The organism is Tenacibaculum sp. E3R01, from assembly GCF_003318185.1.
GTDB classification, from domain to species: Bacteria; Bacteroidota; Bacteroidia; order Flavobacteriales; family Flavobacteriaceae; genus Polaribacter; species Polaribacter halocynthiae.
Window position 1 is genome coordinate 1 of the sequence record NZ_QOCC01000028.1, and the last position, 115,343, is coordinate 115,343.

The window sequence follows — 115,343 nt, forward strand, 5'->3', positions numbered from 1 at the left end:
CTTCGAAAACTAATGCTATTTGATCTGGAGTATTTTCTACTTGAGATGAAAAAATATTTATAATAGATTCTTTTTTTTCATAATCGATTACTTTACCTTTTCCTAAGGTAAGAACAGATTGTCTTTCTTCTTTAGTAATATAATCAATTTTTAAGGCGTAATCATCTAGATTATTTAATGAATTAGCACAAAAAACATTGAACCAGTTTTGATTCATTCTAACTTCTTGATTCAAAAAATCTTCAGAATTGAATTGCCATTCATAAGATTGATTTTCGTTATCAATTACCAATAAAACAGAATTTTTAGCTCCTTGAATCCCCTTATCATTCTTAAAACCAATAGCCTGATTAACAAAAACATCCTTTCCTTCTAACTTTGGGTATCTTACAAAAATATCTTTCGCATAACACCCCTTTTTAAGCAACTTACTGTATTGACTAGCAATAGCTCTAAGATGGTCTCCTATAGTTTTACTTTTATTAAATTTATATACAAATGGTAATCTGTTTTCTAAATAACATTGTTCATTATCATGTTTAGGAACATATACCACTACATTAACTATATCATGACCATTAATGCGAGATAGGTACAACAGTTTTAAACCAAAAATTAATTCTTCAAATGTTAAATCCAATAGATTCATTGCTTGTTTAAAAACCTTATCTTCTGGATATTTAGTTAAAAACAACTCTGAATTTATACTTTTTATAGGCAAATTGGTCCTCTCAAATTGTCTAATATACTTTTCGAAAAATTGTTCGTTTTTGTAAACTAGAGAACTCTCTTCTAATTTTAAAGTCTTTAATTTATTAATATTTAAAGCTTCTATTTTATGTCCTACTTTAAGAAAAGATTTGATTTCTTTCGGAATCTCTTGTCCGTCCAATAGAGTAATTTTAGTTAACATTACATCATTGGTGGCCGTAGCTATATTTATTGTTAAAGGGGCATTTGATACTTTTAAAATCGTTCCTGGATTTTCCTCAGATCTTGTTTCTAATATCGAGAATTTTCCTGTAACTAATGTATTTTTATCTAAATTCCACTTAGGTACCCCCAAAATATTCGGTTCGGTTGGACCAAAATCAAGTCCTCGAGTATATCGCCCCATATTTTCAGCTTGCATATTCCAACTTAGGTAACTATGATTCTCTGGACGTTTATATCGTCCTACATAAGTACGCTTTTCAATATCTTGTTTCTGATATTTAAACTGTCTTTTCAACTCAATTTGTTTAACTATCAATGTAAAAGCCTCTAAACTAGCTTCAGAACATTTCAAGTTTAAAGAAAAACTGGTTTCAGTTGAATCTATTAATACTTTTCTTTGTTCAATAATATCACCAGTATCGATTCCCGAATCAATTCGATGCCATGTAACACCATGTTCTTTTTCACCATTAATAATTGCCCAATTTGTTGCATGGACACCTGCGTATTTTGGCAGTAAACTATCGTGATAGTTAATAGCCTCTTTTTTAGCAAGAGCAATGTCCTTAGTTCTTAAAATTGCTCCATAAATAATTGAAAAAACATAATCAACTTTATTATTAAGTAATTGATGATACTCTTGAAGTGTATTATAAACAATAATATTCTTTGAGTTCGCCCACTTTTGAACATTGATATCCTGAGTAATAAAAGCTTTAATATTTATACCATAATCTAACAATATTTTGGCACACTGAATACTCAAGTTTGTACGTCCTAAAATAATACAGTCACTCCCCTTAGTATCTATAAATTTATTTTGATCTTTCATGATTTGTAAGTAATAATTAATGAAAAAGTATACCGAAGATTGACACAGTATTAAAACAAGACAAGAAACCTCAATAATACATATATCATTGATGTTTTGTATATCAACAGTTCGTTACTTTTAAAAGCTTAATAATTAAGCCTATTTTATGTTTTTATTCAAGTGTAATAGCCTTAATTGGGTTTTCAGAAGAAGCTGACCATATTTTTCCACTTACTGTAAATAAAACAATGAAAAAAGTAATTAAGACGACAATCATAAAGGCTATAGGATTAATACTAACATTATAAGGTCCTATTTGAGAAAATTGAAGTATTAAGAAATATGTTAGTATCAACCCTAACGTAGCTGCTAAAACATAAATTATCACATACTCTTTTAAAATAAGTCTAAACAACTCTCTTTTAGTTGCTCCTAAGATTTTATGCATTGCTATCATTTTCTTTTGCATTCTTAATGAAAATGATATTAATGTGTAAAGGCCTACAATAACTAATAAAATGGAAATGATAGAAACAAGCATAAACATTCTCATTACATTTTCTAATAAAGACATATAAGCTGCGTCCATTCCGTCTTCTAAAAAGCCAAATTCTATTGGTTTTTCTGGGAAGTGTGAATTAAATGTTTTATTAATAAAACTTCTCGTCTCAGATTTATTATTCTCATTTACTTTAACACCAATTACAAAATACTTCTTATCATCTGAATTCATAGTTAACATCATTGGAGGAATTTTAAGTGTTAACGAAACTTGATCAAAGTCTTTAACCACTCCTATAACTTTAATTTTTCCATTATCAAGTGTTTTTCCAATTGGATTTTCCCACCCTAAAAGCGAAGCTGCTGTTTCATTAATCACACATGAACTTTGCTTATCGGTTGAATAATCTTTAGAGAACCATCTACCCTCCTTCATTTCCATCTTAAATACATCAATAAAATCATAATCAACTCCATAAGTACTTAAACTAGCTTTATTATCAGTTTTGTTACCTTCCCAATTTACTTTTTTCTTATCTCCAAAACCTAAAAATGGAGCGCATTCTGAAATAGAAAAACTCAAAACATTTGGATTTTTAAGTAATTTATTCTTCACAACCTTAACACTACTTAAATCCTGATCATCTGATACTTTAACCCAAGTTGACAATACATTTTTCTTATTAAAACCAAGATCTTTTTCTTTTAAATAATTAATTTGTGAAACGATGTAGTATGAAAGAACAATTAATGGAATTGTAACGAACAGTTGAAAAAACACTAATCCTTTTCGCAAACCTCTCCTACGTTTAATCGAAGTATTTCCTTGTAGAAAAGATGTAATCTTTAATGACGACAGATAAAACACTGGATATAAACCTGCTACTATACCAATAAAAACACTAAAAAATATAATTTTTAAAACAAATAACCAACTTCCTGTAAACACAAATGAAAGCTCCCTAGAAACTACAGAATTAAAAACAGGAAGTAAAATAACCACCAATACACTTGAAATTATTATAACACTAATAACCTTAACTAACGATTCAAGTATAAATTGAAATTGTAGTTGTCTTTTAGAAATTCCTAAAACTTTTTTCATTCCTATTTCCAACTCTCTATTAATCAACTTTGTTGTAGTCATATTTATATAATTGACTATTGTTATGAAAGCTGTAAAGAACACAACTAACATAAATAAATAGATAAAAATCATAGTATTTCTTCTACCTCCCATAGAGTCATTTCTAACATACGAGGCCTTCAAATAAATATCTTCTACAAGTCTAAGACTAAGAGTTTGAGTAATACCGTCTTTAAAATCATTATGTTTCGTTAAAAGATTTTTTAATTTATTAGATAAGCTATTAACCTCTGCATTTTTATTTAATAAAACATAAGTAGAAACATAACTTTCACCCCAACCTTTTTCCATTTCTGATTCATAGAGTTCTTTTAATGAATTAAAAGAAATAATGTATTCCATATTAAAATGAGAATTTTTCGGGTAATCTTTAAAAACTCCTGTTATATTTAAAATATGTTTTTTATTAATTTTGATGGTTTTCCCTAAAATATCTCCATTAGGGAATAGTTTTTTTCCTAAAGATTCAGAAACCACAATACTCATAGGATTCTTTAAAGCTTTAAAACGATCTCCAGAGATAAACTGAAAACTAAACATTTTTAAAAAACTATTTTCTGCCAATATTCCTTTTTCTCTAGGGTATAGTTTATCTCCTATTGCTAGAAAATTACTTGTATATTTTGCACTTGCTGAATGTTCAATCTCTGGAAAAGAAGCTCTAATTTCTTTAGATAATTCATAAGGTGTTGAATCAAATATTTGATTTTGCATATTATCATTCACAACCCTTTCTACCCTATATAACTTATCGTTATTTTCATTAAAGCTATCATAATTTTTCTCATAAAAAATATACAACGACATTAATACAATAGTAGTAAGACCAACTGAAGCTCCTAAAATATTAATTAGAAACGATTTTTTGTCTTTCTTTATTTGCCTAAGCACTAATAAAAAATTAAGTTTTAGCATAATTTTAAAATTTAAGATGAAATTTTATATTTATTAATACTACTCGAATAATACTAATGTGTCTATAGTTTGATGAGACAATTGCCCCATATCCATTTTATAAATACTATCTGCCAAACTAAAATATTTATCATCATGGGAAATGATAATCAATATTTTCCCCTCTTCTCTTAATTTAACTAACAAGTCGTTATAAAAGAAGTCTCTAAATTCAGGGTCTAAATCAGCAGCTACTTCATCAAAAAAGTAAACTGGCCTATCTTCTAAATAAGATTTTAAAATGCTTAAACGTTTACGCTGACCTTTTGATAAGGCTATTGTACTAAATACACCGTTCTCAATAGTAACCTTATCAGATAATTGTAATACATCTAACCATTCATTTACTTGATTAAGTCTATCTTCTTTAAGGTCATATAATTTTTTAAACAAATAAGAATCACTATAAATAACTGAAAAACACTCCCCTAACATTTTTCTACTTGTTTCCATATCATTTATAAGAATGTTCCCTGAATTAGGTTTATAAAGACCTGTTAACAATTTCAAAAACGTTGTTTTTCCACTACCGTTACCTCCAATTATAAAAACTAACTCACCTTTATTAGCTTTAAAATTTATTGGTCCAATTCCATAATTCATACTCTCATCTTCATTATCATAAGTAAAAGAAACATCTTTAACTTCTATACTTGTAACAAAAGGAATTACATTTCTATCTATTAACTCATTTGAAGTTTCATCTTCTATCTCTGCATCTTTTATAAATGCTTTAATTCTATCTAATGACACTTTAAGACGAACTACTTGAGGTAATCCGTTTAAGATTATTGTAACTGGTCCCATTAAAAATAAAACAACCAAAACATAAGCAGTTATTATTTGTTTATCTAGATTAAAAATTAAAGGAAAAACCAAACATGATGCTCCCATAGCTATTGTAAAAGATAACTCTGAAAATACATTTGCATCAATTCCAACATTAGCATAATCTTGACTTGCACTATAAGACACTTTACTAGATTCCTCCATGTCTTTTTTATATTTACCTATCTTAACTTTATGTAAAACTAGTTCTTTAAATCCTTTTATTAGCCCGGATATAAACTCCGAATACTCTTCTCTTTTTTCTCTTGCTATATTTCCTGTTTTATTAAGACGTGGTACTAGTATAGCAAGAAATCCCATTACAAAAACTATGATTCCTAAAAGTGCTAATGAACTAGCCCAATCAATAGTAAATAAATAGACTTGAACTACAATTAAAGTTATCAAGTTTGTATATGTTAAAATTATATCTTGTGAAAAAGAGAAAATTGTTCTTATATCATCATTTAGTATGGTATACATCTTTCCTTCCTTTACTTCCTCTTGCTTTCTATATGGTGTTTTAAAAATTTTATCTATTATTAAAAGATTAAACTTATGTGCTGTTAAGATTCCTAGATTTACAGTTTCCCTTTTACTAATTCTTGTAGTTATTACATAAATAAAAGTGTTTATTAAGAAAAATAACAAAAAGTATTTCGCATCATAATCATTTGTAAGAAACTTACTTATAATCATCACGTTAATTGCACTAGCTACACCAGGAAATAAACTTAAGAATAGTAATTTTGGAGTAATATTATAATACTCATTTTCATGAGGCATAAAAATTGACGCTCTTAACACTGCATAAAAACATAAAACTCCTACGCCAAAGCTATATATTCCTTTTCTAGCTTCTATATACTGAGAAGTTCCTTCTAACCAAAAATTAGGATCATAAAATACTATAGGTATGATATATAAAACTGCCAATATTGGTGCCAGCACTAAAAAACCTAAGAAATAATTCAATATATTTTCTTTGGTAAAAAGAATAGTTCTTTTTTTCTTCATCTTTTGGTAAACAACTATTCCTAAATATAATACACCTATAAAGGCCATTATACCATTAATTATGTACGATACATTAATAATACTTTCCATTTTTATCTATTAGTTTAAGTGTTCTGTTTTTAATTTTTATTTTACTTTTTTTTGATATTTTTTTCAATTCTTACTATTTTAAAATTGAAAAAACCACTGATTTTAATACTTCTTTAATAATACAAGTGTTCTTAAAACAACTCTAAAAAAGACAATAGTCCTCCTAACTTGAATTTGTAAAAAATTCAAATCATTTAATTTAAAATCATTAAAATTGTTTAATTTTTAAGTGTGGTTACATGATTATCAATCCTTTATAAAGATATTAAAAAGCTAAAACACACTTAACGCCACATTACTCTAGTAATACTCCTTCTTCTGTTTCTTTAGCCAAATTCAGATAATGTCCTGCTATAGCCATGTCAAATACAGCCATTCCCATTGGGTTAAACATGATTGGTTGTTTATCATCTAAAGTTTCAAAGAATCCATTTAGTACATCTTGCATATAACTCACCTGACTCTCTTCTAGATGATTTACTTTATGAAACATTTCTATATCTGTATTCTCTCTACACACTTCATTCCAATCATCAACTACCATACTCTTTTCAAACCATGGAAATACATCTGTTTTATAATCTCTCAAAGAAACATTTAAATGGAGAGATGAATCTTTAGGTTTTTTATCAATGTATGGTTCTTTTGATACTGTACAAGTAATAAAAATATCGGCATTCGCATATGCTTCTTCCCAACTGTTCACTATGCTAATTTTTTCTTCTATTGAAGAATTTATATCATCTTTTGAAATATCTTTTAAATCATATAAAAGGACCTCTTCAAGAGATTCTCCTAATAATTCATTACACATTTCTAAATGATATTGACCAATTGGACCAAAACCTATTAAACCTACTTTGACATTTTTATGTCGTTTTAGTTCCATAAATTTCTTAATCATTAAACCACTAACGGAAGCTGTACGAATTGCCGATATAGAACCACTATTTATTATACTAACAGGTTTACCTGTTTCTGCTTCATTTAAAACAATAACACTATGCGCTCTTGCAATTCCTTTTTGTGGATTATCAGGAAAACTAGCAATCCATTTTATTCCTGATCTATTTATTTTTCCTCCAACAAATGCTGGCATTGCAATAATTCTATTTTTTATATCTCCATATCTTAAATATGGCTTTATTGGTTGAGCAATATCATTTGACTCTATACATCGAGTAGCCATTTCAATTGCTTTAATATTTTGTTCCCAATTTAAATCTATATCCTTTATATTTTTTTCCCCTAAGTATATCATTATCTTTAGTTCTTTTTTATTATTTTTTTAAATAGCAATAGGTTCTGAGTAAAAATTTTTCTCACTATATTCCTTAACCATTTTACACCATTCATCATTATAAATGGTACTTATATATCTTTCTCCTCTATCTGCAAACACACACATTATGTTAACACTTGAGCTTACTTTATTATTTTCAAAATATTTTTTTATTCCTGCATAAACAGATCCTGAAGATCCGCCTGCATATAAATTATGGTTTTCTAATAATTCTCTACAAGAATGTATTGTTTCTTCTTCATTTACATAAACAACATCATCTATTTTCGCATATTCTATTATATCTGGTTTCATACTTGAACCAATTCCAGGAATGAATCTTTTACGGGACTTTCCTCCAAAAATTATTGATCCTTCAACATCTACTGCTATAACTTTAGCATTAGGATGATTCTCTTTTACTTTTTGTGAAACACCAGTTATTGTTCCTCCTGAACTTATGCCCATAAATAAGTAATCAATTTTTTGTCTTGGTGCTTCAAGACATATTTCATTTCCTAAAGAATTATAATAAGCTCTAGCGTTTAATGGATTGGCGTATTGATTTACCCAATAAATGTTATCCGTTTTATTTAGTATTTCTTTTATTTTTTTAATTCTATTTAATAAATATCCCCCATGAGCATCAGGCTCAGTTATACGAATAACCTCAGCTCCTTGAAGACGAATTAGCATTTCATTAACTGGTAACGTAGTTTTATCTATTACACAAATAAATTTTAACCCATTATGCTTAGCATATGCAGAAAGAGCTACTCCAAAATTACCTGAAGAAGATTCTATTAATGTTGTGTCTTTATTTATAGTTCCTTCTCTTAATAAGCGATTTATAATATAACATGCCGCTCTATCTTTTACACTACCTGTAGGATTGTAGAATTCTAATTTTGCAAAAACGTTCAAGTTTCGTTGGTTTGCAATCGGAAGAAATGCCATAGGAGTATTTCCTATTTTATTTAAAATATTATTTACCATGATTTGAGTAATTTAAAAGCTTTTTTATATAAAAGCAGATGATATGTTACCAACTCCTATATTCTATAGCTTGGTAATATTTTTAGATATATTATTTACAATGAAAAAACTAATTGTGTGTACCAAAAAAACACGATCTACTAATTATTTTTAATCGTGAATAAAGCAACTATTAGTTAACTTAGAAGAACAGCTTCTTTTTGTTGTTTCTCGACTTTTACTATATCTTCTGATACGATTTGTCCATCTAAAAGATTAATTACTGTATCAGCATATTTTGAATCTCTTTCTGAGTGTGTTACCATAATTATGGTAGCTCCTTCTTTATGTAATTCACCTAATAAATTCATTACCTCTATTCCATTTTTAGAATCCAGATTTCCCGTTGGTTCATCTGCTAAAATTAATTTTGGATTAGTAACTACTGCCCTAGAAATTGCAACACGTTGTTGTTGTCCTCCTGATAGTTGTTTAGGAAAGTGTTTTGACCTATGATCAATTTGCATTCTTTTTAGTATTTCTTGAACCCTAGTCTTTCTTTCTTGTTTATCTATTTTAAGGTAAATTAATGGTAATTCAACATTTTCTTCAACTGTAAGTTCATCAATTAAGTTAAACTTCTGAAAAACAAACCCTATATTACTTTTTCTTAATTCAGCATACTCCTTTTCATTAAATCCACTAACTTCAACTCCATTAAACTGATAGCTACCACTATTTACTCCATCTAGCAAACCAACTATATTAAGCAATGTTGATTTCCCACATCCAGAAGGTCCCATTATTGCAGTAAACTTGCCTTTTTTCACTTCAAAACTAATATTATTTAGTGCCAAAGTTTCTATTTCTTCTGTTCTAAAACTTTTCTTTAAATTTTGAATCTTAATCATTTTGATTGATTTTGTTTATTAATTAAAATAACTCTATGCTTATTATTAGTTAAGTGCTTATTATCTTTTATTTTTTAAAAGGTAAATTATCATTCGTATACAGCGTTTTTTCACCTAACGATATTGTTCTTTTTTCTATTGCTATCTTGCAAGTAAGTTTTTTACAAGATTTACAATGACAATCAGTTTTTTTGTTTTCACCTTTCATCAAGTACTGGTTCTGTTGAATAAACTAACAACTCTTTCTCTGCAAATAATCGCTCAGCAATTACCCCTCTATTTCTACAATCATCAATAAGTTTATTTGATTCAATTATAGGATTAGATTCCTCTGTATAAGCTACATCTAAAATATGTCGTATCCAAGGTTCCTCTCCCATTGCATAAACATATACTTCTTTTGGTTTAAAAATATCTACTAATCCTATTCCTTCAGAATAGTTACAACCTCTTCCTCTTCTAGAATAATCTTTATCTCTATCAGGGGTTTCAGGAAATAATGGACCATATACCCATGAAGATGGTGCTCCATCACATTCCATTCCTAAAAACAATACATCTACTTCTCCATATAATTCTTGTACTTTTTCATACAGTCTCGGCTCTATATTACATGAATCTGCAACGGAAAGTATTGAAGAGTCATTATAATCTATCAAGTAACAAAGTTTACTCTGAATAAATAAATCATGATGTTCACCAAGAAATGGTATTCCCGTTATTTTTCCTCCAGGAAATTTAAGTTCTTCAAATTCCTCAAGCTCTTTTACATTATCAAACCCTAAATTTTCTAGTAAAATTTTTAAAGAAGGATCTTGTATAGTTCCTTTTACATTAGCTCCTACAATTATATTATCTACTTTATGCCTTATTTGTAACATTGTTTCAACCAATACATGGTCATGATGGCTATGAGTAATAAGAACATAATCTATTTTTTCAGGCAAGTCTTCATAGGTATATCTAGAAATATCTGACTCATACGTGTAACTTAAAACTGGATCAAACAAAAAAGAAACGCCTCCTGTTTCTACAAGTATACAAGCATGTCCAAAATATCTAATTCTCATATTATCTCCAACATACTCTTCATATTCCCTAGGTTTTTCTTGAGTAAAAAACGACTCAAAAAGCTCCGTATTATCAATTTCAACATTTAAAGACTCTTTAATATACTTCAAAGTTTGAGGTGTCTTTTTCATTTTGAATAACTCATCTAACCCTTTATTTGCAAATGGTATATTAAGCCTTAATGTATCTTTATTTTCCAATCTTGGCGTAGAAAATATAAAAGGTCTATCTGCATCTTTTTCTATAAATGAAATAGCTATTGATTGAGATGATGTATCATAAAACTCACTTTTATATAATAATCCTTCAAAAAACCTAAAAGAAGGATTATGGTTCATATCGTAAACTAACTCAACATAACCTTTAAGAATATCTGGAACTTTTTCATATAAAGGCTCCATAGAATAACCTTTAGCTTCAGTTTCTAGCATCTTATACAGATCTCTAATCGCTTTTGCAAATTCAATACTAGCTTTACAGTCGCCATTTGTTTTTGTTATAAGCTCTGTAACCTCTTCTACTTTCTCTCCATTTAAATCTATAAAAGGTCCTCCTCTAAAAGCTGGATTTTTTACAGCTGAAGCATGAATTTCTGGTGCACTTACATAAGAATTCATCATAGGTAAATGTCTATGCAAAACATTTAAAGCTCCTTGTACAGGTGGTATTATTTGAATCCATGCGTACCAGTTATTGATTAATGGTTCTACTTGTATGTTTTGCTTTAAATAATATAGTTCGTTATTCATAATGATTATTTTAAATAATTAAAGAAGAGTGATTATTACTCACACTTAATTGACTATCTCTTTAAAAGATTTTAGATATTAAATAATGATAAAATGGAAAGTTTCTATTTTAATATGATACGTTCTGCGTTTCCAAAATTATCATAACTACTAGTAATTACTTTCTCTTTAGAATTTAACCCCTCGATTACTTCGTAATATTTAGAATTTTGCTTTCCAATGCGTATACTTCTTTTTACAGCTTCAGTTCCTTCTGAATTAACAACAAAAACCCATTGTCCTCCTGTACTTTGAAAAAAGCTTCCCTTTGGTAATAAAACTGCATCTGAAGATTCTCCTAGTCTTAACTTTAAATTGTAGCTTTGTCCTGTTCTAATAGTTTCTGGTTTATCATTCTTAAAAACAAGATCTACCTTAAATTTCCCATTCCTAACTTCTGGATAAACTTTTCTTAAGCGTAAAAAATAATTGGCTCCATTACGTTCTAATTCACCTTGTAATTCTCTTTTCACTCTTTCAATATAATGCTCATCTATATTAGCTTCTATTTTAAAGTTTGTCAATACATTTATTTGACCTATGCGTTGGCCTTGAGATATATTTTGACCGATTTCAGCATCTAAAAAACCAAGTTGCCCGTCAGCTGGAGCTCTTACATTTAAATAGTCTAAACGCTTATACACCATCGCTAATGTTTTTCTCATTCTATTTAAATCAGTATCTAAACTTGATAATGAAGTCGTTCTTAAATTATCATCATTTTCTTTTTGTAACTTTATAATATTGAATTGCTCTAATGCCAATTCATAATCTTCTTTAGAAAGTAAATATTTTTCTTTAGAAATTAACTCTTCCTTAAAAAGAGACTTATTTTGAGTGAAATTTCTCTTTAGCCTTTGAAGGTCAGTTTTTGCAGTTGCTAATGATCTTTTACCTTCTACTTGGCGAGTATCAAATGTTAGCTTGGTAGACCTTAAATCATTTTGTTTTAAAGCTAAGTTACTTTCACTAGCCATTATTTTTTCATAAAGATTCATATTTTCTAATTTCAAAATAATATCACCTTTTTTCACCGTTGCTCCTTCTTCAATCATTTTTTCACTTACTCTTCCTCCTTCATAGGCATCCATAAATATTGTTGTTATCGGAGCTACATTTCCACTTATTGTTATATAATCATCAAACTTTCCTTCTGTAGTTTTTGATATAGAAACCTTATCTTTTTCTATTCTATATGTAGAAATGCTTGTTACAAAAACAAATTGATACCCTACAAAGAGAACTAATATGCAAAGGGCCATGTAGCCATAATGTTTTTTTCTAAATCCCTTTTTCTTTTTAATTTGTATATCCATAATTAAAAAAATATTGTTTGTTTATAAATTCTTTTATTATTCACTAAAACCAAAAGTTGAAGCGTATTCGTGTTAATTATTCTTATTTAGAGTAGATTGAAAAAACTGGTAATCCTTCATAAAAATTTAATGTACTTCTGTTTATTTCCAATTTTAACTTAACCTGTAAATTCTGATTTTGAGAATTTGCAAAAAGGTTTTTAGCTGTAAAAAGCTCTATACTACTAATCATTCCTTTCTCATATCGTTTTTGAGCAATTGTAAAAGCTAAACTTTGTACTTCTTCATTTTTAATGGTTTGCTTATACTCAACTTTAAGTGCATTATATTCAAGTACTAATTCCTGAATAGTTTTATATAAAATTTGTTTTTGCATTAACAAATCATTTTCTGCATCTAAACAAGCAATTTTTTGTTGTTTTACTTTAGATCGAGTTGCCCATCCAGTACTAATTGGAATATTAAGAGATACCCCTACAACCTGAAAAGCATTATTTTTAATTTGTTTACCAAAGGAAACCGTTTCACCTAAACTATTCTTAATCGTTTCAACATAGCCTGTTCCATATCTTCCAAATAAAGACAAAGAAGGGTACAACTTACCTCTTTCTATTGCCAATTGTTTTTTAGCTGCTTCAATCTTAAATTCATGAGCCTTAATTATTGGTATAAAACCTTTAGCTTTCTTAAAAATTGAATCTGATTGTACCTTATTTTTTTTTAACTCATTATTTTTAGTTATTTGTTCTACTAAAAGAATTTCAGTAGTATTTTCAAGGTTCATTTCTTGAATCAACACTAATTTTGCAGCAGCTAATCGGTTAAATGTTGTTGTCACATTTAACTTCTCCGTTAACAATATTGATTCTGCTTCATAAAGATCTGCACCAGCTCCAACACCTAACTCTATTTTTCTTTTTACCAAATCATAATTAGCCTGAGACACTTTTGTTTGCTCTTCTGCAATGACTAAAGCGCCTTTAAGAAATTGAACATCATAAAATGCTTGCATTATTCTTAAGGCTAATAAGTACTTTTCTTGTAAAGCTTCTTTTTCAGTTGTTTTATAAATGAGATTAGAAGCTTTTATAGCGTTCAACTTCTGAAATCCTTTAAATAAATCTATAGACGCCTCTATAGAATAATTATTAATAAAAAATTTTGTATCAGAAATACTATTATCATTCGGATCAACTGAACGTCCAAAACGGGTAGCATAATCAGAAGTAGCAGTTACAGATGGTAATAAACTCCTATATGATTGTTTATATTTTTCTCTGTTAGATTCATTTTTATATTTATTTTTCTTAATCTGTAAATTATGTTCAATAGCATACTCTACACATTTATTTAACGTCCAGCGCTCTTGCCCAACGCTCATCTTTGAGATCATCAAAAATGTTATTATAAATATTTGAAAATTGATTTTCATGGTTTTTATTTAAATAGCTGGTTTCTAATTCTACATACGGTACACACTCAATAGAGCTTGGTTTTATTAAATTCATGCTTCTTATTAATTAATGGTTAATTTCTAGTTCGTATGTTTTTTATTTTAATGTTGCATTAAACTTGTACCACTTCCTTGAAAGTAATGCAAAGGCACAGTAGCAGATATATTTTGATGTAAAGAATTTATCCAAACATTAATTTTATGATTTTCATTTACTCTATAAACTTCACATTCTACTCCTGATAATTTTCCTTTTTCAATTTTAAGTTTGTCACCTACTTTTGGTAGTTTAACATTCGTTTCTACCTCTGTAATTTCTTTATCCTCAGTTAAAATTTTCATTTGTTTAATTTCCTTTTCAGAAACCTTTCCATATTCGTCTCCAAAACGGATATATGACCTTACAGAATCTACAGAAAGAGCAGTATGAAAATCTAGTTTAGATTTTATATTAACAAAAACATAACTAGGAAATAGAGGTGTATAAATTTTCTTTTTTCGATCACTCCATTGTCTTATTGTTAATCCCATTGGAAGAAATGATTCAATACCTAATCTTTTTAAATCATTATGAGCTCTTTTCTCATTATTAAACTTTACATGAAGTACATGCCACCCTATATTATTTTTCATTTTTCCTGTTTTTTTTATCGACTGGATATGGCTTCGCCATTCCATGTCACATGGTTATTGCATTTAAAAAAAATTATAGTAATTTATTTAATCAATACTTAATTGTATTAATTATAAACATTGTGTTGTTAATCAAAGTTTAAAATTATTTTTAAACAAGTTCTTTATAATACCTCTATTAAAAGAATACTTTAACTATTAACAATTCAATGAACTTATCTTTTACTTATTGTTTATTCAAATTTAAAGCACAACTCTTATTTTTTAACTACACCAAAAGGTAGTTACATCGTTACACCTTAATTACTACACTTTTAGGTAGTTTCAATCTAATTTTTAAAATGACTTAATTAGTTACTACATGTTGTACTATTTTCCTTCTTAAGTTATTTTTATCGACTAAACATGGCTTCGCCATTCCATGTCACATGGTTGTTTAATTAAAAAATTAGAGTAATCTTTTTAATCAATACAATTTAGTACTGACTACAAACATTGTTTTGTTAATCTAAGTTTAAAGTATTTTTAAACAAACTCTTTTAATACCCCTATTAAAAGAACACTTTAACTATTAACAATTCAATGAACTTGACTTTTACTTATTCTTTATCCAAAGTTAAAGTACTTATGTAGCTTTTATGCTACACCATAAGGTAGTTACATTATTACACCTTAATTACTATACTTTTAGGTAGTGAGATTAAAAATTAACGGGATTTCAATACAAAACACTTAAATCATTAAAAAAATGGAATTCTATGTTTTGTCAAAATTCTTAAAAGCTACTTATAGTTCTCAAAGTATTAATTAGAAATATAAAACCCATCTAACTCACTTGTAAAACTCCTTTGAAAATTTTCATTACTTAAATTCTTTAATGGTAATATGTTTATCACTTTTTATATCACCAAATATTAAGTAACACTTAATATAATAAACTTAATAACTTTATACTACGTCATTAAATAAAACATTGACTTTTGGTAATTCATTAAAATCTTTTGATTCACCAATCAAATGCTTATTCTCTTGATAAAAATTAATTAATCCGTCATAAGACATACTTACTGGAATTGTTTCAGATCCTAAATAATTAATTGACTCTCCCACTATTTTAGTTTCAATTCCCATAAGTGACATAACTCGTAGCAACTTAGCATCACATTCAGCAAAAGCAATATTGTCTTTATGCATACAAACAGGCATAATAGCACAAACCATTAATTTTTTTAACAAATTAATATCACGTACTCCTTGTTTTATAGCAAATCTTCCAATATGCCATATCTCATTTATAGAATTCCCATTAGTACACATTAATGGATTTATTCCAAACATTTTTTGTATTGGAAGCATACTAATATAATCCCATTTTAAAACTCTTATAGTTCCTAGTATACTTTCGCTATTTTCTTTAATTACAAATATTTTTGAATTGTTTGAATAACTAACTTCTTCTTCATACACTGAACTAATTTCATTCTTGTAATTTGTTGAAGAGTTATTGTCTGTATGATGCTTAAAATTCTCTGTTACGATAAATTTAGACATGTTTAAGAATTCATTTTGACTTACTTTTGGTTGTTGGTTTTGAACTAGCATAGTGGTTTTTGTTTTAGCTAAAATTATTACAACCAGCATCCCAACACGCTACACAAAAGTTTAGTTATCAGATATATAACAAAAAACTACCTTTAAGGGTAGTTTTTCATTTTTTTTTAAAAACATCATTTATAGGGTAAATAAAACAACCAAAAAACAGTATAGTTTGGCTTCTTTTTAAATGTTAAAAAAAAACACTATTTTTAGGTTCCAAAAAAAATACTACTATGCCAAATGAAAATGACTTTTTTACATCTCGTAACACTGTCAATGAAATTTCTGAGAATGAAATAAGACAAAATATGAACTATGTAGAAGCAATTAAAGCTTTCGCAAGAACTACATATAAGAGTATTTATGTTATCGATTATGAAAAAAAAGGATTTGAATATGTTTCTGAAAATCCATTATTTTTATGCGGACACACAGCAGCTGAAGTTCAAGAAATGGGCTATGCTTTTTATTTTAAATATGTTATTAAAGATGATTTAGACTTATTATTAAAAATCAATACTATTGGTTTTGATTTTTTTGAAAACATACCAGTTGAGCAACGTATATACCATACTATTAGTTATGATTTTCATTTAAAGAACCCGGATGGAAAAACCATTTTAATAAATCAAAAACTAACTCCAGTATATTTAACACAATCTGGAAAAATTTGGAAAGCCATCTGTATCATTTCTTTATCATCTGAAAAACAATCTGGAAATATTAAGATCTATAAGAAAGGAGATAATAAAGTACTTAAATATGATCTGGAAGGTAACTTTTGGAAGACAATGGATAAAATAAAATTAACTGATCGAGAAAAAGAAGTTTTACAATTCTCTATAAGAGGATACACTATTGGTGAAATAGCAGATGCTATTTTTGTTTCTCCCGATACAGTTAAATTTCATAGAAGAAAATTATTTACAAAATTAGAAGTAGCTAATATTTCAGAAGCTATTTCTTCAGCTACAAATAACAAATTAATTTAATTACTATAAAGCATCACCTATTACCTTTGATAAATAAAATTCTGGAAATTTTTTAAACTTTTTCCCTGTTGCAATATTATAAAGTAAATGTGTACACATTGCTGCTACTGACCACGATGCTATAGATAGTTGTGGAGGAGATAATGTACCTTCTTCTTTCCTATATTTTTCTATAACATCGTCAATCCATAATTGAGGATTACCCCAAAATTTCAAATAACTTGAAGCATACTCTACCATAACAACTTCATTAAAATCTTGATCAGGTTTAGACAAGGTATCTAATGATAATCCATCTTTTGTTATAACTGTAACCAAACTACCCCAACCAATATTATATGGATGCAAAACTGGAATATTTAACTTTTGGCAAGTTGTATCAAAAATCAAAGGAACTGGTGAAGAAAAATCTAAAGCATTAATTGCTGCTTTATGACCTTCTATATGCTCTTTGACATTTTCAACAGTTAGAAAAAAATCTACACATTTGATTTTTGCATTTTTATTAATAGATAATAAACGCTTCTCTAATGCATCCACCTTATTATCAGTAATATCAGCCTCTGTATAATTTTGACGATTTAAATTAGATTTCTCAACTTGATCTCCATCAATAATAGTAATTGTCTCAAAACCAAAACGTAATGCACATTCTGCTATAACACTTCCTATTCCTCCACCTGCAAGCAGTATTGGAAAATCTTTTATTATTTTTTGTTCTTCTTCAGTCAGGTATATTCTATTCCTTATATATCTATCTTCCATTGTTATGTTTTATTACATCAAAAGTAAAGCAATCTAGATAATGTAATTTACACAAAAGGGTAGTTTTTAAATTTTAACTCTTTTATATTAGATTTCTTACTTCAAACTATTATTAAATAATTTCTTTTTTTATAAAAAAACATCCAAGATATTGATTTAAAGAATTTTTAAAAAAACGTTTTAAAACCAAATTCAATGCTCTTAAAACCGCTTTCTCTTTATTCAAAATTCATATATTTCATTAATTTACTACTTCCTCTCAAGTAACACTAGACGAGTTTATTTTTTATTTATTGATATTCCTGACTACTCTACCTTCTATACTAATAAAAAATTAACATTTTTTTAAACACTCTAAATCATTTCATTAACGAAACAAAAGAGTTTATCCATCTTATTCTAAAGCTCATCAGAATTAACAATATTCAACCTATGCGTTCTCTATACTTTTATCCCTTTATTTAAATCAAATACTTAATTATGTTTTTAAGAGTTTTATTATTTTTTATAATTACCATACTGAACACTTACTTATCTATATCCCAGGAACTTACTCAGAAAATCTCTGGAAAAGTTATAGATGCTACATCTAAACAGCCACTTATAGGCGCAACTATTACCATACCAAACACAAAACCTTTGTTAGGAGTTATAACAAATATAAATGGAGAATTTGAACTCAATAATGTTCCTATAGGAAGACAAGACATTAAAGTTTCTTTTATAGGCTATCAACCTATAATTACTAGAGGAGCACTTATTACATCGGCAAGAGCATATACAATTATTGTAGAAATGGAAGAATCTCTAGAAAATCTTAATGAAATTCTAATTACCCCTATAAATGCGAAGCGCCCTTTAAACAAATCGGCAAAAGTTAGTGCTCGCTCTTTTTCCATAGAAGAGGCTACCCGTTTCGCAGGTGGATTAGGTGATCCTGCCAGAGTTGCTTACAATTTTGCTGGAGCTACTTTTGGATCCGCTCAAGATAATGGAGTCGTAATTCGTGGAAATTCTCCTACCAATGTATTATGGCGAATTGAAGGTATAGAAGTACCTGGCGCCTCACACTTTGGCGGCGGTAATCTTGCTGGTGCTGGTCTTGTTACTATTTTCAGCCCTAATGTATTAGGAACATCAGATTTTATAACTGGTGCTTTCCCTGCTGCTTATGGTAATGTTACTTCTGGTGTATTTGATATCAATTTTAGAAAAGGAAATAATGATGAAACCAAATATACAGGGCAATTAGGAATTCTAGGAATTGATTTAGCAATAGAAGGTCCACTAAAAAAAGGATCTAACTCCAGCTATCTTGTAAATTATCGTCATGGCTTTATCGGCTATTACGGAAGACTCGTAAGAGGTGTTTCTCCAGACTACCAAGACCTTTCATTTAAATTATATATCCCAACCGAAAACAGTGGAAACTTTTCCATGTGGGGTATGGCTGGAATAAGCTCCATATTTACTCCTTATAAAAAATACAAAGTAGATAAAAAAGATGGTGAAATAAAGCGTAGAGAAACTGAAAGAGATTTTAAACAAGACGATATTGATTTTGATATGATGGCAATTGGTGTAAATCATAAAATACAATTAAATAAAAAATCTTTTTTAAATAGTTCTATCGGTATAACAACTAGTGGCTACAAATCTAAAACAGAATGGTTCGAACCAGATTCAGAATTTTTAAATACAGGAACATTAACACCTTATAGTAATCTAGAAAATCGTGAAATTAAATACACTCTTACCACAAACTTATCTAATAAATTTTCTAAACGTATACATACTTCTACTGGAATTACTGCTGATTATCTTAGTCTAAAAGCAACCGCACGTCAAGTTGATAATTCTAAAGAACCATTAAAAGAATACCTAAACACTAAAGAAAACAGTTATTACTTTCAAACTTATACACAAACAGATTTTCAAATTTCGCCAAAACTTAGTGCACAACTTGGTGTTAATGTTTCACACTTTAGTGTAAATAAAGAAACTACTATTGAACCCCGAGCAGGTATACAATGGAAAGCCTCACCAAAGCTTAAATTTGGATTAGGCTATGGTTCACATAGTCGTAGAGAAGATTTAAAAGTCTATTATTTTAAGCATTTAGATAAAAATGGAGCAATCAGAAATAATAAACATATTAAAAAATCAAAAGCGAATCATTATGTTGCAAGTGTTGATTTGAAAATAAACAACAGTTTACATCTTAATGTAGAAGGTTATTACCAAAAATTACATGATGTACCTGTTGCTATAGATAGCTCATACTCTACCGCTAACTACACACAGCTTTGGAAACTTGACAGAGCCTTGAATAATGATGGTACTGGTAAAAACATTGGAGTTGATATTACTTTAGAAAAGTATTTTAGTAACAACTATTATTATTTACTAACAGCATCTTTCTTCAACTCAAATTATGTTGGTGGTGATGGTATTGAAAGAAACTCTTTATTTAATAGAAGTTACTCAGCTACTCTAACTGCTGGTAAAGAATTTACTATTAGTAATAGTAAAGATATAGCCAACTATAAAAAAAGAACACTTGGCTTCAATTTTAATACAACTTATTTGGGCGGTCAACGTAATACTCCGTTTTTAGAAGCTCAAAGTACTGCAAAACAAAAAGTTGTTCTAGATCACGACCAATTATATAGCCTACAGAACGACCCAGAATTATGGGTTAATTTTGGAGTTACTTATAAAATTAATAAAAAGAAAAGCACAACCACTTGGGGATTGGATTTTCAAAATGCTACATTAGCAACACAAAATCAAGGATATGAATATAATTTTTTCACTAACAAAGTAGTTGATAATGATGTTTTATTTCTTCTTCCTAATTTTTATTATAAAATCGAATTTTAATTGAAATTACCTAATCTACAGTACACGAATCGTTTTTTTAATTGGAAATTAATTCTCCTTCTAGCATTTTACGCCATTACTTTTCAAGTAATTATTGATTTTTCTTACTGGCTACAAAACAATGAAGCCTTATTTAGTTTCAAAAACTTACTATCAAAATTTTTAATCAACTTCCCTAATCTTTTATTTATATGTTATTTAGATTATCGGTTAATTCAAAAATTAGATATCCATTTTTCATGGAATAATTATAGCAGCATGATAAAACGCTTCTTTATCGAATTTTTTTTAGGAATAATTATAATTATAGTTTGGGTAATACTCATCAATCTTATTATCTATCTATATAAAGGTCAAGAAATCATTCCTTTTAAAAAAATATTCTATAGCTCTATAATTGGTGTTATTATTAATATTTTATTAATCCTTACAATGGAATTTTATTTTCAATATACTAGACATTATGAAACGGCCTTGGATAATGCATGGTTAAAAAAAGAAAATTCTCATTTTCAATATGAAATATTAAAAAATCAACTTAATCCTCACTTTTTATTTAATAGTTTAAACACACTCTCAGCATTGGTAAGCTTTGATGGTAATAAAGCGAAAGAATTTACAAGGAAATTATCCAATGTATATAGACACGTATTAGAACAACACAATAAAGAATTGATTACTTTAGAAGAAGAGATTAATTTTTTGAAAGATTATATTTTCTTATTAAAAACACGTTTTGAATCTAATTTACAAATCTCTGTTCAAATAAAAGATGTCCATCTTACAAAAAAAATAATTCCAATGGCATTACAAATTTTAGTTGAAAATGCTGTAAAACATAATAGTATTACAGATAGTAAACCACTAAAAATTAATATAATCTCTGACGCTAATTCAATTACAGTACATAATATTATTCAGCACAAGAAAAGTGAGGCGTCTTGGGGTATTGGGTTAAAAAATATCCGTATACAATACGCTAAATTTAATCAAGAGGTTAATGTTATAGTAACCCCAAACGATTTTAAAGTAATTTTACCCTTATTATAAAATAATGAATATTCTTATTATAGAAGACGAAGTATTAGCGCAACGAGAATTAATAGAAATGCTCCATCAAACTGGTACAGAAATTAATATTGTTTCTTGTTTAAAATCAGTTTCAGATAGCATAGATTGGTTTACTACTAATGAAAATGGGTGTGATCTCATATTTATGGACATAGAACTTGCGGATGGACAATGTTTTCAAATTTTTTCAGACATAACACCTAAAGCTCCTATTATATTCCTAACTGCATATCATGAATATGCGATACAAGCTTTTAAACTAAACAGTATTGATTATTTGTTAAAACCTGTTGATCAAAAGAACCTGAAAGGGGCTCTTCAAAAACACGAAATGTTAATTCAGAAGAAGCAGACTATTTCGATGCAAGAACTACAAGTACTACTTCAATCTCCTCAAAAAGAATATAAAGATCGATTTACTATTAAAATCGGTGATGTTTTTCGGTATGTTCATACTAGTGAAATTGCTTATTTCTTTTCTGATGCTAAATACACTTATTTAGTAACTTATAAAAAAGACAAGTTTCTATTAGACCCTTCTCTTAATGAAATAGAAGTAAAACTTAATCCCAAAATGTTCTTTCGAGTATCTCGCAAGTATATTATCAATATCGATGCTGTAGAAAAAGCCTCTAAATTTTTCAACAGTCGCCTTAAACTTAAACTGAAATTACCTGTAGATGATGACATCCTCATAAGTAGAGTAAAAGTTATTCAGTTTTTAGATTGGATGGGAAATGATTAAAACAGCTTCACTTATCAACTACTAGCTATAAGTCATAGTCTATTATTTTTTTTTGACATGTCTTAAAAAGAAAATAAAAAACCCATCAACAAAATATGGTGATGAATCTTGGCTAGTAACGGGAACTAGACTCGAACCAGTGACCTTCAGGTTGTGAATATAAAACTATTTGCTTATATAACAGAATACGCAATTAAATCCAATAAAAACAATTGATATAATTTATTTTTATGTGTGCTGTATTAAAATTATTAATCAACAAAAAAGAAGTTTTTTATGTTAAAAAAAACTTTATATTTGATTTACCTATGGATTAATAAAATGTTACGTTTAGCACGTTTCGTAGGCAACTTGAATAGGAAGATGGAAAGTTGCTTAGTGTTTTGGAAACACAGCGAAAAAATTAAGGTTTCTTCTACTTTATTACAATTAAGTATACTCCAAAACCTCAGACTAAGAGGTGTTTTTCTAGACCTTAGAGTTTAGTCTTATTTCAATTTAAGTTATATCCAACCAAATCACAAGGTGATTAAAAGGTTGTATTCTATAATTTTTATTGAAATAAAATGAATACTAAATACAAAGATTTAATAGAACAAACATTTGATTTTCCTCAAGAGGAATTTCACACCCATAATGGAAACTTATTCTTTCATGGAATAGATTTAATGGAATTAATTAAACAATACGGAACACCATTAAAATTTACGTATTTACCAAAAATTTCCAAAAACATTAAAAGAGCCCAAAAGTGGTTTAATAACGCTATATCTAAATTAGATTACAATGGCAAATACCATTACTCATACTGCACTAAAAGCTCACACTTTAAATATATCCTTGAAGAAGCTTTAAAAAACGATATACATATAGAAACTTCTTCAGCATTTGATATTGATATTATCAAATCTTTAAAGAAAAAAGGAAAGTTAAATGATAATGCTTATGTATTATGTAACGGTTTTAAACGTGATACTTACATAGAGAACATTGTTAATTTAATAGATGGCGGGCATAAAAATTGTATTCCCATTATTGATAATTTTGAAGAGTTGAATTTATTGTTAGATAAGACTAATAATCAATTTAAGGTAGGAATTCGTATTGCTTCAGAAGAAGAACCTAAATTTGAATTTTATACAAGTCGTTTAGGTATTGGTTATAAAAACATTGTGTCTTTTTACGAAAGAGAAATAGCTAACAATCCGCAAGTAAAATTAAAAATGCTTCATTTTTTTATCAATACAGGTATAAAGGATAATGCATATTATTGGAACGAACTACTGAAGTGTTTAAAAGTTTATATCGATTTAAAGAAAGTTTGTCCAACATTAGATAGTTTAAATATTGGAGGCGGGTTTCCAATCAAAAACTCATTAGCTTTTAATTACGATTACGAGTATATGGTTGAAGAAATAATAACCCAGATAAAAACAACTTGTGATGAGGCTGGAGTTAATGTCCCAGATATTTTTACCGAATTCGGAAGCTTTACCGTAGGAGAAGCTGGAGGAGCTATTTATGAAGTACTATATCAAAAAAAACAAAACGATCGAGAAAAATGGAATATGATAAACTCATCTTTCATTACTACACTACCTGATTCTTGGGCGATTAATAAACGCTTTATTATGCTTCCAGTTAATAAATGGAATAGACAATACGAGCGTGTTTTATTGGGCGGGTTAACTTGTGATAGTGATGATTATTATAATTCAGAACAACATATAAATGCCATTTATTTACCCGTTTATGAAAAAGAGAAACCATTATACATTGGCTTTTTCAATTCAGGAGCTTATCAAGAAACCATTGGTGGATTTGGTGGATTACAGCATTGTTTAATTCCACATCCAAAACATGTTTTAATTCAAGAAGACGAGAACGGAAATATAAAAACACAATTATTTAAAGAACAACAAACAAGTAAAGAATTTCTTTCAATTTTAGGATATGAAAACTAATAGAACTTATGCAGGAATTGCAGAAGAATACTCAAAATTAGAAACTTCAAAAGTAGTATTAATTCCTGTGCCTTTTGACGGAACAAGTACATGGCAAAAAGGTGCTGATAAAGGAGCAGAAGCATTTTTAAAAGCATCAGAAAACATGGAACTTTATGATATAGAAACAAATAGTGAAGTCTACAAAGAAGGAATTTATTTAGCTGACGCTGTAACAGAAAATAGCTCGCCAGAAGCTATGGTAGAGGCTGTACATGAAGTAACTAAAAGGTTTATTAACAAGAATAAATTTGTAACACTATTTGGAGGAGAACATTCAATTTCAATAGGAAGTATTAAAGCTTTTAATGAATACTACAACAATCTAACAGTATTACACATAGATGCACACGCAGATTTAAGAAAAGAATATAATGGTTCTTCTTGCAATCATGCTTGTGCTGTATATGAAGCCAATCAGAATACTAATTTGGTACAAGTAGGTATTCGTAGTATGGATGTTTCAGAAACCCGAGTAATGAACAAGGATAAAGTGTTTTTTGCTCATGAAATGGCTACGAACGAATACTGGATGGATGATGTAATTGATCAATTAACAGGGAATGTTTTTATCACTTTTGATTTAGATGCTTTAGATCCTTCTATAATGCCAAGTACTGGAACTCCAGAACCAGGAGGATTGTTTTGGTATGAAACTTTAGAGTTTTTACAAAAAGTATTTAAAGCTAAAAATGTAGTTGGATTTGATATTGTAGAGCTATGTCCTAATCCATCAGAAAAATCATCTGATTTTTTAGCTGCTAAATTGTATTATAAAATGTTAAGCTATAAATTTTCTTTAAAAGATGATGATTATGAAGAAGATGAAAATAATGACTCACCATTTAATAAACTTTCAAAATTTAGAGATAATGATGAATACTAATAGACATCCAATATCAGACTTTATAGAAAAGTATTTTTTGCACTTTAATGCTGCGGCATTAGTAGATGCAGCAAAAGGATATGAAGAACAATTAGAACAAGGTTCTAAAATGCTAGTGTCATTAGCTGGAGCAATGAGTACAGCTGAAATAGGGAAAATATTTTCAGAGATAATTCGTCAAGACAAAGTACACATTATTTCATGTACAGGAGCTAATTTAGAGGAAGATATTATGAATTTAGTGGCACATTCACATTATAAACGTGTTCCTAATTATCGTGATTTAACACCGCAAGACGAATGGGATTTACTCTTGAAAGGTTTGAATAGAGTAACAGATACTTGTATTCCAGAAGATGAAGCTTTTAGACGTTTACAGAAACATATTTTTAAAATATGGAAAGAAGCAGAGGAAAATGATGAAAGCTATTTTCCACATGAATTTATGTACAAGTTATTATTATCTGGTGTTTTAGAAGAATACTATGAGATAGATATTAAAGATTCTTGGATGTATGCAGCAGCACAAAAAAACTTACCAATGGTAGTTCCTGGTTGGGAAGATTCAACAATGGGAAATATTTTTGCCTCTTATGTGCTTAAAGGTGATTTAAAAGCCTCAACCATGAAGTCTGGTATTGAATATATGACTTTTTTGGCTGATTGGTATACAGATAATTCAAATAATGGAATCGGTTTCTTTCAAATTGGTGGAGGAATTGCAGGAGATTTTCCTATCTGTGTAGTTCCAATGCTGTATCAAGATATGGAAAGAGAAGATACTCCGTTCTGGAGTTACTTCTGTCAAATATCAGATTCTACAACTAGCTATGGTTCATATTCAGGAGCCGTTCCAAATGAGAAAATCACTTGGGGAAAACTAGACATTGATACGCCAAAATATATTATAGAAAGTGATGCCACTATAGTTGCACCGTTAATTTTTGCTTATTTATTAAATATGTAAAATTATGAAAAGAATAATTGTAGACTACAACAAATTAACCACAGGTATATTAAACTTATTAGTTGAAAAATATCCTGATGGTTACGAATACAGCGATATTATTTTCTTTCAAAATGCAGAAGGAAAAACAATAAATGCTGTTGAAGTTAGAACTGATGATACTATTTATTTAGTAAAAATTAGTAGAAAGTTAGAAGAAACAATGGATGATTATATAGAAGATGAGAACTCTTTTGATGAAGAAAATTTTTTAGATGATAACTTTTAACCAATCTAGCTATGAAGTATAATTATTATTCAAGTGAAGAAAAAATAGACGAAACAGGTACTTTTATAACTTTTCAATTTGGGTATTATAGTTTTCTTTTAGAAAATGGAGAAGAAATTGTTTTTGAAGAAATAAAAAAAGATGTGATAGAAAAGTACAATTTAAAATCAGGTAAGTTTCAAGGAAAAAAATTTAATATTACTTATTCTGTATTAACTGAAGATCTTGATGACGAAGATTTTGTAGTTTTAAGATTAGATAACTTAGAAATTATATAATTATGAGTGCAAACTTTCATTTATCATTACCTTGTAAAGATGTGGCAACTACTAAGACTTTTTATACAGAAGTTTTTAATGTAGAATTAGGAAGGAATACTAACTCTTGGTTAGATATTAATTTATTTGGAAATCAAATTACTTTTACCAAGTCAGGTGAATTTAATTTTGAATTTAAAAATTATAGATTAGAAGAACATATTTTACCTTCATTCCATTTCGGAATTATATTAGATATCGATGAATTTGGTAAACTTTATGGGAAACTATTACAAATGGATATAGGAGTAACAATTGAAACAACCTTTATGAAAGGAAATGTTGGTGAACACTTGTCCTTTTTTGTAAAAGACCCAAATAGCTATATGATAGAGTTTAAAAGTTTTAAAGAGAAATCATCAATATTTAAATCTTAATTCTAAGCAGAAAGAGTAACGAATAATATAATACATTTTGTTTTACATGAAACATAAAAAAAGGCTTCACAGAAATGTGAAGCCTTGTCATTACTAGTAGCGGGAACTGGACTCGAACCAGTGACCTTCGGGTTATGAGTTTTACAAAAACTCCAAAACCATACTATTTTGCTCAATTTTATATAAAATCGTGTACGTTTTCGTGTACTTTGATTAATAATTAATTTCTACTCAAATATAAAGTATTTATCCCCAAAAATAAACCTTCAAGTGTACTTCTAACTAAATTTTATTTTTCGAAAAACAAATAGTCTTTCTAATTAATCGTTTAATATCCGTTCTTAAATTCAGATTCATTCTCTCAATTTTATTAGTACAATACTGAAATCGTCTATGAATTTCTGTTGGTATTAAACTTGGGTAAATATTTAGTCTATCTGTGTAAATTCTATTCGGCTGAAGTAATAGCACTTTATAAATTAATGGTCTAATCGTTTCTTTTGATTTTCTACCAACATAAAAATCAATAATGCTTTTGGTTTCTCTTTCTAAAACGTAGGTAATCCATATTACATTTTTCTTACTACCTATAAAACTCCACATCTCATCTACTTCAAATTTACACCCTAACTTATTAAAATATGTAACTTTAATTTGTTTACTGATTTTTAGCATTCTTGATAAAACAGTGTTTTTTGAAATATTCAATATTCTTGAAATCCCCCAAACACTACAACCTTCTTTTAATAAGCTTACTAATAAAAGGTTTGTTTGAACTTTATACTTATAACTTGATTGAAAGTAGCTTTTACAAAATTTACAATAAAAACGTTGTTTAGTATTTAGTAAACCTTTCTTAATAGTATTGTTTGTTTTACATTTTATGTAATTCATAGCTTTTTAAGCACCATTTAATACACGCAGCTACACAAAACCTAGATTTCATCGCTTCTAACAAAACTTTAATACTGTTATAATACAAACACACCACCCAATATGAGTGGTGTGTTTTATATAAACAACTATAAATCAATTATTATTTTTAGTAAGTGCCAGTTTGGGACATTACCCGCTAAAATAGATGCTGTAAAATCTGTTTTTTTGATAATTTTTTTTAAAATTTTTCATAAAAAACCCAGTCATTATAACTGGGCTTAAAAAGGGAAATTACTTTTAAAATTGAAATTTAAAAACAAATTCATGTGAACCACTACTATATTTTGAAATATCATTTGTAGCATGTTCATAGGCGTAACCTAGTTTAAACTCTTTAATAAATTGAAACATTAGCAATCCACTAAAAGATTCTTTTAAACGATGTGAGACACCAAACTCTACTTTATCTAGAAGACCAACTGTAGTTGTTAAATCAACAGAAAGAGGAACACCAGATACATATCTAGTCATAAAAGAAGGAGTAACTTTTAAGTTGTATTCACCTTCTAAATCAAATGTATATCCTGCTCCTAAATAAATGTGCGGCTTATCCGATGCACTAGTTACTGTATTTCCTTCTTTTTCGTAACGCTTACTTTTTAACAACACAGGTACAGATAAACTAGCATAGTAATTTTTACCTTTTAAATAAGCTCCTGCTCCAAAATTAGGATTAATGCGGTTTACATTTTGATTAAAAAGATCATCATTAATATTTAAAGAAGCTAAATCAACATTAAAAAAAGAGGCTCCTGCTTTTAATCCTAAAAATAAATTAGTGCTTTCTGATACTTGTAATTTATATGAAAAATCGATATAAACATCGGTTTCTTTTGCAACAAATACCTGGTCATTAACGATTGACAACCCTAGCCCCATATTTTTCCCAACGGGTGATGATAATGATAAAGTTTGCGTAGATGGTGAATCTGCTATTCCTGTAAACTGACTTTTTATCATTGTTGTAAGCTCCAAACCTTCTGATGAACCTGCGTATGCAGGGTTTATCAGATTCATATTTAGGTTATACATTGTAAATGATGGGTCTTGCTGTCCTTGTACTTTTACACATAGCATTACTATTAATGCAGTAACTATGTATTTTATATTATATAATTTCATTTCTTTATTTTTTACTGATTATTAGTAGTTTATATATATCCAACCTTTAATTGGAGCAACATCTGGTTCATTTAAATTAATAATATATAAATAAGACCCTACAGGTAATTTATCATTAGTATCGCTACCTCTTTGATTAGCTGTACCATTCCAATCATTTTTATAATTGTTTGACATATAAACTTTCTCTCCCCAACGGTTAAAAATCTCTACAGTATTTTTAGGATAATTATCAATATTCTCTATCACCCAAGTATCATTTACACTGTCTCCGTTTGGTGAAAATCCTTTATTGAATATTATTTCTTTACTATCACAAGCATCTGAAATACCATCATTATCTTCATCTGGGCCTGTTATCGTCACAATTGCTGTTGCAGTAGCAGTATTACCACTATTATCTGTAACTGTTAAGATTACTGTTGTATCGCCTAATGTTGGGCAATTAAAAACAGAAGTATCTAAAGACATTGAAGCGATTCCGCTATAACTATCACTACTTCCATTATCTATTTGTTGTGGTGTAATGGTTACATTTCCATTAGCATCTAACGCTACAGTAATGTTTCGTGTAAGTACTATTGGTGCAACACTTTCTGTAATTGTTACTGTTGCTGTTGCTACAGATGTATTACCTTGTCCGTCTACCATTGTTAAGCTTACCGTATTAGCACCTAAATCTGAACTTGTAAAATTTGTTATATCTAAAGTTCTTGTTGCTATTGAACAGTTGTCGGTACTTCCATTATCAATATCTGAGACTGTGATACTAGCAGTTCCATTAGTTCCTAAATCAATCGTGATATCTTGCGTTGTTATTATTGGTGCCATTGTGTCTTCTACAGTTACAATCGCTGTAGCTGTTTCTGTAACTCCTCCATCTGTTGCTGTTAAAGTAACTGTGTTGGTTCCAATATTAGAACAATCGAATGTTGTTTTGTCTAAACTTAATGTAGGATTACTGTTACATCCACTTCCTGAACCATTATCTACTTGTGATGGAATAATTGTTGCTTGTCCGTTTGTATCTAATTGTACTGTGATATTTTGTGTTACTGCTGCTAATTGTGCATTTGGGTTTTGAGTTACTGTAACAGTTGCCGTAGCTGTATTTTGATTTCCTGAGGCATCTTCAACAGTTAATATTACATTATTAGCTCCTAAATCATTACATGTAAAATTAGTTTTATCTAAACTCGTTGAGCTTATCGCACAATTATCAGACGAACCATTATTAATATCAGTAGTAGTAATGTTTGCTTGTCCGTTAGTTCCTAATTGTACTATAATGTTTTGTACTGCTGCTATTGGTACAATGTTATCTTCAACAGTTACTGTTACTGTAGCATCTGAACTGTTTCCTGAAGCATCTGTAACTGTTAATTTAACTGCATTTGCTCCGATATTAGAACAATCAAAACTAGTTTTATCTAAAACGCTTGTTGCAATAGCACAGTTATCTGAACTTCCATTATCAATATTTGCTACGGTAAGTGTTCCTTGACCGTTTGCATCTAATTGTAATGTGAAATTTTGTGCAACTATTGTTGGAGCAATTTTATCTTCTATAGTTACAGTTGCAGTAGCAGAATCACTATTACCAGCATCTGTAGCTGTTAATGTTACTGTATTTGCTCCTAAATCGGCACAAGTAAAAGTAGTTTTATCTAAACTTAAAGTAGGATTACTGTTACATCCACTTCCTGAACCGTTATCTACATCTTGTAGAGTAATAACTACACTTCCACTAGCATCTAATTGTACTGTGATGTTTTGTGTTACTGCTGCTAATTGTGTATTCGGGTTTTGATTTACTGTTACTACTGCGGTAGCTGTATTTGTATTACCTGATGCATCTTCAACAGTTAACATTACATTATTTGCTCCTAAATCGTTACATGTAAAGTTATTTTTATCTATTCTGACAGAAGTTACAGAACAATTATCAGATGTACTGTTATAAACATCAGAAGCAATAATATTTGCTACACCGTTAGTTCCTAGCTGAACTATGATGTTTTTTGGAACTATTGTAGGGTTAATCTGATCTTCTACAGTTACCGTTACTGTTACATCTGAACTATTATTTGATGCATCTGTTACGGTTAACTTAACGGTGTTCGCTCCTAAATCTGCACAAGTAAAACTAGTTTTATCTAAAACGCTTGTAGCAATAGCACAATTGTCAGAAGAACCATTATCAATATTCACAAGAGTTAATGTTCCTTGTCCGTTTGCATCTAATTGTAAAGTGAAGTTTTGAGCTACTACTGTAGGAGCTACATTATCAATTGCATTAATTGTAGCTACTGTAGAGGCTGTGTTATTCACATTATTTGAATCTTGAGATACATTTGCAGGTACTTGTAATGTAACAGTTGTATTACAAATACTTGTTGGCGTTACTAAAACTGTATATTCTGTACCGCTTACTGCTGTAAAATTATTTATAGTAGCTCCTGTTACTTGAATATCACTCATGTCAAAACCTGTCACTGCGCTACTAAAGTTAATTGTTGCTGTATAAACTCCTGAAATACTTGTTGGTGAATTTACAAAGGTTGGTATTGGCGCTGGAGGAATTAAACTAAATATTGCCGTAACTGCTTTATCTGCATCCATGGTAATTGTTACTGGATTTGTTGTCCCTATAGCATCTCCATTCCAACCATCAAACTGATATCCTGCATCTGGTGTTGCGGTTAACACAACGCTTGTCCCATTATCATAAGTTCCGCCTGTTGGATTTGGATTCGTTGCTACCGTTCCATTGGTTACATTGATTGTTAACGTACGCTGAATTTTACTAAATGTTGCTGTAACTGTTTTATCAGCGTCCATTACAATTGTTACTGGGTTTACTGTTCCAGTAGCATCTCCACTCCATCCATCAAATTGATATCCTGGATTTGGTGTTGCAGTTAATACAACGCTTGTTCCGTCTACATAGGCTCCGTTTGTTGGATTTGGATTTGTAGTTACTGTTCCGTTAGTTGCATTAATTGTTAATGTTCTATAAACTGGTACAGAAGAACCAAACTCATAAGCTCCTAAATCAACCGTAGTATTAAAAACACGTTGGTTACCTAACAAATCTATATTTCCTGTAACTTTTGAATTGTCTCCATTATCTATTACAGGTGAACCAGTTTGTAAGGTAAAATCTGTTGAACTTGTAAATGATGGATTTGTGGTTATAGTATTTACAGCACTTGTAATACTTCCTTCAACAAAATTTAATGGGTCTAAAGAGTTGTATACATTTAAAGTTGGTAGTGGATTTTCAAAAGTATCTGAAATTGCACGTGTACGTCCACCAGTACTTATATGATCTCCTACACCTGTGTTATTCCAGAAAATACAATTAGCTACTTGTGCTAAAGCTGTAGTTCTTGCAACATTAACATTATTACCTTGAGAAATTGCCAATGTTGCTCTAAAACGATCATCACTTAAATTATCTGTACCCGTATCAATATTATTAACGTATGTATTATTATATATATTAATTGTAGAATCAGAATCATTACCAGTAACCTTTATTATAGCACTACTACCTGAAATAGCTTTTAATGTGCTATTTAAATCGCCTGCAATGTTATTGTTAAAAACACTATTAGATATAGAAATATCTATAAATGTATTAGCACCAATTAAATTATATATTCCAGAACCTCCTCGCGACATATTATTAATAAATTGACATCTATCAATTGTTAAACTACCTCTCGTAGGTGCTGTGTTTGTTAAATTATATCGTAAATTCAGCCCTGCAGCATGGTTTCTACTAACATTATTTTTTATTATACAATTTCTTACTGTTAAATTAGCGACTAAACCATTTTTCATGATAGCACCGCCAAGTGTTGTCGCATCAATATTTGTATGTGCATCACTTATAGTTAAACCATCTAAAAGTAAATTTTCTCCTGTTTGTGTAATATTTATAACACGATAACTATTATCTGTATTTCTAGTAGTGTTTCCATAATTTGAAGCGAAATTTGTAGTATTTACATCGTTGCCTTGTAAATCGCCTGATAATATAGTTTCATTAGTCCCTAAAATTCTTTGTGATAATTGTGTTTCTGTACCTAAAAAACCACCATAAATACGAATATCAGACTTTGTGATAGTAAAATAAGTATTTCTATCTGAAGTGTGTGGTTTGTATGTTCCTGCAGCTATCCATATTTCACCTCCATTATTCACTGCCGCTAAAGCATCTTGTATATTGGTAAAAGCATCTGCCCAAGTAGCACCATTGTTATTCCCTACCGCGGCATGATTTACAAAATATTTTGTTAATTGTGGTACTTGTATAAAATTAATAGGACTTGAATAACCAGACTGTGCGGAGGTTGCACCAGTACAGTTAGTTCTTACATATACATCGTATTGATTTCCATTTGTCAAACCTGTTAATGTTATAGAGGTTGATGCTATACCTGATATTGTAGTTCCTGAACTAACTACCCCTCCTGCAGCTACATAAGTTACATCATAAGACGCACCTGCTGTAACCGCATCCCAAGTTACTGTAGTACTTGTCGTTGTGTCAAAAGCAGTTGTTATATTTGTAGGAGCTAAACAATTTGGTGTTAAACTAGTATCTGTATATTTATAAATACCTGCTGATGACCCACCAGCTGCGGCTATATAAATATCTTGACCATCTATATCTATACCTCTTGGAGACGTTATCGATTGTCCAACATATGATACTGCTCCAGTACCTGATTTATGAATTTTACGAATAGAACCATTAGTTAAACTACTCGTAAAGTATAAATAGTCATCAACAAAGTGAATACCCCAAGGAGCAGGCAATCCATTTTTAACAAGCTGTACGGTTGGCGAAGTTGCCGCTACATCTACTTTGTAAATGGCACCGTTATTGGTTCCTGTTCCTAAATATGTAAAATATAGGATTGACCCTTCATTAGTTATATCTAAAGTATACTGATGAGCTGCTGGTACTGAAGCTACAAATGTACTTGAATTTAACGAGGTATATTTTCTTAGTTCGTGTTGCGAATTATTACTTGGATTAGCTGATATGAAATACAATTCATTATTGTATTGATAAGCTGTAGTTACAACTCCTGGTGTATTTAAAACAGGAATAGAAGTCGTTGGAACAGAACCTCCTACATTAACGTTTCTTATTCCAGTTGCGTTTCCTCCTGGAACATATATAATTGAATTTATATTTGAAAGACAACGACCATTTGTACTCCCTTGAAAATTAGAAGCAACGGTTTGAATGTTATTAGTACCAATTTGATTTTTATTGGCTCTTAATAAAGTGCTACCATTCATTGTATAAACATAATCATCATAAAGAACAAGACCTTCTGCTGCATTAAGATTTGCTCTACTTGCTATTCGTATTTGAGCATTAATTATACTACATATAAATAATAATAAATAAAATATTTTTTGTTTCATAATATGTATTAATAAAAATTTACCTCAAGAATACTATGCTATAGTAATTTTAAAACAAAGCGTTTTATGAATAGCAATTCTAGTTTGTGAATGATTAAAACAACTTAAATCCATTGTTTTAAATCCATAAAAAAAGCTCCGTCATTATAACTGAGCTTTCAATAAAAAAATGTTCCTGTTTTTATATAAAGGGCTAAATATATTTTTGAGATAATTATTTAAGCATATATCATTTGTTTATAGTGAAGTAATTATCTCAAAAAAACATTTAATTTACTAAAAAAAACAGATAACGTCTTTAAACACTCTCTATATCACTTAATATTTGTGTTAAATATATTCTTTAACAATTAGATTGTACCCTTTTTATCTATTCATAGTTATTTTTGATTCTATCAATAACAGAAGTTTATTTAATCTTTCTTTTTTATTCTTTGCTTTAATTATAATATCTGGAACTGTTTTTGTTTCGTCATTTGCACTTCCATCTGGATTCAACCCCATTTCTCCAGAAAACCTTATTACAATACCACTTTTAGGAAGTGTTAATAATAGTGGGTCAGTTCCAACGCCGTCTCCATTTGTTTTTTCACCTACAACTGTTGCGAATTTTGTTGATTTACAGAAATAGGCTAAAGTTTCTGCGCTAGAAAAAACCACATCATCAACTAAAAGGTAAATATTTCCGGAATATTTCCTAGAATTAGAAATTGGATTAATTATCGTGTTCTCTTTTCTAAATAAATAACTTCCATTTTTTAATTCTTTGGGCATATTAGGTAAGCCTACTTCATCGTAAGTAATAGTGTTTTCAAAATAATCTGGCTTAAATTTTTTTAACCTATCAGATCTTTTAAATCCATAAGTCGCTGAAAAAGTAATGGTATCATTGATTAAGTAAGGAATAATATTTCCCATCCAATACTCTGTATCGCCACCATCATTACCTTGAATATCTATTACTAAATTTTTATAATTATGTGCTTTTTCTAAAAAATGTTTTAATTTTTTAGAATCATTTTCTAAATAATCATAACTAAAGGATTTAATATGAATTAATGCAACAGATAAAGAGTTTTTAAAATCAATTTCAATATTTTTAATTGTTTCTAGATTGGGTTTATTATTGTCAATTACTTTTAATTCAGATAAAATAGTGCTATTTATTTCTGTCCAATATTTAGTGCGAATAGTATTAGTTTTCTCTAATTCTTGTACATAAGGCAAATATGAAGAGTCTTGATCTGATGCTCCTTTATACGCATTATAAAAGTAGTTGTAAATCACAGTTGGATATGTATCTGTATGGTCATTATTAAGGGAATTTAAAATAGACGTTAGAGCTAAAAAAAAATCTTTATCATTTTTCGTTTCTTTTATCTTTTGTTGATATTCCTCTTTTTTTGATAACCAATCGACTTGGTTTACCCTTTTATTAATGTCAAAATACGGATACGATTTTTCTAATTCTTTAACTAAATAATTAAAATCAAGTGTTTTCTCTTTTGTTGTTAATACTTTTACTGCTACTTGTGAAAATGTGAGAGTTGTATAAAACATTAAAGGAATAATGACTAAAAAAAACTTATTATTTATATATTTCTTTTGTGTTTTTAATTTCATATATAATATTTTTATAATGTTAATTGGAAAATACAATGTAATATTCACTTCAGAAGAAACCGTTTTATGAATAGCGGATTTAGTTTGTAACAGAAAAAAACTTAAATATATTACTGTTGTTTTATGAAAAAAACTCAGTCGTTACAACTGAGTTTTTAGTCTAGTAAACTACATTTTTTTAAAATTCAAACTATTCAGAAATTTTGATAATAAACTTTTTAATTTTTTGTTGTGTCATCATATTAACTTTAGCCTTACTTTTACTATAAAAATTACTGAATGAAAAATCTGTCCAGTCTGCATTTTCCTTATTTGAAGGCATTACCATTACAAAGCTTTCGTTATCATAAGTAATCATAAAAAGACCAATGTCACTATAAAAGAAAGGGGATCCTAACTCTTTACTTTCTTTTTCTTTATACTTATATATTGCAGCTATACATTTTTTGCAAGCGGCAATAGCTAATACTTTATCTTTCCCAAACGTTCCGTATTGAAAAATTTTAGTTTTGGTTGGTTTGTTACCAATACCACGTTCTGCTTCTAATAAATGGTAGGTTACGTTAATAGTTTTTGTTGGTATTTCGTTTTGTGAAAAAAGAAAATAAGGTGTAAGTACGATGAAAAAATATTTTAAAAGTGTTTTCATAATTAAAATAATTTTTAGTTGATACTAATGGTCTTACCACACCCTGAATTTTTACGATATACTCGCTTATTTGAAGATTTATATGCTCCGTTAGAACTAATTGTTTGTATATAAGCATCTCTATCACAACTCCATGAAGCTGTGCCTCCTGCACTAATTTTTGTTCCGGGATTACGACTACCACTTCTGCCTACATAAATTGTACGACTGCTATTGTTACGAAGAGTTACTGTATTTTTTGCTTTGGCCCCTTGATAATTAGCTTCGTTTAGCCTTTTTCTTCTTTGTAAATCTTTATACTCTGGAGTTGCCTTAATAGAATCATTATATCGTTTAATATCTTGCTCTCCTTTATTCTTTGCGGCTAAAATATTTTTATCTCCTTGCTTTTCTTTTGCTGTTCTAGTATTTTGCTTAGCTTTCATAGCAACTAAATAATTAGTAATTAACTTCTTTAAATTTTTACTTTGCAAGGCTTTGTGTTCTGGTCCATAATCTGGGTTCTTTTTAGATTTGTTTTTCGCTTCTTTTAATCTTTGAAAAAAAGATTTCTTTTTCTTTTTACCCGTAGTCTTTCCTCCTTTTATTTTAACATAGATATCGTCAATAAATTTAAAAGAAGTCCCGTCTTTAGAAATTTCATCAAGCACAAACACATAGTCTCCTATAACTACAATACCATCTTTTTTATATTTATGTCGTATAACGCTTTCATAAGGATATCCACTACATTCATAATATCCATCTATTACATTATATCCTCCTCCTTTTTTTCCTTTTTTTGCACCTTCGGCTACAACAGCTGCTATACTATAGCCTTCACCAGTTGAAAGATGTTTAATTTTAAAATTAACTACAAATCGTTTTTCACTAATTTTATAAGTACCATCACCTTCTTTATCCCAAGCTTTTGTATATTCTTGATATTGATCTTTCTCTGAAATGTTATCAAATAAATTGTTTTGCGAAAACGCTACTGTTGTTACTAATAAAGTAAGTGCTAAAATTATTTTTTTCATCTGTTTAAAATTTTGTATTCCACAAATAATCAGCGCTCTAATTATTTAAGTGGGTGTTATTATTTATTTTTTAAGCTAATTAATTACAGTTAGTATTATAATTTGCACCAGCAGATATTAACCAACCTGTAAAACCATTTGTTGCTCCTGCATCTACTTGCACGCATCTTAAGTTATTTGAACTTAATTGCATACGCCACATATTGGCATTGTTTCCGTTAGCAATATTAACAGCGTTTGTAAAATTATTATTGCCTCCTTTTAAATCGGTTAAGTTTGAAAGCATACTAACATCTAATGTTTCTAAATTGTTATTTTCTAATAGTAATTGTTCTAATAATATGTTGTTAGAAACATCTATAGTTGTTAATTGATTATGAAATAATCCTAGATTTTTTAAATTTGTGTTATGACTAACATCAATGGTTATTATACCGTTATTGTTAGCATTAAAACGTTCTAGTGCAGTTAGTTTTTGCATTGCTGTTGTAGGAAAATTTGTTACATTTTTATTCCCTACACTTAGTGCTGAAACCCTACTGTTTTCAACCGAAACTCCATCCCAGGTAGATACATCTGTTGTTGTAATATTCCAGGTTAACGTATTATTTGTATTTGTATTATAAATTTCAATTAACGCATTACGGTCGCTTTCTAAGGTGAAATTATTTTGATTAGGTGGCGTGTCATCATCACTAGAACAAGAAAATAAAAATGCACTAATAGCTAATAGGATAATTGTAGATTTGAGTATGTTTTTCATTGGTTTTAATTTTAAAACAATAATACTTCATTTACTAGTTTTTATAATAAACGACTTTGTGAATGGCAAATTAGGTTTGTAAAAAGAAAATATAGAAGAATTAAAATAACTTTTTAAAAGGCATAGACACAATAACTCTAGTTCCTTGAGAATTATTATCTTTCTGTAAATCTTCAATAACATAACCTACTTTAGTAGCGTATAGTTTTTGAAAAATTTCTAAACGCTTTTTTATAGAACTTAAAGCAAAAGATTTGTGATGATTACCTTGTCTAATTTTTATTGCTTTACTTTTTTCTCTTCCTATACCATTATCGGTAATAACGCATTGTAATGATTCATTAGTAAAATTAAATAGCACTGAGAGTTCTTTTTTTCCTGCCTTATGCATTAATCCATGTACCAAAGCATTTTCAATAAAAGGTTGAATAAGTAATGATGGTACTTCTAAAGCTTCGTTAGAAGTAAAAGAGATTTGGTAATTGAAATCATCTCCAAAGCGGAGTTTTTCTAATTGTAAGTAAATGTTTAAAAATTCGATTTCTTTCTCTATTGGAATAAAATCTTGACTTGAATAATTAAGAGTGTTTCTTATTAATTCAGCAAACAATACAATGTAATCATAAGAGGTATCTGTGTCTTGTTTCAAGACTAAATCTTGTATAGAATTTAAAGCATTGAATATAAAATGAGGGTTCATTTGTGAACGTAATGCTGTTAAATTCTGAGAAATTAACTCTTTTTCTAAGTTAATTTTTTCTAATTGTGTAAGGCGTTCTTTTTCTTTTCTATTTAATTTTTTTTTGTAATAAAGGACTATACTTCCTAGAAGTAAAAAAAATATGACCGCTCTAAACCACCATGTTGCCCAAAAAGCTTTTTTAATAGTGAACTTTAACTCTTTTATGCTACTCTGTGTATGTTTTTCTAGATATGGCTGTACCTGAAACGTGTATTCTCCTGATGGTAAACTGTTATATTTTATGGTATTTACTCCAATTCCTGTGGTAGTCCAATTATTATTTATTCCTTTTAATCGGTATTTGTATTTTCCATTTTTATCAAATAAAAACCCTGTTACATTAAACCCTATTTTTATAGTGTTTTGAGTATGGTTTAAAACGTATTCTGGTTTTACGAGCGTATCTTTTTCATTAACTTGAAACCTATTAAAGTAAACCTCTGGATGGTATTTTTTAAAAGTTTTCTTCTTGTTTATAGAAAATAAACCTTCACTAGAAGAGAAAAACACTTTATCGTTAATAAACTCTATACCAGAGATGTCGTAAGAAGGAACACCTTCTTTTTTGGTTAGTTTTTTAAATTGTAAGCTAGTTACATCAACCTTTTGAATGCTATTATCTGTAGCGATCCATAACGTATTTTCATCAGCTTTAATTTTTTCAATATTGTTTGAGGTTAGCCCACTTTTAGTAGTGTAATGATTAACTACAGAATTGTTTTTTATTCCGAAAATACCATCTTTAAAAGTACCAACCCAAATAACACCATTAGTTGTTTTTGTTATTGATTTAGCATAAATAAATCTGTTATTATATTGAATACTTTTGGCTTTCCAAGTACTATCATACACCTTTAAACCATCTACATATGAAATATATACCTCTTTCTTTTTTTCATTATAATAAGATGTATACGTTCTTTTACCTTTTGATATAAACTTTGCTTTATTTTGAAAAAAAAACCTTTTAAGCATAATATTTGATTTTTTAAGCAGGGTAGCAGTGTTAGAGCTTGCAGCCAATATATTATCATTTACTATTGAGAAACTTTTAACAGATTGATATGTATCTGTTTTAACATATTGGTTCTTTTTATAATCAAGTACATAAGAAGTAATATCTTTGCTTACCAAAATAGTGTTGCTTGAAAGACATTTAATAGCTGATACTCTATCTTCTGTAGGTAGTTTTATAATTTTTGATTGGTAATTGTTTGTGTTATAAAAACCTATATTTCCATTCCTAAGTCCAAAAACTAAAGTGCTATCATTTAGCTTATCTAAGCTACTAATATTTTTATTTATATTTAATAGGTTACTGTATTCAATATGTATATTTGGAATAAGATATATCCCACTATTTAGTGTTGTTAACCAGTAATTATTATCCTTATCTTTTAGTATTTTAGTTACATTTTTATCTTTTAAAAAATGTTTTTTTAATTGAAAACGGTCTTTAACATATTCATATACCCAAACACCTTTATTAGTGCCAAACCATACTTCTTTATCGTTTTCAAAAATAGTATGCGTTCCATATTTATTAATATCGTCAAAACCATTGATAATTTTTATACTTTTTTTTAATGTATCAATTTTAAAAAAAACATTATCAAAACCATTTTCTTGCATTAAAAATAAATCTGTACCGCACTTAAAACTAATTGACTTGATTGGAGGAATTGATTTTCCTTTTTTACTTCTAACCGCTAGTTTTCTTGCTAAAAAACTTTTAATTTTATTATGTACAGTTACCTTAGATATTGAGTCAATAGTTTGATAGTAAATAGCATCGTTATAACTAAAAGTACCTCCTATATAAGTTCTAGCTTTTATAATAGGTTTTATTTCTTTTGTTAATAAATTAATTTGATAAATATTTGATCTTGTAAATACCCATAAATAGTTTTTTTTAACAAAAAACTTTGCGAGAACTCCTTTTAGCTGTTTGTTTAAATCAATAAATAAGGTCAATTTATCTCCTTTAACATAAAAGAATTGCCCAGAAATATTATTGCACCAAATACGTTTTGTTGGGTCTTCTTGAACGCCAAATACTGAGAGTCCTCGTTGTTCTATGTTATTATATTTTTTATACTCTTTACCATTGTATCTAAAAAAACCTTTGTCTGCACACAGCCAAATAAAACCCTTGTCATCTTCAAAAATATCATAAAATTCTTTATCAGGTACCCCTTCTTTTTCTGCGAGGTGCATTGTTATAGGTTCTTGAGCGAAAAGTATAAATGAAATAAAAAGAAGTATACTTAACGTAAGTTTTTTTTTAGATTTATATAAAATTTCTGGAATATTATTTAATTGCTTCTTCAAAATTATTTATTCTATTTCTTGAAATTTTTGTTTTAAGAGTAGTATTAGCTAAAGTTACAACTAAATCTGTTTTATTTAAGGATTTTACAAAATTTAAGTTGATAATCCATCCTCTATGAGAACGAAAAAAAGAAGGTTCTGTTGAAAGAATTCCTTCAAAATATTTAAGGTTTTTACTAGTAGTAATTTTTTCGTTTTCTTTTAAGTGTATAACGCTATATGCTCCACTAGCTTCTATAGAAACAATATTTTTTAAATCAACAATATGTCTATTGCCTAATTCGGGAATCACTATTTTTTTATAATTTTTATCTTTTATAGTTTTTAATAATGACTGATAGTCTATTAATTGATTTTTTTGTTTTAATTTTTCTTCTAATTTTTCAAGAGCTATATTTAACTTGTTCCTATCAATTGGTTTTACTAAATAATCAATCGCATTTAATTCAAAAGCTTTTATAGCGTATTGATCATACGCAGTTACAAAAATAATTTCGAAGTTTATTTCATTGAAAAAATGTGTAATTTCGTAACCTGCATAATTAGGCATCTGCACATCTAAAAAGACAACATTTGGTTGTCTTTTTTTAATTTCTACTACACCTTGTTCTAAATTACTACACGTTTCTATTATTTCTATATTAAAAGACGTTCTTTCTAATAAATTAGTTAAAACATTTCTTGCACTTTGCTCATCGTCTATTAATATTGCTTTTATTTGAGTCATAATTACAAAAGTAAAAATAGCTAATTACTTATAAGGAAAAGACTTTATGAAAGAAAAATTGGGTTTGTGAATTTAAAAAGAGTTTAAATTTTTCTTTGAATTGTGTGCTTTTAAAAATTGCCTTGTTGACGTTGTAAATCTCTCAGAAGAATCTATTTTAACAAATAAACAACGAACATATAAAGTAAAATTGAGAGATATTTTCACCGACTTAAGAGTTAAATATAAGAAGTTAGACAGGAATGAATCAAAAACAACCACTATAGAAACTCATTTACAAGATACCAAAAGTGGGTTATTAACTTTAATAAATCATAAATATAATTTCTTTAATCGATTTTTAAGGGAAGATGTGATTAAAAACTCAACTTTTCATAGTAAAATTCAACTGTTAATTTTACCTGAACTATAAAAAGAAAAACGGAATGCACACAAAATATTTTTATATAAATATTGCAAATTTGCTTTATTCTGTATCTATGGCAGATAAGCAAATGTCATTAGAAGAGAAAAAAGATATAATATGGTCTGTCAAAGAAGAATAGACTACAATAAAATATGGTTTTGACAGTGAAGAAATCATCTATGAAACACTACGGAATTTAATTAAGGAAAAAGTCACATCAGATGAAGCATTTAAAAAAATTCATAAATTACTTGATTAAAAAATATACTTCTTGTTTTACAACTCATTATATTAATCTAATATAGGCATATTTAGAAAAAATGGAGATTTAAGCGAATAAAAAAACTTAATCTATTTTAAAATCAAATAGTTGAGGTTTTTACTTGTACTCGAGGCGGGAATAACTTAATATTTGACCAAACATAACCTCTACTGATTAACTAACAATCATTTGAGATTAATAAAAGTGGATTAGCCGATAAGTCAATGATATAATTTTCAAATTTAAAAATCATCTAAATTTATGAATTACTAATAAAATCAATTCATTAAAGAGGTTTACTCTTAACAATTATTAAATATAATCTAGTAAACAAAAGAGAAGTCAACACTCTAGCCAGTTATCTTAAAAAGTGAGAAACGGAGGCGTTTTTAAAAACAAATACTTGATAATCAAAATATTACTAGAGTTAATTGAGGGGTATAGCGGATTCGAACTGCTGTAGATGGTCTTGCAGACCACTGCCTAGCCTTTAGAACTTCTAACTGTACTTTATTTACTATACATTAAACTCAAAGATTAAACCATCTGACACTAAACTTCTATTTATAAATAACTACGCTTAACTCAATATCAAAATATGCTAATTGCCCCATAAAATTAGGCTTCATATTATTTATTACATGATATCTTTTTAGTTTTTTAGCAAGGTTTTTAATATCGCTTTTTGTTGCTGGTTTGTTTTCTTCCTTGGTAAAAGCATATTTTAATAAATCTACTGCTGCACTTCCTATTGCTGCATTTCCTACTCCAGCTACACTCAATTTCTCAATACTTGTTTTATTCGTTTTATTTTCTGGTTTATCTATTCCTATTTTATCACCTGATTTTACTTTCTGATGATGTGATTTTGATCTACAACTATTTGAACAATATTTTTGAACTCTTCTTCTTACTGGTAAAAATTCTTTTCTACAATATTCACATTTATACAATCTTGTTTCCATATACGTTAATTGAACGTTCGTTTTACGCTTAATCTCTTCTGATTCGTTTTTGTTTATTGTTTTCTGTTTCTGAAAACGTTTTTCAATAAGTAACTAATTGCATCTTCTTCGGTTAATGATTTTCTTTTTTTTGCTTTCTTAAAACTTGAAGAAATCGAAAAATCATTCTTTAATTTATCCAATAGCAGTTTTTGCTCTTCCAATGGAAGTGCTTTTACTACTTGATAAACTACATCTGAATTCACTATAAATTAATTAACTTGTCGTTAGCTAAGTTAATTTCTAGTGATAGAATATGAAGATTTTAAGCTATGGCAATAGCATATCTGAGTGATGTCTATTGTTGTCTGAAAATGTATTTTTAAGAAAAGTAAGTGATTTCTTAATTTTTAATCGTCAATTCTTGTAATTCTTCTTTGATTTTTTTTAATCTAAAATCATGTGATAAATTTTCACCTCTCCCATAATGTCTAATTTTTGTAATTGACATATTATGTTCTTGATTTACATAATCAATGAAATTCTTTTTCTTTTCTGAAATAAGTAATGATTCTAATAAAGCTTGATGTAAACTATCTATATTTGAAGGCTTATTATCTATAAAGCTTTGTATCTTTTTTTGTGTCCAACTAAACACATCAAAATCTAGAAAAACATTCTTATATTTTTTATATCGTTCTTTAAGAATTCCTAAATTACTAAAAGCTGTGTCATCTTCAAATTGAAACATATCATTTAAACTTAATAAGATTTTAAGAGTACTTTCAAATTCGAATGCCTTAGTGAAAGTTTCTTGTTTCTTAAATTCATCTGATTCAAAATATATTTGATCTCCAATCAAATATGCTTTTAAATTTTGATCCGTTGCTAAAGTTGCCTTTAAAGCACTTCTTAAACCTTTTAAAAACTCAAATCGATTCAACATTTCTACTCGCTCTAAACCGCTTTCTGAAATTGATCTATAACCTAATGAGATATCTTTAGGCGTAATTCTTGAAAACTTATCTTTAAAATATTTTAATGCAACTTTTCGTTGTTCAATATATTCCATTCCAAAAATCTCATCTTCGAAATCTTTAGAAAAAAAGAGAAATTCTTTATCTATTGCGGGCAAATTAACTGCTTTAAAGAATGTATAAAACTCTTCTCTTAATTCATAATTAGGATTTACTTTTGTTTTATAAGATGTAACTTTATTAAATTCACTTAAATCTACAACACTTTCTGACTCAAACCCAATAGAAGTAAAACTTTCATACAATCCTAAATCAACTAAAATTTGCAACTGCCTGTCTTCCGATAGTTTTTCAAAGTCGCTTTCTTTCAGAATTCCAAAATTATTTTTAATCTCATTCATGTATTGTCTCTTTTTCATTTTTTAAATTATCGTATAGCATATTCGAATAATCTTCTGGTAATTCTGCATCAATATCTCTTAAATATTTCTCTAAAGCTACCATTGTTCCATGTCCTGTAATAGGCATTAAATTACTTTTTGCTTCATACTTAGACATTCCTTCTCGAAACTTCCTGTATAATTTCGTGATAAATGTATGTCTAAAACTATACATTCCAAATTCTGTTCCTAATTCAAAGTGATCTTTTATTTTCTTAAAACGCTTAGAAAACTCATTCCTTTTGTTTGTTTCTTCTGCTTCCCAATTTTCACCTATTCCGAATCTACCAAATAAAAATGATCTAGGGTTTTTATTTGATAAATCTGGTAAATCGTTCAATAATATTTCTGGAATAATTTTTACTTTAACTGGTTTGTTTTTTGCCTTAACATACAATTTTCTATCATCTATATCAACATCCTCTATTCTTAAACGACAAACTTCTATAGGTCTTAAAAAATTATACGATATAAACTTTATAAATAGTAATAAATGCGAATCTGCTTGCTCTAAGTATTTATAAATCCCTTTTTCTAATTTTGGTGTATATGTTTTATTGCGTTTTGGTACTGATTTTAAAACTGAAATCTTTTTAACAAAATTATCCTGTACGACTTCATTATCTTCCAAAAGTTGAAACATCGATGCAATATCTGTTCTTGAATTATTTCTATTTCTTGCACTTGTTCTTTTTAAAACTTCATTTAAATAATCTATTACAATTTTCTTTGTTATAAAAGTGATTGGATTCTTATAATATTCTTTTTCTATCAGCCACTTTTCAAAAAGACCTACCCTACTCTTGTATTGAACAAATGAATTTTTATTCATCATATTAACCTTCAACTCCAATGTTAACTTTATAGCTTCTGAAATACTCGTAGACATCTCATTTACTGAAATTACAATAGGCTCTTTTTCTTTTGCAATAGATGCTATCTCTTTTACCTCTTCTTGTTTATACCCATCTCTTTCTTTATTAATAGCTATTGATCCTTCTGAAAACATTGCTTTTTCTAAAGCACTATTATCTTTATATGGATTAAAACCATATTCTAACAACTTTAATAAAGATTGTTGCATAGTCCTTAAAAACTCATAACGATCTCGTTTTGTTTTTAACTTATTTACTCCCGCCTTTATATTGGGTTGCCTAACTAATTTTTCTGTTTTGGAATCTCTAAAGGAATAGTAAATATACCAAGGTCTACTAAGGGCCTCTTTTTTTTCTTGATAAGAAAGTTTTAACCAAATAGAAATGTCTACACCTCCAGTGTAGATCTTCGGTTCAGAATAATTCAATTTCATAGTAAAAACGTGTACGTTTTCGTGTACGTCTTGTAAAAGTAAGGAATTTAATAGCATAAAAAAACAGTTCGTGTAACACGAACCGTTGATCTTATTAACTTTAAACTTGTAGCGGGAACTGGACTCGAACCAGTGACCTTCGGGTTATGAGCCCGACGAGCTACCTACTGCTCTATCCCGCGATTTGCGGTTGCAAATATACGTCTTTTTTATCTTTATAAACAAATAAAAAGCATCTTTTTATTCGCAAAAAACATAACCACTACAATTACAGACCATTAAAAATCCTTTTTATTTTTAAAAACCATGTATCTTTGCCTCATGGTACACAAAGCAGGATTTGTAAATATTATTGGTAATCCAAACGTTGGTAAATCAACTTTAATGAACGCCTTCGTTGGTGAAAAACTTTCTATAATTACTTCTAAAGCACAAACTACTAGACATCGTATTTTAGGAATTGTGAATAATGATAATTATCAAGTTGTTTTTTCTGATACACCTGGTATTATAAAACCAGCTTATGAGCTACAAGAATCTATGATGGATTTTGTAAAAGCAGCTTTTGAAGATGCTGATGTGCTCATATACATGGTAGAAATGGGGGAAAAAGAGCTAAAAAACGAAGCTTTTTTTAATAAAATAATTCACAGTAAAATACCAGTAATTTTATTGTTAAATAAAATAGATAAATCTAGTCAAGAGGAAGTAGAAGATAAAATTAACTACTGGAAAAATAAAGTTCCAAATTCATTTGTTTATATAATATCTGCTCTTGAAAAATTCAATGTTGAAAATGTTTTTCAAAAAATCATAGAACTTTTACCTGAAGGCCCAGCTTTTTACCCTAAAGATCAATTAACAGATAAACCTGAACGCTTTTTTGTTAATGAAAAAATTAGAGAAAAAATACTACAACATTATAAAAAAGAAATTCCATATTCTGTTGAAATAGAAACAGAAAGTTTTACTGAAGAAGAAGATATTATAAAAATTCGCTCAGTAATTATGGTTGAACGTGATACCCAAAAAGGAATTATAATTGGTCATAAAGGAAGTGCAATTAAACGAGTTGGTACAGAAGCTCGTAAAGATTTACAGCGTTTTTTTGATAAAAAAGTTTTTCTTGATTTATATGTAAAAGTTAACAAAAACTGGCGTTCTAATGATAAACAATTAAAACGTTTTGGATATAAAGATTAACTTTATTTAATATTTTTTAAAATCTGCTTAGTAAATTCTTTAAGTTCATCCATCTGCTTTTTCCCAGTTGATTTACCTATACTTCCTATGACATAGAGTACAATCCATAGTAAAGGTAAAACGACAAGCATTACTATAGGAAAAAATCCACTTTTTTTTAAAGACCAATTACTATATGCAACTACAGCAAAAATTAAAAATGCAGTAGCAACACCAAAGTGTATAAACATAAACAATGTCCAAACCTGAGGCTTAGGACCAAACAACCCTTTAATTTTACTTGTATATTCAGTTAACTCTTCAATTTCTATTTGTAATTGCGGTGACCAATAATGGTTTTCTTTCTCAGGCACATCAACTATAATATGATTATCAACAACCTTCATTTTAAACTTCTGGTTTTCGTCTATGTTAGTTTTTATTTTTTCAAGTAATAAATCGGCTTTCATTTCAAAATCTATTTGAAACCTTGGCTTTAAAAAAATTTGATTGTATAATGTATTATCCATTACCTAGCTAATTGATTTTATCAAATTTACAATTTTAAAACAATTATTAACTAATCATAACAAATACTTACACTTACACTAACTTTTAGTTAAAAAAGAACTTACAGCTTTGCCTGAAATATAAAAACCATGAAAAATTTAGCACAAAGTATTATTGCATTATCTTTTTTATTCATTGCAAGTTGTAATGATGACTCTCCAGCTCCTGCCCTTGAAAACACTAACGTGAATTTTAAACATAAAACAACAATTAAAGTAGGCGGTGAAGGTGCTTCAGAAATAACTGCTTATGATGCGAAAACTAAAAAAATATTTATTGTAAATGTTGAAAAAAAAGAAATCTCAATTTATGACATAACAAATTTAAATACACCTATAAAAAAAACACCAATAACAATAACAAGTGGATCACCTAATAGCGTTAGTATACACAATGGTAAATTAGCTGTAGCTATTGAAAATAACAATAAACAAAGTAATGGGAAAATTGCGCTTTACAATACAGATGATCAATCATTAGAAGCTTCTTTTACTGTAGGGGCATTACCTGACATGGTTACTTTTTCTAAAGATGGGAAAATGATTGTTTGCGCAAACGAAGGTGAACCTAATAAAGACTATACTAATGACCCTTTAGGAAGTGTTAGCATTATTTCTATTGAAAACAAACAAATAACTACTCTTGATTTTTCTTCGTTTAACTCTCAAGAGGCTGAATTAGAAAGTAAAGGTTTCAGAGTATTTGGTCCCAATGCTACTTTAGCTAAAGATGTTGAACCAGAATACATAACTATTTCAGATGATTCAAAAACTGCTTGGGTTTCACTTCAAGAAAACAACGGAATTGCCAAAATAAATTTGATTACAAAAACAATAGAAACTATTTATCCTTTAGGTTTTAAAGACTATAGCATAGCTAAAAACTCAATTGACCCAAGTAATAAAGACGGTAAAAAAGAATTACGACAAGTACCAGTTTACGGAATGTATCAACCTGATGCTATAACTCATGTTACTATAAAAGGAATTGGTTATGTTATCTCAGCAAATGAAGGTGACGCTAGAGAGTATGATGGAACTCCTGGATTTGTTAATGAAGAAAGAATTAAAAAAATAAAATTAGACCCAACTGTTTTTCCTTCTGTAAATGATTATCAAAATGAAGCTAATTTAGGAAGATTAAAAATTGCTTTAGATATAGGCGATACAGATAATGACGGAGATTATGATAAATTATATTCTTATGGTGCACGCTCGTTTAGTATTTGGTCTGAAAATGGAAATTTAATTTACGACAGTGGAAATACAATTGCTAAAGAACTACTAGCAACTACTTCTGATAAATTTAATGATGACGATAAAAGAAGTGACGACAAAGGTACCGAACCTGAAAGTGTAGAAGTATTAAACATAGCCAATCAACGTTATATTCTATTTGTTGGCCTTGAACGAACTGACCAAGTATTAGTATATGATATTTCTAATCCTGCTGCTCCAATATTTTTAACTATTCTATCTCATAATGGTGATGAAGCTCCAGAAGGATTATTAGCTATTCCTTCAAAGGACAGCCCAAATGGTAAAGATTTACTTATTGTATCTAATGAAGATAGTGGAACTGTTAGTATTTATGAAAATTTAAAATAAAACTAAAAAAAATGCAACTAAACAACTATTGGTGAGCAATCAATAGTTGTTTTGTTTTATAGAAACACTACCTTTGCAAAATGAGTAATATTATAGCAATAGTAGGAAGACCAAACGTAGGTAAATCTACCTTATTTAACCGTTTAGTTCAACGTAGAGAAGCAATAGTTGATTCTGTAAGTGGTGTTACAAGAGACAGGCACTATGGAAAATCAGAATGGAACGGTAAAGAATTTTCTGTAATTGATACAGGAGGATATGTAGTTGGGTCAGATGATATCTTTGAAGGTGAAATTAGAAAACAGGTACAATTAGCTATTGATGAAGCTGATATTATAGTATTTGTGGTAGATGTAGAGCAAGGAATTACTCCTATGGATGATGCTGTAGCTAAAATATTACGCCAAGTTAAAAAGCCTCTTTTTATGGCTGTAAACAAGGTAGATAACGCCATGAGAGATGCTGATGCTGTAGAGTTTTACAATCTTGGATTAGGTGATTATTATACTATATCTTCTATAAATGGTAGTGGTACTGGAGAATTATTAGATGCTGTAGTTGAGGCTATTCCTGAACCAGATCAAGAAGAAGAAGAAAGTGAACTACCTCGTTTTGCTATAGTTGGAAGACCTAATGCTGGAAAATCATCTTTTATCAATGCTTTAATTGGAGAAGACAGAAACATTGTTACCAATATTGCTGGTACAACTAGAGATTCTATAGATACAAAATATAATAGATTTGGTTTTGAATTCAATTTAGTAGATACAGCTGGAATTAGAAAAAAATCAAAAGTTAAAGAAGATTTAGAGTTCTATTCCGTAATGAGAGCTGTAAGAGCAATTGAACATTGTGATGTTGCTGTTCTAGTAATTGATGCAACAAGAGATTTTGAAGGTCAAGATGAAAAAATATTTTGGTTAGCTGAGAAAAACAGAAAAGGAGTTGTTATTCTAGTTAATAAATGGGATTTAGTTGAAAAACAAACCAATACTATGCGTGATTTTGAAGCGCAGATACGTAAAAAAATAGCTCCTTTTACTGATGTACCAATTGTATTTACTTCTGTACTTACAAAACAACGTATATTCAAAGCTATTGAAACTGCTGTTGAAGTATTTGAAAACAGAAAACGTCGTATTCAAACTAGTAAGTTAAATGAAACTATGCTAGAAATTATACAACATAATCCACCACCAGCAACTAAAGGTAAATATATCAAAATTAAATACTGTATGCAGTTACCTACGCATACTCCCCAATTTGCCTTCTTTGCTAATTTACCTCAATATATTAGAGATCCATATAGACGTTATATAGAAAATCAATTACGTGAACATTATAACTATACAGGTGTTCCTATAAGTATCTATTTTAGACAGAAATAAGTTTAACATTTTTTTAATGAAACGTTAGTAGTTTTTTCTCGTCTTTTGTGCATTGAAATTTATATGTACAAAAACTATGAAAAAACTACTATATGCTTTTATATTTTTATTTAGCACCCATTTTTTTGCACAATCATACCCCTTTAAAATAACAGGGAAAATTCAAACAGAAAAAGAAAAAACAGCTATTGAAGCTGCGACAATTCACTTAGAAAAAATAAAAGATAGCTCAGTTGTTTCTTATACAATATCTGACGACAAAGGTTTTTTCTCTTTAGAAGGAAAATCATTTCATAAAAACCTTAAACTTTTTGTGTCTTTTGTTGGAATGAAAAATTACTCGAAATTAATTTCTCTTGACAAAAAATCATTATATAATCTTGGTAACATATCTCTAGATGAAGAAGGCACTCTTCTTAGTGAGGTTGTAATAAAATCAAGAGCGCCTATTACTGTTAAAAAAGATACTTTAGAGTTTAATGTAAAGTCTTTTAAAACAAAGAAAGATGCAAATGTTGAAGATTTATTAAAAAAACTTCCAGGTGTTGAAGTAGATGAAGCGGGTAAAATTACTGTAAATGGAAAACCTGTTAATAAGATTTTGGTAAATGGAAAACCTTTTTTTGGTAACGACCCCTCAATTACAACAAAAAATTTAACAAAAGAAATTATTGAAAAAGTTCAAATTACAGATACTAAATCTAAATCTGATGCTTTTAGTGGTGGTAAAGGAGATGCTAATAATAAAACAATAAACCTTACAATAAAAAAGGAAAATAACAAAGGATGGTTTGGAAGAATTTCAGCAGGTGCAGGAACTGATAAACGCTATGAAGGTGCCACAATGGTTAATCGTTTTAATAATGATAGAAGAATTAGTGTATTAGCTAGTACCAATAATATTAATTCTCCTGGATTTAGTTTTGGTGAAATTCAAAAAATGTTTGGAGGAGGTAACACATGGTTCAGTAGTAATGGATCTTTCAGTGTAAACGGAAGACGTTTTGGAGGCGGCCAAGGAATTATTAAATCTAAAACTGCAGGAGTTACTTATGCAGATACTTATAAAAAAGGTTTAGATGTTAATTTAAACTATTTTTATTCTGGTAGTTCTTCTAACAATGACTCTAAAAGAAATAGAGAAAATATTTTACCTGATGGTAGTCGTTATTTTTCTAACTCAAACTCTTCTACTTTTGATGAAAATGATAATCATAGTATAGATGCTGAATTTGATATAGAAATCGACTCAACATTTTTAATCAATGTTGCCCCTAGGTTTATAAAAAATGATAGAGAGGGAACTTATAACAATCTTCAAGAATCTTTTGATAAAGACAAAACATTAACCAATAAATCTTTTATCAACTCTCGATCTAAATCAAGTGCCAATAATTTTGAAAATGATATTGATATTACTAAACGATTAAATAGTAAAGGTTCTTTTATTAAAGCTTCTATTACCAATCAAATTGATAAAGCTAATACTGAAAATTACAATATTTCTAAAACAGAAATTTTTGGAACTTCACCTTCTGTAGAAAACAGAAATCAATTTAGTGATATTAAAAATAATTTAAATAGTTTCAGAACAAGTGTAAGCTATCGCTATGCAATAATTTCTAAAAAACTATTTTTAGATTTCGAATATCGTTATAGAAAAAATGAACGTGAAAATGTAAATAATACTTTTGACTTTAATAGTTCTTTAAATCAGTATACCGATTTCAATACAGATTTAAGCTCAAACTTTAAATCAGACGACATTACCAAAACCCCTTCTTTAGGTATTGCTTATAAAGTTAAAAAGTGGCGTTTTGACATTGAAGCTGGATATGTTAATAGAACTCTAAAAAACAATGATCAGTTAAGACCTAATTTAAACTTAAAGAAAGATTTTAATGCTTTAAAACTTAGAAGTACTTTTAGGTATCGTTTTGATTCAAAAGCATCAATATATTTCGATTATAATTTAGAAAATGATGCTCCTTCTATAACTCAATTGCAACCTTTTAAAAATGTTAGTAATCCACTAAATATAATAACTGGTAACCCTTCTTTAAAACCAATTAAAAGACATAGAGTATATCTTAACTTCAACAAATACAATTGGCAAAAAAGAACAGGAATGTTTATCTATGCTGGAGGTGATTTAGTAAATAACCAAGTAGTTTCTAAGAGTAGTATTGATGCTAACTTTGTTAGAACTACAACTTATGAAAATGTAAATGGCGGATACAACTTTTGGGGTGGCGGTAGCTACAGTAAACAAGTAAAACTAGATTCTATTACCACTATAAAACTAAGAATTGGAACTAATATTAACGGAAATAGAAGCATTAACTTCTTTAATGATATACAATATAAATCAACAACAACATCAATATCTCCTAATATTGGTTTTACGTTTGAATGGAATAAAATTATAAGTATTGAGCCTAGATATTCAGTATCGTTATCAAATACAACTTTTGATATTGATAATTTTAACAACTTAAACTTTACAAGACACAATTTAAATATTAGAACGAAAACAAACTTCCCTAAAAAATTAGAGTGGAGAAATGATATACGATATAGTTACAACCCCAATGTAGTAGGATTTAACAACTCTGCTTGGTTTTGGAACTCTACCTTAGCTTATTCTGTAATGAAAGATAAAGGAACAATCACTTTAAAAGCTTATGATTTATTAAAACAGAATAATAATGCCAGAAGAACATCAACATCTAACTATATTCAAGATTCTGAAAGTACTGTACTTCAACAATATTTTATGTTAGGGTTTAGCTGGAAATTTAATAGTTTAGGTAAGAAAGGAAAAATTCGAGACTACGGAAGTCATTTTTAATCAGCCTTAAAAACTCAATAAAAAGTCATTATATCCTATAATGGCTTTTTTTATTCACGCAAATTCCTTTACAGTGCAAGCTCACTTATCAAAAACGACTATACCATTAGTATTTTGTAAATTTGCAAAAAGAAATTCACCCAACATGGAAATTAAAAGTATTACGGATATTCAAAACATAGAACTCCCTTTACAACTAAACATTAGTTTTAAAAGAGTTTTTGAAATATTTCAAAAGTATGCAGATAAAGCATCTAAGCAACATCCTTTCCATGAATCTGCTAAAGTAATGATCCGTGAAATTGAAAAAGCTCCTGAACTTATCAATGGTTTTTCAGATTTTTCATTATTAAAAAAACATGAAAACACAATCAACCATCTATTAGATGCCTTATTCCCTGAAATATTATCAAATAATGAAATTAAAGTAGCCACTATTCCTTTTTCTTTTACCACTTTTAAATACACTGAACGTTTTAAAAATATATTAGAAAATGCGGGTGATGACTACGAATTAAAAGTTCGGAATTTTGAAGATGATGTAATGTACATTTATGCTTGTACACTTATTTTAGGAACAGTATATAATTATCCTGTAGATTTAAAAAGACCTTTCTTTTTTGATATACCAGATAAAAAACTAGGAGTAACTAAGCATTATCGTGTTGCTTTCAATGGAGATTTTATGGATATTTCTCCATCTAAAAATGCTCCAGAAATCACGAAAGAAGACATCAAATTATTATTAGATAATTTTAATAATATTGATATTTGGAGAGAAAAATTTCCACCAAACTCATATATATTTAAAGGGTTTGGGATTATGAATCTTTTTGATGTTACAGCCGATGAAACACTAAGTGCTATTAGAACCAATTTACTTCAAAAAGATGACGGTAGTATAGTTGAGAAACTACAGAAAAATTTAAGTGAGTTTTACACTATTAAAGATTTAAAAGTAGGCTTTTCTGTATATGATGTTAGTAATATTGAAGTAGAACCTCCAAGAGTAAAAATTTCTGAAAGTATTTTAATTGAAAATGGAACAATAATTACCTGTAATGATTTTTTCTGTGATCATATAATTTCTAAAATTTTCAATAAAAATGAAGAAGTAGTACTTTCTGATATTGAACAATATGGAATAAATTCAGGTGAAAATGATTTTTACCAAAAACTAAAAGAAAAAAATATAGGAAGCATTATATTAATTCCTATAAAAACATCTACCAACAGAGATCTTGTTTTACTTGAAATAGCTTCACCAAGACCTTATGAATTAAACTCAGTAAATAAACAAAAGTTAAAAGATATAATTCCAGTTTTTAAAGCTGCAGCAGAAAGAAATTCTGAAGAGTTTTTAAACACCTTAGAAGCTACTATCCAAGAACATTATACTTCTATTCACCCTTCGGTAAAATGGCGATTTTATGAAGCGGCTGAAAAATATCAAAACGCTTTATTTTCAAAGCAAGAAGAAGCAAAAATTGAACAAATTGTTTTTGAAAATGTATATCCATTATATGGTCAAATAGATGTTAAAGGATCTTCTATAGCTAGAAATACGGCTATTAAAGACGATTTAACAACTCAATTAACATTGGCAATTAATGTTTTAAATGAAGCTTGTAAAGCCGAAAATCTACCGATATATAATGAACTAACATTTAGAGTTAAAGAATATTTACACGAAGTAAAAAAGGGACTAAAAGCCGGTGACGAAATAGGCATTTTAGATTTTCTTAAGAAGGATATTTATCCAGTTTTTAACCATGTAAAAGAAATTAATCTTGAACTCACAGAGCTTGTAAAAACATATACTAACAGCTTAGATGCAAATTTACATGTAGTTTATGACAAACGTAAAGCCTATGAACAAAGCGTTACAAAGCTTAATGACAAGCTAGCAAAGTTTATTGACACTAAGCAAGAGGAAGCTCAAGAAATGTTTCCTCATTATTTTGAACGCTATAAAACTGATGGTGTTGAGTACAACATGTACATTGGGCAATCGTTAACAAGACAAAAAAAGTTTGATGAACTGTACCTCTATAACCTTCGTTTATGGCAATTACAAACCATGTGTGAAATGGAGAACCTTGCTAACACTACTAGAAAAACATTAACACATGATTTAGAAGTTGCTTCATTAATTTTAGTTCACAGTAATTCTTTAGCTATAAAGTTTAGAATGGATGAAAAACAATTTGATGTTGATGGAGCTTATAATATTCGTTATGAAATAATAAAAAAACGAATAGACAAAGCACATATAAAAAACACCAATGACAGATTAACTGTACCTGGTAAAATAGCTATTGTTTATTCACAAGATAAAGATGCTAGAGAATATCTTAAATACATAAAATATTTGCAGTCAAAAAATCAGCTTGGAAGCATAGAAAAATTAGAATTAGAAGACCTTCAAGGGGTTTCTGGTTTAAAAGCTTTACGAGTTGAAGTAATTTATCAAAATGATTTTACATCAGACAAAACAATAACTATAGACCAACTTTTACACGATTTCAAGCAATAGTATTTAGTGCAGTTACACTGCAGCCGCACCACTTTGCATATAAAAAGCTATTGCAAAAGATATTACACTTACTATAATTCCAATCATAAATACAGTATATGTTGTTCTTAATATACTGTATTTTCTATTTAACACTAATCCTAAGAAATATAAATCTTTAGTAAGTGAGCCGTATAAATAATCTCGATCTTTTAACATTTCATCCATTGCCCATTCAAATTCCGGCAAACTCATTTTATGAAAATTACCAAAAAATATTAAGTTTACTTTTTTGTTAGCAACATCTTCTTTTGAAAACTTCCCTTCAGTAACATTAGGCCGTGTAGCAAGAATAGATAGAATAATAGAAATTACTGTGAAAATTATAAAAATAATAGAAGGAACTAATAAGTAGCTATTTGATGGATTATCTAATTTAGGAATTAAAGTAGACAATGTCATGGAAATAATAATAGCATTTACCGATAATAAAATATTTGCTTTCGTATCTGCAATATCACTTAAAGTAATATGATTTCTAAGCGCTACTCTAAACATTGTTTCAATACCTCTTTCGGGTAAATCAATTTTATTTTTTTTAATAGCTAATTCTTCTTTTTTCTGCTTAATCTTAGCTAATTCTTGTTTGGTTTTCTTTAACCCTTTTAATAACTGTGCTAAGTTTTTACCTTTTTGCTTTTCCCAAGTTTTAATAGCTTTAACTGAATAATATTTATGATCTTGAGTTAAAAAATTAATATTATTAGTAAGCCAATCAATATCTGAAAACTCTAATCCTTTTGTTAATTCTAACTCTTTACGAAGTAATTCAGAGAACTCCTCATAATTCTTACTCCCTAAGTGAGAACAATCAGCATCTCTTACAATTTTTTCTAGTAAACTGTTAGGTACTACACCCATTTTTGTTGCTAAAATAATACGGGTAACCTCATCTATTATTTCTTCACCACCTTCTTTTTTTAAAAATTCAGAAGCTATTTTTACACTTTCCTCCTCATGATTATTTAAATCTACAGTGTACCCTGTATCATGAAACCAAGCAGCTGTAAGAAGTATTTCTGTATCTCTTTCATCAAGTAACTCTAGCTCCGCTAATTCTTTTGACTTCTCTACTACTCGTTGCGTATGAGCTATATTATGATATACAAATTTCTTTTTTAAACCAGCGTTTAAAAAATTTATCACATAACTTTCTACTTTTTCTAATAAATTACTCATGAATTGGTTACTTTTAGAATGTAAAAATAACCAAACTTTAGCACAATTAATAATTGTAAGGAATTAGCCCCTGTACCGACTATTAATTACTTAAAAACATAGAATATGCTTACTTGGAAAAACATTATCAGTTTTACTGCAAACGGAAATCCAATTCCAACGAAAAGAGTAGAAAAAACAAATGAAGAATGGAAGAAATTATTATCTTCAGAAGAATATACTATAACACGTTTAAAAGGAACCGAACGACCTTTTAGCGGAGAGCTTTGCTCATCTTTTACAGAAGGTAAATATAATTGTACTTGCTGTAATACTCCTTTATTTGATTCAAATATAAAATTTGATTCAAGTTCAGGATGGCCAAGTTTTACGCAGCCTGTAGAAGAAAACGCTGTTAAATATCATAAAGATACTACGCATGGAATGATACGAGTAGAAATTTTATGTAATACTTGTGATGCCCACTTGGGACATATTTTTCCTGATGGGCCAGAACCTAGCGGATTACGTTATTGTGTAAACTCATTAAGTATTAAATTAGAAAGTAATGAATAAACAGTTAGCAACATTAGGAGGTGGATGTTTTTGGTGTACTGAAGCTATTTTTCAAAAAATAAAAGGTGTAGAAAAAGTAGTTTCTGGATATGCCGGAGGTACTGTTCCAGGAAAGCCAACCTATAGAGAAATTTGTTCAGGATTGACTGGACATGCAGAAGTGATTCAATTTATGTTTGATCCAACAATAATTTCGTATGCAGAAATTATCACTATTTTTATGACCACTCATGATCCAACTTCTTTAAATAGACAAGGAGCTGATGTAGGAACTCAATATCGATCTGTTATTTTTTATCATAACTCAGAGCAAAAACAAATAGCCACTGAAGTAATACAACAGATACAACCTTATTTTGAAGAACCTATAGTCACTGAAATTAGTAAAATTCCTATTTTTTATGATGCTGGAGAGGATCATCAAGATTATTACAATCAAAATAGAGAACAAGGATATTGCAATTTTGTAATTACCCCAAAGTTAAGTAAACTTAGAAAACTATATGCTGACAAATTAAAATAAGCAATGATTATTAAATTATACGGAGCTCAAAGGTGTCATAAAACCATATATTACCAAGAATTTTTCCTTGCTAAGAATATTGGTTTTATTTTTTTAGATGTTGAAAAAAATAGTGAGTATGCTCAAGAGCTCCGTAAATTATATGAAAATAAAAAATTGAATTTCCCTACTATTACAATTGGTAAAAAAAAACTCAGAAACCCTTCAGATAAAGAGTTAAATAAATGGATTGATAAATTTTCCATTAAATAAACAGCGAACTAGAAAAGAATACGTGATTTTAACTGGAAAAGAAATAAAAAATTATAGCATAGAAAAAATCATTTCAATCATAGTAGTTTAAGAAACTTTTAATTAAAAAACTATATGAAGTTAGAAGATAAAAGAATAAAAAAACACCTAAAACAGATACCTCTTGATCAATATACTGTTTATCATAGCCCTATAAAATCATGGTTTATTTTTATTTTTTTAATACTAATCATCATTAGTCCTTTTTCAATTTATTTTATAGGCTCATTATTCTCAACTTCTTTTAATATAATTATCATTTCTTTAATTATTTCATATTTCATTATATCATACGTTATCTCTGCCTATTACAACAATAGTTTTATTGTTTCTAACAATTATCTACTAGTTATAAACCCAAACTTTCCTTTTAAAACAATTAAAAAATATAATTTAAGCAGTATTAATGAAGTTATAATAGACAACGATAAAAGAACAGTAAATTCAATATTTTTATGGATCTTTTTCATAATTAATCGTAACCAAATTAAAATTAAACTGGGAAAAAAAATTGAAACTTTTTATTGTGTTAATTTAGATGTCGATTGCTGTGGTGAAAATTGGACTGAAAAGAATTTAGATGATTTTTATAACGATTTAAAATCAAAAAATATCAATGTCCACATGAAAATATAAAACTATGAAAAAACTATTTCTTGACGATATTAGAACTATTGAAATGATTTATGACAAATCAATGGAAAGTGAATTTGACATTGTTAGAACTTATGAAGACTTTGTAGCTTATATTACTACTAACGGACTCCCAAATTTTATTAGTTTTGACAATGACCTAGGTCTTGACGCTAATGGAAAAATTGCACCCGATGGATTGGCTGCAGCTAAATGGCTTGTTTACAAATCTGGTTTAAACCTAAAAAACTTACAATTTAAAGTTCATTCAGCAAACCCAGTAGCTGCAGAACAAATTAGAGGGCTTTTAACAAATTATATCAACCATTTAAATAAACACACCACTTAAAACTATTTTAAAATAGTAAAAATTTCAAGCACTTCTTTTTTATGTCGTTGACTTAACGGAACTGTCATCTTATTTTTAAGAATAATATTATAATCTGCAGTATCAATTCTTTCTATTTGGTTTCTATTTACCAAATACCTTCTGTGAGTTTGAATAAATATATCTGTAAATTCTTCAGCAAAACTTTTCAAGGTTTTTTGTACTAAAAATTGCGCATCTTTTGTATAAACATGGCAATATTTATCATCTACTTCTATATAACACACATCATTTTTAGATATTTTAAATAACGAATCTTTCTTTTTTATAAATAACTCTTCATTTACTTTTAAGACTGCCTCTTCTTTAGTTGACAGTTGCCCTACTCCATTTACAAATTTTTCAAAAGCCAGCTCAATAGTAAATTTAATACCAAACGAATCTATAGGTTTTAACAAATAGCTATGTGGGTTAGCACTTTTTGCTGCTGTAAAACTGATTTTATCTTTAGCACTAGTTAAAAACAAAATAGGTATTGCTCTGTTTTCATTAATATAAGTTGCAAACCTAGTTCCTTCTCGCTCTCCTTCTATAAAAATATCTAAAATTGCTAAATCAGGTTTGTGTAAATGGTAAAAGGCAACAGCTTCATTATAGTTTGTAGCTACACCTACAACATCATAATGTTTAGACACTATATTTTCTACTATTTGTGCTTCTTCTTTACTATCCTCTAAAATTAAAATCTTAATTCTTTCCATACCTATTAGGCAATTATTTTATGAAGTATTGATATGTTTACTATCGTTCCTCCTTGGGGGTTATTTTCTATGCTTATCATTCCATCATTTAGTTCAATCATCGATTTTACTAGATGTAAACCTAAACCAGAACTTTTTCTTCCTTCTGTATCTTTTTGTGCTTTTTGAGCATCTAGCTCAAACAATGTTTTCAATACCGTTTCTGGTATACCAACTCCTGAATCTTGAATTCGTAATTTAAAAAACTCACTTTCTACTACTCCATATATTTTTATATTTCCACCAACTGGCGTGAACTTTATGGCATTATCTAAACAATTACGTAGTACAATTTTAAACAACTCCATGTCTCCAAAAATTAATACAGAATTTAAATCCTTACTAGTAAATTCTATCTTTTTTTCTTGTAATAATGATTGATATTGATGTTCTATTTGCTTTACAACCGGCAATAATGGAAACCAATCTTTTTGTACAAACAATAAATTTGATTGACTTAAAGACCAGTTCAACAAATTATCTAACAAAAAACTTAGTGAATCTATTACCGAAACTACATTTTTATTTATAGTTATCGTTTCTTTATTTTCTTTAGGTTCATAAACTTGAAATTTCTGTTTTAATAAAGCTACAGGACTTCGTAAATCATGAGCAACAATACTAAATATTTGATTTTTTAATGCATTTACTTCTTTTAACTCTTCATTTAAAACACCAATTTGCTGATGCTTTTGTCTTAGTTTTTTATAGAAAAAATAAATTACTACTAACAGTAATAATATAGCAACAGTAATGATTATAAAAATATTACGTTGCGCTGTTTTTTTATCTACCTCTATTTGCTTTTTCTCAATATTAAACGCCTCTTTTTGTTGCGCTATTTGCCAAACTGTATTCTCTTTTTGAATGGAATCTTGAAAAACATTGTATTCCTTTAAATATCCAACTGCTTCTTTATGCTCTTTTAAAGCTTCAGATACAATATATAGGTTATGGGTAATAAAACTTTTTAGTTGAAAATTTCTTAAAGGTTTTACCACTACATAAGCAGAATCAAAATACTTTTTTGCTTTTTTATCTTGATATTGTTCAAAATACAAATTCCCTAAATTAGAATACACCCTAGCTAATGATAAAGAATCATTATGTTTTTTATATGCTTTTAGTAAATCTAGGTATAAAACTTCGGCTTTTTTAAATTCTCTTTTTGATGAGTTTAAAAAAGCTAAGCTTTCATTTAATTCACTTTCTAGTTTATAAGGCAGACTTTTATACTTTAATATTTCACTGTAATAAAATACAGCCGAATCATAATTTCTTCCTTCATAAAACTCTCCAAGACTTTTCATTACAATTAAGCGATATTTTTCATCATTCTTTAATATCTTCTTTCTAAAAAAAAACTCAGCTTTATCGTATATTTTTAAACGTAAAAATAAATGTCCTTGTAAAATACTTTTCAATTTATTATTAGTATTTTCATCTTTCAACAAATAATAACTTACCTTTTCATAATCATTATCTATGAAAGAAATATGGGCATTATGCCAAGCATTCTTTTCTAAATCTGGTAACTTATCCAAGTTAACAGTATCTAAATTTCCACAGATAGTACAGTTTTCAGAAAAAAACTCTTTCACATATGAAGTTTGAGAAAAAGATAAATAACTAAAAAAAAACAGAAAATAAAGCAAAAACTTCACTTTATAGTGCATAATTAATTCTTGATAGTTGAATTTGGAGGAATAACCAATGTACCTCTTCTAGGTTCTTTAATAAATGGTTCTCCATTAAAATTAATAGTAACTCTTACTTTATCAACCGTATCCATTTGCTCATCATCTATAGTAAAGATAAAAACTAACAAGCATTGTTTTTCTGCCTTTGGATTAGTTTTCTTTTTAGGTTTAATCAACAAACTCAATTCTTTATTTGAAATAATTCCATCAATATCAAACTCTTCAACACCACCCTCTATAACTTCTTCATCAAAAAAAGCAGTAACATATAAATAATTTAAGCTACCTGTTTCTGTTATTCTTACAAAAGGACCTAAAGATGTGTGTCCATCAATACTAATAGGAGTTTGGTTTCCATCAATTTTTCTGATTTTTAATTCTTTAATTATAGAATATAATTCTAAGCTCGTATTGTTTTCCATGATTTATTAGTTTGATTATAGTGCAAGATACTCTATTGTGAAATAACCATCAATACATCAAACACTCAATTTCAAACGCTTAACTCCTTTTTTGTAGCACTCACGAAGTTTCTTAATTCATTCACAGAAGTTAGCTTCTTAAAAAGTCTTTTCAAGAGTAATTTTAGGATCAGAAAACAACAAAATAGCGCTAAAAAATAATTTTCTAAAACCAAACAAAGTAGAGTTCAGAAACTACAAAAACGAGGCGAATCCTGAAAAGCCTTACGAGTAAGGATTATTAAAACTATTTATTATGAGCGAATTATCAAACGGAGGACCAATTATTATTGATGAAACTAGAACTTTTAAGTTTAGTATCGTTGGAATACGCATAGAAGGAACGGCAAACATTAAAGTTTATGACAATAATGGTGGTTGTGCTGGATTTCACACTGATGTTTTTGTTAAAACAAATCGTGGTAGTGGAGGTAAAAGAGTTGTTTTAAAAGGAAATGAAACAAATACTTACCCAATAATGGGACCACTTTCTCTTGAAGTAACTATTTCTAAATGGCAATGTACTAGTACTAAACTTAATTTCCACATTAAAGGAATTGTAAAAGGCCCTTTCGGAATTAGAGAAACTATTATAAATACTGACCTTTCTGGTGATCGATTTAATCATGATTTATTAAATAAAGAACTAGAGTTATTACTTCATGAATCTGAAGTAGCATCTAAAGCATAATTTTTTAAAATCTAAAAACCTCAGATTAGTTAAGCTAATCTGAGGTTTTTTATTTTTTATTAATACTCAGTTTATTTATTATAAGTGTAATAACTTTGTTAGTTGAAAAAAGAGAAGTAAAACCACACTCTAATGAAGCTACACCTAAATAATACTTTTAATAAAGAACTACCTGCAGATAAAGTCTTAGAAAACACTCGCAGGCAAGTACTAGATGCTTGTTTTTCGTATGTAACGCCTAAAAAAACAGCTAATCCTTCATTAATTCATGTTTCTGAAGAAATGTTAGTTGAATTAGGTCTCACAAAAGATGATGCAAAAACGAACAAATTTCTAAGTATTTTTACAGGAAATGAGGTATTAGAAAATACGCATCCGTATGCCATGTGCTATGGTGGTCATCAATTTGGGAATTGGGCTGGGCAATTAGGTGATGGTAGAGCTATTAATTTATTTGAAGTAACTCATAATAAAAAACAATGGGCAGTACAATTAAAAGGTGCTGGTGAAACACCTTACTCACGAACTGCTGATGGTTTAGCCGTTTTACGTTCTTCTATACGAGAATATTTATGTAGTGAAGCAATGCATCATTTAGGAGTTCCAACAACTAGAGCTTTGTCTTTAAGCTTATCTGGTGATGAAGTTTTACGAGATGTATTATACAACGGAAACCGAGCTTATGAAAAAGGAGCTATTGTTAGTCGAACTGCTCCTAGTTTTATTCGTTTCGGAAGTTTTGAAATTCTTTCTTCTAGAAAAAACAACGTAGCTTTACAACAATTAACAGATTATACAATCAACCATTTCTACCCAGAAATAACTTCAACAGGAAAACAAAAATATCTTGACTTTTTAACCAAGGTTAGAGATAATACGATTGAAATGATAGTACATTGGCAACGCGTTGGTTTTGTACATGGTGTTATGAATACGGATAACATGTCTATTTTAGGATTAACAATTGATTATGGTCCTTATGGATGGTTAGAAGGTTTTGATTTTGGATGGACGCCAAATACAACAGACGCTCAACATAAACGTTATCGATTCGGTAATCAATCCTATATTGGATTATGGAATCTTTTTAAACTAGCGAATGCTTTATATCCACTTATTGAAGAAGCTGAACCTTTACAACAAATTTTAGATGGTTACAATTCTCTTTTTAAAGAGCAATATGAAACTATGATGAAAAGTAAGTTAGGTTTAATTCAAAATAACGATACGGATTCTGAGCTTATTGGTAGACTAGAAGAAACGTTACATTTGATAGAAACGGATATGACTATATTTTTCAGAAACCTTTCAAAAATCACTAAAGAAGACACCATTTCTATAGCTATTGAAAAAATAGCAGAAGCTTTTTATAACCCACTAGAATTAAAAGACGAAATAAAACAGCATTGGGAAACTTGGCTTACTCAATATATTGATAGATTACAACAAGAAACTCAAACTAATGAACAGCGTAAACAACAAATGGATACTGTAAACCCTAAATACGTATTACGTAATTACATGGCACAACTGGCAATTGATGATGCTAACAAAGGTGATTACAATTTAATTGAAGAATTTTATCAGTTATTAAAGCAACCGTATAGCGAACAACCTCAACATCATAAATGGTTTGCCAAGCGCCCTGAATGGGCACGTAATAAAGTAGGTTGCTCAATGCTTTCATGTAGTTCCTAAAAATTTGTACTTTTAAGGAAATGTTTTCTATTAATGACACACGAGTTTAAAGAAATTATTCAACAAGCTTTTCTTAATCAGCAAAAAGGAATCCAAAATGTATTGGCAACTGTTGTTGCTTTAGATGGTTCTTCCTATAGAAAGCCTGGTGTACAAATGTTGCTATCTTCTGACGGAAAAATAACAGGAGCCGTAAGCGGTGGTTGTGTAGAAAAAGAAGTGCAACGAAGAGCTCAAACAGTTTTTAAAACAAGAACTCCAAAAGTTATAGCTTATGACGGTAGATATCGGTTAGGTTGTGAGGGCGTTTTATATATTTTATTAGAACCCATTAGTATTACACCTGAATTTTTAAAAGAATTTTCTAGTAGTATAGAAAAAAGAATCCCTTTTAGTATAAACGCTCACTATAAAAAAGAAGATGAAATTGAAGGAAACTTCGGCACAGTAATTCAATTTGGCAAAAAATCCTTCACCTTTTCTAATCATTTTAAACCTACGGTAAATAACAAATCTTTAGTATTTACACAAACCATGCAACCGCTATTTCGTTTAATAATTATTGGTGGAGAACACGATGCTGTAAAACTATGTAAACAAGCCACGTTATTAGGCTGGGAGGTTGAAGTCATAACCTCTATAAAAGACCCTAAACAATTATCAGATTTCCCAGGAGCAAAATCGGTAATTGCACAAACTCCAGAATTGGTTGAATTAACACACATAAATCAACATACTGCTATCGTTATTATGAATCATAATTTCACCTACGATTTACGATACATAATAAAACTACAAGAAACCGACCCTAGTTATATTGGAATATTAGGCGCTGCTAAGAGAAGAGAAAAACTATTCAATGAATTATTTGAGCTATCTCCTGACGTTTCTGATAGCTTTTTAGATAAAATTCACACGCCTGCCGGGTTAAATATTGGCGCAATAACTCCAGAAGAAATTGCATTATCTATTGTTGCTGAAATATTATCAGTTATCAGAAATAAAGAAGTTTTTTCATTAAAAAAAATAACAGGTAAAATTCACACATAATTATAAATTCGGCATTGCGAAAGTAATGAAGCAATCTCTATATGGAATACTTTACTTCATTTACAATAATTATTAAGAACAATGAATAAAACCGCTATCCTTATTCTTGCCGCTGGAAGTTCTTCTCGAATGGGAAGCTCTAAACAACTACTCCCTTTTAAACATACCAACTTATTAGGTTGGACGATAGAGCAAGTTTTAAATTTAAAAACAGGAACTGTTTATTGTGTTTTAGGAGCAAACTTTCAACTTATAAAAAAAGAAATTGAGCACTACCCTATCCAAATATTACATAATTATATCTATGAAAATGGATTAAGTTCAAGCATAGTAACTGGGATTAAATACATAGTCGACAAACAATACGATTCAGTAACGATACTTTTGGCTGACCAACCAAAAGTCACTTCATCATATATTCATGAAATGTTTCTTCTATCTAAAGAGAACCCTACAAAAATAATCGGCTCTAATTATTGTAAAAAAGTAGGTGTCCCAGCTATATTTCCAGCTACTTATTTTTCAGAATTGTTACAATTAAAAGGCGACAAAGGTGCTAAAGAGCTTCTTAATAATGAAGAAGAAAATCTTGTAAAAATGACGCCTTTTAATTTGATAGATATTGATACTCCTGAAGACTATAATAAACTAACGAATTAATAGTATTTTTGTAATTCAATAAAACCACTTATGAACATTAGATTTTTCCTATATTTCATTGCCTTTATTTTTATAACTGGCTGTGCAACGTATAAAGCACAATATGCCAATAATAAAGCACCTAAAACAATTAAAGTTAATAAAGAGCTTTCTCACTCTTTTTATTTAATTGGAGATGCTGGTAATGCTGACTTAGGTAAGAACTTACTTTCTTTAGAGTATTTTCAAAAAGATTTACAAACCTCAACAAAAAATAGTACAGCTCTTTTTTTAGGTGATAATATATATCCTATAGGAATGCCTAAAAAGAAAACTACTGAAAGAGCGTTAGCTGAACATAGATTACAAATTCAAATAGATGCTGTAAAAAACTTTAAAGGAAAAACTATTTTCACTCCTGGTAATCATGATTGGTATAATGGTTTAAAAGGTTTAAAACGCCAAGAAAAAATGGTAGAAAAGGCCTTGGGTAAAAATTCTTTTTTACCAGAAAAAGGATGTGGATTAAAAAAAGTAAACATCAATGATAACTTAACTCTTATTATTATTGACAGTAAATGGTTTATTACTGACTGGAATAATCACCCAACTATTAATGAGAATTGTGATATTAAAACACGTGAACATTTTATGGATGAACTATCTGGAATGTTTAAAAAAAATCGTTATAAAAATGTAGTAGTAGCTATGCATCACCCATTATATAGTAATGGACCTCATGGTGGTAGTTTTTCTTTTAAAGACCATATGAAGCCTATACCTGTTTTAGGTACTCTAAAAAATATGTTGCGTTCACATGCTGGTATTGAAACTGACAATTTTAACAAAAGTTACACAGATTTTATAGAACAAATAAAAACTATTGCTGATGACTTTAAAAATAACATTGTTTTTGTTGGTGGTCATGAACACAACCTTCAGTATATAGAAAATGATGGTTTCAAACAAGTAGTAAGTGGTTCAGGTTCTAAACAATCACCTGCTTTAGCTGGTTATAATGCTCCTTTCACCTATGGTAATCACGGATATGCTAAATTAAATTTTCATAAAGATGGTTCTGCTGTAATTGAATATTACGCTGCTAACACTACCGATAATAATAAGCTGCTATTTAGTAAAGAAATTATCGCTCCAAAAACAGTAAAGAAAGCTCCTGTTTTTAGTGAATATAATGCTCATAAAAAAGTTATTGAAACTTCTATTTATCCTTCAGAAGCTACAAAAGTAAGTGGATTTCATAAATTTATGTGGGGAGACTTACACCGTGAAAAATATGGTAAAAAAATACAAGTACCTGTTTTAGAATTAGAGTCTGTTTTTGGTGGATTAAAGCCTATTAGACAAGGAGGAGGAAACCAAACAAATTCACTTCGTCTTGAAAATTCTGAAGGAAAACAATATGTACTACGTTCTATGTATAAAGATGGTAGTCGTATTATGGGAGGAATCTTAAAAGGGACTTTTTTAATTGACGTTGTACAAGATATTTTTACTATGTCACACCCATATGCTGCATTTGTTATTCCTGATATGGCAGAAGCTGTGAATATTTACCATACAAATCCTAAGCTATACTATATGCCTAAACAACCAGCTTTAGGTAAATACAACACTATTTTTGGAGGTGGTTTATATTTATTAGAAGAACGTCCTGCTGGTAATAGAGAAGATGTAGATAGTTTTGGTAATTCAACGAACATTATAAATACTTTTGATGTATTAGAAAAGATTCGTAAAAATGGAAAGCATACAGTAGATCAAGAATGGGCTATACGTTCTCGCTTGTTTGATATGGTAATTGGAGATTGGGATCGTCATGAAGATCAATGGCGTTGGGCTTCATTTAAAACCGATAATGGCAACACCTATTACCGACCTATACCTAGAGATAGAGATCAACCTTTTTCTAAATTCGACGGAGTTATGATTCCTTTATTTCAACAGTTTGCTCCTTTAGTTAAAAACATGCAAACTTTTGAAAATGATATTAAAAATATGAAATGGTATAACAATTATCCTCGTTTTTTTGATGCTGAATTTTTAAATGAATTAACTTTAAAAGATTGGTTAACACAAGCGGATTATATTCAAAAACAATTAACAGATGATATTATTGAAGCTTCAATAAAAAAGTTACCTACCAAGATTTATGAACTAGACGGAAAAGAAACAATTGCAAAAATAAAATCACGAAGAGATAAATTAAAAAGCATTGCTCGTAGATACTATACAAAACAAGCTAAAACTGTATACATTCTAGGTACTGACAAAAAGGATATATTCTCAATAGAACGTATAAACAACACTGAAACTAGGGTTACTGTTACTCGTAAGAAAAATACAATCTATAAACGCACTTTTACGACCAAAGAAACGAATGAAATTCAAATCTATGGATTAAATGGTGATGATACTTTCACCATAACTGGAAAAGTTAAAAACGGTATTTTAGTTCGCTTAATAGGAGGACAAGATCATGATGTGTATACTGATGAGTCTTCAGTAGCTGGTTGGAGTAAGAAAACAAAAATCTACGATTCTAAATCAAAGAAAAATACCGTAAACGGAAACAAGGAAACTGCCGATTTACGCTCAGACAATTACTATAGAAACACCTATAATCACCGAGATATAGATAACAACACTACTCTTGTTTTTCCTAGCTTAGGTAGTAATCCAGATGATGGTTTCTTTATTGGCGCCTCTGTAACCCATACACGACAAGGGTTTAAAAAACGTCCATTTGCAAATCAACATTCTTTATCAGCAAACTATTTTTCAGCTATTAATGGTTTTGACATTGAATATAATGGTGAGTTTACTGAATTTATAGGAGATTGGAGTTTAGCAATACGCGCAAAAGCAACTAGTGATAATTATTCTATTAACTTTTTTGGATGGGGTAATAACAGTATAAACAATCAAAATTTAGATTTAGATTATTATCGTATTAAGAAAAGTGAATTAAGCTTTTCGCCAGCACTCTTAAAACGTTTTAGAGGTGGGTTTGCTGTTCAATTAGCTTCTTCTATAGAAGGTGTTCGTGTACAAAACACACCGAATAGAAACATTAGAAATCACAATCAAAGTGCTATTAATATTTTTGATACTAATTATTTTATAGGAAGTGAACTTGGTTTTACTCATAACAGAATTGATAATGTAAGCTTCCCAACTAAAGGAATGAATTTTGAATTAGCAGTTGGAGCAAAATCAAAAATTAATGACTTTGAAAGGCGTTTTGGATATATTAAATCTTCTTTAGCTATTTATCAAAACTTGGTGCAAAATCGTTCATTAGTTTTTGCTTCTGAAGTTGGCACGCATATCAATATTGGTAATCGATTTGAAATATATCAAGCTGCTACTTTAGGTGGTGATAAAAGCTTACGTGGTTTTAACCGTCAGCGTTTTACAGGAACTCAAAGCTTTTATCATAGTAATGATTTACGATTGCGCTTTGGAGAAATTAAAACTTCTTTTTTACCATTAAAAATGGGAATTTCTGCTGGTTTTGACTACGGACGTGTTTGGAGTCCAAGAGAAGTTTCAAATTCAACCTGGCACACAAGTTATGGTGGTTCTGTTTGGTTAAGTGGAATTGATTTATTCACCCTAAATATTTCTTACTTCCAAGGAAACACTGATGAGAATAGAGTTGCTTTTGGTATTGGATTTTCTTTTTAACACAATTTTTTAAAACAAATTATGACACAACAAACCATTTTATTTTTTGGAGCCATTTTTGGAATGCTAGCAGTTATTTTTGGTGCTTTTGGAGCCCATGCCTTAAAGAAAATTTTAACTGATCATCAATTAAAATCTTTTGAAACAGGAGTGAAATACCAAATGTACCATGCTATTGTTTTACTAACTATTGGTTTTAACTTCAAGATACCAAATCCATTATTAGGATGGAGCTTTATAATTGGAGTTTTACTTTTCTCATTTAGTATTTACGGATTGGTTTTATCAGATGCCAAAGGCAAAAAGCTACGTTTTCTTGGTCCAATTACTCCACTTGGTGGACTATTCTTAGTTATTGGCTGGATCCTTTTATTTGTTGAAATTATTAACCTATAATTTATTCCAAGTATATTTTTAACTTCATTAAGATTGGGACACGAAAGAAGTATTTTTTAATAGCTTCGTATACTCGCTATGACAGATTTCAAGTCAACAAATTTTTATTTTTCCACAAGGGAAAACTCATACAACTTCCCTCCAGCTCCATGAGATTGTTCATCAGTAATATAAAGTGTGTTATTATCTTTAAAAGTAATTCCTTCTTTTTGTGAAGTATGCCCTAAATCATGTTCAGTTACTACTCCACTGAAAAAACTATCATTAGTAAAATCTGTAAAAATTAATACTTGATCATGAGTTAGTAAGGCTACTTTTTTTTTATCAGGAGATACACATGCTGCAGTTACCCAACAGTGTATACTACTATTACAATTTTCAAACGTATCAATATATTCTGCAGTATATTTTCCTTTTGTAGTTGGTACTTTATATAAACTTGTTTTACCATACGCACCTTTTACACGACTTTTAGTAAAAACATATAACCCCCCTTTAAAATACAATAATGATTCAGCATCAAAAAAACGTTTTTTCCTTTTGGGTGGAAATTTAGTTTGATTAGGATACTTAAATTTAATTTTTTCTGGTGTTATTATATTTTGAGACGCTAGTTCTTCTGCAGTTATTTTATAAATAACTAAATTTTTACGTTTGTTACCGTTATTCCCAAAATCAGCAATGTATAAATTACCTTCTTCATCTGAAGTAATGTCTTCCCAATCTTTATTTTTTATAGTCAGTGCTATTGTTTGTTGTATTTCACCAAAAACATTTACACCATAAATATCAGCTTCATTTCCACCGTCATTATGCATCCATAAAATATCTGAGCCTTTTATTTTTTCAACTCCAGACACCTCTTCTAGTTCATCCGGCACTGAGCCAACTATTTTTAATTGCCCATAATTTGTACAACTTGAAACTAAAAATATACTTAAAAAAAAATAGAATACCTTTTTCATTTTAAAGAATTACTTATAATAGTAAAGGTACTTAAAAAACAATTTCTAAGCCACACTATAAAGTTAGTTTATGTATAATATTAACTATCCAGTTATTCCTTAAATAACGCTATTGTATAATTTAACAATAAAGTATCTCCTTCATTACCATGCCCAGGTATCACCCATTTAGCATCTTTATATTTACCTTTTACTGCATTAACGGTATTTGACCACTCTTTAACATTAGCATCTGCTAAGTTCCCTTTTTTAGCCTTTAGTGTTTTTACTAAACAACCTCCAAACAATACCTTATCTTTAGAATAATACCCAATTATATTATCTTTCGTATGACCTTCTCCTAAAAACTCACAAATAATCTTATTATTACCTACTTTTAATTCAAAATTATTATGAAAGCCATGTTGTGGTATAATAGTACCCTGCTCTTTAGCTAGTTTTATCGTTTTTAGGCTAGCATATGATGGTACCTCTTTATGATGAAACGCTTCTAAACTTCCTAAACAATCAACATGAAAATGAGTGGGTATTACAGCTTTTATGGTAGCTTTTTTTTGGTTTTCTATCCAAGTAATTAATTCTTTCGCTACTTTATTTTTAGATGATGTATCAAAAATCACTGCTTCATTATTATCTATAACTACCATGCCGTTGCATGCTACTTTACCCCAACTTTCTGTATCTAAAAATGTAGTATGCACATACACATTATCGGTTAGTTGTTTTAATTTTAATGTTTCTGAAGAATAAACTTCGTTAGATGCATGAATCTCTTTTTTACAACTAACAGTAATTAAAAATAGTAATATAACACCTGTAATATAAAAGTAGTTTTTCATAATAATTTATTTCTTGCAAAGATACAATTATGAAAATACTTCTCTCAATTTACTTAGTATAAGCAACTCATTATTTCGAGAATTTTTCTAATTTAAATTTAATTATTTTAGGCATTTTCCAGCTATATTTTTCAAGTAAGTCTTTATAAATAATTTTCCAAAACTCATCACTTTTTACTTCTTCTGACTGCAATTTACTTTTCAAGTATTTTTCTATTTCATATACTTGATGAAATGAATTATATGCATTTTCAGATTCAGAAAAAGCTAAAATAGCTCCCTCAATATCTTTATCTATCAATAATGAAAATCCTTCTAACTCTTTTTGTAGTGCCAATTTAAAGTTTTGAGGGTTTAGTTTTGTTATAATAGGAGATATAACACCTGTACCTTCTATTTTACTTTTTTTCAAAATTGCTTTTTCAAGTTCAAATTTCCCTTCTATAGTCGTTGTATCAGTTTTAGAAATAATTAAATCTTGTTTAGCTATTTCATTTTTGTATTGCTTATCTAAAATATCATAATAGTCTTTCCATCCTTCTTTTAACTGACCAGACACTGTTACGTTTGAAAAAAACTCTGCTAATAATCTTCTCTCAGCTAATCCGTCTACCTTTGTTATTAATTCAACATATGTATTGTATACTTTTATTTCTTCAACCCCTTGTTTTCGTTCATCCAAAACCCATGAAAAGAAAAAAGTTAATAATCCTATTACTACTGTATTTATAAACCATTTTATAAAATCTATTTTACTTTTTTCAGGAGCTTCTTTATTTTCCATTATTCAGTATTGATTAGTTTGAAAGCATTAAACTAGGGAATTGTTTAGTATTCAGCAAACAGTTTTATGGTATATAATTATTTAAAAACTTTATACTTCCTAATTTCACATGTTTTAAATAACCACCATCTTGACTTATTGGATATCCATAAGCTCCTCCACAAGTATACTGTAGCCCTTGATAGTGTTTTATAATTGCTGGTTGTCCTAGATATACGATTCTCCAAATTTCGCCATTATAATGTTTAGCATAAACATCGTCGTTATATACGTAGTTTAATTTTGAAAAAAAATTAAACCCATTGCTATTAGCATCTTCTAACAAGAAGCCTTCTTTTATAAGTTCAAATCTTTGATCATCTGTTAAATTATAACCACAACCTGTATTGTTATTAGAAATACTTATGTCTTTTTCTTCAAAATTCTTAGTTTGATTTTTAATAGCCATATTACTTATCTTTTTATTTTAACTCCAGTATATCCGTTTAATATATAATTAATTACATTTTCATTTTCTTGGTACTTTAAATGTGCATTAATTGGATTCACTATTAAAGGTTTTCCAAAAGGCCATGAATATCCTTTTTTTGCAACACTTACAAATACATTAACTAAATTAAAATTGTTAGTATAAATTGTATTCTTTGGAACAGAATAACTCAATAAATCATTAGGGTCTGAAATAGCTATTAACTGAGCTTTAACATCGCTATTCCCTCTATGTTTTGTATACTCATTAAGTGCTGCATAAACCTCTTTAACAGCCTGATCTTTTTGAGATTTTGTTGTAATACTACTTGTAGAGTTTGGTTTTAGGTCTCCCATATACAATAAAGGCAACTGGTTGGACAACATAAAAATAGTGCTTAAATTATTTTGCCATGTTTTAGCCCATAGTTGTTCGCTTTTTAAGTTATCATTCATTGTTTCAATAAAAATCTTTGATCCCAAGCTTTCAGAAACACCAACTATTTTAGCGTTTGCATCAGATTCTACCATTAACTTCAACGTTATCTCCATATCTTTTTTTATTATATTTCGAAAATTCCCTTGATACATGATAACATCAGAAACAGATTCATTCATTAAACTACTTTTTATATTCTGCATAGTTTTTAACCTATCACTGTTTGTATCTACATAATGAAGAAGAAATTTCCATGAAGTAGCTGGAAACCATCCATGAATATAAAAACTCATTTTTTTATCTTCTTTTTTATAAGTTATAATTTTAACCTTGCTATACCGACTGTTATTATTATAGGTAGTTTTAATCTTTTTAAAACCTTCTTTATTTGTTATTTCAGAAATTAGTTTATCTGCAAATTCTAAATTATTTACCCCCATTCCATGAGTTATAAAAAAACATACATGATTTGATTCAGAAATTATTTTTTTTACTCCAAAAAATGTTTTTTCAGCTCGATTTACTTTTAACTTATGAATCATACAACTTTGTAATAAAAACAAGCTAAAAAACGTAGTTGCAAATAATATTTTAAACGATTTCATAATTAATGATTGTTAGTGATTAATAAGTACACGCAATTTATCACTAACAATCTATCAAAGAAATACCTAGTACTAGGTAATTTTAAAAACTAAACTCTTATTTACATATAAAACCACTGAAAAATCAGTGGTTTTATATTTGTATATTTTTTAAAACTGAAAAGTATTTTTATGTTACCATCCTCCAGTTGCACCACCTCCGCCAAAGCCTCCGCCTCCGAAGCCTCCTCCGAAACCGCCGCCACTAAATCCTCCACCTGAAGAACCTCCAAAACCTCCGCTTCCGAAACCTCCTCTTCCAGAATTACTTAGTATGATAGTATCGAAGATATCTCTAGCTGGATCTGATCTTCTATATTTTCTTCCGCCGCCTCGACCTCCTCGGTTTCCGCGAGATATTATGATAAAGAATATAATAAGTATTATAATAAAAATAATAAAACTCGGGTCAAAACCATCTTTAGACCGCTTTCTTTCTCCTTTAAATTCTCCTTGAAGTACTTTAAATATCGAATTAATTCCACTATCTAAACCTGCATAGTAATTTCCTTTTTTGAAGTAAGGAATAATGTTGTATTCAATTATTTGACGTGAAACATAATCAGTCAATAAATGCTCAGTCCCATAACCAGTTCTAATAGTAATCTTTTTATCATCTTTAGCTAACAATATAAAAATACCATTATCTACTTTCTCTTGACCTATTCCCCATTCATGTGCCCAATTTGTAGCTAAATAACCTATTTCTTCGCCTTTCGTGGAATTAATAACAGCAACTACTATTTGTGTAGAAGTAGTATCTGAATATTTAATTAATTTTTGTTCTAATGTAGTTTTCTCATGTGGAGTTAATAAGCCTATATAATCAAATAAACTCGTCTGATCTTTTTCTTTTTTCGGCTTCTTTGGAATTTCAAAACCTTGAGAAAAGATATTAAAAACACTAAATAGTGAAAATATAAGGATTAAAGTAGAAATGGTCTTTTTCAATTTCATTTAGCCTTTTGATATTTCATTAGACAACTCATCTTCATCATTAGTCTGCCAAGGAAAATGTGCTTTTAGTTCTTCACCTGCTTTTAAAACACCATCAATAATCCCTTGCTTAAAATTGCCTTTTTTAAATTGCTCCTGCATCGTATTTTTAGTAGTGTCCCAAAAGTTTTTAGGTACTACAGTATCAATACCCTTATCACCATAAATTACAAACTTATGATCTTCAACAGCTACATAAATAAGTACTGCGTTTTCTTGCTTGGTATTATACATTTTTAAAGTACTAAATACTTCTAGTGCTCTATCATAATGAGAAAGTGTTGTGCTCTTCTCAATATGTACTCTAATTTCACCAGAAGTATTTAGTTCAGCTTGCCTAATCGCAGAAACAATTTCTTGTTCTTCTTGAACAGAAAGAAAGTCTTCAACTTTAGACATCAATTAAAACTTAAAATCTACATTAGGAGCGTTTTCAGAACCTGCATCAGATTGGTATAATCTCATTTTAGTAAAACTTCTAAAAGAAGCAACTAAATTATTAGGAATTTTTTCAATAAATATATTATACTTCCCTGCCATTTTATTAAAACGGTCTCGAGCTATTTTTATTCGGTTTTCAGTACCTTCTAATTGACTTTGTAATTCTAAAAAATTCTTATTAGCCTTAATATCTGGATAACGTTCAACTGACACTAATAATTTAGATAATGCACCAGTTAATCCTTGTTGAGCTTGCTGAAACTGTGCCATTTTTTCAGGAGTTAAATCTCCAGCGTTTATATTTACAGAAGTAGCCTTGGCACGGGCATTAATAACATCGGTAAGCGTAGATTTTTCAAAATCAGCAGCTCCTTGTACCGTTTTTACTAAATTACCTATTAAATCATTTCTTCGTTGATATGAACTCTCAACGTTAGCCCACTTTATTTCTGCTTCTCCTTTTAACTCTACAATCTCATTGTTAACTCCAATACCCCAACTTACTATAAAAAAACCGATAACAAGTATTATTATAGGCACTAACCATTTTTTCATAATTTTTGATTTTATAATTGATTTTTGATTTTTATTAATTCTGCTTTTACAGTTTCCAATCTACTAATTATTTCGTGATTGTTTACCACTTTATCTGGATTTCTCTTTAACTTTTGTTTAGCTCCTTCTAAAGTAAAGCCTCTTTCTTTAACTAAATTAAAAATAAGTTTAAAGTTTTCAATATCTACTTTTGTAAATAACCTATTCCCTTTTGCATTTTTTTTAGGTTTAATTACATCAAACTCTTTTTCCCAAAAACGGATCAAGGAAGTATTTACTCCGAAAGCATCAGCAACTTCGCCAATTTTATAGTATCTTTTTTCAGGTAACTCTACGTACATTTTTATTTTTTAATCATACGACTGCCCCTTTTGCTGAGACGCCTTTTGCATTGCTATAAATTCTTCAGGAGTTAAATCGCCATAATAAAAATAAATAGGATTTACTGGTCGTCCATTTTTATGAACTTCATAATGTAAGTGTGGCGCTGCAGAACGTCCTGTATTACCTACATACCCTATCAAATCTCCTCTTTTTACACTTTGTCCTTTCTTAGCCACCATTTTACTCATATGAGCATAAATTGTTTTATACCCATAGCCATGATCTATGTATACTACTTTTCCAAAAGTTGAACTTCTATGTGCTTTAATTACCTTTCCATTTCCTGATGCAAAAATTGGTGTTCCAGTAGGTGACGTAAAATCCATTCCATTATGCATACGCCAAGATTTTAAAATAGGATGTAATCGCATACCATACCCAGAAGCCATTCTTTTTAAATCTTCATTTTTCACAGGTTGTATTGCAGGAATAGAAGCTAGCATCTTTTCTTTTTCTTTAGCTAAATTGACTATTTCATCTAACGATTTTGATTGAACTACCATTTGTTTAGATAAAATATCTAACTCTTTGGTTACATTTTTAATCATGCTACTATTATCAAAACCATCAAGGTGTTTGTATCTATTTACACCACCAAAACCTGCTCTACGTTGTTCTTCAGCAATTGGACTTGCCTCAAAATATGTTCTATAAATGTTGTTATCTCTTTCTTGTAATTCAGTTAAAACACCAGAGCTTTCGTCCATTCTTTTTGAAAGTAGTTCATAGTGTAACTTTAAGTTTTCTAGTTCTCTTTTTTGGGCTCTCTCTTTTGGTGTTAATAAAAACTGACTAAAACCTATGAATCCTAAAAAAGCAATTAATAATCCTCCTGTTACCACTAAAAAAGCTTTCTTATATTTTTCGGCTGATCTACTCTCTATTTTTCTATAAGATAACGTCTCTGGATCATAATAATATTTTACTTTCGCCATAATGCTAAATATACTATTTTTGTGCTCTTTAAACGAGCGCCTTTATTTAAGGGGTTATTGTTTGGAAACACACAAATTTACAAAATGTTTTAAAACTACTTATTTAAAGCGGTTTTTTAGTTAAAAATTAACAATTTTAAGATACTGGAGTGGTATGAAATCTCAAGAAGTTAGAGCTAAATTTTTAGATTTTTTTAAATCGAAACAACATGACATCGTTCCTTCTGCGCCTATGGTGCTAAAAAACGATCCTACCTTAATGTTTACCAACTCTGGTATGGCCCCGTTTAAGGAATACTTTTTAGGTAATGCCACACCAAAAAATAATAGAATTTCAGATTCTCAAAAATGTTTACGTGTTTCAGGAAAACATAATGATTTAGAAGAAGTTGGATATGACACCTATCATCATACTATGTTTGAAATGTTAGGAAACTGGAGTTTTGGTGATTATTTTAAAAAAGAAGCTATTGCTTGGGCTTGGGAATTATTAACCGAGGTTTTTAAAATAGATAAAGATATTTTATACGTAACCGTTTTTGAAGGTGATGAAAAAGACGGTACTAAAATGGACCAAGAAGCATACGATTTATGGAAGCAATATATTTCAGAAGATCGTATTTTAATGGGAAATAAAAAAGATAATTTCTGGGAAATGGGTGAGCAAGGTCCTTGTGGGCCATGTTCAGAAATTCATGTTGATATTCGTTCAGCCGAAGAAAAAGCTAAAGTAGATGGAAAATCATTAGTTAATGAAGATCATCCACAAGTTGTTGAAATTTGGAACTTAGTATTTATGCAATACAATCGTAAAGCTAACGATTCTTTAGAAGGGCTTCCTTCTAAACATATTGATACAGGTATGGGGTTTGAACGTTTATGTATGGTTTTACAAGGAGTTCAATCTAATTACGATACTGATGTTTTTACACCTTTAATTCGTGAAGTTGAAACCATCACTGGGATTGAATATGGTAAAGATGAAAAAATAGATATTGCTATTCGTGTTATTGCTGACCACGTTCGTGCAGTTGCTTTTGCTATTGCTGATGGTCAATTACCAAGTAATAATGGTGCTGGTTATGTTATTCGTAGAATTTTGCGTAGAGCTATTCGTTATGGATTTACATTCTTAAATCAAAAAGAACCTTTTATTTATAAATTAGCAGAAACTTTATCACATCAAATGGGTGCTGCTTTTCCTGAAATTAAAAAGCAAGACACTTTAGTACATAATGTAATTAAAGAAGAAGAAGCTTCTTTTTTACGTACACTAGATCAAGGATTGTTATTATTAGATAAGGTTATAGAAGATACTAATGGAAAAACAGTATCTGGTAAAAAAGCTTTTGAATTATATGACACCTATGGTTTTCCTTTAGATTTAACTCAATTAATTGCTCGTGAAAAAGGATATGAGATTAATGAAGAGGAATTTAATGCTGGAATGAAAGCTCAAAAAGATCGTTCTCGTGCAGCTTCTGCAAGTGAAACTGGCGATTGGGTTATTTTAGTAGAAGATGAAACTGAAGAATTTGTAGGATATGACACTTTAGAGGTTGATGTAAAATTAACACGTTACAGAAAAGTTACAACTAAAAAAGATGGTGACCAATATCAATTAGTATTTAACATGACTCCTTTTTATCCTGAAGGTGGTGGACAAGTTGGTGACAAAGGTGCCATTGAAACTCCAAATGGTGATGTTATATATATAACGGATACTAAAAAGGAAAACAATGTAATTATTCATTTTGCTAAAAACCTTCCTAAAAACTTAAATGACACGTTTAAAGCAGTAGTAAATGATGAATTTAGACGATTATCTGCAAGTAATCATTCTGCTACTCACTTATTACACCAAGCATTACGTGCCGTTTTAGGAACTCATGTTGAACAAAAAGGATCATTAGTTAGTCCTAAACATTTACGTTTTGATTTTTCTCACTTTTCTAAAGTTGATAAAGATCAATTACAAGAAATAGAAGAGTTTGTAAATGCTCGTATTCGAGAAAACCTTCCATTAATAGAAAAAAGAAACATCCCAATGCAACAAGCTATTGATGAAGGTGCAATGGCTTTATTTGGTGAAAAATATGGTGATAGTGTTCGTGCTATTCGTTTTGGACAATCAACAGAATTATGTGGTGGAACTCATGTACAACAAACTGGTGATATTTGGTATTTCAAAATAAAATCAGAAGGAGCCGTTGCTGCTGGAATTCGTCGTATTGAAGCCATTACCAATATAGCCGTAGGTGATTACTTTGAAGATATTGAACGTAATTACACAGAAGTAAAACAGGTATTAAAAAACCCGAAAAATCTTACTAAATCGGTAGTTGCTTTACAAGATGAAAATGCTAATTTAAAAAAGCAATTAGAGCAATTATTAAAAGATAAAGCTAAAAACATGAAAGGTGACATCAAAAACCAATTACAAGAGGTTAATGGTGTTCACTTTGTAGCTACTAAAGTAGATTTAGATCCAACTAGTATTAAAACCTTACTATTTGAATTAGGTGGGGAAATAGATAATTTATTTGTTCTATTTGCTTCTTCTGCTTCACCAGAAAAAGCAATGTTAACCTGTTATATTTCTAAAGAACTTGCAAACGAACGTGGGTATGATGCTGGTAAAGTAGTTAGAGAATTAGGGAAGTACATTCACGGTGGTGGGGGTGGACAAAATTTCTTTGCTACTGCTGGAGGTAAAAACCCTGGTGGAATTCCAAAAGTATTAGAAAAAGCAATTGAATACATCGGATAAAACAGATTAAAAATATTTTAAAAAAGGTTCAAAGTTTTCATTTACTTTGAACCTTTTTATATTTGTGAGAAAAAAATGAAAAAGGAACCTAATTTATATATAAACTTACTAAAGAACTTATTACCTATTATATTACCTTTAGTTTTAACATATATCCTTGAATTAAAATTTGGAATCAATATTGAGACCTACATTAATCAAATACCTAATAAATATTTTACAATAATATTGTCTTCTTTTTTATTATACTCAATGTATACTGCATTTAAACCAGTAATAAACATAAACAATAAAAATATATTGTTTATAGCAAGTCAAAATGACTATAACAGAATGGACAATACAATTGGATCTTTAATCATATTTACCATTCTTTTTTTTGCTTTCATTTATTTTATAAAAACACCTACACTAAATATTTGGTTATTTATTTCAATCATTTTTATACATAACATTAAAGGAGTTTACTTACAAAAAACAGTAACTTTTGAATTAAAAAACAATGATTTAAATTATCAAAACAGCAAAGAAAAAAGAACCTTCTTAGTTAAGAACATTAAAGAATTTAAAATATCCCCAAATCAAATAACTGTATTGTATCAAGATGATTCTGAGAAATTAATTTCTTTTCTTGAAATTAAAGAAAAAGATTTTAGAGAACTTAAATCTTGGTTTCAAAAAAGACTTCCTTATATTACAATATCAAAGTGTTAATCATGAATTTACAAACTCAAATACCGCTAAAACCTCAACAGCATAATCAATTAGATTATCAATCGGAAGTTGTATTAATTGGTTCTTGCTTTTCTGAAAATATCGGAAATAAATTAACGTATTATAAATTTAAAACGCTACAAAATCCTTTTGGTATTTTATTTCATCCTAAAGCTATTGAAACAATAGTTAATAATGCAATTAACCAAAAAGAATATACTGAACAAGATATCTTTTTTCAGAATGAACGATGGCATACTTTTGATGCTCATTCTTCTTTAAGTTCTCCTGATAAAAATGAGCTATTAAATTGCTTAAACGAAGCTATTAATACAACTTCAAAGCAATTAAAAACTGCCTCACATATAGTTATTACATTGGGTACTTCTTGGGTATATCGATTTATAGAAAGTGACACTATCGTGGCTAATTGCCATAAAATACCGCAAAAAAAGTTTTTAAAAGAAATTTTATCTGTTGAAGAAATTTCAGAAAGTTTAGACGCTATTAATTCATTAATAAAATCAGTAAATAAAAATGTTTCGATACTATATACAGTATCTCCTGTTCGTCATATTAAAGATGGTTTTATTGAAAACCAACGAAGTAAATCACATTTATTAACGGCTATTCATAATATTATTGAGCCTCGAGACAAAACATATTATTTTCCTTCCTATGAAATAATGATGGATGAATTACGTGATTATCGTTTTTATACTGAAGATATGATTCACCCTAATACAACAGCTATAAATTATATTTGGGAAAAATTCAACCAAACTTGGTTTACAAACGATTCTTTACAAACAATGAATCAAATTGAAATTATTCAAAAAGGATTGGCACATAGGTCTTTTAACCCTAATTCAGAAGCACACCAGAAATTTATAAGTAATCTTCAAGAAAAAATAAAAATCTTAAAAGACACACACACACATATTTCCTTTTAAAAACATCAACTTTATACTATATATAGTATAAAAAAGGCAATCTGATATGTTATTTCAGATTGCCTTTTTTATTTTAAACAGTTTCTTAAAAGTAGTTTAAAGATGTTGATCTACATTTCCCCATGGGCCACCATTAATTACATCAACTCCATGATTAGTTAAAAAATCAGTAGCCTGACCACTTCTTCCTCCACTTCTACAAACAGCAATTACAGGTTTGCCCCATGATTTAATTATTTCTACATTTTCTGGTATTGTATTTAAAACAATATGCTTAGCACCTTCAGAATGTCCTTCATTCCATTCACCTAGAGTTCTAACATCTAATACAACTGCTCCTTTCTCTAAGTATTCTTTAATTTCGTTACTCATGTTTTTTTTTCTAAATAAATTAAATAATCCCATTTTATGCTTGTTGGTAATTGTTAAGCAAAAATAATCCGTTTTCTATTAATGTTTTGTAGCTTTTGTTACCTTTAAGTTTCTTCAAATATTCTTTTATGCTACTTTTTATTGAATATTCTTTATCAAAAGCTAACTCTAATAACTCTAACGGTAATAACCAATCGTTTTTAAATTGAGATTCTAGTTGTTCAAAAATATCTTTTATTTTAACTTCAGAAACCGTACCATTTTCCCTCATCTCTCTAACCGAATCATATAATGAATATAATTTCTCATCAGATTCTGAGTATGTTATTTTATGAGTTTTGGTTTCTGACACTTTTCCTAAATCTTCAAAAGAGTTTACATCAGCTGGTCCTGCATAGGCAGAAACCACCTCAACACCAACAGCCATATCATATATACCCCAATCAGGATGGAATAATACTTTTTCTCCATATGTTACCGTACAATTTTTAAAAGAAATTAATAAAATCCTCCCTCTTAACTCTCTTGTACCAGTAATAACTTCTCCTTCTACTTTAACTCCTCCTTCAAACTCTAAAGAAACTTGTTTTCCTTCATAAATTCCATAAGCCTCTAAATCTCTAGGACTCATATTTTCAATTGGAATATTGATTCCTTTTAATTTTCCTATTGGACTTCCATACCCTTCAGCATGATAATTTATTCCATGTCCAATTAACTCTTTATCTCTATTTGATAATGCAGTACCTCCAGTTGTTTGAATATAAATAGGGCGATTTTTTTCATCAGATATTACATTTGTAAATACACCAGATATTTGGATACCTGTACTTAATTCAATAGTACCTAAATTATTAGAATCTATTAATTTTTCTACTCCTTTTAATCCACCTGTTCTTATTGCCATTTTATTAGCAAACTGTTCTAAAACTAAACTTAAATGTGCAAAATTTGGAGTTACAAATAATTGTGGTTGTGGTTTAGTGATATCAAAACTTACATCTGCAGCTTCAATTGAATAAGGTAATTTCTTAACCTCTTCCTGTAAACACCCCTTACTTTCACCAATTGAAGATAAAAGGCCTGCTCCATAAATTTTTGGATCATCGACAGTACCTATTAATCCGTACTCAACAGTCCACCAGTGTAAATTTCTTATCTGAGCCATCTCAGACAACTCTCCCATATTATCTTGTAGCCATTCAACTTTCTTTTGTGCTTCTTCAATTGCTTCTTTTGAGGCATTAGGATCTTCCTTTAATATTGATAGCAAGCGAATGGCTTCATACATTTCAAAATCTTTAGAAGAAGAAATAGCTTTTGCACCAATTTCTCCAAAACGACGTAAATACTCAGCATATTCTGGATTTGCTATAATTGGAGCATGACCAGCTGCCTCATGAATAATGTCTGGCGCAGGTGTATATTCTATATGACCAATTGTTCTCATATCAGAAGCAATAACCAATACATTATAAGCTTGAAATTCCATAAATGCATTAGGAGGTATAAAACCATCAACAGAAACAGCTGACCATCCTATTTCTTTTAATATACGATTCATCCCTTCCATTCTAGGAATATACTCTACTGAAATACCTGTTTTTTCAAGACCTTTTATGTATGATTTATGGGCAACCTTACCCAAATAATCTACATTCATTCTCATTACATAACGCCATACTGCTTGATTTTGCGCAGTATATTCATTATAAGGTTGTTTTACTATAAATTTATGTAAATGTTTAGGTAACTTTTTAGTTACTTCATTCAATTCAAAATGAGCCTCCATAGAATGGTATTTTAACTGCGTAAATTTAAGTTTTTTATGCTTCACAAAAAACTGATATCCGTTAAATTATATATTTTGTATATTTATAGCTAACACAAAAAATCAAAGCATAAAAATGAGAAATAGAGGCGGTTTTAAAATTCGTTTACTTATTGGACTAGTAATCGTTGCGTTTGCATATTTAAAAAAATGTAGTCAGCAAGAAGAAAATCCTTATACAGGAAAAACACAATCTATTAGTTTATCTCCAGAACAAGAAATTGCCATTGGTTTACAACAAGCTCCTTCTATGGCTCAACAACACGGTGGGTTATATCCTGACAACAGATATCAACAGATTGTTGATCAAATTGGTCAGAAATTAGTAAATAATACTGTAGCAAGAAAGTCTGGATACAAATATGATTTTCATTTATTAAAAGATCAAAGAGCTATTAATGCTTTTGCTTTACCTGGTGGTCAAATTTTTATTACTTATGCTTTATTTTCAAAATTAACAAACAGTAATGGTAGCTTGAATGAAAACATGCTTGCAGGGGTTTTAGGTCATGAAATTGGGCATGTTTTAGGTAAACATTCAAATGAAAGAATTACTGAAGCTAACTTTTGGAAGCTTTTAACAATGGGAGCTTCTGTTGGTGCTGATTTAGGTCAACTTGCTAATAGTGTTGGTCAAAAAACTTTACTTAAAAATGGGCGTGGTGATGAACTAGAAAGTGACGAATTGGGTGTAAAACTTATGATAGATGCAGGTTACGACCCTCGCTATCTAATAAACGTAATGGAAATTTTAAAAGCTGCAGCTGGACCTAATCGTGTTCCTGAATTTCAAAGCACACATCCTGACCCTGAAAATAGAATTGAAAAAATTAAAGTTGCAATTAAAAAGTACAGCAAATAAAAACTTGCATAGCCATGAAGTAAAACAAATTTTATAGTTATACTTTTACTTTATGGCTATTTTAAAACACATTAAATAGAAACTGCAATTCCTTTAAACACCTCTCTTATTTCAGTAAAACTCCTACCCTGATATACAAATTTATTGATTTTACTTTTCAACTTCGTATTTATAACTAATTCGCTATTATCAATTTCTAATAAGATATTTTGTTTGTGCATTTCCTTAGTTATCTTTCCCATCAAATCGTTATTTTGATATGTATTTTTTAATTCTCTTAGTTTTATAGCGTCTTTGAGTGTTTTTCCGATATAAAAAGATTTCAAATATTTTCTAATCTCTTTTTCTATCCCGCTTTTACCTAATTCTTTTAATCTTAAAATTTTATGAAGACTATTATCTCCTACAACATTATCAAAATTTTCTTCATTTATTGATACTTCTTCCAACTTATCAAATAAAGAAACTCCATGAAGGTTTATATTCTTTATTTCACAAGAATTTTCAAAAGATGTATCAGCATTAAATCCACAAAAAATAAAATTATTAAAATTATTAATCTCACTATTTTTCAAATTCAGCCCACTAAAGTTTAATAATAATGTGAAGTTATCTGGAACATCCATTAAATAAAAGTTAGAGATAAAACTCCCTTCTTTATCTCCAAAAACAACTTTAATTAAATGATTAAAATTTTCATTGCTATACTTCTCTTCATTAGAGTAATATTCACACAACAATAAAAACAAATTACTTATTGCCTTTTTATCAATAAACTTTAACTCTTCTCTATTTTGTTTTATATCATTAATTAACCCTCTTATAAAAACATAAAAATTATCTTTAGAAAAAGAATTATCTAAATTAACTTTATCAATAATACCTTTAGCTATGATAGAATTATAATTAGCTTCAAAAGCTAAAACTCTTATTAATTCATTACTAATTTCTATAAATGGTTCCTTTTTCAACAAGCTAAAAACACCAGTAACACAAAATTCAGATGCCAAAAATCGGTATATAAAAACATAATAATCATCTTGTTTTCTTATAAAAGGATGGTCTCTTAACCCTTTTGCTACTTTTTCAGAATTACTTATAAAATCAATTTGATTAACTATTTCTAATATTTCTTCTTCTCTTATTCTACCCATTTTTTCTATCGCCATAAGGGTAAAAAAAGCTACTTGACTATCAATACTTAAGTCATAACCATACTCATGTTTTTTTATTCCCTCCCTATTAAATGTTTGTTGAATAATAAAATCTAATCTATGGTTTGATAGTAAATAATTTGAATTAAACATCTCGGAATCAACCTCAAAATTCTCTTCAGAATTCATAAAATCAAGAACAACATCTAAAACAAAAGGAGGATATACATATTCATTACCCTTCTCTTTTTCCATTACAAATTCATGTAACAACGAAAGCCCCCTTTTTATTTTTGAAGGAGAAACCCCATTTAATGAAAAATATTTTTCGGCTAATTTTTTATTAAAAGGCATTAAATTATAAACAACAATAGCATTTCCATTACCATTAATTTTGTTTAAAAAAGTTTGAATATCTTTTACATATAAATCTCTACTGGTTAAGAGTATTTTCCCTTTTCCTATTTTCTCCCCTAATTCAGATAATTTAATTAAAAAAGAATCTAAGTTAAAACTTGTAATTGTTGACACTATTTCATCTACACCATCAATTATCATTAAAATATTTCCATAGTTAAAGTTATTATAAAATAACTGCTCATCTATGCTATTCCCTTGACTATGGCATTTCTTAAAAATAGAATACAAATCATATTCAGTTTCATCTGAAAAATCAGTATTCTTAAAACTTTCAATAAAAGCATTAGCTTCTATAAAAAGAACCAAATGTTTATATTCATTTTCTTTATTAATTAATTCATCATGTATTTTTTCAACTAAAGTTGTTTTTCCTATTCCTCCAGGCGCTTCAATGATTCCTATAGAAGGTGAACGTTCTTCAACAATCCAATGTAAAATATCTACTAAATGAATACTATTTGTTTCATGTTTGATTACTGGCGATACAAAATCATCGATTCCTAAAATTGGTAATTGATTAATATCATTTAGTGTTTCTTCAAACAAAAATTCTCCAATATAATACACGTTTTCTATCCTTATCTTATCTTTAAAAGTATCTAATACTTTTCTAGTTTTATGATTAGGGTTTTGAGGTACTAAAAGATTAATGTTTTTAAGTGGATATTTTTTTGAAAGGCCTTTCACATAAGCTATTGTAGAAATAGTTGAAAAACCATTTTTTAAAACAATATAAATAATTTTAACATCCATTTTATTTATATAAAATAAAATGGTTTTTTGTTGATTATTCTCTAGAAGTATTTTATGTTCAAAACCTTTACGAATACTTATTAAACTCTCTTTTATGTTTTCTGTATCAACTTTAAGTTGAGATGTATTAGACGACATAAAATTAACCACTAGATTTTCTGAAAACTCTTGAATATTTTTTTTATCGGTATCTAAGTTATTATAAACCCTAAACCGTTTATTTTTAATTCTATTTAAATTATTAATATACGGATTGAACGCTAATGTTTTAGATTTATAATTGTTATGCAATAACGTTTTAAACAAAACACAGCTTTCTTCTTCTATTAAATTTTTTTGAATATATTGATTAGATATAATAATTAAATAATGATTAATATGGCTAATACTTTTAACATCCTTAACTAGCACCAAATAATCAAAAAAACGATGATCTTTTAATTCATCATATAACTTTTTAGATGTAATATAAATGTTAATCCCCTGCTTTAAAAGACTTGAAACAAGTGTGTGAACATTTTCCATTTCATCATTCTCAAATGAAATTCCCAAAGAAGCAAAACTAGAAATCTTATTAATTGGTAAAACACCTAAAACATTATCAATTATTTCGATAACCTTAAGTATTTTAGGAATATCTGGAGTATCAAAATATAACTTTTGATAGATAGCCTCATAATCAATAAAATCTTCTTTTACATTTAAACTAAGTCCTTTTGTTTCTAATAATTTAGAAATTTCATTTATAGTTCCTTTATTTAATGATTTCACATCTTTTAAAAAGAAAAACTTTAAGTGCTTATGGTTTTTATGTAAATCGTTTTTTAAATACTTATTTATAGTAGAAATTATTTTTATTTTACTAAAAGTTGAAGTAATTTGAAGCGCAATTTCATTTTCATTATCTAAAGCATCAACTGCTGCAAAGTTTAATGATTCTTTATTAGCGTTTATAAATTTATATCCATAAACGGTGTTTAAAATTTCTATCGCTGTGTTCTCTAACAATACTTGTAACCCAAAATCATTAACCGCATTTTCTATTTTCATTTTAGATTTTAAAAGTCCAAAACGCGTACTCAAACTATTAAATAATGTAGGTAAATTCATTTATTTGAAATCATTAATTTTATATACATTTTTTAATCTATTGCCTTCTAATAAGAATAAATAAGAAACAATTTTTATCACATAAGTAGTCTTCTTATGTTTTTATGTAATAGTCAAAATTCTTTTCACAACGATTAATAATTTATAAAAATAACTATTTTACAGTACCACTTTTATTATTTATATAAATTTTTCCTGTTGATGCAGTAAAAATCTATTTTCAAATCCATTAATTCATCTCATTCATTTATACAAATACTAATTTCTTTCTTACATTTACCATTCAATTCTTAAAATAATGAACAAGAAAGTAATTTTAATGATACTTGATGGTTGGGGAATTACACAAGACCCTAAAGTATCTGCTATTTACAATGCCAAAACTCCTTTTATTAACTCATTATATGACCAATACCCGAATGCCGAACTACGGACAGATGGAGAACATGTAGGGTTACCTGAAGGTCAAATGGGGAATTCAGAAGTTGGACATATGAATTTAGGAGCAGGTAGAATTGTATATCAAAATCTTGCTAAAATTAATAAAGCAATAACAGAAAGAACTTTAGCAAATGAGCCTGAGTTATTAAAAGCTTTTGAATACGCTAAAACAAATAATAAAAATGTTCATTTCTTAGGATTAGTTTCTAATGGAGGGATACATTCTCACATTAATCATTTAAAAGGTCTTTTAACTGCCGCAAACGACCATGATTTAAAAAAAGTGTATTTACATGCTTTTACTGATGGGCGTGATTGCGATCCAAAATCAGGTAAGTTTTTCATCAATGACATTCAAGAACACATGAAACAAACCACTGGTGAATTAGCTTCTATAACTGGACGCTATTATGCAATGGATCGTGATAATCGTTGGGAACGTATTCAATTAGCTTATAATGCCTTGATTCATGGAGATGGTATAAAATCTTCTAATGCAGAAAAAAGTATTCTTACTAGTTATGAAAATGGAGTTACTGACGAATTCATAAAACCAATTATAATGGTTGATGAAAATAATAGCCCTAAAACTAGTATTAAAGACGATGATGTTATTATTTTCTTCAATTTTAGAACCGATAGAGGTCGTCAACTAACAAATGCTTTAAGTCAAAACAATTTCCCTGAACTTAACATGAAAAAGTTACCTCTATATTTTGTTACTATGACAAACTATGATGAAACTTTTACCAACATAAATGTAATTTACAATTCTAAAAATATAGAAAACACTTTAGGTGAAGTTTTAGAAAAAGCAAATAAAAAACAAATTAGAATTGCAGAAACAGAAAAGTATCCGCATGTTACTTTTTTCTTTTCTGGTGGGCAAGAAAAAGAGTTTGAAGGAGAAAAACGATTATTATGCCCATCGCCAAAGGTTGCCACTTATGATTTAAAGCCTGAAATGAGTGCTTATGAAATAAAAGATGCTATTGTTCCAGAATTAAAAAAAGGAGATGTAGATTTTGTTTGTTTGAATTTTGCAAATGGAGATATGGTAGGTCACACTGGTATTTTTGACGCTGCTGTTAAGGCTTGCGAATCCGTTGATCGTTGTGTAAAAGAAGTAATTACAACTGCATTAGAAAATGATTATACTACAATTTTAATTGCTGATCATGGTAATTGCGAAACGATGATTAATCCAGATGGAACACCACATACTGCTCATACAACAAACCCTGTTCCTATGATTTTAATTGACAAAGAATTAAAATCAATAAAGAATGGAATTTTAGGAGATATTGCTCCTACAATTTTACAATTAATAGGAATTGATAAACCTAAAGAAATGACACAACATTCTCTTATCTAAAAACATATCTTTTTTATGAAAAAAATACTTTTTATTTTATCCTTTATATTAATAAGTTCATGTGCTTCAGTCCCTAAAAAACCAGCGACTAAAGATAAAGACGGTAATTTAATTGGAATAGCAACTCGTAAAGACTTCCAACAAGAGCCTTACGGAAGTGATTGGTTTAATGATTTCTATTCTTATTATGAAATTGAAAAAGCAACTGCTCAAAAGTTAGAAAAAAACTTAAATGGGATTAAAATAAAAGCATTTATGGGAACATGGTGTGGTGATAGTAAACGTGAAATCCCTAATTTTTACAAATTATTAGACGAAGCTAAATTTAATTATAAAAAGCTTGAAATGATCACTGTAAATCGTCAAAAAAAAGCAGATGGATTAGAAAAAGGTTTTAACATTATTCGTGTTCCTACCTTTATCTTTTATAAAAACGGAAAAGAAATTGGTCGATTCGTAGAACATGCCCATGATGGCTCAACGATTGAAGATGATATTTTAAAAATAATATCAGGACAACCTTATAAACATCCATATCAAAAATAAACGTAAATTTGCGCTTCAATATTTTTCAACATGATCAAACCAAAAACTAGAGAAGAAATAGAAATAATGCGCGAAAGTGCTTTAGTTGTTTCAAAAACATTAGGTATGCTTGCTAAAGAAGTGAAACCTGGTGTAACCACATTACATTTGGATAAATTAGCTGAAGATTTTATTCGTGAGCAAGGTGCTATTCCTGGTTTTTTAGGTTTATATGATTTTCCTAACACACTATGTATGAGCCCTAACTCTCAAGTAGTACATGGGATTCCTAATAACACTCCTCTTCAAGAAGGTGATATTATATCAATAGACTGCGGTGCTATAAAAAATGATTTTTATGGAGATCATGCTTACACTTTTCCTGTAGGTGAAATTGCTCCAGAAACTCAAAAATTACTAGATATAACTAAAGAAAGCTTATATGTTGGCATACGTGAATTAAAAGTTGGAAATAGAGTTGGAGATGTTGGTTTTGCTATACAAAATTTCACAGAAAAACATGGTTACGGTGTTGTTAGAGAACTTGTAGGTCATGGTTTAGGTAAAAAAATGCACGAAGACCCTGAAATGCCAAATTATGGACGTAGAGGACGAGGGAAAAAATTTATTGAAGGAATGGTTGTTGCTATTGAACCAATGACTAATTTAGGTACTCATAAAATCCGTCAACATAATGATGGTTGGACTATTACTACTTTAGATGACAAACCTAGTGCTCATTTTGAGCATGATGTAGCTATAATAGATGGTAAACCAGAATTACTTTCTACTTTCAAATACATATATGATGCTTTAGGAATTGAAAGTAACGAAGAAGATGAGTTTAGACAAAAACCTTTAATATTATAATAAAAGTGTCTTTTTTTAAAGCTATTTTAAATACTATACCTAGACCTATTTTAATAAAAGCTAGTTACTGGGCAAAACCCATTATTTCTTGGTGGTTAAAGGGTGATAATTATACAGATCCTATTGACGGAAAATCTTTTCGAAAATTTTTACCCTACGGATATGGTGTACAACGAGAAAATGCTTTATCTCCTTCTACCTTATCATTAGAAAGACATCGTTTATTGTGGTTGTATTTACAAAATGAATCTACTTTTTTTTCTTCAAAAAAAAAGTTTAGAGTATTACATATTGCCCCAGAACAGTGTTTTTTAGACATTTTTAGAAAACAAAAAAACTTAGAATATATTACTTCTGATTTAGAATCACCGATAGCAGATGTAAAAGCTGATATCTGTAACTTACCATTTGAAAACAATTCATTTGATGTTATTTTTTGTAACCACGTTTTAGAACACATTCAAGATGACACAAAAGCCATGAACGAACTTTTCAGAGTTATGAAAACTGGTGGCTTTGGTATTTTTCAAATCCCTCAAGATCTAAATAGAGAAACTACTTTTGAAGACGATACCATTACCGACCCAAAAGAACGGGCTAAAATATTTGGTCAATACGATCATGTTCGTGTATATGGTCGTGATTATTTTAACAAACTTCGATCTATTGGTTTTCAAGTTGATGAAGTTGATTTCACAAAAAAAATCGCTCCAGAAAAACTAGAACGATTTGCTTTAATGAAAGGTGAAATTTTACCAGTCTGTTTTAAAAATTAATTTATAAACTCCTGCAACTTATTATTCTTATCATTGTATAATAAAACAACCTTCAATTCAGGATGCTTTAACAAAAATTCTTTTGTTTTATCTAAACCCATTGCTAAAAACGCAGTGGCATAAGCATCTACATCAGCGCAATCTCCTTTTAAACGAACTGAAACACTTAACAAATTACTTTCTTGCGCTAAACCAGTTTTTGGATTCACTGTGTGCACAATTTTCTCCCCTTCTTCATTCATTTTGTATTTTCTGTAGTTTCCTGAAGTAGCCATAGATTCATCATCCAATTCAATTATTTTTTGAAGTGATCGTGTACCATCAACATTTGGTTTTTCGATAGCTACCTTCCATAATTTACCTTCCTTTTTACCTCTTGCTCTAATTTCACCTCCTATTTCTACTAAATAATTATTAATCTTTTTACTCTCCAAAAACCCCCCAATAACATCAATACCATATCCTTTAGCAAAAGCGTTCACATTAAATTCTATATTAGAAGTTTCCCTAAACACCTTTCTATTCTCTAGTTTTACTTTATCAAAACCTACTCCCTTCATAAGTCCTGTAATTTCTTCTGAACTCAAATTCTTTTTCTCTTTTCCCGATCCAAAACCATACGCATCAATTAAACGACCTATCGTAGGATCAAAATACCCATTAGTTTCTTTATGAATTCGTTTAGCTTTTTCAAAAACATCTATAAACATATCATCTACCACTACCGTTGAGTCCCCTTTATTTATTTTTGATATATCAGAAGTAGGCATATAGGTAGACAACGAATTATTAACCAAATTAAATAAACTATCAATCGATTTTTGGTAATTTGTCTTATCTAAATAGGTAATATGATAAGTAGTTCCAAAAACAACTCCTTCGAGCTTAACAATCTCTTTTTGCTTTTTTTCACTACATCCAAAAAGAACAAATAACACTAGTGTACTTAAATAAAAACTCTTTTTTAGCATCAGTTAAAATATTTAAGCACAAAAATAATAGTTTCAATCTTCATAAAAGATTGTTAATTATCTTTTTTGTATTCCCATTTTTATAACTTTGCTTTATAATATTCAATCAAAGTAAATTTAATTTAAGATGAAAAAAGCATTTCTATTATTTGTACTAACCATATTAATAGCTTCTTGTGCTTCTACTAAAGAAATGGAAGCTTTAAAAGCTAAACATGAAAAAACACAAGAAGAATTACTTGCTGTAAAAACAAATTTAACAAAGTGTTTGGTTGAAAAAGAACGTTTTCAAGAAAAATCAAGTATCCTACAAACCACTGTTAATGACTTACGTAAAGACAAAAGTGAAACTCTAAAACAAGTAGGAAATTTAACTGTTTTAACTCAAGGAGCAAATGATAACATTAAAGAAACTCTTGCTCAATTAAGTAAAAAAGACAAATACATTAATAGAATTAGAGCAGCTGCCTCTAAAAAAGATTCATTAAACTTAGTTGTTGCTTTCCATTTAAAGAAAGAATTACAGCAAGGAATTGATGATGAAGATATTGAAGTGAATGTTGAAAAAACAGTAGTTTTTATTTCAATTTCTGATAAGCTTTTATTTAAAAGCGGTAGTTATACTATAACTGATAAAGCTTCTAAAGTATTAGAAAAAGTAGCAACAGTTGTTAATGCTCAGCCTAAAATGGATGTAATGATAGAAGGTCATACTGATGATACTCCTATAAAAGGTTCTTCAGTTTTAAAAGACAACTGGGATTTAAGTGTTAGACGTTCAACTGCAATTGTACGCCAATTACAAAATAAATACAACGTAGCTCCTAGTAGATTAATTGCTGCAGGTAGAAGTAGTTACGCTCCTTTAACCACTAATGATTCAGCTGCAAACAAATCAAAAAACAGAAGAACAAAAATTATTATTCTTCCTCGTTTAAACCAATTCTTCGAATTGTTAGAGCAAAAAGCTGAATAACAAACAAAACATATAAATAAAAAACTGCCTAATGGCAGTTTTTTTTGTTTTAATAAAATTCTCGTTCTTTGTAACTTTACATTTTAATAACTTCATGCTAACAAAACTATTACCTAAAAGATTTCAGCTAGCTAAAACATTTGTACTAACCATACTTTTTTTTGCTTTCGTAATTAGATGTTCATTATATTTTTTAACGCTAAATACAATTGATTTTTCTATTATTAATCTATTCAAAATATTGGTTATAGGAATATTTTATGATATTGGTGTACTATCATATGTATTACTACTTTACACTATATATCTATTAATAATACCTAAGAAGTTCCATGGAAGTAAACTTGATAAACTCATAACAAAATTCACCTACGGATTATTATTATTTGTTTTTATATTTTCTTTTTTAGCCGAAGTTCCTTTTTGGCAAGAATATCAAAGAAGATATAACTTTATCGCTGTCGATTATTTATTATACACCTATGAAGTAGTTGAAAACATACATCAATCATTTCCTATTCCTTTGTTAGTAGGAGTTATTGTTTTAATATTAATAATCAGCATAAGATTTGCTAAAAAAAGAAATGCATATAAACTTACATTTGAAAGTGATGATTCTTTTAATAAAAAAATAATCCCTGCATTTTTCGCTGTTCTAATTTTTTCATTATTCCATTTTAACGTAAAAAACACTAATGCAGAAATTTTTGACAATATCAATGAAAGTGAATTAGCAAAGTCTGGTCTATTTTCTTTCTTTGCTGCCTACAAAAGTAATGAGCTTAATTATAAAGAATTTTACGACACTATTTCAAAAAAAGAAGTATACGGCATATTAAGAAAAAACATAAAAGCCTCAAATGATAGTCTTATAAATTATGAAGGCATTAAAAGACATACAATTAATTTAGGAGAAGAAAAAAAACCAAATATAATATTTATTGGTTTAGAAAGCTTGAACGCTAGATTCATGACCACTTTTGGTAACGATAAAGTATGGACACCAACATTAGATTCTTTAGTTGGAGAATCAATATTTTTCAACAACTTATATGCTACAGGAACTCGAACTATAAGAGGTATAGAAGCTATTAGTTTATCAATTCCACCTACACCAGGAAGAAGTATTGTAAAACGTGAAAACAACGAAAACCTTTTTACCATAGGGGAAGTATTTAAACAAAAAGGATACTCTCGATCATTTATCTATGGGGGTGATGGCCATTTTGATAATATGACCGATTATTTTAGTTATAATGGATTTGATATTGTTGACAGAAGAAAATTACATCGTTTAAAAAAGAATTTACCTACAAAAAGAACAAGAATTGAAGATGAAGAAACAACTTTTGAAAATGCTTGGGCTATTTGTGACGGTGACCTTTTTAATAAGGTTATAAAGGTAGCTGATAAACAACACAAAGAGCAACAACCTTTTTTCAATTTTGTAATGACAAGCTCTAATCACAAACCACATACATACCCTGAGAATATTATAGATTTGCCTCCTGGTGTAGATATAAGAGGGTCTATGAAATATTTAGACGAAAGTTTGAAGCGATTTTTGGTAACAGCCAAAACAAAACCATGGTTTGAAAACACAATTTTTGTTATCATGTCAGATCATTGTGCTTTTAGTGCTGGTAGAACAGAAATAAATGTAGAAAATCATCACATACCAGCTTTTATTTTCAACATGAAAGAAAATAAGCCAACTGTAATAAATAAGCTTTCATCACAAATAGACATCTTTCCAACCCTATTCGGATATTTAAACTGGAGCTATACTTCAAATCTTTATGGAAAAGATATTAATAAAATGAACCCAGAAGATGAAAGAGCACTAATAGGCAACCATAGAAAAGTAGGATTATTAAAACCTGGTAAATTATTATTACTTGAAACTCAAAGAGGTCATGTTTTTTACGACTGGAATAAATTGAAAAATGAAATTACACCTATTAAAACAGACTCTACATTTTTAAAAGAAACAATTTCATACTATCAAGCTGCTTATGAAATGTTTAAAAATGAAAAACTCAAATTAAACTAACCTACTATTTGTCAATCAAATAAATAATCGTACTTTTGCAGTCCTTTTTAAAGGAAAATTTATTATTATTAATCATTTGACAAAAACTAATCGTGTAATTATGAACACATTAAGTTACAAAACAGTATCAGCTAACAAAAACACTGTTAACAAAGAGTGGGTTTTGGTTGATGCGGACGGGCAAACGTTGGGTCGTCTAGCTTCTAAAGTAGCAAAACTAATTAGAGGTAAATACAAAACTAACTATACTCCTCACGTAGATTGTGGAGATAACGTAGTTATTATCAACGCAGAAAAAATTAACTTAACTGGTAAAAAGTGGACTGATAAATCTTATATCCGTCACACAGGTTATCCAGGAGGGCAAAGATCACTTACTGCTACAGAAATGTTCGAAAAAGATCCTACAAGACTTATCGAAAAAGCAGTAAAAGGAATGTTACCTAAAAACAAATTAGGTAGTGCATTATTCAGAAATTTATATGTATATGCAGGTACTGAGCACGGACAAAATGCTCAAAACCCTAAAGCTACTAACCTTAACGATCTTATATAATGGAAACTATACACAAAATAGGTAGAAGAAAAACAGCTGTTGCTCGTGTTTATGTTTCACAAGGAAGTGGAAACATTACAGTCAACAAAAAAGAATATAAAAACTACTTTACAACAGGTACTTTACAATATAAAGTACAACAACCTTTAATGTTAACTGACAATTTAGAGTCTTATGATATTAAAGTAAATGTTTATGGTGGTGGTGTTACTGGTCAAGCTGAAGCTATTCGTTTAGCAATCACTAGAGCTTTGGTTTCTATTAATGAAGATCATAGACTAGTATTAAAACCAGAAGGATTATTAACTCGTGACCCTAGAATGGTTGAACGTAAGAAATTCGGTCAGAAGAAAGCACGTAAGAAATTCCAGTTCTCTAAACGTTAATATTTTCATTGTTGCCTTCCAAAAAGGCTTTCAATGTTTATTTTCAAAAGAGACTGTTATTATATATCAATTTTTAACAGTTTAGTATCTAAATATTTCAGACTTAATAACTACTGAAATATTGCGAAAACAGAACGTAAACACATTTATTAAAATGGCAAACATTCAAGAATTATTAGAAAGTGGCGTACACTTTGGTCACTTAACAAGAAAATGGAACCCTAACATGGCTCCATATATTTATACAGAACGTAATGGTGTTCACATCATCGATTTGTATAAAACATCAGCTAAAATTGATGAAGCTTCTAAAGCTTTACAAAAAATAGCTAATTCAGGACGTAAAATCTTATTCGTTGCAACTAAAAAGCAAGCTAAAGATATCGTTGCTGAAAAAGCGAAAAATGTAAACATGCCTTACATTACTGAGCGTTGGCCAGGTGGTATGTTAACAAATTTTGTTACTATTAGAAAAGCTGTTAAAAAAATGGCTTCTATTGATAGAATGAAACAAGATGGATCTTTTGATGCTTTATCTAAAAGAGAAAAATTACAAATCAATCGTCAAAGAGCTAAATTAGAAAAGAATTTAGGTTCTATTTCTGATATGACTCGTTTACCTGGAGCTTTATTTGTAATTGATGTAAAGAAAGAGCACATTGCTATTGCTGAAGCGCAAAAATTAAACATTCCAATTTTTGCTATGGTAGATACAAACTCTGATCCAAGACCAGTTGATTTTGTTATACCTGCAAATGATGATGCTTCTAAATCTATTGATAAAGTATTATCTTATGTTACTGATTCAATTGCTGAAGGATTAGCTGACAGAAAAGCCGAAAAAGAAAAGGCTAAAACTGAAAAAGAGGTTAAAACTGAAGCACCAGCTGCTACAGAAAAACCAGCTACAACTGAAGAAACAAAATAATTTTAACTTAAAGGTTTCATTACATTGAAACCTTTAGGTTTTTATATCTTGTACAACAAAAATATTTACAACTAAAAATAACGATAGAAATGTCAGTAAAAATTAGCGCTGCAGACGTAAAGAAATTAAGAGAAACTACCGGAGCTGGAATGATGGATTGTAAAAATGCATTAGTAGAAGCTGAAGGTAATTTTGATAAAGCAATTGAAATTTTACGTAAAAAAGGACAAAAGATCGCTGCTAAAAGAGCAGATCGTGAATCTACTGAAGGTGTAGCTATTACTAAAATTAGCGATGACAACACATATGGAGTTGCTATTGTATTAGCATGTGAAACAGATTTCGTTTCTAAAAACGATTCATTTAAAGCTTTAGCATCTCAATTTGTAGATATCGCTTTTAACTACAATACTAAAGAAGAATTTTTAGCTGCTGATTTCGGTGGAGTTACTGTTGCTGAAAAACTAATTGAACAAACTGGTGTTATCGGTGAAAAAATCGATATTACATCTTTCGAAAAAATTGAAGCACCATATGTAGGAGCATATACTCACGTTGGTAAAATTGCTGCTATGGTAGGATTAACTTCTAGCGTAGATAATGCAGATGCTTTAACTAAAGATTTAGCTATGCAAGCTGCTTCTATGGGAGCTACAAGCTTATCGTATAAAGATTTTGACCCTGCATTTGTTACTGCTGAAACTGAAGCAAGAATTGCTGCTATTGTAAAAGATAATGAAGAATTAGTTCGTTTAGGTAAAACTCTTAAAAACGTTCCTCAATTCGTATCTAGGTTACAGTTAACTGATGAAGCTTTAGCTAAAGCTGAAGAAGCTGCTAAAGAGCAATTAAAAGCTGAAGGAAAACCAGAAAAAATTTGGGATAAAATTTTACCAGGAAAAATGGAAAGATTTATTTCTGATAATACAACTTTAGATCAAGAACAATGTTTATTAGATCAAAAGTTCATTAAAGATGAAAAGAAAACAGTAGCTGACTATGTTAAATCATACGGTGATGTTGATATTAAAAGTTTTGTTAGAGTTACTTTAGGGTAATTACCATAAAACATTTACATTATATAAAAGCCATTCTTTTTAAGAATGGTTTTTTTATGCTTCAAAAAAAATCATTAATTTTGCCCAACTTTCAATAAAATTATGCAATATAAAAGAATCCTTTTAAAATTAAGTGGTGAAGCTTTAATGGGTGAACGCCAATATGGGATAGATCCTAAAAGACTTAAAGAATACGCACAAGAAATAAAACAGGTTGTTGAAAAAGATATAGAGGTTGCAATTGTTATTGGTGGCGGAAATATTTTTAGGGGCGTTGCTGGTGCTAGTAATGGTATGGACAGAGTTCAGGGTGATCATATGGGAATGCTTGCTACTTGTATAAACGGTTTAGCGTTACAAAGTGCTTTAGAAGATGAGGGTGTTCAAACTAGATTACAAACAGCAATCGAAATTAAAGAAATAGCTGAGCCTTACATTAAAAGAAGAGCTAATAGACATCTAGAAAAAGGACGTGTTGTTATATTTGGAGGTGGTACTGGAAATCCGTATTTTACAACAGATACAGCTGCTGTATTGAGAGCTATTGAAATTAATGCTGATGCAATACTAAAAGGTACTCGAGTAGATGGGATTTATAACTCCGATCCTGAAAAAAATAAAGATGCCATAAAATTTAATAATATTACCTTTAAAGATGTTATTGAGAAAGGCCTGAAGGTTATGGATATGACTGCTTTTACATTAAGTGAAGAAAACAAGCTTCCAATTATAGTTTTTGACATGAACACTAACGGAAACTTATTGAAGCTTATATCTGGAGAAAATATTGGAACAATAGTTGATAATCAATAAAATATAATAATCACCTCTAAATTAATAAAGAGGCATTAAAATACATACAAAATGAACGAAGAAATTGATTTTATTATAGATTCAGCCAAAGAAGGTATGAACAAAGCAATTGATCATTTAGTAAAAGAACTAAGAACAATTAGAGCAGGAAAAGCTTCTCCTGCTATGTTAGCAAATGTTCAAGTAGATTATTATGGTTCAGCTACACCTTTGGGTCAAGTAGCTAATGTTAATACACCTGATGCTCGTACCATTTCAATTCAACCATGGGAAAAAAACATGTTACAAGAAATTGAAAAAGCAATTATGAATGCTAACCTTGGTTTTAATCCAATGAATAATGGTGAAAACATTATTATTAATGTTCCTGCCTTAACAGAAGAACGTAGAAAAGATTTAGCAAAACAAGCTAAAGCTGAAGCAGAACATGCAAAAGTTGGAATTCGTAATGCTCGTAAAGAAGCAAATAACGACATAAAAAAAACTGATATTTCTGATGATATGAAAAAGATAGCTGAAGGAAATATTCAAGATTTGACTGATCAATTTACCAAAGACATTGATGATAAATTTACAGTAAAAGAAAAAGAAATTATGACTGTATAATTTCTTTTAAATAAGCTTTTTAAAGAGTGTTTTTTAAGACACTCTTTTTTTATTTTTATTACACCCATTTAACTACCTTTGCTAAAATTTTTTTTGAATGACTTTTTGGACCAAGATCGCAGGTTTTATATTACGTAATCGTTACTTTGTTTTACTTTTTATTGCTGTTATTACTGGGCTTTTAGTCACTCAAATGAAATATATGCGCTTCTCTTACACTGAAGCTAATCTTCTACCTAGTGATCACGAAGCTAATCTTAAGTACAATAAATTTTTAGAAATTTTTGGAGAAGAGGGTAATCTTATTATTCTTGGTATAAAAGACAGTACCATTTTTTCTCCAGAAAAATTTAATGCTTGGAATAAACTAACGAAATCTTTTGAGGAAATTTCACAAGTAGATTTCTCTGTTTCAATTTCTGATGTTAAACAATTAAAAGCAAACAGAAAAAACAGAAAATTCGTAGTTGAACCTTTATTTAGTAAACCTCCATCTACTAAAGAAGAAATTGACAAAATAAAAATACAACTTTTCGAAAAACTACCATTTTACGAAAATTTATTATATAATGATAAAGGTGTTTTACAAACTGCTATTTATTTAAATAAAGATATAATAAATACTCCTGCAAGAGCAGATTTCATTACCGAAATACTTATTCCTAAAATAGAAAAATTTGAAGAATTACAAAAAATTGATGTCCGCATTTCTGGAATGCCATATATACGAACCTTAAATTCTTTAAATATTACTAAAGAAATGGGGATTTTTGTATTAGGAGCATTACTTATTACGGCCCTTATATTCTTTTTCTTTTTTCGTTCATTTAGAGCAACATTTATCACATTACTTGTAGTTGGAATTGGTGTTGTATGGGCTTTTGGTTTTATTGGTTGGTTTAGATATGAAATAACAGTTCTTTCTGCTCTTATTCCGCCTTTAATTATCGTAATTGGAGTTCCAAACGCAGTTTTCCTTATTAATAAATACCAACAAGAAGTAAAAAAACATGGAAATCAAGCTAAATCATTACAACGAGTAATATCAAAAATTGGTAATGCTACTTTAATGACAAACATTACTACTGCATCTGGTTTCGCTACATTTGTTTTTGTAAAAAGTCAGCTACTTCGTGAATTTGGTATTTTAGCTTCTGTTAACATTATAAGTATTTTTATTCTTGCACTATTAATTATACCTGTTATTTATAGCTTTATGCCACTTCCTGAGAAGAAACATTTAACTCATTTGGAAAGAAGATGGATAGAAGATGTTGTAAACTGGATGGAACATACTGTAAAAACTCAACGTATTACTATATACATTACAACTGTTGTTGTTATAATACTAAGTATGATCGGTTTATACCAAATACGAGTTTCAGGTAGTTTAATTGAAGACATGCCCAAAAGCAAACAATTTTATAAAGATATTAAGTTTTTTGAAAGTGAATTTGGTGGTATAATGCCTTTGGAAATTTTAGTAGACACTAAAAGAGAAAAAGGAGTAATGAAGCTTTCAACTTTAAAAAAGATTGAAAAGCTTAATGAAACAATAGAAACGTTTCCTGAGTTATCTAAACCTATTTCAATTACCAACCTTGTTAAATACTCGAAACAGGCTTATTATAAAGGAAATCCGAAATTTTACCAATTACCCACATCACAAGAAAAAAGCTATATTTTTTCTTACACAAAAAATTCAAGTAGTAATTCAGGAATGTTAAAAAACTTTGTTGATTCAACAGGTAGGTATGCTAGAATCACAACCTTTATGAAAGATATTGGTACCGATAAAATGGATATCATTCAAGATAGACTACATGCGGTTATCAAAAAACAATTTCCTGAAGAAAAATTCAATGTTTCTATGACAGGAAAAGCACTTGTATTTCTTAAAGGAACAAATTATTTAATCAAAAATTTAGTTATTTCATTATCATTAGCCATAGTTTTAATTTCAATTTTTATGGCTTGGATGTTTAGATCTCCACAAATGATATTAATTTCACTTATCCCAAACATGCTTCCCTTACTAATAACCGCAGGATTAATGGGCTTCTTTAATATTCCTATAAAACCTTCAACTATTTTAGTATTTAGTATTGCTTTTGGTATTTCCGTTGATGATACCATTCACTTTTTAGCAAAATATCGACAAGAACTCCTAGCAAATAACTGGAGAATAAAGCCTGCTGTATACTCAGCATTACGTGAAACTGGAGTAAGTATGTTTTATACTTCTATTGTATTATTTTTCGGTTTTTTAGTATTTACTATTTCAAGTTTTGGTGGTACTATAGCTTTAGGAGGCTTAGTTTCAGTAACTCTATTATTAGCAATGGTTTCAAACTTAGTATTGTTACCTTCTTTATTAATTTCATTTGAGAAGAAAATTGCAAACAAAAAAGTACTAAAAGAAACTAATTTTAAAATTTTACCTCCAAAAGAAGAGGATAAATAAACTGTTTTTAAGCACTCTATTTCTTATATTCAAAATATCATTGCTCATCTTATTGCAAAAAAGTATATTTGCTTGTTTTTATACAAGAATTTAAGAAATAATGAACAGAAGTAGCGTAAAAGAACTATTACAGTCGGATAAGTTTTTACATGAAGTACATGTAAAAGGATGGGTTAGAACCTTTAGAAGCAATCGTTTTATTGCTTTAAATGATGGTTCTACTATAAATAATATTCAATGTGTAGTAGATTTTGAAAATACTAATGAGGCTTTATTAAAAAGAATTACTACAAGTGCTGCCGTTAGTATAACTGGTACTCTTGTTGAAAGCCAGGGTAAAGGACAAAAGGTTGAAATTAATGTAACTAATTTAGAAATTCTTGGAGATTCTAATCCTGATGAATACCCTATTCAACCTAAAAAACATAGTTTAGAGTTTTTACGTGAAAATGCACATTTACGTGTTAGAACCAACACATTTAGTGCTGTAATGAGAGTACGTTCTAAGCTATCTTTTGCAGTACATAAATATTTCCAAGACAACGGATTTAATTATGTTAACACACCAATCATTACAGGATCAGATGCTGAAGGTGCTGGAGAAATGTTTAAAGTAACAAATTTCGAAGCAAATAAAGCTCCTTTAAATGAAGAAGGACAAATAGATTATAAACAAGATTTTTTTGGTAAAGAAACTAACTTAACTGTATCTGGTCAGTTAGAAGCAGAAACTTACGCCATGGCTTTAGGTAAAGTATATACTTTTGGCCCTACATTTAGAGCTGAAAACTCAAATACTACACGTCATTTAGCTGAATTTTGGATGATTGAACCTGAAGTTGCTTTTATGGATTTAGATGGTAATATGGATTTATCTGAAGATTTCATTAAATCTGTTTTAGGGTATGTTCTAGAACACTGTGAAGATGATTTAGCATTTTTAGACCAACGACTAACTCAAGAAGAACAAAGTAAGCCACAAGCTCAACGAAGCGATATGAGTTTACTAGAAAAATTAAGATTTGTTGTTGATAATAATTTCAAAAGAGTAAGCTATACAGAAGCTATTGATATTTTACGTAACTCTAAACCTAATAAGAAAAAGAAATTCCAATTCCCAATAAATGAATGGGGTGCCGATTTACAATCTGAACATGAGCGTTTTTTAGTTGAAAAACACTTTAAATGTCCAGTGATTTTATTTGATTATCCTGCTGACATTAAAGCTTTTTATATGCGCTTAAATGAAGATGGAAAAACTGTTAGAGCTATGGATGTTCTTTTCCCTGGTATTGGAGAAATAGTTGGTGGAGCTCAGCGTGAAGAACGTTTAAATGTATTAAAAGAAAAAATGGCTGCATTAAATATTGATGAAAAAGAATTATGGTGGTATTTAGATACTCGTAAATTTGGTACTGCTGTTCACTCTGGATTTGGTTTAGGTTTTGAGCGTTTAGTTTTATTCACTACCGGAATGAGTAATATTAGAGATGTAATTCCTTTTCCAAGGACGCCACAGAACGCAGAATTTTAAAAAAATCATAAAACTTATATAAAACAATCGTCATTCCTCAAAGAATGGCGATTTTATTTTGCCTGAATTCATATATTTGTATTTATGCTAAAACAAAGTTTACATCACAAATTACTTCAAAAACTATCTCCTCAGCAAATTCAGCTGATGAAACTAATCCAATTACCTACTCAGGCATTTGAAGAACGTTTAAAACAAGAGATAGAAGAAAACCCTGCGTTAGATACGGGCAAAGAAGAGGTTGAAAATTTTGAAGACACACTTGCCAATGATACTGATTATGATGATGCTGGTAATGAAAAAATAGATGCTCAAGATATAAACATAGATGAGTATTTAAGTGATGATGAATACCCTAGTTACAAAACTCAAGCAAATAATTACTCATCAGACGATGAAGACAAACAAGTTCCTTATGCAGCAGGAACAACATTTCACCAATCTTTGAAAAATCAACTCAATACATTTAGAATTGATGAAGAGGAAAAAGCTATTGCTGAGTTTTTAGTTGGTAGTATAGATGATAGTGGTTATATAAGAAGAGAAATTATAGATTTGGTTGATGATTTAGCATTTACCCAAAACGTTTTTACTACTGAAGAAAAAGTAAACCACGTATTAATTAATGTTGTTCAAAAATTAGATCCTATTGGTGTTGGTGCTTTAAACTTAAAAGATTGTTTAGTTATCCAATTAAAGTCAAAAACAGAGAAAGAAAATAGAGATTTAGCTATTAAAATACTTGAAGATGCTTTTGATCACTTTGTTAAAAAGCATTATAAAAAACTTCTTGAAAAGTTTGATATTACTGAAGAAAAACTAAAAGATGTTATTACTGAAATTGGTAAATTAAATCCTAAACCTGGTAGTTCGTATGCTGGTAATAATAAAATTGCTGAGCAAATTGTTCCTGATTTCACAATTAGAATTGTTGAAGGTATTTTGGAACTTACACTAAACTCTCGTAATGCTCCTGAACTACATGTATCTCGTGAGTACAATAACATGTTAAAAGGATATAGTGATTCTAAAGAAAAAAGTAAGGAACAAAAAGATGCAGTAATGTTTATCAAACAAAAACTTGATGCTGCAAAATGGTTTATTGATGCAATTAAACAACGTCAACAAACACTTTTAATAACTATGAGTTCTATTATGCATTATCAGGAAGAATATTTTTTAACTGGTGATGAAAGGAAATTGAAACCTATGATTTTAAAAGATATTGCTGATGAAATTAACATGGATGTTTCAACGGTATCAAGGGTAGCAAATAGTAAATATGTTACAACTCCTTACGGAACAAAATTAATTAAGGAGTTCTTTTCCGAATCTATGAAAAATGATCAAGGAGAAGATGTTTCAACTCGTGAAATAAAGAAAATTTTGGAGACTGTTATTGCTGAAGAAGAAAAAAGAAAGCCTCTTACTGATGAGAAACTATCTAAACTTCTTAAAGAAAAAGGATATCCGATAGCAAGAAGAACAGTTGCTAAATATAGAGAACAATTAGACATTCCTGTTGCTCGTTTAAGAAAAGAAATTTAATGCGCTGGCACAAATTTATATCAACAATTTTACATCCAATAGTAATGCCTACTATTGGAATTCTATTGTATTTTATTTTTTCTCCAATTAATTTGAGCAGCCAGCAACAGTTAACTATACTCAGCATTGTTTTTATTTCAACTTATATTGTTCCGCTACTATTATTAGTATTTCTAAAGGCAATAGGATATATAAAATCGTATCAAGTATTTAGTATTAAAGAAAGAAAGGTTCCTTTATTTTTTATGATAGCACTACTTTTCTTTTTAGCCGAATTATTTCAAAAACTAAATATTGTTAAAGATTTAAGTTACCTTTTTTACGGTATAGTATTAGGATTAACCATTACCTATTTTTTATTTTTTACACGTTTGAAATCAAGTTTACACTTACTTTCTATGGGAGGAGCTGTAGGTTATTTTTTAATATTTCAAGAAATACATGGTATTAATATATTACCAATAATTATCATTTTTATTATTCTTTCTGGGCTTTTAGCAACATCAAGACTGTATTTAAAAGCACATACCCCAAAAGAGGTGTATACAGGCTTCTTTTTAGGTTTTACCTCTCAATTTATTGTATACTTTTTATTATAACAGATAAAAACTTAATCCTAATTTAAATATTTTGGTGTTAATAGGTATGTTATTTATCATAGTATCTTTAAAAATAGGAGTTAAACCGTAATACGCATAAAAATTAAATGTACCATACCCAGCAGAAATGGTAAGTCCTGTTTGCCATTTATTAAAGGAATCAATATTACTAAAATTAACAGTAGTACCGTTAGTAACATAACTAAACTTATTATTTAAATTGTATGTTATTTTAACACCTGCATAAATTCTCCAAAAAGAATATTTATTAACCTCTGAAGATCGTATCCTAAACTGCAAAGGCATTTCAATATTATGAATTCGTAATTTATTATTAGGAATTGACTCAAGAAAGTCTTTTGAACTAACTTGTGATACTTTAACACCGTGATTAAAAGAATCAAAGCCATAACCTAAACCGACACCAAAAGCTAACTTTCCATTAGTAACAATAGGAATATCTTTTATATAACCTACTGAAATCCCATAAGAAAACTTACTTGAACTTACTTCTTTTGGCTGTTTATACAATACATTATAACTAAGATTAATATACAATTGATCCTCTAAATACTTATCTCCAATACTTAATGAATCCTTTTGACTATAAAGGTTATTACAAAGTATCAAAAATAGTATTAAAAATATTTTTTTCATTTACTTAAAAATTATATGATAATAAAACTCTCATTTAATAAAAATCGTATAAATATAAAGCTATTGTATAAAAAAAGTGCAATCAGAATTGATTGCACTTTTGTATAATTATAAATAATTTACATTATTTTCTTATAGCACTTCCTTTGTGAGTAGATAAACTTAATTTAAGAGCATTAACATCTCTTAACTTTTCACGAATATCAGCTAACGTACCTACGCTAGATTCTTTATCAGCTTTAATTGAAGTTGTCATAAAAGGAACTTCAGCTTCAGAAACTTTACTTCTTTCATTAATTATAAAAGAAGGTACATCAGCAGCTGTAGATATCTTATCATTTAATTGAATTTTATCAAATCCAGTTCCATATTTAGTATCTTTAGCTTTACCAACATAAATAGTACTTACTAAACTCTTACGCTCTAATTTTTTAACCTCTGAAGCACTAGGTAAACGTGGTGCTTCAATCAGCAAGCTAGTTTCTCTCATAGTAGTTGTTACCATGAAAAAGAATAATAACATAAAAACAATATCTGGTAAAGATGCCGTTGACAAAGCTGGTAAGCCTTTTTTCTTTTTTCTAAATTTAGACATAATTCTTGCTTTTAATTACTATTGAACACTTGTTGGATCAGTATCAGAAATAACTTGAGGATAACTATTCTTAATATCCTTAACTTTTTTCCTTAATGATTCATCTTTTCTTGCACTATCTTTAAATGCTTTTTCAAGTTCAGTAAAGCTCATACCATATTTTTCTTGTGATAATCGATTACGTAATTCTGAATAAGCAGCTAACAATTCATTTTGTACAGAAACATAAGTACCATATTCCGTACCTCTATCACTCTCTACAGAAATAATAGCTTTGTTAGGATGATCAGAAGATTCTGGATCTCTTTCTCCTTTACAATATGTACAAGGACCAGTTTTTACACCATTTTCTTCTTTACCTTCTCCTCCACCATTATCTATAAAAGCTATTGTAGCCTTTCTAAGATCTTTTAACTCCATAATCTCTCCTTCTACAAAAAGATCGTTATTACGGTTTATACTAATCTCAAAAATATTTTTCTCCTTAATAATAGGTGGTTTAAAATCTATTGGAGGTTTTTCAGCTAATTTCTTAGAAACACCTGAATCAACATCCATCGTAGTTGTTACAAGGAAAAAGATAAGTAGCAAGAAGGCAATATCTGCCATCGAACCTGCATTAATTTCTGGGTTTTCTCTTCTTGCCATAGTATATTATGCTTTAATTAATCCTTTCAATAAATCCCAAACAAAAAACACTCCTCCTACAACTAATAATATGTAGCTGAATATTAATCCTGTTCCTGACCATTTAGAAGTATCACCTTGAGGTGCTAATAATTCATTACTAGTTCCTATAACAGCCGCATCAGAAGAAGAAAAATAAGACACAGCAAATAGAACTCCTAATACTACAAGTCCTAATAATGTCTTTTTTAATGCTTCTGGATTACGTAGTAAACTTAAGATTGATAAAACAACAGATATTACAACTGCTGCAATTAACAAGGTTAAAGAATAATCTACGATTGTCGATGTTGCAGAGCTCAAACTTTCTGAAGCTTCCTCTGCCATACCTACCATTACAAATAATACGATTCCTATTATTGCTATGATAGCTATTAATATATTTAATACTTTTCCGTTCATAAGAAAAATTATTTTTTGTACTTAGCTAACAAATCGATTAAAGAAATAGAAGCGTCTTCCATGTTGTTTACAATATTATCTACTTTAGAAACAATATAATTGTAAAAAATCTGTAAGATAATTGCTACTACTAATCCAAATACAGTTGTTAAAAGCGCTTGTTTAATACCAACAGCTACTACTGCAGGAGAAATATCATTCGATACAGCAATTGAATCAAATGCAGTAATCATTCCAATTACAGTTCCCATAAATCCTAACATCGGTGCTAAAGCTATAAATAAAGATAACCAAGAAATATTTTTCTCTAATAATCCCATTTGTACTCCACCATATCCAACAACAGCTTTTTCAGCAGCGTCAATACCTTCATCAGCTCTTTCTAAACCTTGATAAAAGATAGAAGCAACTGGCCCTTTAGTATTTCTACATACTTCTTTAGCAGCTTCAACTCCACCTGAACTTAATGCTTCATCAACATTAGCAACTAACTTTTTAGTATTAGTTGTAGCCATGTTTAAATAAATAATTCTTTCAATTGCAATTGCTAAACCTAAAATTAAAGCTACCAATACAATTCCCATAAACCCAGGATCTCCTTCAATAAAACGTTGTTTTAATTCTTGACGAAAACCTTCACTTTTTTTAGCTGCTTCCTGAGCTTGAGTTGATTGAATAGCTCCTAAAAACATAAATCCTGCAATAGTTAGGATATTTACTACTTTCTTCATTTTGTTATAATTAATTTTAAATAGTTAACGAGTTAAAAATACAAATTTTACTGTAATTTTAATATAAAAAAACTAATAAGTGGCATATTTAGTTACACTTATCGTATTTTTTCATTTTTAGAGTGGCAAGTAACAAAAAAATGTTGGTTCTTAAAAAAAAATTAACGGTTTTATATATTAACATTACCACTTTAGTCTTTTCACAAGGTATTCAGGCATTTATAGAAACAAAAAACATACCATTTTTGCTTATTTGTTAATTTCTCCTCTAAGTGGTAACTCAAAATATTCTTTAAATTGGTCTTTTGTTAAGTTTTCACCTAATAAATACATCATTTTTGCTACTGCAGTTTCAGTAGTTATATCCTTCCCGTCAATAACCCCTATTCTCTTTAAATCAGAACTTGTTTCATAATGTCCCATTATAACACTTCCTCCTTCACACTGAGTTACATTTACAATATAAATTCCATTATTTACAAATTCTTCTAATAAATTCAGGAACCATTTTTGAGTTGGAGCATTACCAGAACCATAGGTTTCTAAAACTATACCTTTTAAACCGTCAATATGCTTATAGCTTTCAACAACTTTTTTAGTTATTCCTGGAAATAATTTCAAAATAGCAATGTTATTATCTAACTTTTTTCTAAAAATCAACTTTTCTTCTTTATTCTTAGATCTTAATAAAATTGGATAATTAAAATTTAAGTGCACTCCACTTTCAACTAACGGAGGGTAATTCATAGAAGCAAATGCTTCAAATTGTTCTGCACTAATTTTTGTTGTTCTATTAGCTCTGTATAGTTTATACTCAAAATACAGCCCTACTTCTTGAATTACTGGTTCATTATTTTCTAATGTTGACGCAATTTGTATAGAAGTTATTAAATTCTCTTTAGCATCTGTTCTTAAATCTCCAATTGGCAACTGTGAACCAGTAAAAATTACAGGCTTTTGCAGGTTTTCTAACATAAAACTAATAGCTGAAGATGTATAAGACATAGTATCCGAGCCAGTTAAAACTACAAAACCATCAAATATCGAGTAATTATCTGCTATTATTTCAGCTATACTTACGTAATAATTTACGTTCATATTAGATGAATCTATAGGTTCATCAAACGATATAGTTTTTATATCACAATGTAACTGTTGTAATTCTGGTATCTTATTTGATATTTGACTAAAATCAAATGCTCTTAACGCTCCTGTTTTATAATCTTTAACCATACCAATGGTTCCACCTGTATAAACAATAAGTATTTTTGGTTTTTTTGTCATTTTGACATTTTATTATTAGTTATTATATTATGGAATAATTTATGCGGTAAATTTATTAACTTAAAAAGAATTAAATTACAAAAAACTTAAAATTATGGGTTTAGAATATTATATAATTATTGGAGTTATGGCTCTAGTAAGCTCGTTAATTAGCAATACGTTAAAACAAAAGTTTAAAAAATACTCAAAAGTTAGCTTGCGCAACGGAATGAGTGGTGCTGAAATTGCTCAAAAAATGTTGAATGATCATGGTGTTTTTGATGTTCAAGTTATATCAACTCCAGGAATGTTAACTGATCATTACAACCCTAAAAACAAAACAGTTAATTTAAGTGAAGGTGTATACAATCAACGTAACGCCGCTGCGGCCGCTGTTGCAGCACACGAAGTAGGACACGCTGTACAACATGCAAAAGCATATAAATGGTTAGAAATGCGTTCAAATTTAGTACCAATGGTAACAGTATCTTCAAGATTCTCTCAATATTTAATCATGGGAGGATTAGTTTTAGGTGCTGCTTCAAGTTTAGGGTATTGGGTTTTAGCTGGTGGAGTTGTATTAATGGGAATGAGTACTTTATTTAGTTTTATTACCTTGCCTGTTGAGTATGATGCAAGTAATAGAGCTTTAGCTTGGTTAAAAGCCAAAAATATAGTCACTAGAGAAGAATTCGCTGGATCAAAAGATGCTTTAAAATGGGCGGCAAGAACTTATCTTGTAGCTGCCTTAGGCTCTTTAGCTATGCTTGCTTATTGGGCAATGAAATTAATGGCTGCTAGTAGAGACTAATAATTAACTTTTAAATTTTGTAAAAAACTTCGGGAATGCCGAAGTTTTTTTACTTTAAGGCAACTATTTATAAAATTCATGCGTCTTTATTTTCATAGAATACTAATATCTGTTCATCGGAAAAATAACCTAATTCATCAGATTTCTATTTCAATACTTTAATTAACAACGCACTTTTGAAGTGTAAAAATGAAAAAAAGATTAACATGAAACTTTTAACTACTACTCTTTTATTATTCTTTATAATAACAACAACTTTTTCTCAACATAGCATTAGCGGTAAGGTAATTGATCAAAATAACACAACCGTTCCATTTGCTAACGTAATTTTAAAAGAAAAAAAAGGAAACAAAACTCCAAAAGGAACTGTTACTGATGAAAATGGTAACTATAAATTTGAAAACATCTCTTCTAATACTTATCAAATTGAAATTTCTGTTTTAGGCTTCAAAATAGAGAAGTCTAAAGAGTTTAAACTTGACAGTAATAAAACTTTAAACTTCACTTTAAAAGAAGAAAGTCAAACATTAAATGAAGTAGTTATTAAATCTAAAAGACCAGTTATAAAACAAACTGCGGAAAAATTAATTGTAGATTTAGAAAAAACTGAAATGGTTAATTCTAGCTTACAGGATGTAATGCGAAAAGTTCCTGGAGTTTTAGTAACTAATAATGGAATTACCATAGCTGGGAAAAGCGGCGTACGAATTCTTATTAATGGAAAAACAACTGAATACATGGATGTTGACACTTTATTACGTGATTTTCCTGCTGATAATATTTCTAAAGTAGAAGTCGTAGAACAACCCGGTGCCGAATACGATGCTTCTGGGTCAGGGGCTATTATAAATATTATTCTAAAGAAAAACGTTAGTTTAGGTACTCATGGTAGTGTAATGGGGTGGATTGGTGAAGATGAAGGTTTTGAATATGGAACTAGAGCCTCGATAGCTAGTTATAAAAACAAACTAAACTGGCAAACTAGTATTAGTCATTCACAACCAACATGGAGAGATGATTTATTTTTAGTAAGAACCGTTGGAAATGAAACTTATGATCAAGCAACCAAAGAACCGTATAACCCTAATAGATTTACAGTTAGCGGTAGCTTAGATTATTATATTAATGATAAAAACTCTATAGGTATTGGTGGGCGATGGAATAACAGAAAATCAGACAGGATTGCCTCAAGTAAAACTATTATATCTAGAACTAAT

The 115,343-nt window shown here is 29.1% G+C and carries 98 protein-coding genes and 1 tRNA gene (1 of these 99 running past the window's edge); 48 read left to right on the plus strand and 51 right to left on the minus strand.

The genetic code is table 11. From position 1 onward, the window contains the following. The 11 genes from DS884_RS16225 to DS884_RS16275 all read right to left on the minus strand — a co-directional run. Positions 1 to 1,768: formyltransferase family protein (locus DS884_RS16225; protein WP_262508924.1), on the minus strand; the 1,768-nt coding region annotated here is incomplete at its 3' end. A 154-nt stretch (positions 1,769 to 1,922) separates the two neighbouring features. Continuing rightward, positions 1,923 to 4,313 carry an ABC transporter permease gene (locus DS884_RS16230; protein ID WP_113787501.1) on the minus strand — a complete coding sequence of 797 codons (2,391 nt, stop codon included), beginning with the start codon at positions 4,311 to 4,313 and terminating at the stop codon, positions 1,923 to 1,925. 39 nt (positions 4,314 to 4,352) lie between these two features. Beyond that, positions 4,353 to 6,287 carry a cyclic peptide export ABC transporter gene (locus DS884_RS16235; RefSeq protein WP_093870208.1) on the minus strand — a complete coding sequence of 645 codons (1,935 nt, stop codon included), beginning with the start codon at positions 6,285 to 6,287 and terminating at the stop codon, positions 4,353 to 4,355. 295 nt (positions 6,288 to 6,582) lie between these two features. Next, positions 6,583 to 7,548 carry a 2,3-diaminopropionate biosynthesis protein SbnB gene (locus tag DS884_RS16240; protein ID WP_113787502.1) on the minus strand — a complete coding sequence of 322 codons (966 nt, stop codon included), beginning with the start codon at positions 7,546 to 7,548 and terminating at the stop codon, positions 6,583 to 6,585. Positions 7,549 to 7,575: 27 nt separating this feature from the next. Next, positions 7,576 to 8,565: a 2,3-diaminopropionate biosynthesis protein SbnA gene (gene sbnA, locus DS884_RS16245; protein ID WP_093870206.1), complete on the minus strand. Its 990-nt coding sequence runs from the start codon at positions 8,563 to 8,565 to the stop codon at positions 7,576 to 7,578. A gap of 176 nt (positions 8,566 to 8,741) precedes the next feature. Then, positions 8,742 to 9,455, minus strand: coding sequence for an ABC transporter ATP-binding protein (locus DS884_RS16250; protein WP_093870205.1), 714 nt, complete (start codon positions 9,453 to 9,455; stop codon positions 8,742 to 8,744). Positions 9,456 to 9,652: 197 nt separating this feature from the next. Beyond that, positions 9,653 to 11,275 (minus strand): MBL fold metallo-hydrolase, encoded by a 1,623-nt coding sequence (locus tag DS884_RS16255; protein WP_113787503.1) that lies wholly within the window; start codon positions 11,273 to 11,275, stop codon positions 9,653 to 9,655. A gap of 104 nt (positions 11,276 to 11,379) precedes the next feature. Continuing rightward, a complete protein-coding gene (locus DS884_RS16260; RefSeq protein ID WP_113787504.1) occupies positions 11,380 to 12,630 on the minus strand; it encodes an efflux RND transporter periplasmic adaptor subunit in 1,251 nt (416 codons plus the stop codon). An 82-nt stretch (positions 12,631 to 12,712) separates the two neighbouring features. Continuing rightward, positions 12,713 to 14,011, minus strand: coding sequence for a TolC family protein (locus DS884_RS16265; RefSeq protein WP_233487175.1), 1,299 nt, complete (start codon positions 14,009 to 14,011; stop codon positions 12,713 to 12,715). A 174-nt stretch (positions 14,012 to 14,185) separates the two neighbouring features. Beyond that, positions 14,186 to 14,716 carry a UpxY family transcription antiterminator gene (locus DS884_RS16270; RefSeq protein ID WP_113787607.1) on the minus strand — a complete coding sequence of 177 codons (531 nt, stop codon included), beginning with the start codon at positions 14,714 to 14,716 and terminating at the stop codon, positions 14,186 to 14,188. A gap of 948 nt (positions 14,717 to 15,664) precedes the next feature. Then, on the minus strand, positions 15,665 to 16,318 hold the full coding sequence (locus tag DS884_RS16275) for a hypothetical protein (RefSeq protein ID WP_143032770.1): 654 nt from the start codon (positions 16,316 to 16,318) through the stop codon (positions 15,665 to 15,667). A 227-nt stretch (positions 16,319 to 16,545) separates the two neighbouring features. Between DS884_RS16275 and DS884_RS16280 the strand changes: the two genes are divergently transcribed. Next, a complete protein-coding gene (locus tag DS884_RS16280; protein ID WP_093870200.1) occupies positions 16,546 to 17,304 on the plus strand; it encodes a response regulator transcription factor in 759 nt (252 codons plus the stop codon). A gap of 3 nt (positions 17,305 to 17,307) precedes the next feature. Here DS884_RS16280 and DS884_RS16285 read toward each other — a convergent pair whose 3' ends face one another. Further along, complete coding sequence (locus DS884_RS16285) at positions 17,308 to 18,069, minus strand: ThiF family adenylyltransferase (protein WP_113787506.1); 762 nt, start codon at positions 18,067 to 18,069, stop codon at positions 17,308 to 17,310. 480 nt (positions 18,070 to 18,549) lie between these two features. Here DS884_RS16285 and DS884_RS16290 point away from each other — a divergent pair, with 480 nt between their 5' ends. The 9 genes from DS884_RS16290 (at position 18,550) to DS884_RS16330 (ending at position 27,586) form a co-directional block, all read left to right on the plus strand. Beyond that, on the plus strand, positions 18,550 to 20,952 hold the full coding sequence (locus tag DS884_RS16290; protein ID WP_113787507.1) for a TonB-dependent receptor: 2,403 nt from the start codon (positions 18,550 to 18,552) through the stop codon (positions 20,950 to 20,952). After that, positions 20,953 to 22,002: a sensor histidine kinase gene (locus DS884_RS16295; protein WP_113787508.1), complete on the plus strand. Its 1,050-nt coding sequence runs from the start codon at positions 20,953 to 20,955 to the stop codon at positions 22,000 to 22,002. Between the two features lie 4 nt (positions 22,003 to 22,006). Then, a complete protein-coding gene (locus tag DS884_RS16300; RefSeq protein ID WP_113787509.1) occupies positions 22,007 to 22,768 on the plus strand; it encodes a LytR/AlgR family response regulator transcription factor in 762 nt (253 codons plus the stop codon). Positions 22,769 to 23,334: 566 nt separating this feature from the next. After that, the gene (locus DS884_RS16305) at positions 23,335 to 24,732 is read left to right on the plus strand and encodes an arginine decarboxylase (RefSeq protein ID WP_113787510.1); all 1,398 of its coding nucleotides are present in this window, start codon (positions 23,335 to 23,337) and stop codon (positions 24,730 to 24,732) included. Beyond that, positions 24,722 to 25,657 (plus strand): agmatinase, encoded by a 936-nt coding sequence (gene speB / locus DS884_RS16310; protein ID WP_113787511.1) that lies wholly within the window; start codon positions 24,722 to 24,724, stop codon positions 25,655 to 25,657. Before DS884_RS16305 ends, speB begins: the two co-directional genes overlap by 11 nt. Beyond that, the gene (locus DS884_RS16315) at positions 25,647 to 26,624 is read left to right on the plus strand and encodes a deoxyhypusine synthase family protein (RefSeq protein WP_093871994.1); all 978 of its coding nucleotides are present in this window, start codon (positions 25,647 to 25,649) and stop codon (positions 26,622 to 26,624) included. The genes speB and DS884_RS16315 overlap by 11 nt, the downstream gene beginning before the upstream one ends. A 4-nt stretch (positions 26,625 to 26,628) precedes the next feature. Then, on the plus strand, positions 26,629 to 26,892 hold the full coding sequence (locus tag DS884_RS16320) for a hypothetical protein (protein WP_113787512.1): 264 nt from the start codon (positions 26,629 to 26,631) through the stop codon (positions 26,890 to 26,892). Positions 26,893 to 26,903: 11 nt separating this feature from the next. Further along, positions 26,904 to 27,170 carry a hypothetical protein gene (locus DS884_RS16325; RefSeq protein ID WP_093870192.1) on the plus strand — a complete coding sequence of 89 codons (267 nt, stop codon included), beginning with the start codon at positions 26,904 to 26,906 and terminating at the stop codon, positions 27,168 to 27,170. A 2-nt stretch (positions 27,171 to 27,172) separates the two neighbouring features. Further along, entirely contained in the window at positions 27,173 to 27,586 is a 414-nt protein-coding gene (locus DS884_RS16330; RefSeq protein WP_113787513.1) for a VOC family protein, read from the plus strand. Positions 27,587 to 27,868: 282 nt separating this feature from the next. On the opposite strand, the gene DS884_RS16335 is transcribed toward DS884_RS16330, so the two are convergent. The 14 genes from DS884_RS16335 to DS884_RS16405 all read right to left on the minus strand — a co-directional run bounded on the left by DS884_RS16335 (position 27,869) and on the right by DS884_RS16405 (position 47,469). Further along, positions 27,869 to 28,480 carry an IS1 family transposase gene (locus DS884_RS16335; RefSeq protein WP_113787514.1) on the minus strand — a complete coding sequence of 204 codons (612 nt, stop codon included), beginning with the start codon at positions 28,478 to 28,480 and terminating at the stop codon, positions 27,869 to 27,871. Between the two features lie 279 nt (positions 28,481 to 28,759). Next, positions 28,760 to 29,644: a type IX secretion system membrane protein PorP/SprF gene (locus DS884_RS16340; protein WP_113787515.1), complete on the minus strand. Its 885-nt coding sequence runs from the start codon at positions 29,642 to 29,644 to the stop codon at positions 28,760 to 28,762. Positions 29,645 to 29,665: 21 nt separating this feature from the next. After that, the gene (locus tag DS884_RS16345; RefSeq protein ID WP_113787516.1) at positions 29,666 to 35,095 is read right to left on the minus strand and encodes an InlB B-repeat-containing protein; all 5,430 of its coding nucleotides are present in this window, start codon (positions 35,093 to 35,095) and stop codon (positions 29,666 to 29,668) included. 366 nt (positions 35,096 to 35,461) lie between these two features. Then, entirely contained in the window at positions 35,462 to 36,718 is a 1,257-nt protein-coding gene (locus DS884_RS16350; protein WP_113787517.1) for a S41 family peptidase, read from the minus strand. A 190-nt stretch (positions 36,719 to 36,908) separates the two neighbouring features. Then, positions 36,909 to 37,367, minus strand: a complete 459-nt coding sequence (locus tag DS884_RS16355; RefSeq protein WP_113787518.1) for a hypothetical protein — start codon at positions 37,365 to 37,367, stop codon at positions 36,909 to 36,911. A gap of 14 nt (positions 37,368 to 37,381) precedes the next feature. Next, complete coding sequence (locus DS884_RS16360; RefSeq protein ID WP_113787519.1) at positions 37,382 to 38,386, minus strand: hypothetical protein; 1,005 nt, start codon at positions 38,384 to 38,386, stop codon at positions 37,382 to 37,384. Positions 38,387 to 38,465: 79 nt separating this feature from the next. Then, positions 38,466 to 39,149, minus strand: coding sequence for a hypothetical protein (locus DS884_RS16365; protein WP_113787520.1), 684 nt, complete (start codon positions 39,147 to 39,149; stop codon positions 38,466 to 38,468). Between the two features lie 100 nt (positions 39,150 to 39,249). Next, positions 39,250 to 42,222 carry a histidine kinase gene (locus DS884_RS16370; RefSeq protein WP_113787521.1) on the minus strand — a complete coding sequence of 991 codons (2,973 nt, stop codon included), beginning with the start codon at positions 42,220 to 42,222 and terminating at the stop codon, positions 39,250 to 39,252. Beyond that, complete coding sequence (locus tag DS884_RS16375) at positions 42,203 to 42,949, minus strand: LytR/AlgR family response regulator transcription factor (RefSeq protein WP_113787522.1); 747 nt, start codon at positions 42,947 to 42,949, stop codon at positions 42,203 to 42,205. The genes DS884_RS16370 and DS884_RS16375 overlap by 20 nt, the downstream gene beginning before the upstream one ends. A 1,228-nt stretch (positions 42,950 to 44,177) precedes the next feature. Next, on the minus strand, positions 44,178 to 44,582 hold the full coding sequence (locus DS884_RS16385) for a hypothetical protein (RefSeq protein WP_113787524.1): 405 nt from the start codon (positions 44,580 to 44,582) through the stop codon (positions 44,178 to 44,180). A gap of 53 nt (positions 44,583 to 44,635) precedes the next feature. Beyond that, positions 44,636 to 44,827 (minus strand): hypothetical protein, encoded by a 192-nt coding sequence (locus tag DS884_RS16390; RefSeq protein WP_113787525.1) that lies wholly within the window; start codon positions 44,825 to 44,827, stop codon positions 44,636 to 44,638. Between the two features lie 137 nt (positions 44,828 to 44,964). Continuing rightward, on the minus strand, positions 44,965 to 45,957 hold the full coding sequence (locus tag DS884_RS16395) for a hypothetical protein (protein ID WP_147239419.1): 993 nt from the start codon (positions 45,955 to 45,957) through the stop codon (positions 44,965 to 44,967). Beyond that, complete coding sequence (locus DS884_RS16400; protein ID WP_233487176.1) at positions 45,932 to 47,287, minus strand: tyrosine-type recombinase/integrase; 1,356 nt, start codon at positions 47,285 to 47,287, stop codon at positions 45,932 to 45,934. The genes DS884_RS16395 and DS884_RS16400 overlap by 26 nt, the downstream gene beginning before the upstream one ends. A gap of 109 nt (positions 47,288 to 47,396) precedes the next feature. Then, a tRNA-Met gene (locus DS884_RS16405) sits at positions 47,397 to 47,469 on the minus strand. 139 nt (positions 47,470 to 47,608) lie between these two features. On the opposite strand from DS884_RS16405, the gene era reads away from it, so the two are divergent. Then, entirely contained in the window at positions 47,609 to 48,490 is an 882-nt protein-coding gene (gene era / locus DS884_RS16410; protein WP_093870190.1) for a GTPase Era, read from the plus strand. Positions 48,491 to 48,492: 2 nt separating this feature from the next. Here era and DS884_RS16415 read toward each other — a convergent pair whose 3' ends face one another. Next, complete coding sequence (locus DS884_RS16415) at positions 48,493 to 48,999, minus strand: GTP-binding protein (RefSeq protein WP_113787528.1); 507 nt, start codon at positions 48,997 to 48,999, stop codon at positions 48,493 to 48,495. 129 nt (positions 49,000 to 49,128) lie between these two features. On the opposite strand from DS884_RS16415, the gene DS884_RS16420 reads away from it, so the two are divergent. From DS884_RS16420 to DS884_RS16435, 4 genes are all read left to right on the plus strand, one after another. Then, on the plus strand, positions 49,129 to 50,646 hold the full coding sequence (locus tag DS884_RS16420; protein WP_113787529.1) for a choice-of-anchor I family protein: 1,518 nt from the start codon (positions 49,129 to 49,131) through the stop codon (positions 50,644 to 50,646). An 80-nt stretch (positions 50,647 to 50,726) separates the two neighbouring features. Next, a complete protein-coding gene (der, locus tag DS884_RS16425) occupies positions 50,727 to 52,034 on the plus strand; it encodes a ribosome biogenesis GTPase Der (protein ID WP_093870187.1) in 1,308 nt (435 codons plus the stop codon). 76 nt (positions 52,035 to 52,110) lie between these two features. Continuing rightward, positions 52,111 to 54,885: an outer membrane beta-barrel protein gene (locus DS884_RS16430; RefSeq protein WP_093870186.1), complete on the plus strand. Its 2,775-nt coding sequence runs from the start codon at positions 52,111 to 52,113 to the stop codon at positions 54,883 to 54,885. A gap of 145 nt (positions 54,886 to 55,030) precedes the next feature. Beyond that, on the plus strand, positions 55,031 to 57,421 hold the full coding sequence (locus tag DS884_RS16435; RefSeq protein WP_113787530.1) for a GAF domain-containing protein: 2,391 nt from the start codon (positions 55,031 to 55,033) through the stop codon (positions 57,419 to 57,421). A 12-nt stretch (positions 57,422 to 57,433) separates the two neighbouring features. Here the strand turns inward: DS884_RS16435 and DS884_RS16440 are convergent, their stop codons facing one another. Next, positions 57,434 to 58,639, minus strand: a complete 1,206-nt coding sequence (locus DS884_RS16440; RefSeq protein ID WP_093870184.1) for a Pycsar system effector family protein — start codon at positions 58,637 to 58,639, stop codon at positions 57,434 to 57,436. Positions 58,640 to 58,744: 105 nt separating this feature from the next. On the opposite strand from DS884_RS16440, the gene msrB reads away from it, so the two are divergent. The 5 genes from msrB (at position 58,745) to DS884_RS16465 (ending at position 60,990) form a co-directional block, all read left to right on the plus strand. Then, the gene (gene msrB / locus DS884_RS16445; protein WP_113787531.1) at positions 58,745 to 59,194 is read left to right on the plus strand and encodes a peptide-methionine (R)-S-oxide reductase MsrB; all 450 of its coding nucleotides are present in this window, start codon (positions 58,745 to 58,747) and stop codon (positions 59,192 to 59,194) included. Beyond that, on the plus strand, positions 59,187 to 59,717 hold the full coding sequence (gene msrA, locus DS884_RS16450) for a peptide-methionine (S)-S-oxide reductase MsrA (RefSeq protein ID WP_113787532.1): 531 nt from the start codon (positions 59,187 to 59,189) through the stop codon (positions 59,715 to 59,717). Before msrB ends, msrA begins: the two co-directional genes overlap by 8 nt. A 3-nt stretch (positions 59,718 to 59,720) precedes the next feature. Continuing rightward, complete coding sequence (locus tag DS884_RS16455; RefSeq protein WP_113787533.1) at positions 59,721 to 59,969, plus strand: glutaredoxin family protein; 249 nt, start codon at positions 59,721 to 59,723, stop codon at positions 59,967 to 59,969. A 114-nt stretch (positions 59,970 to 60,083) separates the two neighbouring features. After that, a complete protein-coding gene (locus tag DS884_RS16460) occupies positions 60,084 to 60,644 on the plus strand; it encodes a hypothetical protein (protein ID WP_113787534.1) in 561 nt (186 codons plus the stop codon). Between the two features lie 4 nt (positions 60,645 to 60,648). Then, entirely contained in the window at positions 60,649 to 60,990 is a 342-nt protein-coding gene (locus tag DS884_RS16465; protein WP_113787535.1) for a cyclic-phosphate processing receiver domain-containing protein, read from the plus strand. Positions 60,991 to 60,992: 2 nt separating this feature from the next. Here DS884_RS16465 and DS884_RS16470 read toward each other — a convergent pair whose 3' ends face one another. The 3 genes from DS884_RS16470 to DS884_RS16480 all read right to left on the minus strand — a co-directional run bounded on the left by DS884_RS16470 (position 60,993) and on the right by DS884_RS16480 (position 63,891). Then, a complete protein-coding gene (locus DS884_RS16470; RefSeq protein ID WP_113787536.1) occupies positions 60,993 to 61,730 on the minus strand; it encodes a LytR/AlgR family response regulator transcription factor in 738 nt (245 codons plus the stop codon). Positions 61,731 to 61,735: 5 nt separating this feature from the next. Further along, positions 61,736 to 63,370 (minus strand): ATP-binding protein, encoded by a 1,635-nt coding sequence (locus tag DS884_RS16475; RefSeq protein ID WP_158530864.1) that lies wholly within the window; start codon positions 63,368 to 63,370, stop codon positions 61,736 to 61,738. A gap of 77 nt (positions 63,371 to 63,447) precedes the next feature. After that, entirely contained in the window at positions 63,448 to 63,891 is a 444-nt protein-coding gene (locus DS884_RS16480) for a hypothetical protein (protein ID WP_113787538.1), read from the minus strand. Between the two features lie 295 nt (positions 63,892 to 64,186). Here DS884_RS16480 and DS884_RS16485 point away from each other — a divergent pair, with 295 nt between their 5' ends. The 6 genes from DS884_RS16485 to DS884_RS16510 all read left to right on the plus strand — a co-directional run bounded on the left by DS884_RS16485 (position 64,187) and on the right by DS884_RS16510 (position 72,112). Continuing rightward, complete coding sequence (locus DS884_RS16485; RefSeq protein WP_113787539.1) at positions 64,187 to 64,621, plus strand: hypothetical protein; 435 nt, start codon at positions 64,187 to 64,189, stop codon at positions 64,619 to 64,621. Positions 64,622 to 64,753: 132 nt separating this feature from the next. Beyond that, complete coding sequence (locus DS884_RS16490) at positions 64,754 to 66,319, plus strand: protein adenylyltransferase SelO (RefSeq protein ID WP_113787540.1); 1,566 nt, start codon at positions 64,754 to 64,756, stop codon at positions 66,317 to 66,319. A 33-nt stretch (positions 66,320 to 66,352) separates the two neighbouring features. After that, positions 66,353 to 67,369: an XdhC family protein gene (locus DS884_RS16495; protein ID WP_113787541.1), complete on the plus strand. Its 1,017-nt coding sequence runs from the start codon at positions 66,353 to 66,355 to the stop codon at positions 67,367 to 67,369. An 81-nt stretch (positions 67,370 to 67,450) separates the two neighbouring features. Further along, on the plus strand, positions 67,451 to 68,029 hold the full coding sequence (locus DS884_RS16500) for an NTP transferase domain-containing protein (RefSeq protein ID WP_113787542.1): 579 nt from the start codon (positions 67,451 to 67,453) through the stop codon (positions 68,027 to 68,029). Between the two features lie 30 nt (positions 68,030 to 68,059). Next, positions 68,060 to 71,716: a ShlB/FhaC/HecB family hemolysin secretion/activation protein gene (locus tag DS884_RS16505; protein WP_113787543.1), complete on the plus strand. Its 3,657-nt coding sequence runs from the start codon at positions 68,060 to 68,062 to the stop codon at positions 71,714 to 71,716. A gap of 21 nt (positions 71,717 to 71,737) precedes the next feature. Further along, a complete protein-coding gene (locus tag DS884_RS16510; RefSeq protein WP_093870171.1) occupies positions 71,738 to 72,112 on the plus strand; it encodes a DUF423 domain-containing protein in 375 nt (124 codons plus the stop codon). 104 nt (positions 72,113 to 72,216) lie between these two features. On the opposite strand, the gene DS884_RS16515 is transcribed toward DS884_RS16510, so the two are convergent. From DS884_RS16515 to DS884_RS16560, 10 genes are all read right to left on the minus strand, one after another. Beyond that, positions 72,217 to 73,077: a hypothetical protein gene (locus DS884_RS16515; protein WP_233487177.1), complete on the minus strand. Its 861-nt coding sequence runs from the start codon at positions 73,075 to 73,077 to the stop codon at positions 72,217 to 72,219. A gap of 92 nt (positions 73,078 to 73,169) precedes the next feature. Continuing rightward, positions 73,170 to 73,916, minus strand: a complete 747-nt coding sequence (gene bla / locus DS884_RS16520) for a subclass B1 metallo-beta-lactamase (protein WP_113787544.1) — start codon at positions 73,914 to 73,916, stop codon at positions 73,170 to 73,172. A 70-nt stretch (positions 73,917 to 73,986) separates the two neighbouring features. After that, complete coding sequence (locus DS884_RS16525) at positions 73,987 to 74,700, minus strand: hypothetical protein (protein WP_113787545.1); 714 nt, start codon at positions 74,698 to 74,700, stop codon at positions 73,987 to 73,989. A 64-nt stretch (positions 74,701 to 74,764) separates the two neighbouring features. After that, on the minus strand, positions 74,765 to 75,148 hold the full coding sequence (locus DS884_RS16530) for a hypothetical protein (protein WP_113787546.1): 384 nt from the start codon (positions 75,146 to 75,148) through the stop codon (positions 74,765 to 74,767). A 5-nt stretch (positions 75,149 to 75,153) separates the two neighbouring features. Further along, positions 75,154 to 76,212 carry a hypothetical protein gene (locus DS884_RS16535; RefSeq protein WP_147239420.1) on the minus strand — a complete coding sequence of 353 codons (1,059 nt, stop codon included), beginning with the start codon at positions 76,210 to 76,212 and terminating at the stop codon, positions 75,154 to 75,156. A gap of 174 nt (positions 76,213 to 76,386) precedes the next feature. Beyond that, complete coding sequence (locus DS884_RS16540) at positions 76,387 to 77,208, minus strand: TPM domain-containing protein (RefSeq protein WP_093870168.1); 822 nt, start codon at positions 77,206 to 77,208, stop codon at positions 76,387 to 76,389. Further along, positions 77,209 to 77,646, minus strand: a complete 438-nt coding sequence (locus tag DS884_RS16545) for a TPM domain-containing protein (RefSeq protein WP_093870167.1) — start codon at positions 77,644 to 77,646, stop codon at positions 77,209 to 77,211. Between the two features lie 3 nt (positions 77,647 to 77,649). Next, positions 77,650 to 78,243, minus strand: coding sequence for a LemA family protein (locus DS884_RS16550; protein ID WP_113787548.1), 594 nt, complete (start codon positions 78,241 to 78,243; stop codon positions 77,650 to 77,652). A gap of 11 nt (positions 78,244 to 78,254) precedes the next feature. Beyond that, positions 78,255 to 78,584 carry a MerR family transcriptional regulator gene (locus tag DS884_RS16555; RefSeq protein WP_093870165.1) on the minus strand — a complete coding sequence of 110 codons (330 nt, stop codon included), beginning with the start codon at positions 78,582 to 78,584 and terminating at the stop codon, positions 78,255 to 78,257. 9 nt (positions 78,585 to 78,593) lie between these two features. Further along, on the minus strand, positions 78,594 to 79,562 hold the full coding sequence (locus tag DS884_RS16560) for a M23 family metallopeptidase (protein ID WP_113787549.1): 969 nt from the start codon (positions 79,560 to 79,562) through the stop codon (positions 78,594 to 78,596). 154 nt (positions 79,563 to 79,716) lie between these two features. Between DS884_RS16560 and alaS the strand changes: the two genes are divergently transcribed. From alaS to DS884_RS16575, 3 genes are all read left to right on the plus strand, one after another. Next, positions 79,717 to 82,332, plus strand: a complete 2,616-nt coding sequence (alaS, locus tag DS884_RS16565; RefSeq protein WP_113787550.1) for an alanine--tRNA ligase — start codon at positions 79,717 to 79,719, stop codon at positions 82,330 to 82,332. A gap of 75 nt (positions 82,333 to 82,407) precedes the next feature. Beyond that, positions 82,408 to 83,046, plus strand: coding sequence for a hypothetical protein (locus tag DS884_RS16570; protein ID WP_113787551.1), 639 nt, complete (start codon positions 82,408 to 82,410; stop codon positions 83,044 to 83,046). A 2-nt stretch (positions 83,047 to 83,048) separates the two neighbouring features. Next, on the plus strand, positions 83,049 to 83,999 hold the full coding sequence (locus DS884_RS16575; protein ID WP_113787552.1) for a GSCFA domain-containing protein: 951 nt from the start codon (positions 83,049 to 83,051) through the stop codon (positions 83,997 to 83,999). Between the two features lie 96 nt (positions 84,000 to 84,095). On the opposite strand, the gene DS884_RS16580 is transcribed toward DS884_RS16575, so the two are convergent. After that, positions 84,096 to 84,371, minus strand: coding sequence for a rhodanese-like domain-containing protein (locus tag DS884_RS16580; protein WP_113787609.1), 276 nt, complete (start codon positions 84,369 to 84,371; stop codon positions 84,096 to 84,098). A 34-nt stretch (positions 84,372 to 84,405) separates the two neighbouring features. Then, a complete protein-coding gene (locus DS884_RS16585; protein ID WP_113787553.1) occupies positions 84,406 to 86,163 on the minus strand; it encodes an aromatic amino acid hydroxylase in 1,758 nt (585 codons plus the stop codon). 115 nt (positions 86,164 to 86,278) lie between these two features. Here DS884_RS16585 and DS884_RS16590 point away from each other — a divergent pair, with 115 nt between their 5' ends. Next, complete coding sequence (locus DS884_RS16590; RefSeq protein ID WP_093870160.1) at positions 86,279 to 87,064, plus strand: M48 family metalloprotease; 786 nt, start codon at positions 86,279 to 86,281, stop codon at positions 87,062 to 87,064. Between the two features lie 71 nt (positions 87,065 to 87,135). On the opposite strand, the gene DS884_RS16595 is transcribed toward DS884_RS16590, so the two are convergent. Continuing rightward, positions 87,136 to 90,501, minus strand: coding sequence for an SMEK domain-containing protein (locus tag DS884_RS16595; protein ID WP_113787554.1), 3,366 nt, complete (start codon positions 90,499 to 90,501; stop codon positions 87,136 to 87,138). Positions 90,502 to 90,799: 298 nt separating this feature from the next. Here DS884_RS16595 and gpmI point away from each other — a divergent pair, with 298 nt between their 5' ends. Genes gpmI through DS884_RS16615 form a run of 4 tightly spaced genes read left to right on the plus strand, consistent with a single transcriptional unit; the run spans position 90,800 to position 94,488 of the window. Further along, entirely contained in the window at positions 90,800 to 92,317 is a 1,518-nt protein-coding gene (gene gpmI, locus DS884_RS16600) for a 2,3-bisphosphoglycerate-independent phosphoglycerate mutase (RefSeq protein ID WP_113787555.1), read from the plus strand. A gap of 15 nt (positions 92,318 to 92,332) precedes the next feature. Continuing rightward, entirely contained in the window at positions 92,333 to 92,863 is a 531-nt protein-coding gene (locus DS884_RS16605; RefSeq protein ID WP_113787556.1) for a TlpA family protein disulfide reductase, read from the plus strand. A 30-nt stretch (positions 92,864 to 92,893) separates the two neighbouring features. Continuing rightward, the gene (gene map, locus DS884_RS16610) at positions 92,894 to 93,712 is read left to right on the plus strand and encodes a type I methionyl aminopeptidase (RefSeq protein WP_113787557.1); all 819 of its coding nucleotides are present in this window, start codon (positions 92,894 to 92,896) and stop codon (positions 93,710 to 93,712) included. A gap of 5 nt (positions 93,713 to 93,717) precedes the next feature. Continuing rightward, a complete protein-coding gene (locus DS884_RS16615; RefSeq protein ID WP_093870155.1) occupies positions 93,718 to 94,488 on the plus strand; it encodes a class I SAM-dependent methyltransferase in 771 nt (256 codons plus the stop codon). Here DS884_RS16615 and DS884_RS16620 read toward each other — a convergent pair. After that, a complete protein-coding gene (locus tag DS884_RS16620) occupies positions 94,485 to 95,459 on the minus strand; it encodes an FAD:protein FMN transferase (RefSeq protein ID WP_113787558.1) in 975 nt (324 codons plus the stop codon). The genes DS884_RS16615 and DS884_RS16620 overlap by 4 nt on opposite strands. A gap of 127 nt (positions 95,460 to 95,586) precedes the next feature. Between DS884_RS16620 and DS884_RS16625 the strand changes: the two genes are divergently transcribed. From DS884_RS16625 to DS884_RS16680, 12 genes are all read left to right on the plus strand, one after another. Continuing rightward, positions 95,587 to 96,435, plus strand: coding sequence for an OmpA family protein (locus DS884_RS16625; RefSeq protein ID WP_093870153.1), 849 nt, complete (start codon positions 95,587 to 95,589; stop codon positions 96,433 to 96,435). 31 nt (positions 96,436 to 96,466) lie between these two features. After that, positions 96,467 to 98,488 carry an LTA synthase family protein gene (locus DS884_RS16630; RefSeq protein WP_233487178.1) on the plus strand — a complete coding sequence of 674 codons (2,022 nt, stop codon included), beginning with the start codon at positions 96,467 to 96,469 and terminating at the stop codon, positions 98,486 to 98,488. Between the two features lie 100 nt (positions 98,489 to 98,588). Beyond that, entirely contained in the window at positions 98,589 to 99,044 is a 456-nt protein-coding gene (gene rplM, locus DS884_RS16635; RefSeq protein ID WP_093870151.1) for a 50S ribosomal protein L13, read from the plus strand. Next, on the plus strand, positions 99,044 to 99,430 hold the full coding sequence (gene rpsI / locus DS884_RS16640; protein WP_093870150.1) for a 30S ribosomal protein S9: 387 nt from the start codon (positions 99,044 to 99,046) through the stop codon (positions 99,428 to 99,430). Before rplM ends, rpsI begins: the two co-directional genes overlap by 1 nt. A gap of 154 nt (positions 99,431 to 99,584) precedes the next feature. Beyond that, on the plus strand, positions 99,585 to 100,358 hold the full coding sequence (gene rpsB / locus DS884_RS16645; protein WP_113787560.1) for a 30S ribosomal protein S2: 774 nt from the start codon (positions 99,585 to 99,587) through the stop codon (positions 100,356 to 100,358). Positions 100,359 to 100,447: 89 nt separating this feature from the next. Next, positions 100,448 to 101,416, plus strand: a complete 969-nt coding sequence (tsf, locus tag DS884_RS16650; protein ID WP_093870148.1) for a translation elongation factor Ts — start codon at positions 100,448 to 100,450, stop codon at positions 101,414 to 101,416. A 102-nt stretch (positions 101,417 to 101,518) separates the two neighbouring features. Next, entirely contained in the window at positions 101,519 to 102,229 is a 711-nt protein-coding gene (gene pyrH / locus DS884_RS16655; protein ID WP_113787561.1) for a UMP kinase, read from the plus strand. 51 nt (positions 102,230 to 102,280) lie between these two features. Continuing rightward, positions 102,281 to 102,835, plus strand: coding sequence for a ribosome recycling factor (gene frr / locus DS884_RS16660; protein WP_093870147.1), 555 nt, complete (start codon positions 102,281 to 102,283; stop codon positions 102,833 to 102,835). A 97-nt stretch (positions 102,836 to 102,932) separates the two neighbouring features. Further along, entirely contained in the window at positions 102,933 to 105,299 is a 2,367-nt protein-coding gene (locus tag DS884_RS16665; RefSeq protein WP_113787562.1) for an efflux RND transporter permease subunit, read from the plus strand. A gap of 100 nt (positions 105,300 to 105,399) precedes the next feature. After that, on the plus strand, positions 105,400 to 106,833 hold the full coding sequence (gene asnS / locus DS884_RS16670; RefSeq protein WP_113787563.1) for an asparagine--tRNA ligase: 1,434 nt from the start codon (positions 105,400 to 105,402) through the stop codon (positions 106,831 to 106,833). Positions 106,834 to 106,917: 84 nt separating this feature from the next. After that, positions 106,918 to 108,381, plus strand: coding sequence for an RNA polymerase factor sigma-54 (gene rpoN / locus DS884_RS16675; RefSeq protein ID WP_113787564.1), 1,464 nt, complete (start codon positions 106,918 to 106,920; stop codon positions 108,379 to 108,381). Next, positions 108,381 to 108,980 (plus strand): hypothetical protein, encoded by a 600-nt coding sequence (locus DS884_RS16680; protein ID WP_093870143.1) that lies wholly within the window; start codon positions 108,381 to 108,383, stop codon positions 108,978 to 108,980. The genes rpoN and DS884_RS16680 overlap by 1 nt, the downstream gene beginning before the upstream one ends. On the opposite strand, the gene DS884_RS16685 is transcribed toward DS884_RS16680, so the two are convergent. From DS884_RS16685 to DS884_RS16710, 6 genes are all read right to left on the minus strand, one after another. Next, complete coding sequence (locus DS884_RS16685; RefSeq protein WP_113787565.1) at positions 108,975 to 109,637, minus strand: porin family protein; 663 nt, start codon at positions 109,635 to 109,637, stop codon at positions 108,975 to 108,977. The two genes, DS884_RS16680 and DS884_RS16685, sit on opposite strands and share 6 nt — an antisense overlap. 124 nt (positions 109,638 to 109,761) lie before the next feature. Then, entirely contained in the window at positions 109,762 to 110,232 is a 471-nt protein-coding gene (locus DS884_RS16690) for an ExbD/TolR family protein (RefSeq protein WP_093870141.1), read from the minus strand. A gap of 18 nt (positions 110,233 to 110,250) precedes the next feature. Further along, positions 110,251 to 110,880, minus strand: a complete 630-nt coding sequence (locus DS884_RS16695; RefSeq protein ID WP_093870140.1) for an ExbD/TolR family protein — start codon at positions 110,878 to 110,880, stop codon at positions 110,251 to 110,253. 6 nt (positions 110,881 to 110,886) lie between these two features. Next, on the minus strand, positions 110,887 to 111,321 hold the full coding sequence (locus tag DS884_RS16700) for a hypothetical protein (RefSeq protein WP_093870139.1): 435 nt from the start codon (positions 111,319 to 111,321) through the stop codon (positions 110,887 to 110,889). Positions 111,322 to 111,329: 8 nt separating this feature from the next. Continuing rightward, complete coding sequence (locus tag DS884_RS16705; protein WP_093870138.1) at positions 111,330 to 112,052, minus strand: MotA/TolQ/ExbB proton channel family protein; 723 nt, start codon at positions 112,050 to 112,052, stop codon at positions 111,330 to 111,332. Between the two features lie 249 nt (positions 112,053 to 112,301). Further along, positions 112,302 to 113,336 (minus strand): asparaginase, encoded by a 1,035-nt coding sequence (locus tag DS884_RS16710; protein WP_113787566.1) that lies wholly within the window; start codon positions 113,334 to 113,336, stop codon positions 112,302 to 112,304. Between the two features lie 94 nt (positions 113,337 to 113,430). Here DS884_RS16710 and DS884_RS16715 point away from each other — a divergent pair, with 94 nt between their 5' ends. After that, entirely contained in the window at positions 113,431 to 114,126 is a 696-nt protein-coding gene (locus DS884_RS16715; protein WP_093870136.1) for a zinc metallopeptidase, read from the plus strand. A 206-nt stretch (positions 114,127 to 114,332) separates the two neighbouring features. Further along, a protein-coding gene (locus DS884_RS16720; RefSeq protein ID WP_113787567.1) for an outer membrane beta-barrel protein crosses the window boundary here: on the plus strand, positions 114,333 to 115,343 show its 5' end (the start). It continues 1,362 nt past the right edge of the window; 1,011 of the gene's 2,373 nt are visible here — the first part of the coding sequence; it begins with the start codon at positions 114,333 to 114,335; the stop codon falls past the right edge of the window.

Coding starts and splice junctions, on each gene's coding strand:
- DS884_RS16230 (WP_113787501.1), bottom strand. CDS start 4,313: ATGCTAAAACTTAATTTTTTATTAGTGCTTAGGCAAATAAAGAAAGAC.
- DS884_RS16235 (WP_093870208.1), bottom strand. CDS start 6,287: ATGGAAAGTATTATTAATGTATCGTACATAATTAATGGTATAATGGCC.
- DS884_RS16240 (WP_113787502.1), bottom strand. CDS start 7,548: ATGATATACTTAGGGGAAAAAAATATAAAGGATATAGATTTAAATTGG.
- sbnA (WP_093870206.1), bottom strand. CDS start 8,565: ATGGTAAATAATATTTTAAATAAAATAGGAAATACTCCTATGGCATTT.
- DS884_RS16250 (WP_093870205.1), bottom strand. CDS start 9,455: ATGATTAAGATTCAAAATTTAAAGAAAAGTTTTAGAACAGAAGAAATA.
- DS884_RS16255 (WP_113787503.1), bottom strand. CDS start 11,275: ATGAATAACGAACTATATTATTTAAAGCAAAACATACAAGTAGAACCA.
- DS884_RS16260 (WP_113787504.1), bottom strand. CDS start 12,630: ATGGATATACAAATTAAAAAGAAAAAGGGATTTAGAAAAAAACATTAT.
- DS884_RS16265 (WP_233487175.1), bottom strand. CDS start 14,011: ATGAGCGTTGGGCAAGAGCGCTGGACGTTAAATAAATGTGTAGAGTAT.
- DS884_RS16270 (WP_113787607.1), bottom strand. CDS start 14,716: ATGAAAAATAATATAGGGTGGCATGTACTTCATGTAAAGTTTAATAAT.
- DS884_RS16275 (WP_143032770.1), bottom strand. CDS start 16,318: ATGCTAGTTCAAAACCAACAACCAAAAGTAAGTCAAAATGAATTCTTA.
- DS884_RS16280 (WP_093870200.1), top strand. CDS start 16,546: ATGCCAAATGAAAATGACTTTTTTACATCTCGTAACACTGTCAATGAA.
- DS884_RS16285 (WP_113787506.1), bottom strand. CDS start 18,069: ATGGAAGATAGATATATAAGGAATAGAATATACCTGACTGAAGAAGAA.
- DS884_RS16290 (WP_113787507.1), top strand. CDS start 18,550: ATGTTTTTAAGAGTTTTATTATTTTTTATAATTACCATACTGAACACT.
- DS884_RS16300 (WP_113787509.1), top strand. CDS start 22,007: ATGAATATTCTTATTATAGAAGACGAAGTATTAGCGCAACGAGAATTA.
- DS884_RS16305 (WP_113787510.1), top strand. CDS start 23,335: ATGAATACTAAATACAAAGATTTAATAGAACAAACATTTGATTTTCCT.
- speB (WP_113787511.1), top strand. CDS start 24,722: ATGAAAACTAATAGAACTTATGCAGGAATTGCAGAAGAATACTCAAAA.
- DS884_RS16315 (WP_093871994.1), top strand. CDS start 25,647: ATGAATACTAATAGACATCCAATATCAGACTTTATAGAAAAGTATTTT.
- DS884_RS16320 (WP_113787512.1), top strand. CDS start 26,629: ATGAAAAGAATAATTGTAGACTACAACAAATTAACCACAGGTATATTA.
- DS884_RS16325 (WP_093870192.1), top strand. CDS start 26,904: ATGAAGTATAATTATTATTCAAGTGAAGAAAAAATAGACGAAACAGGT.
- DS884_RS16330 (WP_113787513.1), top strand. CDS start 27,173: ATGAGTGCAAACTTTCATTTATCATTACCTTGTAAAGATGTGGCAACT.
- DS884_RS16335 (WP_113787514.1), bottom strand. CDS start 28,480: ATGAATTACATAAAATGTAAAACAAACAATACTATTAAGAAAGGTTTA.
- DS884_RS16340 (WP_113787515.1), bottom strand. CDS start 29,644: ATGAAATTATATAATATAAAATACATAGTTACTGCATTAATAGTAATG.
- DS884_RS16345 (WP_113787516.1), bottom strand. CDS start 35,095: ATGAAACAAAAAATATTTTATTTATTATTATTTATATGTAGTATAATT.
- DS884_RS16350 (WP_113787517.1), bottom strand. CDS start 36,718: ATGAAATTAAAAACACAAAAGAAATATATAAATAATAAGTTTTTTTTA.
- DS884_RS16355 (WP_113787518.1), bottom strand. CDS start 37,367: ATGAAAACACTTTTAAAATATTTTTTCATCGTACTTACACCTTATTTT.
- DS884_RS16360 (WP_113787519.1), bottom strand. CDS start 38,386: ATGAAAAAAATAATTTTAGCACTTACTTTATTAGTAACAACAGTAGCG.
- DS884_RS16365 (WP_113787520.1), bottom strand. CDS start 39,149: ATGAAAAACATACTCAAATCTACAATTATCCTATTAGCTATTAGTGCA.
- DS884_RS16375 (WP_113787522.1), bottom strand. CDS start 42,949: ATGACTCAAATAAAAGCAATATTAATAGACGATGAGCAAAGTGCAAGA.
- DS884_RS16385 (WP_113787524.1), bottom strand. CDS start 44,582: ATGGAAACAAGATTGTATAAATGTGAATATTGTAGAAAAGAATTTTTA.
- DS884_RS16395 (WP_147239419.1), bottom strand. CDS start 45,957: ATGAAAAAGAGACAATACATGAATGAGATTAAAAATAATTTTGGAATT.
- DS884_RS16400 (WP_233487176.1), bottom strand. CDS start 47,287: ATGAAATTGAATTATTCTGAACCGAAGATCTACACTGGAGGTGTAGAC.
- era (WP_093870190.1), top strand. CDS start 47,609: ATGGTACACAAAGCAGGATTTGTAAATATTATTGGTAATCCAAACGTT.
- DS884_RS16415 (WP_113787528.1), bottom strand. CDS start 48,999: ATGGATAATACATTATACAATCAAATTTTTTTAAAGCCAAGGTTTCAA.
- DS884_RS16420 (WP_113787529.1), top strand. CDS start 49,129: ATGAAAAATTTAGCACAAAGTATTATTGCATTATCTTTTTTATTCATT.
- der (WP_093870187.1), top strand. CDS start 50,727: ATGAGTAATATTATAGCAATAGTAGGAAGACCAAACGTAGGTAAATCT.
- DS884_RS16430 (WP_093870186.1), top strand. CDS start 52,111: ATGAAAAAACTACTATATGCTTTTATATTTTTATTTAGCACCCATTTT.
- DS884_RS16435 (WP_113787530.1), top strand. CDS start 55,031: ATGGAAATTAAAAGTATTACGGATATTCAAAACATAGAACTCCCTTTA.
- DS884_RS16440 (WP_093870184.1), bottom strand. CDS start 58,639: ATGAGTAATTTATTAGAAAAAGTAGAAAGTTATGTGATAAATTTTTTA.
- msrB (WP_113787531.1), top strand. CDS start 58,745: ATGCTTACTTGGAAAAACATTATCAGTTTTACTGCAAACGGAAATCCA.
- msrA (WP_113787532.1), top strand. CDS start 59,187: ATGAATAAACAGTTAGCAACATTAGGAGGTGGATGTTTTTGGTGTACT.
- DS884_RS16455 (WP_113787533.1), top strand. CDS start 59,721: ATGATTATTAAATTATACGGAGCTCAAAGGTGTCATAAAACCATATAT.
- DS884_RS16460 (WP_113787534.1), top strand. CDS start 60,084: ATGAAGTTAGAAGATAAAAGAATAAAAAAACACCTAAAACAGATACCT.
- DS884_RS16465 (WP_113787535.1), top strand. CDS start 60,649: ATGAAAAAACTATTTCTTGACGATATTAGAACTATTGAAATGATTTAT.
- DS884_RS16470 (WP_113787536.1), bottom strand. CDS start 61,730: ATGGAAAGAATTAAGATTTTAATTTTAGAGGATAGTAAAGAAGAAGCA.
- DS884_RS16480 (WP_113787538.1), bottom strand. CDS start 63,891: ATGGAAAACAATACGAGCTTAGAATTATATTCTATAATTAAAGAATTA.
- DS884_RS16485 (WP_113787539.1), top strand. CDS start 64,187: ATGAGCGAATTATCAAACGGAGGACCAATTATTATTGATGAAACTAGA.
- DS884_RS16490 (WP_113787540.1), top strand. CDS start 64,754: ATGAAGCTACACCTAAATAATACTTTTAATAAAGAACTACCTGCAGAT.
- DS884_RS16495 (WP_113787541.1), top strand. CDS start 66,353: ATGACACACGAGTTTAAAGAAATTATTCAACAAGCTTTTCTTAATCAG.
- DS884_RS16500 (WP_113787542.1), top strand. CDS start 67,451: ATGAATAAAACCGCTATCCTTATTCTTGCCGCTGGAAGTTCTTCTCGA.
- DS884_RS16505 (WP_113787543.1), top strand. CDS start 68,060: ATGAACATTAGATTTTTCCTATATTTCATTGCCTTTATTTTTATAACT.
- DS884_RS16510 (WP_093870171.1), top strand. CDS start 71,738: ATGACACAACAAACCATTTTATTTTTTGGAGCCATTTTTGGAATGCTA.
- DS884_RS16515 (WP_233487177.1), bottom strand. CDS start 73,077: ATGAAAAAGGTATTCTATTTTTTTTTAAGTATATTTTTAGTTTCAAGT.
- bla (WP_113787544.1), bottom strand. CDS start 73,916: ATGAAAAACTACTTTTATATTACAGGTGTTATATTACTATTTTTAATT.
- DS884_RS16525 (WP_113787545.1), bottom strand. CDS start 74,700: ATGGAAAATAAAGAAGCTCCTGAAAAAAGTAAAATAGATTTTATAAAA.
- DS884_RS16530 (WP_113787546.1), bottom strand. CDS start 75,148: ATGGCTATTAAAAATCAAACTAAGAATTTTGAAGAAAAAGACATAAGT.
- DS884_RS16535 (WP_147239420.1), bottom strand. CDS start 76,212: ATGAAATCGTTTAAAATATTATTTGCAACTACGTTTTTTAGCTTGTTT.
- DS884_RS16540 (WP_093870168.1), bottom strand. CDS start 77,208: ATGAAATTGAAAAAGACCATTTCTACTTTAATCCTTATATTTTCACTA.
- DS884_RS16545 (WP_093870167.1), bottom strand. CDS start 77,646: ATGTCTAAAGTTGAAGACTTTCTTTCTGTTCAAGAAGAACAAGAAATT.
- DS884_RS16550 (WP_113787548.1), bottom strand. CDS start 78,243: ATGAAAAAATGGTTAGTGCCTATAATAATACTTGTTATCGGTTTTTTT.
- DS884_RS16555 (WP_093870165.1), bottom strand. CDS start 78,584: ATGTACGTAGAGTTACCTGAAAAAAGATACTATAAAATTGGCGAAGTT.
- DS884_RS16560 (WP_113787549.1), bottom strand. CDS start 79,562: ATGGCGAAAGTAAAATATTATTATGATCCAGAGACGTTATCTTATAGA.
- alaS (WP_113787550.1), top strand. CDS start 79,717: ATGAAATCTCAAGAAGTTAGAGCTAAATTTTTAGATTTTTTTAAATCG.
- DS884_RS16570 (WP_113787551.1), top strand. CDS start 82,408: ATGAAAAAGGAACCTAATTTATATATAAACTTACTAAAGAACTTATTA.
- DS884_RS16575 (WP_113787552.1), top strand. CDS start 83,049: ATGAATTTACAAACTCAAATACCGCTAAAACCTCAACAGCATAATCAA.
- DS884_RS16580 (WP_113787609.1), bottom strand. CDS start 84,371: ATGAGTAACGAAATTAAAGAATACTTAGAGAAAGGAGCAGTTGTATTA.
- DS884_RS16585 (WP_113787553.1), bottom strand. CDS start 86,163: ATGGAGGCTCATTTTGAATTGAATGAAGTAACTAAAAAGTTACCTAAA.
- DS884_RS16590 (WP_093870160.1), top strand. CDS start 86,279: ATGAGAAATAGAGGCGGTTTTAAAATTCGTTTACTTATTGGACTAGTA.
- DS884_RS16595 (WP_113787554.1), bottom strand. CDS start 90,501: ATGAATTTACCTACATTATTTAATAGTTTGAGTACGCGTTTTGGACTT.
- gpmI (WP_113787555.1), top strand. CDS start 90,800: ATGAACAAGAAAGTAATTTTAATGATACTTGATGGTTGGGGAATTACA.
- DS884_RS16605 (WP_113787556.1), top strand. CDS start 92,333: ATGAAAAAAATACTTTTTATTTTATCCTTTATATTAATAAGTTCATGT.
- map (WP_113787557.1), top strand. CDS start 92,894: ATGATCAAACCAAAAACTAGAGAAGAAATAGAAATAATGCGCGAAAGT.
- DS884_RS16620 (WP_113787558.1), bottom strand. CDS start 95,459: ATGCTAAAAAAGAGTTTTTATTTAAGTACACTAGTGTTATTTGTTCTT.
- DS884_RS16625 (WP_093870153.1), top strand. CDS start 95,587: ATGAAAAAAGCATTTCTATTATTTGTACTAACCATATTAATAGCTTCT.
- DS884_RS16630 (WP_233487178.1), top strand. CDS start 96,467: ATGGCAGTTTTTTTTGTTTTAATAAAATTCTCGTTCTTTGTAACTTTA.
- rplM (WP_093870151.1), top strand. CDS start 98,589: ATGAACACATTAAGTTACAAAACAGTATCAGCTAACAAAAACACTGTT.
- rpsI (WP_093870150.1), top strand. CDS start 99,044: ATGGAAACTATACACAAAATAGGTAGAAGAAAAACAGCTGTTGCTCGT.
- rpsB (WP_113787560.1), top strand. CDS start 99,585: ATGGCAAACATTCAAGAATTATTAGAAAGTGGCGTACACTTTGGTCAC.
- tsf (WP_093870148.1), top strand. CDS start 100,448: ATGTCAGTAAAAATTAGCGCTGCAGACGTAAAGAAATTAAGAGAAACT.
- pyrH (WP_113787561.1), top strand. CDS start 101,519: ATGCAATATAAAAGAATCCTTTTAAAATTAAGTGGTGAAGCTTTAATG.
- frr (WP_093870147.1), top strand. CDS start 102,281: ATGAACGAAGAAATTGATTTTATTATAGATTCAGCCAAAGAAGGTATG.
- DS884_RS16665 (WP_113787562.1), top strand. CDS start 102,933: ATGACTTTTTGGACCAAGATCGCAGGTTTTATATTACGTAATCGTTAC.
- asnS (WP_113787563.1), top strand. CDS start 105,400: ATGAACAGAAGTAGCGTAAAAGAACTATTACAGTCGGATAAGTTTTTA.
- rpoN (WP_113787564.1), top strand. CDS start 106,918: ATGCTAAAACAAAGTTTACATCACAAATTACTTCAAAAACTATCTCCT.
- DS884_RS16680 (WP_093870143.1), top strand. CDS start 108,381: ATGCGCTGGCACAAATTTATATCAACAATTTTACATCCAATAGTAATG.
- DS884_RS16685 (WP_113787565.1), bottom strand. CDS start 109,637: ATGAAAAAAATATTTTTAATACTATTTTTGATACTTTGTAATAACCTT.
- DS884_RS16690 (WP_093870141.1), bottom strand. CDS start 110,232: ATGTCTAAATTTAGAAAAAAGAAAAAAGGCTTACCAGCTTTGTCAACG.
- DS884_RS16695 (WP_093870140.1), bottom strand. CDS start 110,880: ATGGCAAGAAGAGAAAACCCAGAAATTAATGCAGGTTCGATGGCAGAT.
- DS884_RS16700 (WP_093870139.1), bottom strand. CDS start 111,321: ATGAACGGAAAAGTATTAAATATATTAATAGCTATCATAGCAATAATA.
- DS884_RS16705 (WP_093870138.1), bottom strand. CDS start 112,052: ATGAAGAAAGTAGTAAATATCCTAACTATTGCAGGATTTATGTTTTTA.
- DS884_RS16710 (WP_113787566.1), bottom strand. CDS start 113,336: ATGACAAAAAAACCAAAAATACTTATTGTTTATACAGGTGGAACCATT.
- DS884_RS16715 (WP_093870136.1), top strand. CDS start 113,431: ATGGGTTTAGAATATTATATAATTATTGGAGTTATGGCTCTAGTAAGC.